Below are 101,607 nucleotides of genomic sequence, written 5' to 3'. Positions count from 1 at the left end.
AATGCAACCGTAACCGTTAGAGGAAACGCTGTAACAAGCGGTTCTGCTTCTGCACCGATCACCCTGGTGGTAGGTAGCAACGTTATCCCGGTTGTGGTTACTGCACAGGATGGTTCAACTGTTAAGAACTACTCAATCACTATAACAAGGGCAACACCACCGGCTACAAATGCAAACCTCTCCAACCTGATCACTTCAGCTGGAGCACTTAACCCGGTATTTGCAGCAACTACCCTGGATTACACCGTTAGTGTTGCAAACAACGTTACTTCTGTAACTGTTACTCCAACCCTTGCTGATGCAAATGCAACCGTAACCGTTAGAGGAAACGCTGTAACAAGCGGTTCTGCTTCTGCACCGATCACCCTGGTGGTAGGTAGCAACGTTATCCCGGTTGTAGTTACTGCACAGGATGGTTCAACTGTTAAGAACTATTCGATCACCGTCATGAAAGCAGCAGCACCTGGTACCAACGCTAACCTTTCTAACCTGATCACATCAGCAGGAGCGCTCAACCCGACGTTTACTGCTAACACGCTTGCGTACACTGTTGGTGTAATTAATAGTGTAAATTCTATAACCATTACGCCTACCCTTGCTGATGCTAATGCAACAGTAAAAGTCAAAGGGATCAACGTAGCAAGCGGATCAGCTTCTGCGCCAATCAACCTTGTTGAAGGCGACAATGTAATTCCGGTTGCAGTTACTGCACAGGATGGCTCAACTGTTAAGAACTACAGCATTACCATCAACCGCGCTGGTCCTGAAGCATCCATCACCTTTAGTGGCAAGGTATTTTTGCAAGGCGCTTATAGTACCACAACGGGAAATATGAGCAATGCCCTTAACACATTAGGTATTCTTAAGGATAAGGCGCTAAGCCAGCCTTACAATGTTGCTCCATTCAATTACAGTGGCGGAGAAACCGTTGGTCAGAACTTCTTTGCAGCCAACACAGACATCGTTGATTGGGTATTGATAGAATTGAGAAGTCAGAATAACCCTTCAACAATTGTGGCGAGAAGAGCTGCTTTTGTAAAACGTGATGGTACTATTGTGGAGACTGAAGGATCAAGCACACAAATTTACTTTGACGGTCTTGTACCGGGCAGGTACCATGTATCTATCCGTCACAGGAACCACCTTGGTATCAGGTCGGCTAATGCCGTTGATTTCACAAGTGGTACAGGAACTGCCAATTTCACCACGTCGGGCAGTATGGCCTTCCAAAACCAGGCAAACACCCCGATGGTTCAAATGGGAACAGTTTGGGTTATGCGTGGTGGAAATGCCAACGCAAACAATAACGTTAAATACAATGGACCTGCTAACGACCAGGATCGTATACAAAACGGAAAGCTTGGAGGTTCTTTATCACTTGTAATTTCCAACCAATACTCCGCTGAAGATGTAAACCTGGATGGCAGCATCAAAACCAACGGACCTGCCAACGATCAGAACTTCTTGTTAAATATTATCTTAAGCGGACTTTTAAGTAATATTTTTACCGAGCAAATCGACTAATATCAACGAAAAATCAAGTTTCATGAAAAGACTCTGGCTATCTATTTTAACTTCCCTGGCTGTTTTTACGGGCATAGGGCAAACAATGCAGGCAACCATCAAGCCAGGCACAACACCAAGAACCATTGATTTATATGTAAAGTCTTCAGCAAGTTTTTCGCAGCGCGACGAGAACATGACTTTTGTACTCGCCTTTCCAAATACCATTACGCCTGCTCCTGTTGGTGCAGTTGCAACGCCCACTGCCGGGGTTACTTCTTCAGGACCAACACCTAACTCGCTTGGACCTGTTGCAGGCATCAGTGGAATACAGCCTACTTTTCTCGTCAACAACCTGGGAAGTACTTCAAGAGAGGTGGTTATAAGCACTCAAACAATCAACGGAGCGCCTTATTACCTAATGACTTTCATCTTTGCCAATACCGCAACAGTAGCACACAACTGGGTTGCTAATGAAGAACAAAGAATATTCAGCATCCAGTTTAATGGTTGTACGGCCAATTGCAATCCAAATGCTGAATTGTTGGTTAACATGCCCGGCGGTGGAGGACAAGGAAGCGCTTACTGGTATTTTCAAGCTAATGTACTTGGCGATATAACGAACTACCAGGCACCTTTTTACCAGAACCCACAATCAACCGTGCCGGTAAATGGAGGGAGTTCCGATGCACTGTCTTACATTGGACTTGCAAACCCTGTCTCTTTACCAATAAAGCTTGCCGCGTTTGATATCAATCCAAATGGTTGCGCAGTCAACATGAGATGGGAAGCTTCTGAAGAGATCAATGCCGGCTTCTATGGTATCGAACGCAGTACCGATGCAACCAACTTTGTTGAGATCGGGCAGCTGACTGCTACAAATGCCAGAACAGCAAAAAACTATACTTTTTCCGACAATGGTGCATCAGCAGGTAAAGTCTATTACCGGCTTCGCATGGTAGATAAAGACGGAAAGTATACGTATAGCCAGATCCGGGAGGTTGCTTTGAACTGTTCAGGTAAAAATAGCGTACAGGTTTATCCTACCGTTACTACCGGCCAGGTCACCATCAAGTTACCACAAGGGTTTGAGAACGCATCTATTGCAGTATACAACTCCGTTGGAACACAGGTACTGTCTGAAATCAGTAAAACACCTTTTAGAACTTTGAACCTCAAGTCTTTTGCAAGCGGTACTTATTTTGTTCAGATAGTTAACAACGGTGCAGTTGTTACAACCAGCAAAGTATTGCTGCAATAATAACTTCCAAATAAAAATGTAAGGGCGACCAATTGGTCGCCTTTTTTTTGATAGCTACTTTGCCTCTCGGGTAATCAGCTGCAGATGACTGAGCCGGGCACTCTTACCTGTCAGAAGTGTGTGCATGCCATTACGCTATCCTCTTCTCTCCGTATAGCACAAGCCTACCACTGGCTGTAGATTTCGAAGATTGCACCTGGGGTCACTACGATATAATGGGAATATACGTTACGCATTTAGCCTGACTCAGAAGATCCATGCTTTACTATTCTGCCCCTGTTATAGCAGATGTTGTTTCCCTTCCTGCCTTTGATGTTCCCTTACGTTGAGCCGAATAAATGCTTGCTGAGCCGCTGAAGTAATAAGCGGTAAAGCAGGCAACAGCGAAGTACACTATGTTTTCAGATCCAAATAATTCAACTCCCATCAAAGTACAGGCTAGCGGGGTGTTTGTAGCTCCGGCAAAAACGGCTATAAAACCAAGGGCAGCAAACAGGTCAACGGGAGAACCACTGACAGTGGCAAGCGTATTACCAAGTGTTGCCCCAATGAAAAATAGTGGAGTAACCTCGCCGCCCTTAAAGCCGGAACCCAGGGTTATCGCCGTTAATAGCAATTTCCAAAACCAACTCCAGGAACCAGCACCGTGTGGCTGGAATGCGGAAATGATACTAACACCGTCAGCCGGGTTTGTTACCCCAAGCCCAAGGTAGTCGAACGAACCTATTGCGTAAGACATGCCCACCACCAGAACCCCGCCTGACATTGCAGTTAGCAATTTATTGCTAACAACCCTCGCTGCACCCGCTTTAATCCCATGTGTAAGTTTTGCAAAGGTGTAACTCGCTGCACCAAAAAAAACACCTGCAATAATGACTTTACCAAGTAGGATAAGGTCCAACGAAACCCAGGGAACCCAACGATCGGGTGTGTTAACGAAAGCTACCTGGTAACGGGTGTGCACGATACCATAAGACGTGCAGGTAATGTCGGCAAGCACGCTTGCGATGAGGCAGGGTAATAGTGCATTATACTTTAACTTACCAACGGTTAATACCTCCATTGCAAATATAGCCGCCGCTACCGGGGTACCGAACACTGCACCAAACCCGGCCGACACTCCGCACATTAGTAAAATGCGTTGGTCGTCCTTCCCGAGTTTATAAAATCGGTCGATCGTCGCTGCGATACTTCCGCCCATTTGCACTGCTGTTCCTTCCCGGCCCGCTGAACCGCCAAAAAGATGAGTAACCAGGGTTGTAATTAATATCAGTGGTGCCATTCGTGGAGGAACCCCACCACCTGGAGAATGGATCTCATCCATGATAAGGTCATTGCCGCGAGCAGCAACACCTCCAAATTTTTCGTAAACCCACACGATCAATACGCCCGCTACGGGTAGTAGAAAAATGAGCCAAAGGTTTGCCCAACGGAAGACGGTAACAACATCAAGCAACCATAAAAACAAGGCGACCAGCGAGCCAACAGAAATGGCAAGCGGAAATACGAGAACCGACCAATACAGCAAGTGCCATAGTATATGCCGATGTTGATTGTTTGCTGGTTTGCTCATCCTACAAATAGATTAGGTTTCCCGGGAAGTTCATGTTAATCAAAACTTTTTGCGGAACTTCCACAACTCAGCAGCGTATTCATTTGCATCAAAACTTATTACAGTGATCAATGCAGGATTTCTGAAGCGCTTAAGTGAGCAGTTGTTCTTTTATGGACTATTTGCAGGTGTCATCAGCCGGCTACAACGGCGGTTGGTGCAGGAAGACACCATCTCCTGTGGTGGTGGCTAAATTAAGAAATTAGTTTAGTCTGCACAGATTGTTACCCGGTAAGTTGATCAGTATGTCCTCCGTGCTCAACCGGATGGCAACCGCTACTCTTCGTTGAAGTCGTGGCAAAAGGTTGAAAAGTATCATTGTTTTGGGTTGAATCGGGAAGTCCCCTTCCTTTGAGGCAGATTGAACTCCTTATAATTGCCAGTCGGTTTTATATTGCAGCCTCGTCTATAACAATTGTTTGAACTTTAGGCCGCCTGGCAGGAGGCACCAATAAATTAATCAACGTAGCAAAGTCTGTATGAAGAACAACTTTCCATTACCACGCACAGCCAAACTCGTCGGTAGCATCAGTCTCATTGTTGCTATCGTGTTCATCACCAATAGCTGTTTTACTAGGGGCAAAAATCGTCAGGCATTGGCTGCGAATGAACAATGGTCGCAAAAGATGGTGGAGTCACACGGTCTAAAAGATTTTTATACCAATCGCGAGTTACATGCACGGTTGTCTACCACGGGTTGGGACTATGTTACCGGACTGATTGCAATTTCAGTACTGCGCGCCTGGGAACAGTACCCCGCCAAAACTGAATATTATGGTGCCGTGAAAGCTTATGCAGATCGGAACATCAATGCAGATGGTTCTATGATCATTCGGTCGTCTGGCGAGTCGGCACTTGGGCCCAGCAATATTGATGATCTCGCTGCAGGCCGGATATTTTTTACCCTGTACAAAGAAGAACTCAAAAAAGGCAATACCAAAGATGCCAATCGTTACAAAAATGCAGCAACGCTTATCCGTAACAAATTAAAAAACGAGCATTCACGGATTAAAGAAGGACTGCCTGGTGCCGGTGGTTTTTTTCACAAGGCCCAATACCCTTCGCAAATGTGGCTCGATGGGCTTTATATGGGAGCACCAGTTTATGCACTTTGGCAATCGGAGTTTGGAACAGGAGATGCAAGTGAGAACCGGCAGAGCTGGACGGACATTGCCAATCAATTTAAGATCCTGCATCAGCATACGTACAATGCCGACAAACAGTTGAATTACCATGCGTGGTCCGCTACACCAAATGATGCCAATTCATTTTGGGCAAACAAAACTGAACCGTTCCTGGGTTGCAGTAAGGAGTTCTGGGGCCGGGGTATGGGTTGGTATTTTGCCGCGCTGGTTGATGTACTCGAGGTAATGCCAAAGGACCATCCGGATTATTCAACGATACGTACAAACTTAAACCAGGTTGCTACCGGTTTAAAAAGGTGGCAGGATAAAGGTTCGGGGGTATGGTACCAACTGTTGCAATACGATTCAACGATGAAAGGTGATGGCAAGGGAGATGAGGTGAACGGAAAAACGTTTAATGTTTGTACCGCTGCAAATTACCTTGAGGCATCCTGCTCATCCATTTTTACTTATGCCTATTTTAAAGGCATGCGGTTGGGATTGCTGGATAAAGGCACGTACAGGTCTACTGCAGAAAAGGCCTACCAGGGTTTAGTAAAGACGTTTATTCGTCCACAAGCAACAGGAGTCGACATTATCCAGTCCTGTGCTTCTGCCGGGCTTGGACCTGCCGGTAACCCTTCCCGTACGGGTACGATCAACTATTACCTGTGCGGTTCAGATGTAACAGTTGTTAAGAACGAAGGTAAGGCCATAGGAACATTCATCCTTGCCAGTGTTGAGTACGAGAACTATTTAAACAACAAATAAAAAGATCAATTGAGCATTTTGACCGCTACGTAAAAGCGTCGTTCCAAAGCTTGTCTTAACAGCAAAAGAAAGGACTAATGTCCAACAAAACGCGTACGCTCCTCCAACAACAAGCCGAATATAAAGGGGCTGTCTCAATCGCTTGAGACAGCCCCTTTTTTTCAAGCACCTGCTGGGATATTGATCCTTAACAACGCTAACTTACCCGCACCTATTTGAACACCTGTTCAGCACCGTAGTGCGTTTATCAATGCTACTATAAACAGCGGGCGCAAGAAAATGCAGTACTCCTGGTAGCTCCCGAGGTTTATACCGGGGTGCACAACATCCGGGAGCCTTCCCCTATAATTAAGCCCATCTTCAGCTCGAAAGCGGCAGCAAACCATTGCCCTGCTTACCGGCGTTCATTAAGCGCGTTTTAGGAAGCCAGTTAAACAGGCTATCAACTCCCCTTCCGCCGTTTAGTTGCTCAATTCGCCGTTCAAATAGAATTTTTAAAAGATTGTTAATGAAAAATGGCCGCCGCACCAAAAAGACACTACTTTAGCAGTGCACTAGAACAATAGTACACTATATACCATCAACTGTTAATCCCTTGGTAGAACGTGGTGATAATTGTTCTTCTTCAACCCATGTCATTATTCCAAAACATTCCCGATTATGAAACGCTTTTTCTGCCTTACCCTGACGGTTTTTCTTGCATCAAGCGGCTTTGGCCAGGGTGCCCCGAGAATTTCAGGATTGGTTATTGGTAAAGACGAAAAAACAATAGCAGGCGCGACAATATCCTTACTACGGGCAAAAGACTCTGCAACGCTTAAACTATCTGCAGCCAATAAGGATGGAGCTTACTTCTTCGAAAATGTAAATACCGGCAACTTTCTCTTAGCCGCAACGGCAGTCGGGTACAAAAAAAGCTATTCCAAAATATTTACCCTTGATGTTCAACAAAACCTGAGCATTCCAACCATTCGTTTAACCCCGACCAACAAAGATCTTGCGGGTGTTACAGTTACGGCAACGAGGCCCCTGGTTGAACAAAAAATCGACCGGACCATCGTTAACGTGGAGGCCTCGATTACAAATATTGGAACCTCAGCTTTAGAGGTTCTTGAAAAAGCCCCGGGTGTATCTGTTGATCGCGATGGAAATATCAGCCTGAAAGGTAAGGAAGGAGTGATGATTATGATTGATGGCCGTCCAACCCAACTCGGTGGAGCCGATCTCGCGAACCTTTTGCGCAACCTGAACTCCAACCAAATGGACCAGGTTGAAATTATGACCAACCCGCCAGCGCGGTATGATGCTGCCGGAGGTGCAGGTATCATCAACATAAAAACAAAAAAGAACATCAGCGCCGGTTACAATGGATCAGCAACGCTGGGTGTGACACAAGGCAGGTATCCAAAAACAAATGAAGCACTGAACCTGAATTATCGCAACGGCAAAATAAATGTGTTTACCAACCTCAGCCACAATTACCGCAAAAGTTTCGGAACATTAAAAATCAACCGCAATATCATCAGCGATAATACCAGCACTATTGATAAGGTATTCAACCAGCAAGCCGATCGCATTTCAGAAGGAAACTCCTATAATGCCAAAGTAGGCGTAGATTATTTTGTAAGCAAAAAAACTACTCTTGGTATCGTGGCAGGAGCTACGTCCTCTCCGAATTTTTCAACAAACAAGAATGTCACCAACATATCCAATGCGTTGAAAAACCTGGAAAGTATTACTATGGCTACCGTTAACAACGATGGGGTTATGAACAGCTTTAGTACAAACCTTAACTTTCGTACCCAGCTCAACAACAAAGGCAGGGAAATTACATCGGACATCGACTTCCTGGGTTATACCTCGGCAGTTGATCAGTATATGGTAAATTCTTACACCGATGCAGCTGGAAGGGTATTTAGAAAAGCAGATACATTGAATGGAGATTTACCGCAGGATATACAGGTATACAGCGGAAGAGTGGATTATGTACATCCGCTAAAGAAAAATGCAAAATTTGAAGCAGGTGTTAAAAGCGGTATTGTACGTACAGATAATAATGCCAATTACGATAGTGTTCAATACGGTAGAATAGTGCACGACTTTAACCGGAGCAATCATTTTATATACCAGGAGAATATCAATGCCGCCTATGTAAACTACAGCACTCCTTTATCGAAAAAGATCAGTGCGCAGCTCGGTTTACGATTGGAAAACACCATTGCAAAAGGAAAACAATTAACAACGGGTGAGGACTTCAACCGCAACTACATCCAGCTTTTTCCCACAGCCTATTTTCAATACAAGGCAAACGAAAAAAATAGCTTTGGTGCAAACTTCGGAAGAAGGGTTAGACGTCCGAATTACCAAAGTCTGAATCCATTCATCAGGTTTATAGACAGGTACACTTACAGCCAGGGTAATCCAAACCTTAAGCCTTCATTGAGCAATAATATAGAACTAACCCATACCTGGAAAAACCAAATTACCACAACGCTAAACTACACCAGTACAAAAGATATTATTGAAGGCGTTATTGAACAAAAAGGCCAGGAAGCATATACAAAGCCATCCAATATTGCTTCACTTGAACAGATTGGCCTTGCTGTAAACGCGAATAACCCAATTACGAAATGGTGGACCAGCACGATGAATGTGAATGTATTCAACAATCGATATAAAGGCATTGTGAGCAACGCTTCGGTCAACTTTGCCGCAACCAGTTTTGTTGTTACCGGAACCCAACAATTCAAGATCAATAAAACGTTAACTGCTGAAATAAACGGGAGGTTCAGAAATGGCTGGCTTGAAGGTGTCATGCGGGCAAAACCAGTTGGATTTGTTGGTGCAGGTGTTGGACAGCAGGTATTGAAAAACCAGGGAACACTTCGTTTAAGTATACGCGATATTTTTTACACCCAAAGATTTAGGGGAGTCGGCAAATACGGAAACGTAGATTTCGATTTCCAGGAAATTGCCGAAACCAGGGTTATCTCATTAAGCTTCTCGTACCGTTTTAGCAAAGGCAAAAAGATTGCACCGGTAAAGAGAACAGTGGGAAGCGCAAACGAAGAGCAGGAAAGAATAGGCCAATAATAAATGAGGGGTAACACCTACCACCATCAACGATAACACGCCTGCTATCAGTGATGATGTGTTCTCCCTTTCCTGACCATATAATAGTTGATGGGAAAGGCAGCAAGAAATCCGGCAGCCAGCGCCAACAACATACCAATCCAGAAAATGCCGTCGGTAAGTGTTGCGTGCATAACACCCGGGGTATAAACCTGAACAAGTACCTCGGTTGTTTCCATTACCAATATGCTTAAGCCTTCAGCGATCAACACCATCCTGAATGCCGCTCTGAAGGAAAACTTTGCTTTTAATAAGGGCCGCATACCCAGAACGAAGCCCCCAACAATGCCGAGGATAATCGCAAGGATCATTTGAGAAAGATTATCCATGTGCAGGGCAGCGCCGATAATCATTCCTGAAATTTCACCTAATCCACATCCGAGGAGACAATGAAGTGTTGCACTGATGGCAAGTTTGAAATAATTAGCCTTTAATGAATTGTTTGCTGCATCGCCGGACCCCAGGTGGTGATGCGGTAAATGTGCATGCATCTGTTTCATACAATTTTTTCAACAAAGGTTGATCATAGTGCCATAGACCTGGTTACATAATTCAGGATTGTTTTTGCAAAATTTACAGGTGAACAACTAAACATAGCCATTTACAAAAATAATTTGCGGTTGAAACGCCGTAATGCTTTTATCAGTCAACGTTTATTTCCATCTTGTTTCAACAAACAAAATTTATAAACATGGCAGTAAATGCATTCGTTAACTTTTTTGATAAAGCCGAGGGCGAGTCCATTCAAAAAGGAAAAGAAAAATGGACAGAGATCCAGGGTTGGGATTGGGAAGTTGAAGCCGAGTCGAGTTGGACCAAAGGTGGAGGCGCAAGCGTAGGAAAGCCTAATCCTGGCAAGTTCAGCTTCACGCACCGGTTCGACAGTTCATCAACCGTGATTCTTGGCTATATCTGCACCGGGAAAGCCTTCCCGAAGCTTGAGTTACAGATGACCAAAACAACCGGCAAAGGGGTTCCGGAAACCTATTTTACGATGAGCATGGAAGGTGTTTTCGTTACCAAAGTTTCAAATGCCGGAACCGAAGATGGCAATGTGTTGCAGATGGTTGAGATGGTATTTAAAACGGTGAAAATAGAATACAGGCCGCAAGACACAAAGATCGGCACGCTGGGTTCGCCGAGGATGTACAACTGGGATATTCCGGCAGGTACTGCGTCACCATCTGCTTAAAGGAAGACAGCAGTATTTTCCTGATCGTTCCTGCTGTAAAGCCGCTGTGCCTCCAGGTCGTTGCTAATATTGGTGATGCCAACCTGTCGCCCAAGCCTGTTGGGTCGTCTAAAACGACTATGGAATACGTATGCCTTACCTGGAACGTCTTAATGCCCCAATCATCTACTTATCCCCGGGTCTTGTTATGACATATCAATCTGTGTCAACTTTCTGAAGCCTATAAATAACGGGTAATTGTTGACCGTGTAATTGGATCAACCCTGCTCGTAGTAAGAGACCTTAGCGTGGCGGAAATGACACCAGTTAGTTTTGCCTGTAGCATAGGTCAGTTTTCGTTAGCCTCGCCCGATTACAACATGTTGAAAGAAAGACAATAAGTACCAGGAAGCAAATAAACCGCTGCTTGCAGCGTTTATGGCCTGGTGCAGCAATGGTGAAGCCTGACACTACAGATCGGGCCTCAGTAATTGCAGCAACCTTTTTAGACTTATTTCTTTCCTTAATCAACAATCCATGAAAAAAACCTTTACCCCTTTTATTGCCGCGGTATTGTCACTTACTATTTTCGCTTGTCAAAAAGGCATCGACGGAACTGTTCAAAACGGAACAGGCACAACCACAACGATCCCTTCAAACGCAGGCCTGATAGGTACCTGGAAACTGGTTTCCTTAGAAGTACAAACAAAATCTAGCAACCAGGTAATCTCCGGGGCGGATATCAACAAAACAGTAACCACAACAAATTATATCACCGACAACAATACCGGCTCGATATCATTTAGTCCGACAATAGCAACTACATCAAATATCTCTTATTCGGTCAACACGATGGCTAACGCTTTGATGTACGAAAACGGCGTGTTCCTGGATAGCTTTTCGATGCCCTTTCAATTCAACGTTCCTCCGGCTTCGTCAAGCATCTCCTATCAGCGAATTGGTTCAGACTCGTTGCATTTTCAATCGGGGTTTTCCCTGATGAACAACACAACCCAGGCAACCCAACCAGCGGGAGCAAAGATGAAGCTTGATAAGAACAGGTTATACATCACCCAAACCGTAAATCAAACTACCAGCCAGCTTATACAAGGAGACGTAGCTACAGCAATCATGATTGCGACGGCGAAAATGACGTTTGAGCGATAGGGATTGTTGAATGCCGAAAGATGAAGCTATGTTCCGGTTGCTGAGCGAGGTAAATTTCAGCCCAACAAACAACATGTGTAGTTCCTGCAATGTGACTCGCCCAATGTACCAACGGGTCAACTGTAGCAAGCAGTCGAAAGTAAACCCGGTCTCAATGAACCCCGGGTAAAGATTCCAAACCACCAATCCGGGCTAAAACGGTGTACCCCCAACCATAAAAGGAAGCGACTTGTTCAGCATAAAAGCCGAATAGAACTCTAAGCAACGAAGAGTGCGACGCGCTTCCGACCGGAGGAACACTATCGTGTACTCATCGAAGCACCTGAATAATCAATCCTCCCGAGTAATGACAGGATTTTGAGTTGGAGTGAAAGATGTCCATTGCTTTGCCAAAGTGATTGCGACCCCGGAACAAGTTCAGGGCAGGCTGTTCAGCTGACAGATGTGTTGCAGTACAAGCGAGCGTGGCAACGATGCTGCCATAGAAAACCGATGCTGGTACCCCAAAAAAAATTTGGAAAAATGGTATACACGTTAGGGCGGAGCTAGGGCGGGGAAAGATGTACAATGGAAAAACCTTAAGCTTGTGCCATGAAAGATTCCTCGTGAATATGCTCTTGTAGCGGGCGAAAAGCTATAGTTTAGGTGATGTTATAACTTACGATCACTTAACCTCAAACCGTTTTTCAAAACTGGTCCGGTCGGCGTTCGGATTTTTCACCTGCAAATCACGATCAAAGGGCCGGTTGAGGTTATTGCCCGAAAGATCTTCGAGAACAGGATCAACCTGCAGGTTATATACCCCGGGCAGCCATGGCTCGTCTGGTGTAAACCGGAGTTTAGTCTGATTATCGATTACCACCGTTTTGCCCGCCACCTCTATACCAGTATTAGCTACAACACGAACGCTCTCCTGCGCAAGAAAATAATCCAGCACGTCGTTAAAAGTTGCATTTAGAGGCTCCCTTGTGCCCTGTGACGGTACCTGCAGGTTCCACTGTTCAAGAGCAGGCGAAAGGCTATCCCTGGCACCTACAACAAAAGCCTTCTTGTATTCCTGCTGCAGCGGCAGGTTGTTGCGATCTTTCCAACCGGATGATACAACCAACGTAAAGCTTTCGCCCTGCTTTAACGGGTTGCCGGATTGCCGGTTTGGAATAAGGTCGCGCTTTATCCTGCCAGGATCCAGCCATACGGTTAGCACCGTTCTTTCTTTGTTCCACAGCTCTGGTTGTAAATCGAGAAAAATATCCGGCAGGGTATCGTTGTTGCGATTGATCAATGCGATGTGCTTAAGCGACTGACCTTCGCGCATGGGTGCCGAGAATTGCAGGTAGACTTTAAGCAGGTTTTCGGGCACGGTATCGATAGCCGGATACACAGTCAAGAGACTTGTTCGGGGGTTGGTAACAGGGGATGAAACTTGTACTTTACCGAGCAACTCATCATTAAAGTAAACAGCGTAATCCATATTGCCCGAAAGCGGTACCAGTGGTGTAAATACAACCCTTTCACTTTCCACGAGGTAGTCGCCCAGCATTGAAATCGATCGGGTGGTATCAACATATACCTTCAGCTTGTTACTGATCTCCTTATCGGTCGCACCATTTAAGATACGTTTTGGAACTGCAATAGCAGTGGCAGTATTGCTGTGGTAAACGATTTCAATTGATGAAGTTGTTGCCTGCCTGCAGCCTTGCAGTAACGTACACGCAAAAAAAATCAGGCTGCCTATGCAATGCAACCTGATTAGGAGAAGTTTATGTTGAATGTTACTTAATATCATTTGCCGTTAGAAGGTCCACAGCCCCGCTTTCTTTTTTCTGTATTACCACAAGTTGGTTTTCGTCGAGCTTATCCATTTGCAGCACCTTGCTCATATCGGGCATGGTGGTATAGGCAACACCCGCTGTACCCTTTACCGGCTCGGTAAGGGTACCCTCAAAAGCGGCAATGCTCTTATAATCCACTTTGGCAACAGGCCTTGCTGTATTTGCCATAACCAAATAGGAGCCGGTATTTTTATTTAAACTGATCATGTCAATCGGGGTATTGCCGCTCCCCATTTCTGCAACGGTCCTCCCTTTTACATGCATGCCCGGCTTTAGTTCATCCATAGGGAAGAGTACCAATGGGGTGCAGGTATAACTTGCCACAAGGTATTTTTTGCCATTGATTTCTGCGGTTGTAAATGTGCGGATGGGCGCTGCTGTTTCATAACGTCCGTGAGCCGCATGATAGATCTCAAGTGTTGACTCATCCTGCTTATCTGTAAAAGGAAAGGGAATGCTTTTGAATGAGGAACTAAACTGGTGGTTCGACAAACCACTCACCAGCAATTTTCCATCAGCATAACCAAGGTCGGATATGGTGGAAACCCGCAACGATCTGCCACGCTGATCCTTTGCGTCTTCAGCCGGTGAGTTATTTAAGGCTACGGCAGAAAATGCAACATCTTTAAATGGAAACGCAGCAATCTTATCTCCGTCGATGGTCAGCAACACCGGTGTACCATCGCTGTGCTGTACAGAAAGGTATAGTTTCTTGCTAACCGGGTTTACGGCCATATCAGTAATGGTAATATTACCTGCCTGGGTTCCGAGTGCGGCAGCAATCTTTTGATCGATGTTCTGCATTTCGACAGGGGTAGCCTGCTTGTTCTTTTTTGTGTCGTTAGTGTTAACCGCGAACACCGTTGCACTTTTAGAGTCGCCGATAAAGAGCACACCATCGGGACCAAAAGCTAAAGCACTAATGGATTGAACCTGTGGGGTACCTTTTTCGAGGCCGTTTGCCGAAGGGCGTTTGATGGCTCCCATAAGGAACAGCCCGGTGGCACAGGCAACCAGGTAAATAGCGGATTTCTTCATTGTAAATGATTTGAATAAATGTGTTCAGTTAGATCGTTCCCGGATATCATTCCTGCCTGCAACAGGCAAGCAACACCTTAAGGTAAGTATTTCTACCAGCAGAAGGAAATAACCCCGGAGCTAGTCGGCATGACAGCCTATTTTATCGGTATTGCTTTGGCCAGATAGTTAAATTTATGTACCTGGAATGTAACGCTGACCCAGCACCAGCTTATCCCCCGATAAACTCACTTCAAAGAGATGCGGAATACGAAGATACCGCCCATTGATGCTTTTATGGCTATGAACCGACATCAGCAGCTTTCCATCGAGCGTTTTAAACAACATGCCATGACCAAAGTTCGACGGGGTTATCGGATCTTTTTCATGTACCCAGGGACCATCGAGTGTGCCGCTTTTTGAATACGCGACACCTTGTGTGTAAACATCGTGTATCCAACTTGTCCAGATCATGCCCAACCGGCCAGTGCCGGTATTAAACAGGTAGGGACCATCGGTAACTTTATTGGGCCTGTCCTTGCCTTGCTCATCTTTTTCACGGCTCCATGGCGACTCACTTGCCCGGAACAATACCTTGCCCGAACCAATTGAACCGCTTAAGTCAGGTTTGAGCTCAATCTTTTCGATTGTGCCATTCCAGTTTTGCAGCCACTCATAACAATAAACCATGTAAGGTTTACCGTCTTTGTCAACCCATAGCGTACCATCAAGTGTGGGCATGTTTGCAGGCAGGTAAATGGAATCTTTCATGGGTACATACGGGCCGTCGGGTGAGTCACTCACCAATACATGGCATGCCCTGCGTTCTATTGCATTCCCCCTGACACTGTCGATCTTTACTGCCCGATTGGTAAAAGTGGCGAAGTAGTAGTATTTGTTTTTGTAAGCATGAATTTCAGCGGCCCATATCATTGGTGCGGGTCCCATCCACGATTTAGGATCCGTTTTCGCAACTGCATATGGTCCATCCCAGTACTTGAGGTCTTTACTCTTCCATAGCATACCGCCGGTGCCAGTCATATAATACATGCTTGTTTTCTTATCGGCGAGTATAAACGGGTCGCTTAATACAATTGAGTCGATTAGTACATTGGTTCTGGGCGCGCGTGGTCCCCTCTCCTGTGCATATGATCCAATACTGAATAAGAGACAGATAATTGAAGCCGCGAACAGGTGTTTCATATGGTTGTTTAAAATGTAAATTGTTGTCCAATATCAATATGCGGTAAGGATTTCCAACCCGGTTAAAAGCATAATGGCCTAACAAAATACAGAAAGGTAAATGCTTCACCTAAAAGAAATCTGGCGGATTATGTTTGCAATAGCAGCCCCAACAGAGCAATACAAACAAAAATTAAAATTGCGCTGAATACAATTCCGAACTTGTACCGACTCCGGCGACTAGAAATGCAAAGCCTGATTGCGCGTCACCTACGTTAATAAAGCTTAGCCAATAATACTTCTACTATCTCAGTTCGCCTCATACAAAAACCGGAATGATCCGGGTTCAGCAACAAGTCTATCGATACCGGTTGACTTGTCTTTTACAAACCCGATTTTCATAATCGCTGTTTTCCGGGGTGCCACCTTGCCTGACGATTGGTGTGTATGAAAAACATACCAAAGCTGTCCATTCTTTGCCTTTACCACATCGCCATGCCCGCTTCCATTTTCACCCGTGACCGAGCGGTGAATGATAGGGTTGTTTTTAGATTTTGTCCATGGCCCAAGAGGCGACGGGCTTGTTGCGTAACCCACCGCATAATCAACACTGCGAAAGTCGTTGGCACTATAAACCAGGTAATACAGCCCTCCATGCTTTAATACTGTCGGCCCTTCAGTTACCGACCATTGGTCTTTACGAACATTTTCCCATTGCTCACCGGCTTCAATGCAAAGCCTTGCGGTCTCGCTTTTTACGGACAGCATATCCGCTTGCATTTCTGCTACATAAATCCTGTTACCTCCATTGGCTACAACTACGTAGTACAGGTAGTTTCTTCCATCACCATCGTTAAACACGTATGGGTCGATCTGTTTTGTTTCACCCGAAATGGGCTTAGCTGAAGTGCCCTCGAATGGTCCCAGGGGAGTTGTACTTACAGCCATACCAATGTGCTCATTAGCAGCATATGCCATATAAAACTTTCCTGCGTGGCCAAATACCTGGGGTGCCCAAAACTGTGCGCTACCAAATACTTGCCCTTTCCGTAAAGCGTAGCCGTCAAGTTTACCCGAAGGACCCACCCAGGTTTTTAGATCTTTTGAAGAATACACTGCAAAGCCCTGGTTATATCGATCACCACCCGTTCCATATAAGTAATAGGTACCCTTATGCCGGAATATAGTAGGATCCGCCAGGTATATGTTTTTCGCTGAGGGATCACCAGGCTGGGGACGTACAGGGATGAAACGGGACGAACAACTATTTAGAAAAACACTCAGCAGAATAATTAAGTAAGGACAGGATTGACTGCATTTGGCGAAATAAATAAACCCGGTTCCAAACGGCTCGGCGGTATAATGCATTTGCAACTGCTTAGGCATCTTAGTTTCAACAAAGATTTTTAGTTAAGCCATTCATACCTGTCAAGTGGCGACTCAAATTAAAGTGCCACCCTATTAGGGAGGGGTTTCCCTGCTTCCATTAATTCAAGCGTAGCTTGTTCAACCGTACTTTTCCCGCGTACCTGCTGCGACTTCTTCACCAGCTCTTTTTGCAAAACGATTGCCTGTAATGTATCACCCGTGGTGTATAAGAGCCGCGGCAGCACACCTTCCATATCGGCAAACTCATACAACGACCTGGCCTTTTTTGCCCATTCAACTGCTTTTTTTAAATGCTCCTGCCTGGTTGTAAAAAGGTACATGGATTGTGCACCGTGAATCAATTCAGCAGCGATAATACTTCCCTGCGGAACAAATGATATACGCCGCATATTCACAAACTTTCCCTTGTTACGGGGATCTTCCACCCTTTCTGTTGTTGCAGCGTCAAGGGACTTCATGCGGTTGACTGAATCTGTTTTAAGTACCGACGCAAGATCTGTTACCATGAGGTATCTGTCGTAATAATTCATTGCATGCGCAACATAATTCAACGTATCCTTTACTCCGAGGTAGTAATTCAACAGCTGCTTATCATAACCCTGCTGTGCTCTATCACCGGCCGCAGTGCCATAAGTTCCTTTGCTAAACCGTGCAACAGCTTCAGCCATGGATACACTTTTGGCGGTAATTGCCTGGCTTAAGGACTTACTGATAACCCGCCTGTTGATCTCTACCCTTTTTGTTTGTGGCAGGCTGTTCCATACCCTGCTAAATACCTGCCTGTTGCGGCGCATGATGGCATTCGTGGCGGAAAATATTGAAGGTGCCATACCACTAAGAAAGCTGATCGTTCTATCGGATTGAAGCGAGTCGGGTGATAACCGTCTTACATATACATCCAGTAAACTGTCGGTGTTCCAACCAAAGCTTTGGCGTCTTACAAGGTTTAATTCCATTGCCACAAAGTTTTGCGGATTGGCATTCCATTCTTCATCGAGCTCCTTTAACGTTACCCGCCCTTCGGTTTGCTTCAGGTAGGCTTTTTCAAGTTCGTTCATGTAATCACCCGGTCTTGAACTCGTTCTTGCATAGTGGCTCAGCAATTCGCTATCAGGTGAGATAAAGAAAGTACCCAGCTGACTTAAGGGGTTGTACCTTTTTATGAAGTCTGCGCGGTCTACGCTATTAAGCCCGATCTTAATAGGTATACATTTCTGCGCAACAGCATCGGCCAGCGACTTTGATGCAAAAGCAACATCAGCAGTTTCATTACACCTTTCGCATGTAGCTACTTCAAATTGTGCAAACACCATTTTGCCGGCCTCACCCGCCTCCTGGATGGCTTCTTGCAAACCAAGGTTGCGAAACGGCATTACCGGCGGACCTGGTGCAGGTGCCTTGTAAATGAAAGTATCTCTCGCAACCTGGAAGGTTATCTGTTGGATCGCTTTGTATTCAACCGCTTTTCCATCAGCAGTTGCAGGTATCCATTTAGGTCCGTTTTGAATTACCCTTGCTGCCTCCGGGCCACAGCTTTTGCAAAGTGCAGGCGTTAGTACCGGGTTTACATTGGTTACATTTCCTTCTTTGTCTACCATAAACTGCACCCGCACCAGGTAATTTCCTGGTGGTGCTTTTTCAGCATTGGCAACACCTGCATTCAGGTGCTGTTGCAGGTACTTCACCCATCCGGATGTTCCCCCGGGAAACTGCGCCTTGGTGGTTATCCTGGATGTGCTGGTATCACCTTCAGGCTTTACTGCCGAAGGCTGGGCAAAAAGCCTGTTTGAACCAATGGAAATTAACAACAAAAACAGGCCCCGTATTTTCATTCCGCATTTAATTGGTAGAAATTAAATGTAAAGAATAATTCAACAGGCTGTTGCAGGATTGGTACTACCGGTCCTAAGCCTGGTCTCCATCAGCAATCGTAATTCAAAAAACCAACGCTAGTGATTTTAAAATGTCCACATCAGGTGACTACTCCAATGCTGCAGCTTAATGGCATCTAAACAAAACTGAACACTTATCTGGCGACATACACTGCGTAAAATTCAATAAGATTGTACAATGTAATCAGCTGTTTCTGGGTACCACGTTGCACAAAGTGGCTCAACCGGTATATTAAGTAATCACTAAAAAAACAAATGCATATAGTGCTGCTTTGCGCAATGGCGACCTTTTCTACCTTCAAGTCGTAAGAAAAGCAGTCCAGTTTGTATGATCAAAAAGCATAATACCGCAGGCTCGTTTCGTAATCATTTTCATAATTAATTGATAAACTGCATTTTGGCATAATTTCTTCTGTAACTTTTGGGCGTATTGTTTTCTCCTCCGGCTTGCTGCTATAAATCATAACAGCATTACCAGGCAGATTTATCCAATGCACAAAACACCACTTGTTATTACAAAAATTATTTGGCGCTGACCCCATCTCCTTTGATTCGCTGCATACCATTGAAGCGAATGCCCCCAATATAATCGTTTGGGCGGCCCCGGTCATGTTCTTCTTTGTATTGCTTGAATGGTTTGTTGCATACCGGGAGCACCGGCAGATCTACGATAAAAAAGAAAGCTTTGGATCCATCTGCGTTGGTATTGGTAATGTGCTCATCAACCTTTTAATAAAGGTCAGCATGTTTACTTTCGTGATCTGGATTTACAATGCCCTGCCCTGGCGTATGGCACTCAATTGGTGGACGCTCATTCCCTGTTACCTAATCTTCGATCTTTGTAGTTATTGGTCGCATCGTATATCACATATGCAACGGTTCTGGTGGGCAACCCATGTTGTGCATCATAGCGCCGAGCATTACAATCTTACTGTTTCATTCCGGTTAAGCTGGGTGCAACACCTGAAACTTATCTTCTTTTTACCGGTGGCATTTATTGGTTTTCACCCCATTGTATTTTTTGTCGTCAACCAGGTAGCGGTGCTGTTTCAATTCTGGGTACATACCGAATACATCAGGAAGCTGCATCCCGCAATAGAGTACATCATAGCAACACCGTCTAATCATCGTGTGCATCATGGATCTCAGGAGAAATACATCAACAAAAATTACGGTGCAACCTTCATCTTTTGGGACAGGTTATTTGGCACTTATCAAAGAGAGGAAGAACAGGTGCATTATGGCATCACAACCAACATAAAAAATAAAGCAAACCCACTTACCATAAATTTCCACGAGTATGTTGACATGTGGCATGATTGGAAAAGCGCGAAAGGCTTCAAGCAGAAATGGTTCTATATTTTTGGCAATCCCATCGATATTGCGCGTGCGAAACATGGGCAGGAGAAGCCAGGAACAACCCAGGAATGGTCGGTCATGAACGATTTCGAGAAGGTAGCGAAAGCGAAAGGATAAAATATTTTTTGGGAACCGGCAGTAGTAATTCTGCTCATCATTGTTGTGTCACTCACTTGTACTGCATACTTCTATTCACCGCTCAACCAATTGTCAATCGCCTCTCGATACAAAGAGTTACAAATAGTGTGATCCTGACGTTAATGGGCCATTTATTTTGATGAAACAATTCGAAAATTGATCAGTCATCCTATAGCCTGTAACAGTGTTTGTGCCGCAGGTATTCACACGATTAAAGGCCATTTCTACTTTTTCTGATTTAAACTTCTCATCCATTCGATACACAGTGTGGTCCAGTTTTCCAGGCTTCCACGGCCAACAGCTAAGCCAAAACCATGACCACCTGTTGGATAAACGTGTAGTTCGCCGGTTACCCCCTTGTCTTTCATAGCCTGGAAAAATAGCAGGCTATTCTCTACGGGCACACCAGCGTCATCCATTGCATGAACCAAAAAAGTGGGAGGTGTTTCTTTCTTTACCTGTAGCTCGCTGGAGTATTTTGCTGCCAGCTCCGACGGCGGGTTTGCGCCAATCAGCCGATTGCGTGAGCCCTGGTGCATAATAGGCTTGCTCATAGAAATAACCGGGTAAACCAATATGCCAAAGTCAGGCCTTGAACTTTGCTGCTCTATGGAGTCTTTAGCTGCTTTATCGCCCTCATTAAATTGGGTCAGCATTGTTGAGGCAAGGTGCCCACCGGCTGAAAAGCCCATGATGCCGATACGATCCTTTTGAATGTTCCATTTACCCGCATTGGCCCGCACATAGCGCAAGGCACGTTTTGCATCAAGTAAAGGTGACAAGTGTTGGGTTATACTGCTTTTAGGATCGGGGAGCCGATACTTCAGTACAAATGCTGCAATCCCTTTTGCATTCAACAATTTCGCAACTTCTACACCCTCCCACTCGTAGGCCAATATCGAGTATCCGCCACCTGGGCAAATAACCACTGCCTGGCCGGATGCGTTTCTCTTAGGTGGCAGGTACACTGCAATATCCGGTATCTGAACCAGTGAAATACGGAGTATGTCGGTAGTTTCTCTGTTTTCTTTCTCACCACCGTCTTTATAGTTTGGCACCATCCCGGCTGGATAAAGCGGTATCGTTTCTTGCGCGTAAGTCAATTGTTGAAGTGCTATAAGGGTAAGTAGACTAAGCAGGTATTTCATGTAAAAAGTAAATGTCGGTGAAGAGCTCAAATATACGCGAAGCAACTTTTAACCAATCTGTGGCTTGCGATAATCCTTGACGACCTTCACCAAAATTAAATTCGCCCGCGCAGGTGTTGTCACCCGCCGACGCTGGTGTTGTCACTCGCCCATGCAGGTGTTGTCACCTGCGCTCTTCGCATTAGCCCATGCAGGTGTTGTCACCTGCGTCCTTCGCATCCGCCCATGCAGGTGTTGTCGCCTGCGTCCACCCATCGCCCGTGCAGGTATGTCACCTGCGTCCACCGATCGCCCGGGCAGGTGTTGTCACCTGCATTAGGTATCAACTCTGTCCACCTCGCCTAAGCTCGTTAAACGGGGTTTAACATAAGTGGTGCATCAAAAAGCAATAGCTTTCCGGCTTTTCAACAAACGGCATCAATGTTTTTAAAGATATTAACGGTAGCAGGCCTGGCCAGTTTCGAAATTTATGCAGCAATCCCGGCAGGTTTTGTATTTGGCTTGTCACCTTGGGTGATTTTCCTGGCCAGCGTAACGGGAGGTATTGCTGGTGTATTTGTCGCCGCTTTCCTGAGTGATAGAATTCGGAAGTTTTTTACCCGCAATCAGGTGCCAAAAGCACCAAAGCCAACCACTGGCATGGTATACCGGATATGGAACAAGTATGGAGTGATTGGCTTAGGTCTGCTCGGGACAATCACAGTAGGGGCTCCCGTAAGTCTGGCAGTGGGTATCGGATTCAAGGCGCCCTTGCAAAAACTCGTTACCTGGTGTTGTATCGGGGTTATCACCCGTTGTGTTGCCTTTACGCTGATTGGCTATTATGGACTTAAACTGTTCTAGTTCGTGCGCGAAGAAAGCAGAAAGTAAACTTCACCTACTTATAGTTCATCAGACTCCAATAACAAGGGCTTGCCTTGGTGTACAACCAATAGAAAAGTTTGCACACATTCATGACGCTTCAGGCAGCTTCAGCACTAACCGGTAAGCACCAATCATCTGGGAGTGAAAGCCTTCCGCACTTCCCCATAAGTAAAGCTGAAATATCCTGAACAACTGTTTGCCCCAGCGTCGCTCAATGATAAAACGATTGGCTTCCAGTTTTTCCGCCCAGGTTTTGGTTGTCAGGTAATAATTATGGCGATCATCCCAAACCCCTTTTAGTTGAAATGAGCTTTTTGCTACGGCTGCGAGGTATTCGTGCAGGCAAAGCAGGGAAGCATTGCCTTCAAAAACGTATTTGCCCATGAAAGAACCGTGGCCGTTTTTTACTTTATCTGCACTGGCATCGAGGTATAAACAACCTCCGGGCTTCAATAGGGCGGAGTAGTGTTTGAGCGAAGCGGCGTAGTCAGGTAAATGTTCCGTAACCCCACAATTGATTATCGCATCATAGCGTTGATGGGCGCTGTGTTCGAAAAAATGCTCCTGCAAAACTTCACAGGGAAGATTTTGCGCGTCGATAATCTTTTGCACATATTCTTTTGATCGTTCCGATATGGTCAGTGAGGTTACACGAATGCCTTTGCGGCCAGCGTGCTCAACCACCGCTCCCCAACCACTGCCAATGTCAAGAATATGGTCGCCCGGCTTTGCACCAACCGCAGCTAAAGCAAAATCGAGCTTACGGGTTTGCGCGTCTTCAAGGGCTTCATCGTCGTTCAGGAAAACAGCCTGCGAATAGGCGCGATGCCTCGTGTCGAGAAAAAGGGTAAAAAAATCGGCGTCGGTATCATAATGGCTGGAGATCCATTTTTTGTCGCTCCGCACCTGGCCGAAAAGCAGTGGTCTTACAAAGCGCCAAAGAAACCCCGCCCCACGTTTGTCGTTGAACAGTTCGCGCAAGGCCAGCGCGCCCATAATGTCGCCATTGATATCTATGCTTCCCGTGAGGTAAGCCTCTATAATGGTGGTCTGGTCAAGCGTGCTAAGGGCCGAGACCGCGTGGTCATTATTAAGTACTAAAGTAAATACCGGCCTTGATGTTCCAAACTCATGCGCAGATCCACCTTTATAGGTTAAGGCAAAGGACGGCTGTATTGAACCACGGGAGAGTTTTACGTATTGCTTTTGCAGCAAATCGATCAGGCGGAGAAACTTTTTAGACCCAACAGCGGGTGCCTGCCCAGTTGTAATTGTTACAACTTCTGCTTTACGGGTAGTAGATGGCTCCATAATTATCGCTTAAGATAATACCACTACCGGAGGATTAAAAGTGTTCATCCGACAATTTGTTCAATGGTGTATTTGTATGGCCGCGGCTTCCCTGGTGCTTGTGAAAACCGAAAGCCCAAATATTCCGGCCTCAACACTATAAACATTTGGATTTGATGATTATTTTAGATGTCCCTCAAATCTTGTCTATGAAAAAAGTACTCATGTTTGCCGGTGCAGTTACAGCTGTAATTGTTGCTTCCAGGTTTTTTGCAGATGGTGGTGGAGGTGTTAAAAACGGGCGGGTAGGTGAGCGTTCCGGAACCCGTGGAAGTAATATCGCCGGAGTCGCAGATGAATCTGGAGTAAATATTTTAAGCTCTAAAGGAGGTGGAGGGGTGGGGAATGGTTTTGAGGGTGGCGTGGAAAACCTTGTTCTTTAAGCTATCGAGCGTAGCACTTACCAAAGGGGTTTTGTTACGACTTACAAGACATCAAGGTGAGGTCTTATCCACGCTTTACCCTGCTAGCTATGTTTATCCTTTAACATGCTAAAGAATCAGCCATAATCTTGCGGGATTTGGGACTTATCAGAAACGGCCAAACTGATTGAGAGCCGTTTGAAATAGGATAGCAGCACAAGCAAAACAGCGCATTGCTATCCTGTTGCCATCTCCATTTGCAACGGTAAACGAGAGCTTCTTCTGTATGCAAAAACGCCTCAGGTCATCGATTATCTTCGTCGGAGGAAGCTGAAGGTCGCCATAGGGTGTGCCCCATGTTTGCTGGAGCCATCCCTCCCCTATTAACACGATATTTTCTCCAGCAGGAAACCGGTTGAGAACCATCTTTGCCGAGTCGGGGCCGGTGACCAATGCAAGGTTCCCAACACCATCCCGTAAGGTAACTTCAGATAAACTCTTTAGCCGGTTGGTGCCCGGCAAAAACGAAAACTTCCAGTTGTTTGCTTCGGGCCAGGTATACAGTTCCCATCCCTTCGCCGATGCGTTTACGATTAGGTGTTCAAGACCACTGATGGTAGTGTCTTCCCGGTCACGCGAACAGGCGAGGCAAAAGAGCATGCAGGATAACAGCAGGCAAATTGCGGGATAAAGAGTTTTCATATCACTAATTATATTGGTGTTCGACTTCTAAGTTTAGGCTTGTCCCCATAACACTGGGCTTCCTAAGGGCTGAAACACGGCAGCAATGGTGTGCATCAAACTTCTACTGTATTCCGATTAGTGCCTTAAAAAGAATCCTCACTTGATAATCTTCAAGCACCCCTACTGTTCACAAAAAAAGCTCTAAAGCGCGGATAGTGTTATTGATGTTGACAAACGGGAACCCGGCACCGTTGCATTGACCTGGTGAATGCAACGGCTTCTATGGTTTAAAGGATGATTGGTATCAGGATACCTGAACCTACTCGTACCCTTTGGACCACTACAATCTTAAGCTTCTCTCCATTTATGAGTTGAAAGAATGTTGGTCTACACCAACATTTCCTGTTTAACAGGCGCCCATATTTGTTGAAGCTGAGGAAGGCTCAACAATCATAACTGCTTTTAAAGATGAAAGCAGCCGTATACCACATGGTTATGCTATTGTCGGGGATTGACACAGCCATTTCCTTTGCCTGTTTACAACTAAGCCTGATTTTCCATCAGTTCAAGACTTACATAACTACCATGAAAGCCGACCTTTACGCACCAAGTTCTGCATTAAAGCCTTTTATCGACAATTATATGCTTGTTGATATCAACTGGCAGGAAATGACCACGATATCACCCGTTTGGAGATTGGTACCCTTCGGCCAGGTGTCTATGTTGTTTCTTTTTGGTGATAGCCACGAATACAACATGAAGGGACCGGATGAACCTATGTTAACTACATCCCAGGCCTTTGTGGTGGGCCAGCTTACCCAACCAATATGGCTTAAGTTTAAGGGACATACCCGGCTGTTGAAGGTACAATTTAAGCCCTCCGGCTTAAAACAATTACTGCCATTGAATATGCATGAATGTATAAATGTGGCAAGCATCGACCTCGGGGCATTCTGGGGTAGAGATGTTCACAACCTGCTAGAGCAACTTTATGAGTCATCAGACGGGGAAAAAATCAGCTTGCTAAACGCTTTTTTTGAACACCGGCTAAAACCCGACAATGGGCAAGCGCCTTATATCGAATACACCTTAAAACAACTTCAACTGAACAATGGCAGAGTTAATCTTGGTAAACTCGAAGAGAAACTAGGCATTAGCAACAGGCACCTGGAACGCCTGTTCAAAAACAATGTAGGACTTTCACCAAAAGAGATCAGTAAGATCATTCGTTTGAACTACGCTTTTCACTGTATTGAAAAGGACCCAAAGATGTCGCTTACCGAACTAGCATATGAGTCGGGTTACTACGACCAGGCGCATTTCTCCAAAGACTTCAAAACCATTACCGGTGTAAGTCCATCGAAGCTGGTGACACGAAAATCAAACGAATTATTTGTTACCCATGGTAAATGTTTTGTAAAACAAGCGCCTTTAACAAGTACAAAAAATTAAATTAAGATTGTTGTAATTAATTTTAAAAGCTCCGGAATAAATAACCCGGGGCTTTTTTTCATGTGCTCATTAGGGTTCTTTCCCATTTAGTATTATCATCAAAACAGGTCGGATTTTTACAAGTTTGAAGATGGTTTTCATTACAATTTTACATCGTAATAAAAACAATAAATCAAATGAATAATTTTCAAACTACAACAGCAACAAACATATCCGACTACCGCAATTACCAGGGCGGATACTTTAAAACATTGATTTCGCCGGAACAAACAAATGGAACAATGGCATTGGTAGATATGACACTTCCCAAAGGAGTAGAACCGCCGCCACATTGCCACACCAACGAAGATGAAACCTTTTACGTGCTGGAGGGCGCGATGACTTTCCGGGTAGGTGAAAAAACAGTGGAGGCACGCGCCGGCGATTCGGTTTTTGCACCCAGGATGGTACCCCATGAATTTATCATTAATTCCACTACAGCCCGTTTCCTTACCGTAATTACACCGGGTAAATTCCTGGAATACTTTATGGAATTCAGCTTTCCAGCTGCTGAAGAACTGAGTATTGTACCACCTCAAGGTCCTCCGCCCCCGGCGATCATTACACATATGACAAAACAATTGTCCGAGAAATACGGTGTCCTTTTTATCTAATCAAAATTCCGGTCAAAATTTAACCGGACTTCATAAGAAATCAAACAATTAATCAATTTTAATAAACTGCGCTTAGCAAAAGCCAACAATAATTACAAAAAATGAAAAAGCTATTTATTCAGACATTAACCCTGATTGTTTTACTTACAAGTTGCAAAAAAACAAACGAAAACAAAACAGAACATTATGCAATTAATACACCCAACACAGCTATTGAATGGAAGGGCTATCTATTAAGTGGCTACTTTAATAAGGGAACATTTAGTGTAGACGGTAGTGACCTTAGGGTGAAAGATGGACAGGTAACCGGTGGCTCATTTTCAATACCCATTTCATCTATAAACGTAGTTAACCTGGATGGACCACCAAAAGAACAATTAGAAAGTCATTTGAAGAGCCAGGACTTTTTCAATATTCTCTTACATCCAACTGCCAGTTTTAAGATTACCGCGGTTGAGCCATACAGCGCTACCGGACAAGATGCAGTTAGTGGAGCAAACTATCTTATCACCGGCAGGTTTACTTTACTCGGGGTGACCAAATCAATTTCGTTTCCGGGCCGGATAATCGTTGCTGCAAACACCTTGCAAGCTGAAGCTATGTTCACGATTAATCGTGTCGACTACGGAATGAGCTATGCTGCTGATCCTGCATTGGGTGAACATCATATATTACCCACAGTCGATATCCACCTCAACATCACTGCAACAAAGCAGTAAGGTTCTTAATTTTTCAACACAAGGGTGAGCATCCTGCTCACCTCTTGTGTTTATATCTTTATGAAAAACCTGCTTTCCCTGCGGCAGATGGCACAATACACTAAGTGATGACGGGCAAGCTGTTTAAGATTGCACCAAACATGAGCCTGAATGCTCAAGATCTTTATCACAGTTTGCGTTGATAAGCTTAAGCTTGTTTGCTGTGGACTGGTAGCAAGGTAAGAGGTTACTCACTTCATTAGTTTAACAATGGGCAGGAGGACAGCCCTGTTTACTACCAGATTGAAGATCCCGGCCCTTTATTCCAGCTCATGAAAACGCTCTGTTCCAGGTCAATCTAAATACTTTGCGTAAACTGATTTAAGGCCCATGATCAGGGCAACGGGCTTAAGAATGGAAAAGAGTATTATTTGAACGCTAAAAGCTGGTTTTGCCAACCTAAACTCATTGGAATACTTCTTCAGCAGTAACGCCGTTTGCAGAATATTAGGCATGCCTTCATGGTTGGTCTTTCCATCCCTTGCAAGCCCAATAGTTGTTTCGAGCAGGTATTCGGTTTGTAGTGCGGGTTGAACTTTCCAGTTTACGATAGTCTGACTATTTGAATTGTTCCACATTGAATGCACCACGTTTTCGGCAATGTGTATCGTATCGCCCGCATGCAGGACTTTTAGCTCCCCGTTTAATTTCACGTGTAATTCGCCGGATATTACCAGGAAGTCCTCCCGTTGTGCGGGATGGTAGTGCGGCTTTGGCTCAGTAGAAAATGGCCGCAAGATCGATTCCATTTCGAGTAGTTCTCCACCTGTATCAGCCCCTGTTTGAATAAACCGGATCTTCTGACCGGTTTTAGGATTCTCAATTACTTTATTCTTGTAAGCCATACTGCCAATTAAGGCTTGCAAAAAAAGCCGCACAGTTGAGAAGTGCCGATCTTATTACAGGGGACGGGCTAATCCTGTTTGAATGGCAAAAACCGGATTTGGGCGGAAGATTGCTGTATGACTGGCCAGGCATAAGAACCCGCAATAACCGGTCACAAACATTTGGAAGATGTTCTTCCTGTAGGTTGACCACAACAGTTAAGCGTACCAAGGCGACAACAGCTTTGGTTGATTAAGAGTGCTTCTGTTTGCTATTTGCCGATACAAAACTTCGAGAAGATATAATCAAGCTGGTCCTCATTGGTAACCTCGCCCGTAATTTCACCAAGGTAGTAAAGACAACGGCGGATATCCAGGGACAACAGGTCGCCACTGACTTGGTCCTGCAGTCCTTTTTCTATCTCAGCCAGCGACGTGTTCATCAGCCTAAGTGCTTCAAAATGGCGTGCGTTAGATACAATTGTGTTTTCGGTGTTCACCTCACCCCCGATTACCAGGTCAACAAGGCGCTGCTTGAGCACATCGATGCCGATATGTTTTTGTGCCGACAAGAACAGCACGTTAATGCCCGAAAACTTTAATGCAATTTCATCATGTTCAACAAGGTCGACCTTGTTGCCTGCAAGCAGCACCCGTTTACCATTTGCTTCGCTCTCCGCGAGAAAACGCAATAAGTCAGCCGCTTCAATTTCATTCACATCAAAGAGGTAGATGACCAGGTCGGCCTTCTTCATTTTCTCGAGGCTGCGTTCAATGCCGACACTTTCGATCTGATCCTCGGTATGAGCGCGTATGCCAGCAGTATCGATGAGTCTAAACAGAATGCCATCGATGTTTAAGACCTCTTCGATGGTGTCGCGGGTAGTGCCTGGTATGTGGCTGACAATGGCCCGGTTCTCATTCAATAATGTGTTTAGCAGGGTTGATTTGCCGGCATTTGGATGACCAATAATCGCCACCTGCACCCCGTTTTTGATTACGTTACCCAAGTGGAAAGAAGATATCAGTTGGGTAGTTAATCCCTGCGCATATGTGATTAAATCATAAAGCTGGCTGCGATCTGCGAATTCTACATCTTCCTGGCTAAAGTCGAGCTCTAATTCAATAAGTGCGGAAAAAGAAAGCAACTTATCGCGGAGATCCCTGAGCACCACTGAAAAGCCACCACGAACGTTATTAAGGGCCGTACGTTGGCTTGCATCCGTGTTGCTGGCAATCAGGTCAGCCACGGCCTCAGCCTGGGTTAAATCGAGTTTACCGTTCAGGAAAGCACGTTGCGTAAACTCTCCGGCTTTTGCGAGCCTTACACCCCGTGTTGTTATTGCATTAATAATTTTTTCCTGGATAAACGGGGAACCATGCGTGGATACTTCTACAACATCCTCGCCGGTATAAGAGGCCGGCGCCCTATAAAGCGATACGACTACCTGGTCAAGTACATCCGTTCCATCGTGCAGCAAGCCAACATGCAGGGTATGTCCAGGCTGCTGGGTAAGGTCCCTTGATTTAAACATTTCATTGATCGTACCGATCGCCTTGTTGCCACTTAGTCGTATAACACCAATGGCGCCTATACCCTGGGGTGTCGCCAGTGCCACAATTGTATCATCCCATCCCATTAGCTTTCCGATCATCGCGCAGTGTTTGGTGCAAGTTAAGCAGAAACAAAAAAGGCCCTCCAACGGAGGGCCTACATACTAAAAGTGTATACTTAATTATTCTTCAGCAACCTGGAAAGTAATGTGCTGAATCGCCTGGTAAATAACGTTTCTACCGTTTTGAACGGCTGGCTCCCAGGCTGGACCTCTTTTGATAACTTTAACCGCTTCAGGACCACAACTTGGACAGGCTTTTGGAACTTCAACTGCCTGAACATTACTGATGGCTCCCGTTTTATCAACAATGAACTGTACCCTTACGGTATAATTTCCTACTGGGGCACCATCATCAGATGCAACCTGTGCGTTTAGGTTTCTTTCGAGGTATTTCTGCCATGCTCCAGGTCCTCCCGGGAATTTGGCTTCTTTTTCCACTTTGGTAAACACCTTGTCGTAGTCTTCTTCCTGCTTCTTAGGCGCTTCTACAACACCAGTACCTTTAGACTCAATTGGAGGAGCAACAAGACCTTCATCTTTAGCACCTTCCTGGTTAATGGTACCAATTTTAGTGTCTTCAAGTTTTTCAACTTCCTTGATTTCATCTTCAGGTTTTACCTCCACGTCTTCAACGATCTTGGGAGGCGTAAACTTGGTGATTTCAACTTTTGGTGGTGGTGGCTTAGGGGGAGGAGGAGGAGGTGGTGGTTCTACCTTCTTTTCCTCTTTCACGTCTTCAAGCTTCACATCCTGAACGATGATCTCAGCTTTTTCCTCCGATTTACGATTTCCCAGGATTGAGCCTACAAACGCCAATATACATACGGTCATCATCACTGCGAGAGCGATACCCAACCTGCGATTGTACGTTTTCCTGAGGTCATAGGCTCCATACTCTTTATTTCTTCCTTCGAAGATAATGTCGAGTATGTCGGCGTTTAATATTTTGTTTGTCTCCATTCGCTTATTTTTTGATTAGATGCTAACTGGCTTGAATTCCATAAAGCGATTACCTGGCTGCCGAAGGACTTCCTTCGGTTAAGCGGATCAACTCATTTTCGACGTCTACGATATCCACGAGTGCATATCTTTTAATATCATTAATGAGCATTTCATCGAGGATATCTACAAGGTCCTTGTAGGTTGACTCGTCATTAGGCTTGATCACGATAACCAGGTCTTTCTCGGGAGTTCTTCTTTTCTTTTCAATGATGACATCCCGGATCTGCTTCATTGTGCTGGTCTTGAAATTGTTCTGACCAGCATCTACAGCAAGTTGACCTTCGTAATAATAAACCGTACTGTTTTTACCGATCAGCAACGTTAATGCTCCACTCTCCTTTGCCTTGTTTTGTTCATCGGGTGTAGCAGTATCATCAGGCAAAGGCAGGTTCATTGCCGTCGGCTGACTCATCGTTGTGGTAAAGATAAAAAACGTAATAAGCAGGAAACCCAGATCCACCATGGGGGTAAGGTCTACCCTGGTAGATAATTTCTTTGCTTTTTTAACCCCGGGCCCCTTCTTATGGTGACCACCGCCCGAGGTATCCATTTCTGCCATGTTGCGTAAATTTAAGGTGAAATATTATCGGTTCATTCGGCTAACTAACCTCCTGCTTCAGGGGTTGGAGCACCACCAGAGGTCTGGTATCTTTTCCAAAGATCAGTTCCTTCGGGAACCCCTTCAGGGTTTGTCACCATCTGGAACTTAAACTGAGCGTTCTTTTTAAATGCGACAACAACACTTCTGAACTGTGGATACTTAGCCAGGTTATCTCCTTTAAGGATCAGGTTAAATTTCGCACCCGTCGCGGAGTGTGCAGCTACAACATACTTCATCCAGTCAATAAGTTCGTTTTTGGCCGCAGCCGTGTCGATCGGGATACCTGGTACATCGGTAGCTTTCAGCTGGTCAGCAGGTACTTTCAAATAAGAAGGTAACTGGCTAAAGGATGATCCAAAGAAACTAACCGTTTTGAAGGCTTCAATGTCAGCAGCGGTAAGTCCAAGATTTTTCTCCTTGTTCATATCCTCCGCCATCTTCTGCTTTACTTCCGGATTGTCCAGTGAAATGAAAGCTTTACCATCCTTACTTATCGTTATCAGTGTTACATCCGTTTCAGGAGCAACCTTTGCTGATACCGAACTTGGTGTAATAACAGGTATTGCTTCCGGAGCCTTGAACTTGGTAGTCAGGATGAAAAAAGACAACAATAAGAACGCCACGTCACACATCGCCGTCATGTCAATGTTCGTACTATTCCGGCGCATTTTCGGTCTTGCCATTTTCGTATTTTAAGGTTTGATAATTAGAAACAAGAAAGCACCTTTTCCATAAACCCGATGGCGATTATTTGTAGTTCGCAGCGAAACTTTGTGTTAAAGTAAAACCGGACTCATCAATACCGTAAGTAATAGCATCGATCTTAGTAGTGAAGATGTTGTAGAAGATGATGGCGAGGGCTGAGGTACCGATACCAAGAGCCGTATTGTACAGGGCCTCGGAGATACCTTGTGATAATTTAGAAGCAGCTTCACCACCACCGCTATCACCAAGTGCGGCAAATGAACGAATCATTCCCATAACCGTTCCAAGCAGTCCCAAAAGGGTAGCTACCGAAGCGATGGTTGATAGAAATACCAGGTTTTTTTCAAGCATTGGTAATTCAAGTGCTGTAGCTTCTTCAACTTCTTTTTGAATGTTGAGTACTTTCTGATCCGTTGCAAGCTCCTGGTCAGTCATCATTTCTTTGTACTTGCGCAAACCAGCTTTCATTACATTGCCTACTGCACCTTTTTGCCTGTCGCATTCTGCAATTGCCTTGTCAACATCCCTGTTAGCAAGGTTGAACTGAACCTTACGGATGAATTCCGCGATGCTTCCTCTGCCGGATGCGCGGCTAACGGTTAACAGACGCTCAACAACGAAAGTAAGTACGGTTAACAAACAACCAATTAATAAAGGTACAATGATACCACCCTCGTAAACCCCTGCAAGAGCAGACTTAGGTCCCTGGTGACCTGGCCAAAATCCACCTGCTTTATCAGGAGAGGTGAAGTTAGAGTCAGCACCTAAAACAAAGCGCCACAGAATGTAGCCAGCGAGAATACAAGCGAATGGAGCTATCCAGGCAATCAGATTGCCCCCTTTCCTCGGTTGAACGGATGTTGATGTTTTAACTACTGCAGTTGGTTTTGTTTCAGCCATGACTCAATGGTTTTAGTTTTAGTAATTGATTAAAGTTATAATTAAAAACAGTCGATGAATAAGACACAATTCTAAGGAAATTACTTTTAAAAGACTAATAATTTTAAAAAGAAGAAACACAAGTTCGCTATTTTATCAAAGCCACCAAATCTGTGCCACCACTTGATGATTTCGAAGCACATGTAGTCGTGAAAGTTGAGATTATTGGGTTCAATCTACCATCTTTTTTTAAAGCATCTATAATAAAGTTTTATCAGATGATTGAACATAGATCCGGTATACAGATATTACCGGCCGGGGAGCAGAAATATGCGGCACAGGATGAGGTAAAGTTTTACCAGGCGAGCTCAAAATCAATCGTTAGCGTTTTTAGTAGAACATGAAAATAGCCCCCTTCATAACACCATATTTCCGTTCGAGGTTATTTAAGTTTCTTTTAATCTTAAGCTTATACGCGGTTAATATTGGCCTAGAGATGATTAATTAATACTAACTAAGCAGTGGCTGGAACCTTCAATGGTTTAAACTACGTGTACAATGCGGCCTTGAAGTACCAGGGAAGTACCCTTCATACGAAAACTTGAATACACTGCCCAACAAAGATGTGGAAGCCCGTGTACAGAACCTGCAACTCTATGGAGGTTCGTCTCATTAATGTCGAACACCTGCACTAGCCCCTAAACCTGCTGGTTTCCGTGCACAAATGCACGGACACCAGGGATACCGATGTTCATAGCAGGTACTTAGGTTCGCCGGAGCACTGCTACAGAGCCGGTGTTTTTCGTGAAACATGTGTAAGGATTGAAGCACCCGGCTGATCCATCAAAAAGAGGTTACCCGATGTCCCGCCCACCCGTAGGCTCGGACAGGCATCGGCCTTAGCCATGTGGCGGAGTGGTCGCGAAAGCCCGATCAACTACAATACAACAAAACGTACCCTAACCGCTTACCTGGCTGCCCGGGAACAACGTTGATTGTCCAAAACTAAGGTTCAATGGTAACACGGGTTCCGCACTCATGAGAATACCGTTGTGCGTAAATCAATAAAAGAACCCTTGAGCAACAAACTACCCGCAGCTAAATCTAGGATTTTAAGTTGACTTACGCGCCTTTTTGAAGGCTAACCAGCTATTGTTTCAGAAGGCTGAAGATGGCCAATTTAACTTTATGGTAATAGTGTGCGTTTAGTATCTTCACGGCAACTAATAATGTATAAACATATATGAAAAAACTTCTATTACTGTTTTTGTTGGGTGGCGTAGCAGAGGTGTCTATGGCGCAGCAAAGACCGGCTCCTTCACTACCTGCCGGGTTGCCAACTCCGGGCGGAGCCGCATCCGCTCCAAAAACAGGTCCTAAGCCTTATAAGGACGTGATCACAGATAAAGCGATCAGTCAGAAAGGCTTGTTTGCCGTGCACAAAGTTGAAGACAAATACTACTTTGAAATTCCTCAAACAGTATTCGGCAGAGAGATCATAGCAGTAACAAGGGTGAGTAAGAGTGCCACAGGAGCAGGTTATGGCGGTGAAGAAGTAAACACCCAAACGGTACGTTTTGAAAGAGGTCCTGACAACCGCGTATTTATGCGTGTAGTTACCACGGTTAACGTGGCCTCCGACTCTTCGCAACCGATTTCCATAGCGGTAAAAAACAGTAATGTTGAGCCAATAGCAGCAGCATTCGATATTAAAGCACTGGGAAGGGACAGCAATTCAGCAATCATTGATGTAACCGACTTTTTTAAAGGCGATAACCAAGTTGTTGGCCTTGATGCGAATGCAAAACGTCAGTATAGCTTGACTGCACTTGCATCCGACCGTTCCTATATCGATAAGATCTCAACTTTTCCGATCAACACCGAAATCAGAACCGTTAAAACATACAACGCTTCAGCAAGCAGCCCGTTTGCTTTACCGTCGCCATCACCATCTACAAGTTTGCCGGCTGCAAGCGCTGCGGGTGCCGTAACGCTGGAACTGAATACATCCATGCAGCTGTTACCGGCTCAACCGATGAGTCGCCGCACTTATGATCCACGGGTTGGATTTTTTGCAGATCGCTTTGTTGAGTACAATGACAACCAGCAAAATGTAGATAATACCATTTTTGCCATTCGCTGGAGGCTGGAGCCAAAAGCTGAAGATGTAGAAAAATACCTGCGTGGTGAGCTTGTAGAACCTAAAAAGCCGATTGTATATTATATTGATCCGGCAACCCCCCGGAAATGGAGGCCGTTTTTAATCCAGGGCATTAACGACTGGCAGGCAGCTTTTGAAAAAGCAGGTTGGAAAAATGCAATCGTGGGAAAAGAATGGCCTGAAAACGACCCTACAATGAGTCTTGAAGACGCACGCTTTTCCGTATTAAGGTACTTTGCTTCGGAAACCCAAAATGCATATGGTCCGCAGGTACACGATCCGCGCAGCGGCGAAATCCTCGAGAGTCACATCGGCTGGTATCACAACGTGATGAAACTGCTTCACGACTGGTATATGATCCAGGCTGGTGCGGTTGATCCACGTGCAAGAAAAATGGAATTTGACGACGACCTGATGGGTGATTTGATCCGTTTTGTATCGTCGCATGAAGTGGGCCATACCCTTGGCTTGCGCCACAACATGGGTAGCAGCAGCAAAACACCGGTTGAAAACCTCAGGAATAAAGCATGGGTTGAAGCCAATGGCCATACCGCGTCTATCATGGACTATGCACGTTTCAATTATGTTGCTCAGCCTGAAGACAACGTTAGCAGCAAAGGCCTTTATCCGCGCATAGGTGACTACGATAAATGGGCCATCGAGTGGGGTTACCGCTGGACGGGCGCAAAGAATGTAGAGGAAGACCGGAAGATTGTAAACAAATGGGTGCTCGACAGGGTTCCGAAAAACCCAAGGCTCTGGTTTGGCGGCGAAGGCTCCAACAACGATCCACGCGCACAAACAGAAGACCTTAGCGATAACAGCGCAAAGGCAAGCGAATATGGTATTCAAAACCTTAAGGTAGTTCTGAAAAACTTACCTGAATGGACGAAGAAGGAAGGAGATACTTACCGCAATCTTTCGGGCATGTATAGCCAGGTGGTAAGCCAGTTTAACCGCTATGTAAACCACGTAGCAAAATCCGTTGGCGGTATCCAGGAAACTTTTAAGAGTATTGAAGAAGAAGGAAATGTTTACGAACCTTCACCCAAGGCTTCTCAACGAGCAGCCATGTCATTCCTGGACAAACAGGTTTTCGCAACACCTACCTGGCTTGTTGATAAGGACATACTTAACAAGATAACTCAACCGGTTTCAAACGAAACGGTCCAAACTGTTCAAACCAACGCATTAAGCAGCCTGTTGAGCAATGCCCGGCTGAACCGTATGCTTATTTCGGCAAACCGCTTTGGATCCGAGGCTTACGGGGTAGACGAAATGATGACCGATCTTAAGAACAGCATTTGGTTGGAGCTTAAAACCAAAAAGGCAATTGACCCATGGCGTAGAAACCTGCAGAAAACTTATGTTGACATCGTTGCAGGCTTATTGCGGCCGTCGGTTCCAAGTACCGCAGGATTACCCGCGCAATTCGCCGCACTTTCACCCAATATTAAGAACACCGATATTCCTTCTATTGCAAGGGCATATTTAAGGATGGTTAATGCGGAGGTAATTGCTGCTATTCCCGGCACTACCGATAAACTTAGCAAGTACCATTTACAGGATGTCTCAGCAAGGATTGTCGAAGCTTTGGATCCAAATAAGTAATCTTCAACATTAGTTCAATTAAAAAGCCGGTAACATTACCGGCTTTTTTTATTGGTGGCAGTAAGAAAATCTTCCTGCAGGTAAACGTTCGATGTCTTACCTACTTTTCTTTTTTGGATGTTTAAAATAGCCGCCTTTGAACCCCTGTTGGCTGGCACTCCCGTTCGAACCGGTTCACAGGTGCAGACTTACGTATACGGCTGGAGAGCAAACCAGATGTTTCTAATTAAATCAGCTCGCCAGCTTTATGTTGTTTGGTTCGCCCGGAGTTTTAAAAAAGCTGCTTGAAAAGATGGGGTACAAGTGAGTGACACAACCGGAGTTTAATAGATAATCGGCTGCCGGCTACCAAAAAAAGGCTGATCTAATTACGCCTGCGCGCTTGGTCCGCCGAAATGCAGCGGTAATTCTACCTGTTCAAGGTCCTGGATAGTGCCGTTAGCAGCCTCGTAACGATTTACATTGTCTTCAAGCGCCTTCAGAAAGCGCTTTGCATGCATGGGTGTAAAAATGATGCGGCTCTTAACTTTACTTTTTGGTGTACCAGGCATCACGTTTACAAAGTCAATTACAAATTCTGCGTGACTATGGGTGATAATCGCGAGGTTGGCATAACTTCCTTCCGCCACTTCTTCACTTATCTCGATGTTAATCTGGTTAGCCTGTTGTTGATCCTGGGACATAAACATTTTTTTCAAAAGTAAAGAATGGAATTGATTAGTTAACCAATAAAAAAGAAGCCGCAACCGGCAAGGATTGCAGCTATAAAAACGTGACCCGAAGTACGCTTACCGGGGACCACAGTAGGTAAATGTATCGGTGGCCACCCTGTCGCCACTCCAGCCATACTTTATATAAAAGCTTTTGGTAGCAGGATCGTACCGGCTATCATAAGTTGGGTACTGCACGAAAACTGTAGTTGGAATTGTTGAGCTTATTGTAACCTTGTTCGTTTGCGGGTTAACCGTAAACCTTGGCACGACTGCCGCAAAGTACGTGAGCGAACCTGCAGTAAACAGTGGTTGACCCGGGTTCAGGTCAACGGAATTTGGCCCGGAGGTTACCAGCGCAAAACCTTCTCCACACTCGAAAACTCCCTGGGAGTTCCAGGTATACGTGCTGTAGCTTGGATGAAAGGCGCTGCCCTTTGTAGCATAATAACCATCATACCTGTTCCTGGCGCCAAATTCTATGACCAGGGCACTTTCATCCCCGGTGTTTAGTGCAGCACCTTCCACCCTGTCGATGGCGATACCCAAAGCATTTTGTTTTGCAAGGTCAAACTTCAAGGGGTTAATCATAATCGGTATGGTGGCCTTACGCTCACCCTTTTTTATGATTACGGGTTGGGTGAAATCGAGGCTCCACGCGGTAGATGTTACTGGCAGTGGCAACAAGGTTGTTCCATGTTTGGTATTGTAATCAAATACCAGTGCATCATTTTTCACCAGGTAAACTTTAATATTCTGCTTAGCCGTTTCGGTGGTATTGGTTAGTTTAACTTCGATGTTTGCAGTGAAAAATGAGTCTTTAAGTTCTGCCTCATATTTGGTATAACCTGCCATCCCATCATCGTCGTAATAATTGTTGAAGTTCACCATGGGAGCACCCTCATATGCTACATCGGGAACAGTGTTTATATCTTTCGAACAGGCTGCAAGAGCTGCAACAACGAACAGGTAAACAAAAAGTGCTTTTATTTGGATACGATACATAATAATGATATTAGTTGTGATGATGCCGTTGATTACTTATCCCACCAGACGGGTGTATTCGGGGTGTCCCCTCCCGGCATTGTTGCTACCTGACTTTGGTAGTTGGCTCCGTTTAAGGTAGGTTCATTTCCGGGATAGCCCATCCTTTTTGGTATTGCCACACCACCCGCGTCTCTTGCGGGTGCTAAGGTGGGATAGTTCAGCCGCCTCCACTCGCTCCACTCTTCCTGCCCGTTGGGGTATAACGAGATCCATTTTTGTAAACCAATCTTTCTTTTAATCCCTTCTGCATCGCCCAGACCGGTTCCGATGTTTACGCGTGGATTATTGATGTAGCTCGTAAATGCAGCAGCATCATAAACCCCCCATTGTTCCCAGCTCTGCCTTATGGCGAAATTGTATGCTGATATTTCTGTGACAGGGATCCAGCCTTTTAAGGCGGCCTCAGCTTTTACCAATTGCATCTGGGCTGCAGTAACCAGGTAACCCGGAGCATCCATAGCGGTGATCTTTGTTCCAATTCTTGAATACAAATTGTTTGAGGCCCAGGTTTGGATAGCGCCCTGGTTCCACCCAAAAGGTGCACCCCTGTATACCCCGGGGCTGGCCTGGGTTGCATATGCTGCAATCCTGCGGTCGGACAATGCGTTTAACGTATCGATGAAAACGTTACTTGGTGCGAGGTCGTCGCGTTGATCAATCTTTTCATTCCAGGGGTTACGGAAGTTCCTGTTGTTTAAAAAAGGAAACGCCGCATTTTTACTGTTATCATCAATCCATCCTGCAGGATCATTGTATGCAGCAAGAAACTGTGTTCTTGCTTTTGCCGGATCGGCATTTGAAATCCGCATTGCGAGGATCATACGGAGCGAATTTGCAAACCGTTTCCACTTCAATGGATCGCCTTTAAAAAGCAACTCGCCCTTAACCGTTGTGCTAGCCGTTTCAAACTGCTCAACCGCTTCTGTTAGTTCTTTAAAAAGGTCTGTGTAAATATCCATTTGCTTGTCGTACTTCGGAGAAACTGCGCCGGTTAAGGCTTCAGAATACGGAATATCACCCCAGCGATCCGTAACGATAGAAAAGAAGTATGCTTTCATGATGCGGGCGATCGCAATCTGGTTTTTGTTTGAGCCATTTTGCGCCGCCGCGGGTGCGGTTGAAGGGTCTGTATTAAGGTTAATGATTGCATAGCTGCTTTCCAATACTCCGCCTAAAAACAGATCTGTTGTTACAGGGCGGAGCGCATAATAGTCCGTCCAATCCGACCGCGAGATATTGTAAAGAGATGCGCCGGGATATTGTGTTTCCGAAAAATATTGAACATAAATACCGGGGGTGGCATCGGATATCGTAAGGTCACCCGCAATCTGCCGGGTAACATTGGTAAACAGTTCCGCGGTATTTGGAATCGACTTCACATTTGGATCAGGGTTGGTATTAATATCGCCGAAGTCGTACTTCTTACAGGAAGAAAACAACAGCGAAAATGCCAGGGCTGTATAGATGAATTTCATTGGAATTGTTTGACGTTGTAAAATTAGAAACCCACTTTAAGGTTAATTCCCAGCGAACGGGTGCCGGGTAACTGGCCTTGTTCACCATTTCTATCGGAAAGCTCAGACGGATCAACGGTTGGGTTTGCCTTATAGATTAGCCAGGGGTTGCGCGCAACCAACGAGATGTATGCTGATTTGATTACCTTATTTTCGCCGATGTTGAAAGTATAACCCAGGCTTACTTCGCGAAGTTTCACATAAGTAGCATCGAACACCGACAGGTCGGCAATTCCTGAAGAATTATCAGAGAACTGTTTAAAGTATGTTTTGCCATCAACATAATAATCTACCGGTTTACCGCTTTCATTTACGCCATAAACGTGTACACCTCCCCCGTTTTCTACCGGCTCCCTGACGTTTACCCCATTATCATTCAGTTCCGCAGTACGGGCCATCAAGCCGGTGTAACTGCCAAACCAGTCAGAGAGTGAAAAGAACTTACCCCCTTGCTGGAAGTCAATCGTTGCGGTTAACCGAAAATTCTTATAAGCAAACTGGTTAAAGAAGCCTCCCGTGTAATTCGGCAGAACTGTTCCAAAGTTTACGTTTGCCTGCTCCCTGAATAAACCGTCGGTACCTAAAACCGGTAAACCATTAATCTTCTGAATGCCAAAGCCCCTGAGCTGTCCCCAGGCCTCTCCTTCTACGTGTACCACAGACGGGAGAATAAGTGATGGTGGATTACCAAACGAAAGTCCCGTGGTTACAAAGCCGGGGGCAGATAAGTTGATGGTTTTTGTCTGTTCCGAGATCCGGTTAACTATAGATCTAATCCGTGACCAGTTGGCCGCGACATCCCACCTGAAGTTTCTTGTTTGTACAGGCCGCAGGTCAAGCTGGAGTTCCAGGCCCTGTCTTGTTACCTGGCCAACATTGAATGTCTTCCTGCGAAAACCACTTGCAGTGGAGATGTCGGTGGTTACAATATCATCTTTCTTTACCTCGTAGAAGTAGGTCGTGCTTAAGCCCATCCGGTCCTTAAAAAACCGGAGGTCAAGACCGGCTTCGTAAGCCGAGTTAATGGTCGGCCGCAGGTTAGGATCAACCTGGGTGTTTGGAACACCGGTATAAAAGTATTCGTTGTTATAACCGATGTTACTGGTTGTATAAGCAAAGTTTATGGCATATGGGTTAACCGCATCTGTTCCGATCCGTGCCCAGCTTGCCCTGAGTTTACCGTACGACAGTTCGGGCAGGGTTGATTTAACGAAATCAGAGAACACAAAGCTTAACCCCGCTGATGGTGTCAGGTAGCCATTATCGTTTTTAGGGAGTACGGAACTATAATCCTGGCGCAGGGTAAGGTCTGCAAACAGGAAGTCTTTGTAGCCCACTGTTGCACGTCCGAAAAAACTGAGTACTTCTTTGTCAGAATAGACTGCTGTAAGATCTGCCGGTTTTGTTGCGCTGTTGTCTATGGTAAATAAGTCGGGCACGGTTAGTCCGCCATTGGTGTTCCGTGTGGAGTCGCGGGTTCTCCACTTAAGGAAGTTCGCTCCTGCCAGTAGGTCGAGGCTGATATCGTTGAAATTCTTTTTATAGGTTGATATCAATTCGATATTCTGCTCGAAATATTTTGAGTTGTCGAGTCCATATTCCGCATAGGTGCCGGTTTGAAATCCGCCCTCTTCGATGATACTGGGCACTTTAGACTCAACTTTGGTTGTACGATAATTGAAGCGGTAGGTTCCCTTGATATCCCAGTCAGGAGCGAGCTGGTATCTCAGGCCTACATCACCCAGTAACCTGTACCTGTTTTGAACAAGGCTTCTCTGCTCAAGCCACGTGTAAGGATTATACCAGAAGTTCGCGGAATTAAACCCGGGAGTGGTATAATCGGTAATGCTTCCGGGATCGGAATGGTTCCAGGATGCGAACACTCCCGTGGGAGTTTTCAAGGTTGACAGCTCCTTTAACCGGGCCATATTCAAATCACGCTGGAACCATTGATTGAAGCTTCCGGCTGTAAAGTTTGAATAATCATCGTTGAAGTCGCCGTTGAGCTTTTCCGTTGAGTAAGTTGCATTTAGTGAAAACGAAAGTTTCTTCGTGAGATCATATCCTGTTTGAGTAGAGAAGGTGGTTTTGTTTTGCTTTGACTCGGGCAACACCCCTGTATGGATGAGGTTGGTAATTGAAAAACGGGTTGTATACCGATCGCCGCCGGATGCAAGGTTGATATTGTTGTTTACGGTTACCCCCGTGTTGAAGAACGCTCTTATGTTGTCGGGCTGAGCAACATAATTTTCGGTTTTAAAAGAATATGGACTCCCCGGGTACCAGGCATACCAGGGTATATATTCACCACCGTCGATCCTTGGTCCCCAACTTTCGTCGGCGGAATAGTTGTGGTACCTTTTTCCGTTTAACACTGACCAATCCGCCGGATTAACACCCGGAGTGTAGTTGAAAGTTTTCCATGATTCAGAATTGCCCCCACCGTAAGTATTCTGATAGTCCGGAAGCACGTTGATCCTTTCGGCAGTAGTTGTATGGTTAAACTCTACGGCTAGTTTTCTGTTCCGGGAACCTTTTTTGGTAGTGATTACGATGACTCCACCCTGTGCACGCTGACCATATAAAGCAGTTGCGTTAGGCCCTTTCAGAACAGAAACATTCGCAATGTCATCGGTATTGATATCATTTACATTGGTTACGATTGTTCCATCCACAACATAAATTGCATAAACGTCGGCAATTGCAGCGGCCCCCCTGAGTCGAACCACACCCGCATCGCCCAGCCTCGAACCCGACTGTCCGAGCACCTGCAGCCCTGCAACTTTACCGGCAAGTGCATTGGTAAGATCCGGTTCTCTGGTTTGGGTTAACCTGTCGGCGGTGACTGTTTGTGTGGCAAACGTTGTAGACTTGACTGATCTTCTCACGCCAAGTGCAGTGACTACCACCGCCGAAAGTTCGGTGTTTGAAGCGGGCAGGGTGATGGTATAAGTGTTTGCAGCCCCTACGGTAATTTCTTTTGTACTTCCACCAACATTTGTTACAACCAGGATGGCGCCTTCAATTGCCTGTATTTTGAAGACTCCATTTGCATCAGCAGCTACTCCCCCCGTTGCATTTTTAATCTTCACCGATGCATACGGTACAGGCTCACCTTTTTGATCCACTACCTTACCCGTAATCACCCTAACCTGTGAAATGGCCAGGATTGAAGACAGTAATAGCAGGAATATCATGCATAAAGCTTTTCTCATGTGCGGTACAATTTGACACCGTAAATATAAGCAATGGCCAGGTGGGTTGAGTGACCGGAAAGGACAGAATCGAGCGCCGGGCACCCTTGAGATAACTGCATAAAATGCGTTTGCCCTGGGGTTAGATTGCTGATCTAGTAAAGCGCCCAATCCCGTGCCTGAAAGGTTCACGCTGTGGAACTAAGGCAATAGGAACATCCTCATCGCGATGCTCCCGCGGCTGTGAAACGGCTTCTCTCTTCAGGCATGCCAACAACCGCCTAAGATTGGCTGAGCAGGAAGTCGGTGATGCAATGATGATAAGATGCGCGTCTGTTGGAAGCACCGGAAGTATTATCAGGCAAAACCGTGGGTGAAAATGCGTCAACATCTCCTGTTTATAATAGAGGTAAGTGCATGTCGTTTTTTTACCAAATAGTTGTTTAAACATCCCAGCTTACCTGGCATAAAACACTCACTAAGAGCAGAAAAGCAGTCAGGAGCAGGAATTTATTGATCTTCAACTGTAAATTGTACACATTTTCATACACCGTTCCTCCGATTTAACTTTTTGTTTTCACACTTCCGTATATTGCCATTGTACAAAAAAAACACACATGAGAAAAATTGTATCCCTGGCTACAATGTTATTGCTATGTACTGTAATAACATATGCCCAAACCAGGGTTGTTAAAGGCACCGTAACAACCCAGGACAATGGGACTCCTCTTTCAGGCGTCTCGATCTTAGTACCCGGCTCAAACGTTGGTACGCAAACAAATGCAAGTGGCGCATTTTCATTGAATGTGCCAGCGAGTGCAAAAACCCTCAATTTTAGCTCTGTTGGTTATGTAAACCAGACCGCTACCATCGATGCAGGTGGAACGGTAAATATCACTATGCAGGCTAGTGGAAGACAACTGGATGAAGTAATCGTAGCTGCCGCGGGTATCAGAACCAGGGTGCGTGAACAGGGTTACAATTCAACAACCATCAAAAATGAAGCGCTTGTAGCTGCGAAGCCGGTAACCATCGCTGCAGGATTGCAGGGAAAGGTTCCTGGTCTTATGATCAGCGGAACAAGTGGTGGAGTTAATCCAAACTATCGCGTTGTACTAAGGGGCATGCGTTCTCTGACTGGTAACAACGAAGCCCTGATTGTATTAGACAACGTGATTGTTCCAAATGCCGTTCTAAGTAACCTGAACCCTGAAGATGTTGCTGATGTAACGGTCCTGAACGGTTCAAGTGCAGCAGCCTTATACGGTTCAGAAGCTTCAAATGGTGCGATCCTCGTTACCACAAAAAAAGGTTCAAAAGGAAGAACAGCTATCCGGGTTTCCCAGACAGTTACTACAGAACAGGTGGCTTTCTATCCAAAGTTAAATACCCGTTTCGGATCAGGTTCCGACAACGATGTACAGGTTTATACAGCTTGGGAAAACCAGCAATATGGACCAGCATATGATGGGGTTGCCCGTGACCTTGGAATTCCACTGGCAGATGGCAGCATCCAGAAGGTTCCTTACATGAATACCAACGAAAAAAAGAAGTTCTGGGAAACCGGTGTTACCAACCAATCAGACTTCTCAATTTCATCAGGAACAGAGCGCTCTACCATTTATCTTTCCGGCCAGTACGCAGGTGTTAAAGGCACCACACCCGGCGACAAGTACAACCGGACGTCATTGCGCCTGAATGGTACAAACAAGATCGTCAATAACCTCGACCTTACATACACTGCCGGCTATACCCAAAACAGGTATAATATTACTACACAAACATCATCTATCTATAATAACCTGTTGAATACTCCGGGACAAGCACCCTTAACACAATACAAAGACTGGAGGAACAACCCGTTTGCTAACCCAAATGGTTATTATAACGACTATTATAACAATCCTTATTTCCTTGCTGATAATTACCGCCAGGTTAACCGGAACGATTACTTCGTAGGAAGCGCTGATCTGAAATTTACACCACTTAGCTGGTTAGACTTCACCTACAGAATAGGTATCAGTACCCGGAACCAGTCTTATTCAAACACCTCGGATATTTTCCGTTACAGTGACTATACCAAGGGAACTACCACGGGAACATACAAGAAAACTGACGTTGTCGGCGACGTTGAGGATGGCGCATCGTATTCAACCCGGATCAACTCCGATTTCCAGATTGGAATCAGGCAAAACCTCAATGACTTTAATTTCAGGTTGACTGCGGGTGGAAGCTTACGGCAGGATGAGTCAAAAAACATGAGCGCAAGTGTTAATGGTCTTGTTATTCCCGGTTTGTTCAATCTTGGAAACAGCACAAATACACCGTCGGCTAATGAAAGTAATTTCCAGGCGCGCCAGCTTGGGGTTTATGGCGACCTGAATATCGGTTACAAAAACTTCTTGTTTTTACACGCTACCGGAAGGAACGACTTTGTTTCAACCCTGTTGCCTGAAAACCGCTCGTTCTTCTATCCATCGGTAGATGTTTCCTTCATTCCTGCGGAAGCACTTCCTTTCCTTAACAACATTGAAGAAATCAACCTTTTGAAATTAAGAGGTGGCTGGTCTAAAGTAGGCCAGGTGAATCTTGGTGGAAACTTTGGCGCATACCGATTAGATCCAACATTTAACCAGGGTGCCGGTTTCCCTTATAATGGCCAGGGTGGATTTAGCGTGGGCAACCAGGTAGTTTCTAAAAACCTGAAACCTGAGATCACTACAGGCTGGGAAGGTGGATTTGACCTTACCATGCTGAAGCAACGTGTTGTCGCAAACTTTACCTGGTATAGCACCAAAACAAAAGATCAAACAGTAGCAACAGGTATCTCCTCAACCAGTGGTTACTCAACATACCTCGTAAACACCGGTCTTACCAGCAGTAAGGGTATCGAAAGTGCCTTACACATCACGCCAATCAGATCGAAATCATGGGAAGTGACTGTTGGTGGTAACTACACTTATAATGACAACAAGGTTATCTCAATCAGCAACGACCTACCCCGTTTGTCGCTTGGTACTTATGGAAGCGGCGCAGGTTCTTATGCCGTTGCCGGCCAGCCATTCCCTGTTTTGATGGGCACTACACACAGGCGTGACCCACAGGGAAGAATTATTGTAGATCGTGTAACCGGTTATCCTTCTGCAACCGACACCATTTCTATCCTGGGTAGTGCCACTCCAAAGCACATCCTGGGTACCGACCTTGTAGTAAGGTTTAAAGGCTTCAGGTTTAGTGCACTTGCTGAATACCGTGGTGGTCACTTCATCTATAATGCAGGCGGAAGCACATTCGACTTTTCGGGTTCTTCTTACAATTCAACCGTATTTAACCGCGATCGTTTTGTTATGCCCAACTCATCTTACGAAGATCCTGCCAACAAAGGAACTTATGTTGCGAACACCAACGTTACCGTTCGTGATGGTGGTCCGGGCTATTGGACAATTGCAGGCCCACGTACCGGCATACATGAGAACTACCTCACCTCTGCTGCATTCTGGAAACTTCGCGAGGTCACACTTTCGTACGATATCCCGCTTTCCCTGTTAAGCCGTATTCACTTTATCAAGGCTGCAACGTTCAGTTTGCAAGGGCGTAACCTGCTCATCCTTTTGCCTGAATCAAACGTATATACCGATCCGGAATATAGCGATGGTAACGGTTCAAGCAGTGGTAATGCAATTGGTTTAACCAACCTGGGACAAACACCTCCTTCGCGATATTATGGCGCTACCCTATCAATTACGTTTTAATTAAAGCACTTATGAAAAAAATACTGACTGGTTTTATACTCGGGACGGTACTCATGGTATCGCAATCCTGCAAAAAATACCTGGATATCAATGTCAATCCAAACAATGCTACCTATTCCACTCCTGAACTGGTACTACCACAAGCTATTACCCGTACCGCGCAGAATGTTGTAACCTTCAATAACTATGGCGGACAGGCAGTAGGCTACTTTGCTAATGGCGGTGGGGTGAGCGGATGGGGTTCCATCATCTCTTACAATTATACCACATCTGAGTTCTCAAATCTGTGGGGCAACACTTACGACATTCTCCAGGATTTTCAATATGTTCTTGAGGGAACAAAAGGCAAAACGTCTTATGCCTATTACAATGCTGCAGCAAAGATCATGAAGGCTTATAACTTTCAATTGCTGGTGGATACTTACAACGATGTTCCCTATACCGATGCATTCCAGGGAACCACCAACTTACAGCCGAAGTACGATAAAGCTGAAGACATTTACAAGGACCTTGCTGTTCAGCTAGACTCTGCTATTTTGATCATCAAAACTGCCAGGAGCCAAACAGAGGACGACAAGAAGCCAATGGCACTAACTTCTGCAGCAGATGTCATGTTTAAAGGTGATGTTTCTAAATGGATCCAACTTGCAAATACCATCAAGCTAAGGCTGATTGTTCGTGCAAAAGACAAAGTAGCATTTGTAAATACCACTTTCGACAATTCCGGTTTCCTGGAAGACGATGCGATCATCAATCCTGGTTATGCAAGGATCGATGGTAAACAAAATCCACATTGGGATGCCTTCGCGTATTCACCTGCAAACGCTGCAAGAACAGTTGGCGCGCAGTACGTGCCCACTCCTTTTATCCTGAGTTTTTACGACGACTCGAAACTGGTTGATACCGGCAGAGGAAGGGTAACTTATAAAGCATGGACAGGTACAAATGGTGTTAACACACCGAAGAACCAATTGGGTTACCAGGGTTCAGATGCCGCAAGAGGTGCAACGCCTAACTCATGGTTTATCGGTACAAGTGCAACCGACTATACTCAGCTGGGTATATTCAAAGGGTTCGATGCAGGTCAGCCAATTTTCTTATTATCTGAGGTTTTCTTTTTACAAGCTGAAGCTAACGTCAGGGGAATCTTAACCGGTGATGCAGCAACCAATTTCAACAAGGGTATCGAAGCATCATTCAGGTACTTGTACAAAAATGCACAGAACACCGTTGCAGCAGGAAGGAATCCAACAACTGCGGCTGCAAATTATATTGCCGCAAACAACACCAGGTATCTTGCAAACTTTGCCCTTGCTACAACCAACGATCAAAAAATTGAAGCAATCATCACCCAAAAGTACATTGCTTTAAATATGATCCATAGCCACGAAGCATGGAACGAATACCGCAGAACCGGGTATCCAAGAGTCGTTGCAGGATCGTCTGATGCGAAACTTACGTTTGCTTCAAGCGTATCGCAGGCTAACAGGCCCGACCGCTTACCTACACGTATACTTTACCCGGAAACAGAATTTCGATACAACCAGGCTAATGTTCCAAAAAATGTGACCTCCACGTCATCGAAAATCTTCTGGGCTCTCTAATTAACACCACCTAAAATAAGAACATGAAAACCTCCATAAAATTATTGGCCCTCATCTTAAGCGTTTCTTTTACCGCGTGCTTAAAAGATAAACCCCTGTTCGACCCCGACATGATACCCAATGTGCTGGAGCTTGAAAACATTGGTCCCGTGGAGTCGACTACCGCCAGCCCATATCCGCTGTTTAGCAAATCCTTCGATATCGCGCCTGAGTCAAACCTGGAGTTAACGGTTAATTACGCCGGCGATGAAGTTGCACCACAGGACATTACAGTACAGCTTGCAGTGGACCCTGGTGTTTTAAAAGCTTACAATGATACCGCTCATACTACCTACACCATTTTACCAACAACGCTTTACACCTTGCCAACAACGGTAACCATACCGAAAGGTCAGCGTAAAGGAAGGTTCGTGGTTAAGTTGAAAACAGAACAATTCGATTTTACAAAAACCTATGCACTGCCTGTTGCTATTCAGTCAACCAATTTTGGTGTTATCAGTGGCAACTTTGGTAAAGTGGTTTACAAAGTAGGTGCAAAGAATAAATTCGATGGTGTTTATTCTTTAAAATCCAGAATGGGTGCAAATGCAGACAGACCCACATTCGCCAGGTCGTCATGGACATGGCCGTACGATGTTCAATTGGTTACAACCGGGCCCAACTCGGTTGCCCTTTTTAACTCGCAGTACTCGAACGACTATACCCATCCTATTGTGCTTAACGACAATTCAGTTAGTCGCCTTGGTACCTTTACACCTGAGTTTACGTTTGATGCAAGCAACAAACTGGTAAGTGTAAAAAATTACATTGTTAACCCGGCAAACGGTCGTGCTGCAAGGATGAACACGGCGGTGCCCGACAGTCGTTACGACCCCGCTACTAAAACAGCTTATCTTTCTTTCCTGATGGAGCAGCCGGCATTTGAGCCGTTGAGTTTCACCGATACCCTTGTTTACAAAAGAAGCAGGTAGTACACTCTGAATACTTACATAAAAAAAACCGGCGGTCAAAACCCGCCGGTTTTTTTTATGCCTTACCATTTGCATTAGCGAAGGTCTTCACAAGTTCAAATGAAAGGTATAACCTAAGCAAATGGCTATTTGAATATTACCAGTTGCAAGGCAATGCTTGATGGCTTACAAAAGCCATGTACTTGTGTCACCACTACTTTTTAAAAATCTCTGCTGATAATTGAAAACGAAAGCAACCCCGGATAGCCAAACGTAGTACAGAAAATATTTTTTTTATGGACCAGGCGACAGTAACACAGATGATGCCCCGGTTGCGACGCACTACGTTCATCGGCAGTAACGCTTATCGACAATACAATCGGAAACAAGTTGAACAGGACGAGTACAGAGCCTATAGAAAGCTCAGCTATAAACCCGGTGCACGATTCGCTTGATAGTTAGCAAATAATTGCAACTTCGGTTGATGGCTACCCGGGAGCAGTAGCAGGAATAATTACGATATACGAGCCGCATGACCGGGAATGCGCTGGAATGTTTTCATCGTTCCTCTATAAAGGATTGCTAAAACAAAAAACCCTTAGCCTAAGCTAAAGGTCGTTCGATGGTTCAAAGGTTACAACGCTGAATTCTGGTTAGCAACTAGAGTTGAGCAGAACGCGATGGCACATTTGTGTCAACACATTCCAATGTTTCGAAGCCAACTGGTGTAATAAGGTTGAGCAGACAATAAAGTCCGTTGAAAAGGGGTATGGAATATAAACGGATCCGATACTATTTCATTGCACAAAGTGCACTTATTAAGAAATAATTAAGCATTTGGGATAGCTGGCGTTTTTAGGAGGATAAAATCAAGGTTTTATTAAATGGTTAACCAGGCCTTTATCTCCGTTTTGTGCTGTATGTGCTACCGGGTCACCCGGCTCCCTTACCCAGTACGTAAAGCACCTGCAGTTTAACCTCCGACTTTTTGTTACCAGGAATTTCGTCAAGTCCACTGCCTATAGCAGATTGATCGCGGTAAAGGGTTTTGGCAAATCGAAACCAGCAGGTAACCTTTTTATTGATATCGTAATTGATATTTACATAGTAGCGCATGCCCTTCCCGGAAAAGAACGGGATGGAAAAACTGTACAAGACATCACTTTCAAAGCTGTATATCCTGCTTTCGAAGCCATCGGTCTCGAAATACTGCAAACGTCCTCCAAGACCGATGGGCTTTAGCGGTGGCTTATAACTTACATCAACATAGGTGGCAAATCCCTGTTCTGCAATTGCATTTAGGGGCGCTTTAAAACTAACCACATCAATACGGCTCCGCAAGGTGATGTGACCGGCTTTATAACTAAAGTGTGTCCTCCAGTTTTGCCTGACCCTGTTAACAACCGGTCGGGTGGGTTGCGCGAGCCCATAGATGTTCATCGCCTTATTCTCCGACCGGAACCTCGCGGAAAGTTCTACCAGTTTGTTTGGCTTGTAGGTAAGTTGAACCAGGTAGTCGGAACCCGTTGAAGGTGCATCAACCCTAAAACGTAACCAGGGAAACTTAAACAGGTCAGCATACACGTCGAGCCGCACGTGTTTTACCGGCCGGACCGCAAGACCTGCATACATGCCGCTTTCATTTGATGGCAAGGTAGCTTCCGTAAAAGCATTGCCATTTATGGATTGAAATTTGGCCGGCAGGTTGCGGTAAACCAATGAAGCGTCAACCCGGGCATTCAGACTAAGCAGCAATCCTTGCACGACTGCAACATTTTTTCGTTTGTCCGCGGCTGCTTCACCAAACAGGTGAAGATTGCGATGGGTGTAGCTGTAATCGATACTGTAATTCAACCAGCGATCTCCCTGTATGGCAAATTGGTTGTATGGCTGGAGCTCGCGCTTAAATGGTTTGGAGAAATGATATTGAATCCAGTTCGCCCCAAGGTGAAATGCCGTTCTGTTAAACGACAGGTTGCCACCCAAAGCCGTTTCACGCAGTGTATTTCTATCGGCCAGTTCCGAAGGGGTACGATGATAACCTGTTGTTACCAATGAAGAAATGTAGCCATCATTAATGGCCGATGGTTCTGGCTGCAAATTGCCATCCAGTAAGCGCGACGAAATAAAAGTTGTAAACGCCAGGTGCTTACCGGCAAGCGTAAGGGCTGCTCCGCGGTGAAAGTTGATTTCTGAAGCCGCATTGTACGGCCGTATAACTTCGGCCTGGCGTTTCACGGCAAGCACTTCTGCACTTTTTTTAAAAGCAAGGCTCTGCCAGTGTATCAGGCCCTGACCCATATTGATGGTGTAGTCACCCAGCGCAAGCGCTTTTACCAAACCCATATTGCGCGCAAAAACATGAAAGGAAGTAAAATCTAAACCCCCTGGTTGGCCCTTGCTGATTAAGCGCTCCCCGGCATCTTTATCAATGGTAAAGCCATATTGCAACAGGTTCCGGTACACGTATTTGTAACGAAGTAAAATTCGCTGGCGGCTCCCGAGGTAACGGTTGGTTATGCTGTCGGGGCGTAAATAGCCTTCGCTTTTCTCAAGCACCTGTTGTACCCTTGAAAGCATTGTATGCTGTCCGGACGACAATCTATCCTTAAGGTCGGCCTTTGCACTAACGGGATTGCCGATCATTACATATGGTAAAACCTTTCGAATGGTCTCGGGATCCCATGAAGGCACTGCCTGTAGTTCATAAAGGCTGATGAATTTACCCAGCAGTAAACGGTATTTTACCAGTTGCTGAATCTGCAGATCGGTTAGTACCAATAATTCCTTTAGCGTTGCAGGGTCAGCAGTGTTAATGTCAATGGGATTTCTCCGGAATTGTACAAGTGACTGCAGGTAAGTATCGTCTTCTGCTTCCACCTCCGTTTGCTCAGCAAGGTTCTCAAATTGCTGTTCCACCTTAACAGGTGGCAAAGCCTCTTCTACCTGGGCGATCACGCACAACGAAGCATGCAGCAGGCCGATTAAGAATACCTGCTTCTTCAATCTACACCGGCATTTTCAAGGTTGTACAATAGGCCGAACCCAGGTGTAAAACCCAGTTGTTGATGGTACCCGACTTGGATGTCGATTCTAAGTTGACCAAGCACCAGCCCGATTCCGGCATAATGCCCCGTGTTTATCGTGGAAACACCACCACGAAAAATGAGCCGCTCGTGGGCCTTGTATTGCAGACCAACCTGGAGGCAAACCGGAAGGTTTTCACGTCGCACAATTTCAGCGCCAACAAACAGCTTTTCACTTCCCTGGTAGCCAAAGCCTGCTTTAAAGATCGACGGAAGCCTTTCGTGAACCTTTCCCACTGGTGAGCCAAACGGGTTGTACATATGAAACCCGGCATGTAGTTGTTTGGTCAGGTGAACAAGGATTCCCGCTTCGAAATTGAAGCTCGCCGCATTGCCGTACCCGGCCATGCGCATATTGTACCAGTTCAGTTTTGCACCGACCTGTATCTCAGAAGAAACCTTTCTGCCATAAGCAAATCCAAGCATTGTTTCGTTATAGGATTGTCCACCGAAGTAGTCAGCCTGTAAAGCAATTACTGCCTGGCCGGCAGGCAATGTCACTAATCCCGTAAGCTGGGTCATTTCGGCTAGCATGAACCGTCGTTCTCCCACAATACCAAATGCCGGAGCTTCCAGGCTGGCGAGTGCTGCCTGGTTTGCTGTGCCTGATAAAACGTCAATGAATGCGCTACTATATACTGCGGTGGGCGAAAAGGGTGATGACAACTTTTGCTGAATGGCCTGGGCCACAAGGTAACCGTGGGACCAAAAGGAAAGCAAAACCAGGAGGTGTTTCAAGCATTCAGTTTGTAATGAAATTTACACTTTGCTTTTGAGGTTTGCAAGTGGGAAATTTAGTGCAAGCCCGTATTCGCCGTATAAAAGTGCCCGGCAGACAATACCTTTGCGCGCATGTTATTAGACGGAAAACAGGTATCACAGGTGGTAAAAACCACGCTGAAAACCCAAACTGACGAACTATTACAAAGAGGAAAAAGAGCTCCTCACCTTGCCGCCGTACTCGTGGGAAACGACGGTGCAAGCGAAACCTATGTAGCCAATAAGGTAAAATCGTGTGCCGAAATTGGCTTTAGGTCTACCCTGATCCGGCTGGATGGCGACACAAGCGAACAAACCTTGTTGGAGCAAATCAGGATACTCAACATGGATGAGGCAATAGATGGAATACTGGTGCAATTGCCACTGCCAAAACAAATCTCTGAACAACGGATCATTGAAGCAATCAGCCCGGCCAAAGATGTAGATGGGTTTAGTCCGGTTAGCGTTGGCAAACTGGTTCAGGGCCTTGAAACATTTGTACCGGCAACTCCTTTTGGAATGATGTTACTACTGGAACATTATAACATCGACACAAAGGGAAAACACGCGGTTGTTATCGGGCGCAGCAATATTGTGGGGCGGCCAATGAGCATATTGTTGAGCAGTAACCTGCCCAAAGGAAACTGTACGGTCACCATTTGCCACTCCCATACACATAATCTTGCAGAAATCTGCCGGGAAGCCGACATCATCGTGGCAGCACTGGGGCGGCCCGGTTTTGTAACCGGTGATATGGTGAAAGAAGGTGCGGTCGTACTTGATGTAGGGATAACAAGGGTTAAAGATGACACGGCAAAATCTGGGTTCAGGCTTAAAGGCGACGTAAATTTCGAGGAAGTATCGGCGAAAGCAGCTGCCATTACCCCGGTTCCGGGCGGGGTTGGTCCAATGACCATTGTCGGATTGATGAAAAATACCCTTGATGCCTACCGCCGCAAGCTCGACACCTAATATTCAAATCCAAAGAAGTCTAAAAACATAATTATGGAACAAAGAGAGATCACCGGGCCCGCCAATGTAACCTGGACCTGTGTTCAGGCATATGCAGGCCTTGAAGCAAATGCTGAAAAAGCTGCTGAAATTGTTAGAACCGGCGACAAGGTGCCTGTTGTATGTACCCCTTCGGGCGGCGCACAATCGGTAAGGCTGGAACTGGTGCACAACTGGATGGAGAAGTTATCCGATGATGAGCTGCTCGACCAGATTGCTACTGCACAACAGTCGAGCTGATCATCGGTTTGCCACAATCACCTGTATATAGGTTTAACAACCGGCAATAACAAACCTCCGTTTTAAACACTAGTTTTGCAGGCTGATGTTATTACAAACAAATAGTACAATTGCGCTTCCGGTTATGGAAGCGTTTTATACTTTACAGGGTGAAGGTTATCACCAGGGCCGGGCAGCTTACTTTATACGCCTTGGAGGATGTGATGTAGGTTGCTTCTGGTGCGACGTCAAAGACAGTTGGGACGCATCCCGTCATCCCAAATTAGACCTGGATCAAATTATCGCCGGAGCCGCTGGTTTCCCAGGCAGACTCGCTGTAATTACCGGGGGAGAACCCCTCTTACATAATCTTGATGAACTAACTGCCGAACTACGGGCAGCCGGTTTCGAAACCAATATTGAAACTTCCGGTTCTTCACCGCTTTCCGGTCATTGGGACTGGATTTGCCTTTCGCCAAAAAAATTTAAAGCTCCCCGCCCCGAAATTCTGCCACTTGCCAATGAGTTGAAGGTGGTTATTTACAACAGGAATGATTTTGTTTGGGCAGAAAAACATGCTGCTGCGGTTAGTGATGGTTGCCGTTTGTACCTGCAACCCGAATGGAGTAAAGCAGCCGAAATTACCCCGCTGATTGTTGATTACATAAAAGAGAACCCCCGTTGGCAGCTTTGCCTGCAAATACACAAGTACATCAATGTGCCCTAAGCTGAGCAGTTGTGGTGTACGGTCAGGGTGATAAACGCTTAAATATGTCCTTTTAGCCTGATGTATCCCAACAGATATCGACCCTTAACAGCAGCTTTTTGATAGGTGACCGTTTATAGTACCCGCTTGCATAATAGGATAAGCAACCCAAAAGCTTATCCGGTTAAACCCTGTTTACCTGTTGTGTACACGAAGGAGTACCCCAACCATGTTCAGCACTTCCTGTTCATAACTTCCTGCTTTATAATGCTGCAGTATGCCATAGGTACATTTTAACAGCATCATATATCGGATTTACCGACCTTCAATTCTTTACCGTTAAGACATGAAGAACCTTCTTTTAATATGCTTTTTGCTGGTCGGTGCTAACACGTTCGCCCAGGTTTACGATAGCGACAAGATTAACCCCAGAGCAATAGATATGTATGAAAGGGCTGTGGTGAAGTTGCGTGATGGCGAAATCAGGGAAGCCATACCAATGCTTAAGAAAGCTTTCGAGATGGACAACAAGTACGCCGACGCAATACTTTCGCTTGCGGGTGCCTACGGCGAATTAAAAGATTACCAGTCTGCGATTACCCACTACGAACAAGGCAGGCAGATGGATACCAGCTACTTCCGTTATTATTACCTACCCTACTCCATCAACCTTGCTGGACTTGGCAAATTCGACCAGGCGCTGGACGCAATAAACCGCTTTCTCACCATCCCCCAACTCAACGAACGGAGTACGAAAAGCGGCCAATACCGCAAACGTAATTATGAGTTTGGAGTCAACTACGCCAAAAAAAAGAATACACCATCGTACGTATTTGCTCCCCGTAACCTTGGTGATAGTGTAAACTCCCCGCGTTCGGAATACTATCCGTCGATAACCATTAACGACAGCATGTTTGTTTTTACCCGCCGGGGTGAAGGCTTCAGGGAAGATTTCTATGAGAGCACCATCCAGCCCGATAAAACTTATAGCCGGGCGAAACTGATCCAGGGCGACATCAATCTGGAGCCATCAAAAGGAGCAATCAATATCTCGCAGGATGGTGAATGGTTGCTTTTTGCCGGTTACAACTTTCCTGGCGGACTTGGCGACTTCGACCTGTACACTTCTTATTATACACCCACCGGCTGGAGTGATGCGGTAAATATGGGCAGAGCCATTAATTCCGATTTTTGGGACAGCTCACCAAGTCTTAGCCCCGACAAAAAAGCACTGTATTTTAGCAGCAATCGTCCCGGAGGGTATGGCGGTAAAGACTTGTATGTCAGCTACCGGCAACCTAATGGCAGGTGGAGCCAGGCGGCAAACATGGGCCCAAATATCAACACCCCCGGCGATGAACTGGCACCATTTATTCACGCCGACAATGCAACCTTATACTTTACTTCCGACGGCTTGCCAGGCTACGGCAACAGCGATATTTACCTATGCCGGAAAGGTCCGGACAATAGCTGGAGTATACCCGAAAACCTGGGTTATCCCATCAATACCATTGAAAGTGAAGGAAGCCTTTTTGTAGCTGCCGATGGCAAGACTGCATTTTATTCGAGCGACCGGAGTGATAGCCGGGGAGCACTTGATCTCTATACTTTTGAGCTACGCGAAGACGTACGACCCGCCCGAACCCTATTTGTGCAGGGTAAAGTCTTCGATAAGAAAACCGGCAAGGGCATACCAAGCACCGTTGAACTGGTGGACAACAGTAACCAGCAATCGGTTACTAAGGTGCAAACCGATGAAACCGGCAACTACTTCATGACCCTTCCTGTTGGTAAGGACTATACCTTCTCGGTCAATCGTAAGGGATACCTGTTTTTTAGTGAACTCTATCCTTTAAGTAACAGGGCAGCCGACAGCACTTACAAAAAAGACATTCCATTGATGGCTGTCGAACTCAATGCTTCGGTGATCCTGAAAAATATTCTTTTCGAAACCAATTCAGCCCGGCTTCAGAACATTAGCCTGGTTGAACTCAACCGCTTATTACAGTTAATGGAAGAGAATCCAACCGTAAAAGTGCAAATCAACGGGCATACAGATAACGTGGGTAAGCCGGCTGATAACCTTGCCCTTTCCACAAGTCGTGCTAAGTCTGTCGTAGACTACCTAACAAGCAAAGGTGTTGATCCAAAAAGGCTAAGCTTCAAAGGGCTCGGGGCAACCAAGCCTATCGCCGATAACAAAACCGAAGAAGGAAGGGCGCAAAACCGGAGAACCGAGTTTGTTATCATTGGTAATTCGTGAGACATGTTAGTTCCATAGTCGTGGTTTACTATTGTGTTTCAGTTATATCGCTTTTACGGATGATTTGCACAGTATTGCTAAGCCGTACAAGAGTGCGACGCCCCCGTCCGAACCAGCTCTACCCGGGCGGGCAACGATGTTCAATAAAAATCATACAGCTGGGTCCATAAAAATACCTGTGTGCTTCGCATATAAGCCAGATCATCACCAAAAAACATATGCGTCGCGCGGTGTAGCATTTTAGGATTTGAATGTTTATATTCAACATCCATCTTATTGCATGTCGCACATCACCTTATCAACAGACTTACTGTACCAGGTTGGCTTAACCCTTGTGCCCAATATTGGCGCCGTACACGCGAAAACCCTGCTTGACCACTTTGGGGATGCGGAAAGCATTTTCAAGGCGAAGCTCAAAGATCTTGGCCGGTTGGATGGCATTGGCGACGTACGCGCCGGTAACATCAAATCGTTTAACAACTTTTCACGGGCAGAAGATGAAATCCGGTTTATCGAAAAATACAAGATCCATCCGCTATTTATCCGATCTGAAAATTACCCACGCCGGCTCCAAAAGTGCTACGATGCACCCCTATTGTTGTATTATCGCGGAAACGCCGACATCAACAACAACAAGGTGCTCGCAATCGTAGGCACCCGAACCAACACCGACTATGGTAGACAGGTTACGGAACAACTGGTGCACGACCTTGCATCGTTGAATGTACTCGTGGTAAGCGGACTCGCATTCGGCATTGATGCCATCGCACATAAAGTTGCAATCAAACAACAATTGCCCACCATTGGCGTGGTCGGTCATGGGCTCGACCGGATATATCCTGCTGACCACACCGCCCTTGCAAAAGAGATGCTGCAACAGGGAGGAATACTCACCGAGTTCAGGAGCCAGACAAAACCCGATAAACATCATTTCCCGTTGCGAAACCGGCTTGTCGCGGGCATCAGCGATGCAACAGTAGTGGTTGAAACCGGGATTAAGGGCGGGAGCCTGATTACGGCAGAAATGGCGGAGTTATACAAACGTGATGTATTTGCGGTGCCGGGCAGAACCATCGATCCTAAAAGTGCCGGTTGCAATTACCTGATCAAAACCAGAAAAGCAGAACCCCTCTTCGACAGTGCTCAATTGCTTGAGCAACTTGGCTGGCAAACCAAAAAGACGCGTGCAAAACCACAGGGGGAGTTGTTTGTAAACCTGAGCGACGACGAAACAATACTGGTCGACATACTGAAGGAAAAGGAAATCACGCACATCGATGAACTCTTTTTGAAAAGTTCACTCACGAGCAGTGCAGTGGCTGCCGCTATGCTGAGCCTCGAGTTCCAGAATGTGGTGACCTCACTGCCGGGTAAACAATACCGGCTAAGTTAAGCGTGTATTAGGAGAGAAAGGACAGTTGAAGCGCGGTTAGTCTATGAGCCGTTAAAACCCTCTTTCCTATTACCCATTACATTAGTGTTATCGCTATTCCACTATCACGCCACGTTCAATAACCTGCTACGTATCCGTTCGATCCTTGTTATCCGTTTTCCGTTCTTCACAAAATCGTTATCCTAAATTCTCTTTCATCGCTCTTTCATCATCGCTCTCCTCTAAAATCACCGCCTACACCTACCATCCCTCTGTATCCTTTCAATCCCAATCATCCGTGTGCCGTTCTTCACAAAATCGGTATCCTTTCTTTTATATCGCTCTCCTCTAAAATCACCGTCTACACCTATCATCTTCTCTGTATCCTTTCAATCCGTGTCATCCGTGTTCCGTTCTTCACAAAATCGGTATCCTTTCTTTTATATCGCTCTCCGTTAAAATCACCGACTACACCTATCATCTCCTCTGTATCCTTACAATCCGTGTCATCCGTGTTCCGTTCTTCACAAAATCGGTATCCTTTCTTTTATATCGCTCTCCCTTAAAATCACCAACTACACCTATCATCTCCTTTGTATCCTTTCGATCCGTGTCATCCGTGTTCCTTCACCCACAGAAATCGTTATCAAAAATTTCATTTGCCTCGTATTGCCCCACCCCTCTATCTTTGCCTATGGCAACAAACTCCAACGCTACAGGCAACAATTCCAGCTCAAGATTTTTTGGTGAAGGACTAACCTTCGATGATGTTTTACTCATGCCGGCTTACAGCCAGGTGCTCCCACGCGACGTTGACATCAGCACACAGCTTACCAAAGACCTTCGTATAAATGTACCCATGCTTTCAGCCGCAATGGATACCGTAACTGAGGCTACACTTGCTATCGCGCTTGCACGCGAGGGTGGATTAGGCATCCTGCATAAGAACATGACTATCGAGCGCCAGGCCGAGCAGGTGCGTAAAGTAAAAAGAAGTGAAAGCGGGATGATCATCGATCCTGTAACGTTGTTTGTTGACGCAACACTTGGTGATGCCGTTCGCCTGATGAAAGAAAACCGGATCAGCGGTATTCCTATTGTTGATAACGACCATAAACTGGTGGGCATCCTCACCAACCGCGATCTGCGCTTCCAGGACGATATGAAACAAAAGGTGAGTGAACTGATGACAAGGGAAAACCTGGTCACCGCTCCTGAAGGCACCGACATGAAGCAGGCGGAGAAAATCTTAAGGCAAACCAAAGTTGAAAAATTGCCTGTTGTAAACAATAGCGGCAAACTTGTTGGCCTGATTACCTTTCGCGACATATTACAGTTGAGAAATTTTCCGAATGCGGGAAAAGACATGTACGGAAGATTAATGGTAGGCGCCGCACTTGGCATCACCCGCGACTTGCTCGACAGGGCATCTGCACTCATGCAGGTTGGGGTAGACGTTGTTACCCTTGATAGTGCTCACGGCCATAGCAAAGGCGTACTGGATGCACTCAAAAGCTTAAAACAGAACTTTAAAAATCTGCCGGTAATTGCCGGAAACATTGGTACGGCAGCTGGTGCAGTTGCCATTGCAGATGCAGGCGCCGACGCCGTTAAAGTCGGTATCGGTCCGGGCTCTATTTGCACCACACGTATCGTTGCCGGTACCGGCGTGCCCCAGTTGACCGCGATCATCGAAGCAGCAACCGCACTACAAGGCAGAAACATCCCGGTGATCGCCGATGGAGGTATCCGCTATACGGGCGACATGGTAAAGGCACTTGCAGCCGGCGCAAACGCAGTAATGATGGGCAGCATATTTGCGGGAACCGAAGAAAGTCCTGGTGAAACCATTATTTACGAGGGACGAAAGTTTAAACAATATCGCGGAATGGGCTCGCTCGGTGCAATGGTCCAGGGAAGTGGTGATCGCTACTTCCAGGATGTTGAAGACGATGTGAAGAAATATGTACCTGAAGGCATTGAAGGTCGAATCGCTTACAAAGGCTACCTAAGCGAAGTTGTTTACCAGTTTACCGGTGGCCTTCGCGCAGGTATGGGGTATTGCGGCGCTGAAAACCTGGAGGCCCTGCAACAATCTACTTTCGTAAAAATTACCAATGCCGGTATGAAGGAAAGCCATGCACACGATGTGGTAATTACCAAGGAAGCACCGAATTATAGCCGTGGGTAAATCGATTAGCGGATTGGCGGATTGCGGATTTGCGGATTTCGGGAAAGAATAGAACACGGATGACACGGATTGAACGGATCAGGATGGCGGATGGCGGATTAGCGGATTGCGGATTGGCGAATGGCGGATTTCGGGAAAGAATAGAACACGGATGACACGGACTGAACGGATCAGGATGGCGGATGGCGGATGGCGGATGGCGGATTAGCGGAGGGCGGATTGCGGATTGGCAGATTGCTGATTAAAATTTGGTGAATAAGAATTGCGGAGAAGCGATGAGGGGAGAAGTAAATGGATGAAGTGCAACCTTAAGTCGTTTACCATAGGTTTTTTGGTAGCCGGCGGAAGTATATCTATTAAACATCGTTGCCCGCCCGGATGAACCGGTTCGGACGGGGGGTGTCACTCCCTTTTACGGCAACAATGCTATTCGCAAATTACCGAACAGGAATCAATGTCGTTTAGTTAAGCCGATTATGTAATTTGTTTGCCCAGCTACTTCCAATCGTACAAGCCCGCCCGTCTGGAGCCGTTCGGACGGGAGTGCGACGCCCGTCTGACTGCGCGGCGGGCGGGCAACGATGTCCTATAGAATTCCTGTGGCCGGGTCCATAAAAATTTGCTTAAGTAAACGGCATTGGAACAGGAATACTCATACTAGTTGAACAGGAGGAGCTCACTGCCTGTTCAGTTCAGTGCACGACAAGAAAAATTACCTATATATAAACAAGTTGAAGAAATATCATAACCTGACCCTGAGCATTCTCTCAGGATTATTGTTGATCTCGTCCTGGCCCACTTCGCCGTTGACTTTCCTGGTGTTTTTTGCCTGGGTTCCATTATTAATACTAAGCGAGCGAACAAACCGGATCAGGTTCTACCTGTACTCCCTCCTAACCCTGTTTATCTGGAACGCCGGTACCACCTGGTGGATATGGAACGCCACTGCCGGCGGGGCGATCGGGGCAATCATCCTCAACGCCTGGCTGATGTGTATTCCACTATGGGCATATTACATCATCAAGAACAAGTTTGGCAATACCGCAGGGTATACCAGCTTTATCGTTTTCTGGATGAGCTTCGAATATATTCACCTCAACTGGCAACTTAGCTGGCCATGGCTCACACTGGGAAACATCTTCGCGACTCAACCCGATTGGGTACAGTGGTACGAATACACCGGCACCAGCGGGGGAACACTATGGGTCCTGGTGGTAAACCTGTTGATCTTCTTGTTGCTAAAAACCTTTTACCAATCCAGGTCAGGGGATGGGGTGATACAGGACGCATCGGGTACAAAACGACAATTGGTAAAACTTGGAAGTGCAGCCTTAGCCTGCATTGTACTGCCCCTCATCATTTCTGGTTTTGTTGAGCGATCAACCGAACAACCACAAAAACAAGCAACCGGGGTGGAACCAGACAATGTGATCGTTGTTCAACCCAATATTGATCCGTATAACGAGAAATTCCAGAATGGAAGTGTTGAGGGTCAGATCCAAAAGCTGGTAGCCCTCTCAGAAGCGGAACTCGACAGCAATACAAAGCTGGTAATCTGGCCCGAGACCGCGGTACCTGTAGCTGTTGCTGAAGATGCCATTGGTGGAAATATGTACTTCAAACCAGTTTTTGAATTTGCACAGCGCCATCCCAATGTTACCTTACTAACCGGTATCGAAAGCTACCGGAACTATGGCAGTGAGCAACTCAGCCGTACAGCAAGAAAACTCGAGGATGGCTACTTCGACTTTTTTAACGCTGCCGTTTACATTAAAAACAATACGCCTTACCAGTTTTACCACAAGAGCAAGTTGGTTCCGGGGGTTGAAACCCTACCCGACTTCTTGCTATGGCTGGGTCCGATATTTGAAAAATTTGGGGGCACTACGGGCGGCTATGGTCATGATAAAGAAGCCGCAGTTTTTTCGTCGGCTGCAAATCCATATGTTGCTGCGCCCATTATCTGCTACGAGAGTATCTATGGCGAATACGTCGCTAGTTATGTTCGTAAGGGAGCAACCCTGCTTACGATTATTACCAATGATGGCTGGTGGTTCAATACCCCGGGACATCGCCAACACCTTTATTATGCAAGGCTTCGCGCAATTGAAACCCGCCGCTGGGTAGCCCGAAGTGCGAATACCGGGATCTCGGCCGTAATCGACGAAAAGGGTCACCTGCTGGCAACGAAGCTTTGGGATGAAGCTGCCAGTATTAAATTCAACATCCCGGCATTTACCGGGCAAACTTTTTTTGTACGCTATGGCGATGTTATCTCGCCACTTATGTTATTGATTGCGGGCATACTGTTGTTGTGGCATTGGGTAACAGCATTAAGAGATTACCTGCAGCAACGCGCGTTAAGGCGACAGGGTTCACCTGCACGGAGCGCCTAATCCGGCTCTGCACACACAACGGAAAAATAGCTGGCTGATGACATGCATCAGGAAAAAGCATCCCTACAATCTGTTTCATGCCTGTTCCATCATCCACAGCTTTCAATTCCCTATTCGCTAATCCGTAATCCGCACCCCCCTCCTTTGTTAATTACTTCTACCGGGCCTTGTGCTGCTGTTCCATTTCATCATAGTATTCCTTAAGTACAAAGAAGGCTTTTTTCTTGTTTCCTTTCTGGTCGAACAGGCCTTTATTGTTCCAACCCTCCTGGTAAACAGGGTTGTTACGACGTGGCGATCGGAAGTCGTTTAATATCCATGGTGAAAGCCCGACGAAATTTTCAGGCATCCGCTTCATCATGGCCACCTGTTCGCGGTAGTACCATTCCTGGTATTCTTCAGACCAACGCGTCAGGCTGTCGCTATGAAAGCCACCGAGGGTTTCGGCACCTGTTTCACTGATAAAAAAGGGCTTGTTGTATTTGACCTCCCACTTTGCTGTTCGGGCGCTTGAGGGCAATCCACCATACCATCCAATATATTCGTTTACCGAAACAATATCAGTATACTGGCCCAACGGATCATCTACAACGCTTGCACCATTTACATTGTGTACCTCCAATGCGGCAGAAATAAGCCGGCTGCTGTCAAGCGATTTCGCTGTCATTGCAAGGTTGCTCATGAAGGTGGTCCGTGCCGGGTGGACGGGTGTTTCGTTACCAACCGACCATATGATGATGCTTGCCCGGTTACGGTCACGGGTGATCATTTCGTTGAGCTGAACTTTTGCTTTTGATAAAACTTCCTCGCTGTTGAAGTTAATCGTCCAGTAAACCGGGATTTCGCTCCAGACAAGTATACCTAGGGAGTCTGCAGTGCGGGTCATGTTTTCGTTATGCGGGTAGTGGGCCAGCCTGACCATGTTTGCGTTAAGTGCCTTTGCCTGCAGCAGCAGTTTAACAGCATCGGCCTTGCTATAGGCTCGCCTTGTTTCCGAAGGTATTTCTTCATGCAGACATATTCCCCGCAGGAAAACTGCCCTCCCGTTTAGAAGGATCTTATTTCCAACTACCTCCACGGTTCGAAACCCGAGCTGATCCTCCAGCTTTTCCTCCTGCGAACTTACAACTACCCGGTAACGTTTCGGCGACTCCGGTGACCACAGTTTTAATCCGGGAGCCCTAAAGCTGAAGCTAATACTATCACCAGTTGCGGGAAACTGTTTCTTTAATTTTAGTTCCGGAACTTCGATCGTAATGTTGCCGGTAGCCGTGCTGTTAAGCTTTACCCATCCCTGCAATTCATCAACGCTACGGCGCTTTAGCTGTATGGCGTATTCCCTGATATATTGTTGCGGAGCCTCCACCAGGCGAACATCACGGGTGATGCCGCCAAAGTTCCACCAGTCGGTATTTAAGGTTGGAATTTCATCTGCACTTCGTTTATTGTCAACTTTAACCACCAGGAAATTTCCGGTTGCTTTCAAAAGCGTGTCCGCCACCTCGAAGTTGAACGGAGTGAACCCACCTTTATGGCTGCCGAGTTTCCGACCGTTCAGGTAAACGTCGGCCCTGTAATTGACCGCGCCAAAATAGAGGAAAGTTCGTCCGCCCGAAAGGGACCTTGCGTAGTCGAATGATTTTTTATACCACACCGTTCCTTCGTAGTATAAAAACTTTGCATCCTGCGAGTTCCAGTCACCGGGAACATTAATCGTGTACTTGTCGGAGTAGCCATGTTCTTTACGATCGGTTTTATTCGTCGGCACATCGCTGTTCCAGTAAGCTTCACGATCGTTCTGGCTACGCTCCTTCCAACGGTAGTCGTAAAAACCTGTTTCATACGGATCAACGATGTACTGCCATTTACCATTGAGGCTTATACCGGGGCGGGCACCTACGTTGGTAAGTAAGGGCGTCTGCCCGTTTACTGTTGCGGATACGAGCAACGTAGCGACGACAATACCCTTAGATAATTTTAGAAAGGAAAACATAATTCAGATTGCAAATGTCAGGGAGGAGTTTCTTAACGAATGTCGGCGGCATGGTCGGCGGGTGCGTCTTTTCCCGTCCATACCTTTACGGCTGTCCAGGGGGCAGCCGGAGCCGACCAAAACTCATCGGTATCAGGCAGCCCCAGTGCAGCAAATATGGTATTGCAGATATACAGGCTACCAGTATTAATATAACTCTCAGCAAGATCAGGCTGGCTGCCATAAACACCAATTTTCAACCAACCTGTTGATGAAAACACGGTTGGGGCCTCAAGCGTTTTCGTAATTACTGCAGTAAGCGCACCCCTTACCTGGGCAGGAGAAATCGAGGTTGGTAGTTGTTTCCGCAAAGCAAGGTCCGACAGGTGGTGAAATACACCACCCCTGTAAGCAATCGAGCGCCCGATAATCGGGTATGAACCGTCGGCATTAATCATGCGTTCCTGTATTTCGCCAAAACGTTTATTTATCAAGCTCAACTTAGGCAGGAAACCCTGGTAAGCCCTGTACTTTGAGTTTGCAATTTCTACCACTGCGACGAGGTAAGGATGAATAACAATGCTATTGTAATAATCCAGGTGAAACTCCATGCCATCGGAAAACAAGCCATCACCAACATACCAGTGTTCACTAAATTCCCGGACAGCGTAGTCGATGCGAACCGGGTCGTAGTCGAGGCCGTACTTGCAAAAGAAGGCCTCAATCATGGCAGAAAACAGCAACCAGTTGCTGTACACCGGGACGGTTGGCCGGGTACTTTTAAATGCTTCTACCAACTGTCGCTTTGCAGTAGTATCAAGGTTTTGCCACAGCCAGGGACACCTCACAAGTCCGAGGGCAACGAAAGAAGCATCGACAAGAGGTTGTCCACCGGTCCACTTCAGGTAGTCTTTAGCAGATGGATTAACACTGTTTGCAATCGCCTTTAATGCCCATTGCCGGTATTCATTCCTCAGGCTTACTTCTTCTTTGCTGCCACCTTCAAGGTTCAGCCAGGGTCCTATCCCGCTTAGTGTTCTTCCAAAAGCTTCCAGGTGAGCGACCTTCGAACGATTTTCCGCATTGTCCACCCGTTTAGAAAGTTCGACAGGCATTGTTGCCTTCAGCTGATCGTTGGCCAACGCAGACATCACTGGCCTGCAGATTTTATCCATTTTAACCAGCCAGGTTGTGCGGTCGTTTACAGGTTTTTTTGACTGTGCGAAGGCACACTGAAAAAGTAAACAGGATATAAAAGCAAGGCGGATCATATAGTGGTATTTGCAATGAGTTTTTACAAGTGTTTGCTTAGCCAAGCTGGCCTTGTCAAAAATTTTAGCTTCCAGGGCTAACAGGGCTTATCAGGAACCTGAATGTATAATTGGCGTAAGGTAGCCTATAGTTTTCCATCGGCAACGAACGCCAACTATCGATACCGCCAACCCCCATTTGCCTGAGGTCTATATTCAATTGGATTTGCTGGCGGGGCTTAATGTCGGCAGCGTGCCGTTGTCGTCGCTCTGTTCCATCGTCGAGGTCACTATCAAAGTAATGCAGCGCACTCATGCTGAGTAGGCTGTCGGATTTCACGAGGAAACCAGCCCCTTTTGCGTCGGTGATCCTGAACCAGCGAATGCCGGTTTTATTGCCGGTCTCCTGCGGGGTCACATAAGGAAAGTACTGTTCCTTTACCGTTTGATTGTATAAGCCAATGTGTGCACTAAAGTTCCGGTCGACATAGTTCTCATGCGGTCCGGCACCATAATATTGCACCTTATCGTACCCTGCGGGCATTATCCATTGCATACCAAAACGTGGGAGCATTTCGACCTTCTTACTGGTATCTGCAATCAACGTTTGCTCAGTAAAAATTTCCCCGGCGGCATTAATCGAATACTTCATAGTCAGCCGGGCGAATACATCCGGCAGAAGATACTCCGCGTTAACGATGGCCATACCCTGGTTTACTGTGGTGTTAAAGGCTTTTAGAACGGGTTTATCAATTGCAGTTCTCCAGTCTTTCAACCTGACGGGCAGTTTAGCCCCAAAGTCGTTGTCGTTGGGGGCACGCCAAAAGTTTGGCTTAAACATGAAGCCGTTTTCAAGCATCTGTTTTCCCCGGATAGTATAGCTCCGTAGCCAGCCAGTATGTTTATCAAACACCACCTTTACGAGAGCAGAGCTGATCGTTGTTGCTTCGTCCGTCTCTGCTTTGGTGATCGCTCCGGAAGTTTGTAAGGAAAGGTCATTTTTAAATGAACCCGCAACAGCAAATTGCTCAGTCGCAATCTCGTGCCCTGCAGGAATAAGGGGCTGAGCCCCTTTTAACCGGTAGCTGAGGTTAAGAAATACTTCACCCGGTGGGAATGGTTTCAATGGAAGGGTGAAAGTTTTAGTGGTTTGCGGTTGCACGTCAAGATCTTTCAAGATGCCCTCCTGTACCTTTTTGCCATTTACCACTACCTGCCAATATAAACTGGTGTTAGTGAGGTTGGTAAAATAGTTTTCATTAAAAACTTCGATGACCCCATTTTGTTTCCAGCTCGTGATAATATTCTGGTACACCTTTTTCATTTCCCAGGCGTGAGGGTATGGAGTACGGTTTGCGTAGAAGATACCCTTTGCAGCGTAGTGCCAATCGGTGATGGCTTCTTTTGGTTCATAGTCGCCGCCATAGGTATACACGGTATCGCCCTGTGCATTTTTCCGAATGAAGCATTGGTCAACAAAGTCCCAGATAAAGCCGCCCTGGAAAACTCGTTTGTTACTGCGGATCACGTTCCAGTAATCGGTAAAGTTCCCCAGGGAATTACCCATTGCATGCGCATACTCACACATAATAAAGGGCCGCTTCGGTTGTGGGTTTGCTTTAGCGTAGGCAAGCATTCCGTCGGGAGTGGGATACATGGGTACAACCATGTCGGAGTTCCACTCCCAGGTAAAAGTTTTATAATCGGCTACTGCCCTTTCATATTGGATCGGCCTGCTGCTGTCCCGATCCTTCATCCACAGGTAACAATTATAAAAGTTATATCCGTTGCCAGCTTCATTACCCATGCTCCAGATAACAATTGAAGCATGATTTTTATCGCGTTCCACCATCCGTTGCACCCGCGACATGTGAGCGTTGAGCCATGTTGGACGATTGGCCATTGTCCGGGTAATATCGTAGCCCATGCCATGAGATTCGATGTTTGCTTCACCTACAACATAAAGCCCGTATTCGTCGCAGAGGTCGAGCCAGGTTTCGCTGTTTGGGTAATGCGATGTGCGAACCGCGTTGATGTTCCATTGCTTCATTAGCGTGATGTCCTTCAACATCGCCTCTTTTGAAATCGTTTGCCCCGTAATCGGGTCGGTTTCATGGCGATTAACACCTTTGATCAACACGGGCTGGCCGTTTACAAGGTAACGGCCATCCTTAATTTCGATTTTACGGAACCCAATACGTTGTGGGATGATTTCCACCAGGCTACCATCTTTAGCTTTCAGCCGGATATTTACATGGTATAAGTGAGGTGTTTCCGCTGTCCATTTTTTTGGTGCAGGTACCTCCATATCGGTGGCAGCGTATAACGAAGTGTCGAAGACCAGGTTTCTTTTTTGTAAGCTCGTTTTGCCATCTAACAATTCCACTTCTGCAGAAAATTGTTGTAGGGGTTTTTGATTCAAACGAAGCTTGATGTGGAGCAAGCCATTGGTGTAGCTGTTATCGAGCTCGGGCATTAACTCGACATCGTACAGGTGGGTTGGTTTACGTGCTACCAAATAACAATCGCGCGTTATTCCACTCAGCCGCCACATATCCTGGTCCTCCAGGTAGTTGGCATCGCCCCAGCGCATGATCTTGAGCGCGATGAGGTTTTTGCCAGGAGATAAAAAGGGAGTAACATCAAATTCCGACGGCAACTTACTGTCTTCGCCATAACCAACGTACTTACCGTTTACATAAACGGAGAGGTTGGATTTGGCTGCCCCGATATGCAATACAATGTTTTGATTTTTATTCCAGGCTGTTGGCAATTCGATCTCGCGGCGATAAATACCCGTCGGGTCGAAGTTCAGGGGAATTGCCGGTGGTTCGGAACGGCGCGGAAGCAGGTAGCGGAACTCAAAACCCGACGTTGTGTACATAGGAAAACCATGGCCATTCATCTCCCAGTTTGCAGGCACCTTTAAGTACGTCCACTGTTTATCATCAAACGATGTAGCTTCAAACCCGGCAGGAACATCTGCCGGCTTATTGTACATCTTAAATTTCCAGTCGCCGTTCAGGCTAAGGTAGTTTCCGGATGTTTGCCAGTTGTTTTTATTTAATTCAGCTTCGGAGCCATACACAAAAAAAGAGCTGTGCATAGGCAGCCGGTTTTCTTCCACGACTTTCTCATCAAGCCATGGTGCCTTTTGAGCAAACGTAACAGCAGAAGTGACCAGTAAACAAAGGGAGATGATGTATTTTTTCAATGGTGTTGATTTGCAATCACCTGCCAAGCCAGGTGAAAGGGTTTAATGGCAACATCAATCGTTTGATCAAGTAACAGCAGGATGATTTCAAACTCCCTGTGCAAAAGCAGCTTGGCCGGTTAGTACCGAGGATGGCTGCAACAGCTAACGGTTTGAGATTGATTCGGTACACCAGCTGGTAATATAATATGCGCTTAACTGATGCCATGAGATTCATCTTAGAACCGAGCCCGTCCGAATGGATAGCCGGGCGGACGTGGCAACGATGCTACATCAATGGTCAGATGCTGGTCACCCAAAAAACTTCTGATTGGCAGGAAGGGACCATCGTTCCCGAAGCTACTTTACCATATCCAATATCGGCTTTTCAATTCCTGTAAGCACCGTTTGTGATGGTTTCAATAGCTCAAAAACAACAACCTCGTTTTTACCTGTTTTCAGCCATTCTGCCGGCAAGTACACGGTTTGCTGCGGGCCAACTTCCCAGTAACGCCCAAGATTATGCCCATTCACCCATACTACACCTTTACCCCACTCACGCATATCAAGGTAGGTATCGCCTGTTTTGTTGATGGTAAAACTGCCCTTTCGAACTACCGGAACGTCTGTTGCGGGTGTTGATTTGCTCGTTTTAATATTGTCTACCCGGCTGAATGGCAAAGAGAACATTTGCCAACCCGTTAATTCGGTACCGCCGAAGCTTACCTTTTCGGTGATGCCTTTGGTGTTTTTAAGCAGGTATGGGCCAAAATTTATCCGGCCGAGGTTCTCAACAAGTATGTCGAGGGTTACATTTCCTGCAGGTAAGTCAAGCTCAAGATTATCCTTCTTTGTACGCCTGTCTAATATACCTACCCGTTTGCCGTTGACGAATACGATGCCGTAATCGCGAATGTCGGTGACCTGGAGTTTTCCTTTTTTGCCTCCGGGAAGGGTTGTACGGTAGAGCACAAAACCATAAGCCTGGTTCAGCTTCTCGAAGGTGAGGGGCTTAAGACTCGTTTTAGGAGCAGGCAAAAGGTCGAAAACAGAAGTTACGCTTTCGAAGTTTACCGCAGGAATAGCAATTAACGGTTTTGCTGCCGGAACCGGGGGAAGAACTTGCCCGGATGGAAGGTGCTTGCTGATTACCTCGCGGAATTTTAAAAATTTGTCGGTTGCATTACCTGCCTCATCAAGCGGGGCATCGTAATCGTAACTGCTGATTTGTGGCTCGTAGGGATTGCGGTCGTTATAATTTGCACCGTTCATGAAGTCGCGGGTGGTACCGCCATGAAACATGTACATATTGATGGATATACCGTTTGCAAGTACGGTTTCCAGGGCTGGTGCATACTTTTCTGCGGGAACGGTATGGTGTTTTGTGCCCCACCAATCGAACCATGCCGGGTACCATTCAGCAATATAATAAGGCCCTTTGCCATTGAAGTTTTCCTGTACAATTTTTTTCACCTGAGACGGCTTATCAATACCATTAACGGCAGGAAGTAAACCTGGCAGATGGCCCTTTGCCACATCATTTGCAGGGTCGCAGGTGTAGAGTAAGCCGTCGAAGCCGGCTTCTATAAACATCTTCCTGTTGATGTCGAGGTATTCTTTATCGCTGCCGTAAGAACCGTATTCATTTTCAATCTGCACCATCAGGATGTTGCCCCCGTGGTTGATTTGCAGGGGCGCAAGTTGTTTGCCAACAGCCATGATGTAATTGCGATAGGCCTGCAGGTACTTGGGCTCTTTACTCCTTACCACAAGACCTTCTTCGTTTTGCAACCAGTAAGGATAACCACCAAATTCCCACTCAGCACACACATACGGACTTGGGCGAAGAATAACATAGAGCCCTTCATCACTGGCGGCTTTTACAAAAGCCGCAATGTCGTTGTTACCGGAGAAATCGTACTTGCCTTTTTGCGGTTCATGAGCGTTCCAGAAAACATAGGTGCCGATGGTATTCAGGCCCATTGCTTTTGCCATTTGCATGCGCTGTTTCCAGGCTGCACGTGGAATGCGCGGGTAATGCATTTCGCCCGAAATCATCTGGAAAGGTTGTCCGTTCAGGAGGAAAACAGAGTCGCCAAGTTCAAATTTGCCTGGTGCCTTTTGCGCGGCCACCTGGAGAATACAAATGCACAGTACCGCAAATAGTACAGTTCTGATCATAGTGGAAAATTGAAAGCACTACTTACCGGCAAGGCCAATAAGTAGTGCTGAATACAATAACAATGAGTCGCGGAGCAGGCTAAGGGGAGCACAATTAACGCGCCATCCAACCGCCATCTACAAGCAGGATTGCCCCATTCACGTATGAGCCGGCTTCAGATGTAAGGAACACGACTGGCCCCTTGAAGTCTTTTGGTTCGCCCCAGCGACCTGCAGGAATCCGGTCGAGGATGGATTTAGAACGTTCAGGATCGGCGCGAAGCGCTTCAGTATTATTGGTTGCAATATAACCAGGTGCGATACCATTAACATTGACTCCTTTTGAACCCCATTCGTTTGCAAATGCTTTTACAAGGCCGGCGACTGCACTTTTGCTGGCGGTATAACCGGGCACGTTTATGCCACCCTGGAAGCTGAGCAGAGAGCAGGTGAAAACAACTTTTCCGGAACCGCGGGCGATCATGTCTTTACCAAATTCGCGGGTGATGATGAACTGGGCATCCAGGTTAACGGAGATTACTTTATCCCACCATTCATCGGGGTGTTCAGCTACGGGTTTACGGAGGATCATGCCCGCATTGTTGATCAAGATATCAATAGTATGGTTTGCCTTTACTTCGTTGATAAAGCTGTATAAACCGTCGCGGTCGCTGATGTCGACCACATACGCAGTGAACTTTCTGCCAAGTGCCGTAATGGCTTTTTCTGTTTCGCCGCCCCTGATTGCCTCAACGTTTGATGCACCAACTACGTCGGCACCTGCTTCGGCAAGTGCAATAGCCATGGCCTGGCCAAGACCGGTATCGCTACCGGTTACCAGTGCGGTTTTCCCTTTAAGTTCGAATTGACTGAGAATGCTCATTGTTTATTTATTTGTTGAATGGTTACAATGTTGATTAACCTACCTGCCTCACTTTAACCTGCGAATGGTCACGGGCTTTACCTTTTCAAAAACGTCTACTGGTAATATGTTTCCATCTTTATCGAAGCGCATGGGTGAGATGCATGTTTCGCGGTTATAGCCATTACCATCAGGAATCTTAAACCGGTGGTAAGCGATGTACCATTCGTCTTTACCTGGCACCTGCACCACTGAATGGTGGCCGGCACCTTTGACCACTCCACTCGCCTTGAGCACCGGGTTTGATGTTGCCCTGGTAAAAGGCCCAAGGGGCGACCTGGAAGTGGCATAAGCAACAGAATACCTTGGATCGCGGGTATCGAACTCCGACCACATCAGGTAATAAATGCCTTTTCGCTTGAATACAAAAGAGCCCTCGTTATATCCCTGTGGTTTAAACGATATGATGGCCGTGCTATCGTAAGAAACCATATCGCTGTTCAGTTTTACGGCATTACAGTTTCCCTGTCCGAAGTAAAGATAAGCAGCGCCGTCATCATCAATGAAAACCATGGGATCGATCATTTGCCCGCGGAGCATACCTTTTGGTACCAATGGTTTTCCGAGTGCATCTTTAAAAGGACCCGTTGGTTTATCAGCCACCGCTACCCCTATGTTTACGTCGGCGGAAAAGTAGTAATAATAGCGGTTATCTTTTTGGGCGATTGCGGGTGCCCATGCCCGTATTGGACCCCAGCTAACATCCTTTGGGAGGTCGAGAATTGTGCCTTCAGGCTTCCACCTTACGAGGTCGGCAGATGACCAGCAGGTAAAGTGGGTCGACATCCAACCAACTGTGCCGTCGGTAGTCGGGTACAAATAGAAACGTTTTCCAAATGCTGCAATATGGGGGTCGGCATAAAGACCGGGAAGTACAGGTGCCGGTGCGTTAAGGGTATCGGCGGCAAGTACTTTGACGCTGATAAAAAAGCATAACGCTCCTCCGAATGTGATGAGTTTACTTTTTAGCTGCATTAAAAAACTTTAGTTCCCATTTATCTAACCAGTTAACATAGGGAGTTTCGGTATCGAGCTGCACAGGCAACCAAAGATAGCGGCTGTCTTTGAGGTCGCGGGGATTCCACTTATCTGCAATAAATATAAAAGCATCTTTTTTGCCGCGAACGGGTAAAACAAAGGTGGACTGTCCGCCATAAGTTGTTTCGGCTGCAGGACCTTTCATCGGGTTTTCTGCTGAAAGCTGCCATGGTCCCCACAACGAGTTGGCAACATGCAGTGTTGCTTTATTAGGTGTCCAGCCGGTGCAGCCGCTTGTAATCAGGTAATACTTGTTCCGGTACTTGAACAGGGCGGGAGCTTCGCGGTGATTCCTGAAAAGCAGGCTGTCCCGTGTAGTTGGTGCGGTATAATCGTCCGTTAATTTTGCAAGCCGAAGTGCATAGTTTTCATCGGAGGAGTAGATATGATAAGCCGAGCCGTCATCGTCAACAAACAATCCCATGTCTCTCGACATGTTTCCGTTTGGCCTGAAGCTTTTCAAAAATGTATACGGGCCTTCCGGCTTATCGCTGATGGCGACGCCTGCCCTTGCGGCGCTGTATCCCTGGCGGCGAAGCTCGAGGTGAAACCACATCAAATACTTCTTCGTTTTTTCGTTGTAGATCACCTTTGGTCTTTCCATAAGGCAGCCCCTTGCGATATCACTCGTTGTGTCCGTTTCATTTGCAGCAAGAGCAAGCCCTTCCGGCTTCCAATTATAGAGGTCCTGCGACGAATAAACATTTACACCGGCCTGTGCCGAACGGCCACGTTTTTCGCCAAACCAATAATATTTTTTATTGGCATAAATGATGCCTCCGCCATGTGCATTAATCAGTTCGCCGTTTGTATCGTACCACAATGCACCGGGGCTAAAGCTGTCGTAAGTAACAGGGTTGGTTGTACCTGTTGAGTCCTTCTGGGCTATAACTGAGCTGCAGGTCATTATAACGGCCAGCATCGAAATAAGCCCCTGCAGGGATCCGGCCCGGAACCTGGTATAAGGAGTAGAATTGTTCATGTTTGTATTATCCAACTTTATCGAATACGGTTGAGTGCCGGCCAATGTATGATTAGGGTTAAAAACAGCCCGAACTAAAAGCTCTTTATGGTGTTCGCTAACAACAGAACTACACTCATACGCAGGCAATTTTGATGCTCGGCATCTTTCTTTTGGCACCTGCAGTTAATCTTTGCGCGACATCGTTGTGTCACTCACTTGTACCGCAACAAAGTGGCAACGGTTAAACCGGCAGCTCGTCAAAACGACTGATCGTGTAGGTTGCCGCGCTTTGTGTTGTCTTGCCGCTGTGGTCGAATAGCACGGTGATCATGCCCAATTCGTTTCCACCCTTTATCTCAGAGTCCGGATCGTCTCCAACGATCACCATTTCCCCTGCCTCGTAACCATATCGCTGCTGAATGTCGGCAAATATATCCTTCTTCGTTTGGTTTTGTGTTTCCGGATCAACGACAATCAACTCGGTAAAGTCATCTTCTATTCCAAGGCTCCGGAATTTACTTTGCTGCAATTTCCGAAACCCCATGGTTACAATGAAGCGATCTGCTTTAAGGCTTTTTACCAGCTCATATCCTTCAAACGGCACCATATTGTCTTCGTAAGTGAGTTCCCTTAAGTACTCTATACCATTGCGGGTAAGTTCTTCGCCCATGCCATATTTTTCTGCAACCACCTGGAATGGTTTCCACATGAGGTCCTTTCGAATGGCATCAAAATCTTCATCGTGCTTACCTGAGTATTCGATCATTTTCTGTAATGGTTCAAACAACCGGCCGGCTATGCTTTCAACCGGGTAAAGGGTATTGTCGAGGTCGAATATATAGGCTCTTATCATTGCTGATGTAAGGTATTACTGGTGTTAAAGATGGGTGCGAACATAGATTTAGTAGCAAATGATAATTGTACCGCTGGAATTTCACACCATGGAAAGCCGGTAATCGTGTGGGTAGCAAGGGTCATATTTGTTTATAGTGGACCTCGCTCAGCTCCCTTAGTTTTTCAGCCGCCCATTCGGGGGTAACATCACGTTGGGCATTTGCCAACATTTCGTAACCTACCATAAATTTTTTCACCGTTGCCGATCTTAATAGTGGCGGGTAAAAGTGCATGTGCCAATGCCATTCGGGATGTTCGCCATCATTTACCGGCGACTGGTGCATACCGGCTGAATACGGGAAGGAAACATTAAAGAGGTTATCGTACCGGGTGGTCAAACGCTTTAGCACATCAGCAAAAGCGCTATGTTCTGCAGGGGAAAACTGGAGAATGGTTTGGATGTGTCTTTTACTGATCACCAGGGTTTCATACGGCCATGTGGCCCAAAAAGGGACAACGACAGCGAAATGCTCATTTTCAAATACGATCCGCTCTTTTTCGCGCAGTTCAAGTTGAAGATAGTCAGCCAGGAGGCTTCTTCCATTTGCGGTGAAGTACTCCTGTTGTTGTTTGGTTTCTTTGGTAATCTCGAGCGGTAGTGATGCCTGCGCCCAGATCTGCCCGTGCGGATGGGGGTTGGAGCAACCCATCATCTCGCCTTTATTTTCGAAGATCTGGATGTTCTTTATGGCAGGGTCGGCACTGATGCTGTTAAACTCCTGCTTCCAGACCTCGATTACTTTTTCGAGGTCAGCCACGGAAAGCAAGGGCAAGGTTAAGCTGTGATCGGGTGAAAAGCTGAGTACCCGGCAGATGCCCTTTTCGCTGCCAGCCTGTAATAATCCACCTACATTAACATTGCCCTCCGGTGTATTGGAAAGTAGGGCAGAAAAATCGTTGGTAAATACGAAAGTTTCGGTGTATACGGGGTTGATGGTTCCATCGGCCCGTTTATTTCCGGGACAGAGGTAACAGGCGGGATCAAACGAGGGACGCTCATCGACCGGGGGTGTCTCCATTTTCCCTTGCCACGGCCGTTTGCTGCGGTGAGGTGATACGAGCACCCGGTCGCCATTTAAGATGTTCAACCTGGTATGTGGATGTTCCCTGAGATCAAACATGTGGTATTTTTTATGGTAAAGATTGGCTCACCTGTAACTACTACAGCAAGATAACAAACTAGATATGTAGTGGGCATTAGTTGGTTGATTGTTGCAAATCACTTACCAAAATAACCCGGATATTTATAAAGCAATGTTGTGGTAACCTGGTGGTTTTGTTGAAAAGTGCCTGTGTTATCGCTTTGCAGGTTTCCATTCGAGCACCTGAACAGGCTGCGGTGTGGTAGCAGCCACACCTTCGGCGTCGACCTGTTGTACATTTTGAACAAACAGGTTGAGCACCCCTTTATTCTTCCAGAGTTCGGTATCGTAGCTGGGTTCCCAGGAACCAACCGACTGTGTGGAAAGATCCTTTATTTGCCATTTGGGTAACCTGATATCGTGGTTTATTGCAACCGATACCCTGCTGCCCCGTTCCTCATCGCGGAAGATTAGCGCTGCTGCAAGTTTTTTACCATTGTTCCAGGCAATCACCTGGGGCCTGGAGATTGGAATCGCTTTGGTTCCCGCACCGCTAAGGCTGAAGGGTGACTTTCGAAAGCCGGGATTCTGCACCTTCCATTGTGTACCCTGCCGGAAAACGATCCGGTATTGCGGAACGGTGCTGGCCGAGTCGCGCCAGTAACTGGCGATATAGGGATTTCCTGAATTGTCGGCAAACATGGAGGTTTGATTGATGAGCTCGCTTTTCTGTGGTATCCGTACTGCTATTTCAGCAGCTGCTGCAGTAATCGGGAGGTTGTATTTTTCACCATCAGAACGTTCCCAGGTCTTACCCCCGTCTGTTGAGCGGGCATAACACAGGTCGTGATTACTTGCAACATCAGGACTTTCGCGCCAGACCCAGGAAAGGTGGATCGTGCCTTTTACATCAACACAGGATTGCCAATAGGCGCTTCGCCTGCCTTCACCGTTGATTAGGTTACCATGCAACTGTGTCCACTGCCTGCTGCGAACATCATAGCTATTCACTACCAGGTTACCCTGCCCGGACCCACCATCGCGATACAGGAACAACAGGTTGCCACCTGGCATATAGTAAAACTCGGGATAACTTACCCGTTGTTCAACCTTGCCGGTCATAGACAGCTTTTCTGTTAGTTCGAGTGAACCCGGTGCAACCGACCTGCAGTAGCGTAAAGCATTGTTGTGATGATCCCAGGCTACGTGGAGGTAACCATCACCATCGGTCATGATGCTGATGGTATTGTGCGCATCTGCAGCATTACCCTGAAACCTGCTTTTTTGTACCTGCCAGTTGGTTGACCCTATAGTTCTTTTACCTACAACCAGGTAGCGCTCCGCATCGTACCAGGCTATATATTGGATGTTGCCGTGGGTAACCAGCGAGTTTTTTCTAAAGATTACCGCATTAACGGAATTGTTCGCCCAGCCCAGCCCTGCAGTGCTGATCGAAACTTTTTCAGTAACCTGTCGGGCAGAAAGGTTGATGCAACACAGGCACAAAAGCACTGTTGCAAGATGTCGAAAGGGGGCTTGTTTCAATAATCTTAGTTTCGGTTGTAAGAAGATCTAACTATGGTGTGGCTGTAAACGATTTACCCGTGCAGAAACCGGTTTTGTGATTGTATACCTACCGGCTGCAAAGTATTACAAAAGATGAACGTACTGCGACGCAACGATGATTAACCAGGGTTACAAATGCCGGTGACAAAAACAACGTTTACCTGTTGCAGGGACCATTGCCGGACACTGCTCCTCTCGCTTTGTTGGTGATTAATCCCTGTTGAAGTGCCCCCGTAAATGGGGCAATATAACAGGATCAGAAAAGCAGGCTATCCAAACAGGTTGCTGCTGAGGTAGCGATCTCCCCTGTCGCAGGCAATAAAAACGATAAGTCCCGAGTCGAGCTCTGTTGCAAGACGAATGGCTGCAGATGCTGCCCCACCGCTACTCATACCTGCAAAGATGCCCTCCTTGCGTGCGAGCTCACGGGTCATGTTGGTGGCTTCATCCTGCGAGATGTCCATAATATGGTCAACGCGGGAAGGGTCAAATATTTTAGGCAGGTATTCCTGCGGCCATCTTCTTATTCCCGGTATCGATGACTCCTCGGTAGGCTGGCAACCGATGATCCGGATGTTTGGATCCACCTCCTTAAGATAGCGGCTGCAACCCATGATTGTTCCGGTTGTACCCATAGAGCTCACAAAATGGGTCACCTGTTGATTGGTGCCATGCCAGATCTCCGGCCCGGTAGTTTTGTAATGGGCCATGTAGTTGTCGGTATTTGCAAACTGGTTCAGCAGGAAATAAGCACCTGTGGCAGCTTTTTCTTCAGCATAGTCGCGACAGCGTTCGATATTCTCGAGCAGGATAACTTTTGCCCCATAGGCTTCCATTGTGAGCACCCTCTCCTTTGTTGAATTGGAAGGCATGATCAGTTCGATCTTCATGTTGAAGATGTTTGCCATCAGCGCCATAGCAATACCGGTGTTACCACTTGTTGCTTCAATTAACGTTGTGCCGCGATTGATTTCTCCCCTTTCCAGTGCGCTCCGGATCATATTCAGCGCCGCCCGATCCTTGACACTTCCGCCCGGGTTGTTGCCCTCCAGTTTTGCGTAAATCTTAACCCCGGGATTTGGGTTCAGGTTTACCAGTTCAACCAGGGGAGTATTACCGACAGTATCTAATATATGCTGCATACCAATGGGCTTAATAGTTTACGATTTTGCCTTCTACAACGGTTATTTCAGGGTTGTGGTAAACCAGTGAACCGGGCGGGATACTGTTGGTTAACCAAACATTACCGCCAATTACGCTGTGGTGGCCAATGACCGTGTCACCACCAAGGATGGTTGCACCAGAATAAATGACCACATGATCCTCTACAGTAGGGTGCCGTTTTATGGAAGCAAGGGCTTTATTTACGCTGAGTGCACCGAGGGTAACCCCCTGGTACAGCTTAACGTGATCCCCAATTTTGGCGGTTTCGCCTACAACGATGCCGGTGCCATGGTCGATAAAAAAGTACTCCCCTATCTCGGCACCGGGATGGATGTCAATCCCCGTTTTTGAATGTGCATATTCCGTAAGTATCCGGGGCAGTAAGGGCACATCCAGCCGGAGCAATGCATGCGATATCCGGTAAAAGCAGATCGCATAAAAACCAGGATAAGCCCGGATGACCTCGAATTCACTTGTTGCGGCGGGATCGCCGTTGTGGATTGAATAAATGTCGGTATTGAGGAGCCGGTAGATTTCGGGGAGGTTTTCGAAGAACTCGTCGGCAACGAGGGCATAGTTACAATCGGAGCATGCCTTTGTTGACGCAAGAATGGTTACGAGCTCCTTACTCAGTTTCTCAAACCGCGCTTCGATTTCGGTAGCGGAGGTATAGTTTGTAATTGCCAACTCAGGATAAAGCAAGTTGATGATCTCGGATGCCCATGTAGCGATAACTTCATTTGAAGGAACCGATTGCCTGAGTTTCTGTTTGTTGTAAAGTTCTCTGTAAAAGCTGTTGTTCATTGAACATGGGTGTTAATAGCCGGGGCAAAGCTATAGAAAGATGAGCCTCGGTAGTGTAAACTATTGTATGCGGTATTTAGCCCATTTCCGCAGCCGATCGATGACTGCTGTAACATTCCTACTCATGAATTAATAATCTGCGTCCAATGCAAACACCGGCTTACGGTACATCCATTGACCTGAAGTAAAATCTGGAAAGCCCACCGTTTCATTGCCTAACTCAATTGATTGTTCGCTCAACGGGGTGATTGCGCTCCAGGCTGCCGCATCGTAGACATCCATGGGTGTAGGAAGATTACGTTTGACCGATTCAATAAATGCATGCACCACAAAGAAGTCCATACCACCATGCCCAGCGCCTTCTGACTCCTTACTCCACCTTGCCCAAAGCGGGTGATCATATTTGGTGAGCCAGGTTTCAGCGGGATCCCACTGGTGCGGCTTTGCTGATTTTTCCTGTATGTAAATGCCTTTGTTGACGTCCATCCAAATACCTTCGGTGCCTTGTACCCGAAAACCAAGCGAATAAGGGCGTGGCAGGTTGGTATCATGCTCGAGCAAGATTGTTTCGCCATTTGCACAATTGATGTGGGTAGTAACGACGTCGCCAAGTTTAAACTTGATTTTGGCATTTGGGTGAGAATCACCGGCCTGCTTTACGATATGGTTGTGCAGGCCCCTGGATTTGCTTGCAAAAGAATTGAGTGAAACAAACCTGTTTCCGCGGTTGATGTTGATGAAATGCGCAACCGGGCCAATGCCATGGGTGGGATAAAGATCTCCGTTCCGGTGCACCGAGTGATCCGTTCGCCACCCGGCTTCGGAGAAGCCCTTTTCTCCAAACTCCACACCATGCCCGTATGGGTGGACCCCATCGTTAAATTTAACTTCACGGAGATCGTGCTGGTAACCGCCTTGCAAATGGATGAGTTCGCCAAATAAGCCCTGGCGTACCATATTAAGAATAGCCATCACGTCGCGGCGGTAACAGACATTCTCCAGCATCATGACGTGTGCCGAATGTTTTTCTGTCGCTTTTACCACATCCCAGTGGTCCTGAAGGGTAATGCCCAGTATTACCTCAGAGCCTATATACCTCACCCCGGCATCCAGGGCACCGATGATCATTGGCCGGTGCAGTTCCCATGGCGTGGCGATGATTACCGCGTCTAGCCCTTTTCTTTCCACAAGGCGCTTCCAGGCATCAGCATGGCCGGTATATATCTCCGGCATTTTGCGACCTGCTTTTTGAATAATGCCTTTTGCGGCAGTGAGCATAACGTCGTTGATATCGGCTATGGCAACCAGGTCAACATCGGACCGTTGAAGCAGAATTTGTAAGTGGCTTTGTCCCCGGAGGCCAACCCCGATTATACCCAGCCTGACCCTGGGTTCGGCTGGCTGGCCAAAGCCACTTTTTGCATGCATCAAGGCTAAAGATGCAGCCGCAAGGCCCGCGGTTTTTACAAATTCTTTCCTGTTCATGGGGCTGGATTATTGAAATGTAAAATCAGCCTCAAAGTACTTATTACTCACGATGAAAGGCCCATAATCATGGAGGGATTAGCGAAACTTTCAAGGGAACCCATGGTTTGGGAGCTGTTCATCACTGCATGTAAACATCAGTCTGCCTTAGAATTGGTATAGTGCATTGGTTCACCCGTTTCACCAGTAGCCAATTACCTTTTTGAGCGTTGGCCTGTATTAAGCCATGAACGCGAGGCCATTGAAAATAGCAAACGCAGAAACCAGGTTGTTGCGGATAGCATAAATTACTATCCCGGTGGTGCTTTTAACATTTATTTTCTCCATGATCCGGATACGATACCACTCAACGGTTCTCGGACTCATAAATAAGAGGTTGGCAATTTCTTTACTCGTCTTTTCTTCGCAGATCAGGCGAATGATGTTGAGTTCATTGTCTTTAAAAGCAACAGCTTCAGCTTCCTTTTGCTGTTCAAACTTTTTATCTGACATGAGCTTTATCACCTTTGTCATGATCCGATCGCAATAATATGGGCGATGATTCATGGCTGAATTGATCGCTTCGATGATTTGCTCTTTATCAGCGTCTTTTAAGAGGTATCCCAAGGCACCGGCCTGCAACATGTCGACAACCATGCTTTCCTCTTCAAACATCGACATGGCGATAATTGCAGTGTCAGGATATTGTGAAAGGATCGTTCGAACGGCGGTAACACCATCCATTTTAGGCATTACGATATCCGTCATCACGAGGTCGGGTTGGGTACTGCGTACCAAGTCGATCAGCTCTTCCCCATCGGAAGCCTCTCCAACAAGCTGGTAGTTCTTTTCCCTTTTAAACAGCAGTTTTAGACCATCCCGAAAAATTTTATGATCGTCGGCAATTACCAGCCTGGTAACGCGGTTTTGCTTCATAAGTTAGCTTTGAGCGGAATTTGGATGGTGTAGACCACCCCTCTTCCCGGGTGGGTATCAAGATAAAACTCTCCGTTCAAAAAATCGACCCGGCTCAGCATATTTTTTAGTCCCAAGCCCATGCTATCTTTTTTCATTTTTGCATAGTTGAAACCAATACCATCATCTGAGATAGAAACATTCAACTGCGCAGGCTCACGTTCGAGCTTAAGGTAGAAATTGTTCGCTTTTGCATGCCGGATGGTATTGTGCAATGCTTCCTGGCAGATCCGGTAAAGGTGAATTTCGACATCTTTTTCCAATTCGAAATGTTCGGGCACAAACTCTGCGTTAACCTTAATGTTCCCTGTTTTGGTGATCGTTTGCGAAAATTCAGTTAGCGCGCGAACCAGCCCTTTTCGAACGAGAACATTTGGTAACAGGTTATTGGATGTTTCCCTGATTTTCTGCACAATTTCATTGATCTGTAAGCTCAGTTCCCGGATCAGGTTTTTATCATCAGGATCTTCTGTATTCAGGAGGTTGATCTGGAGTTTCATTGATGATAGAAAAGGACCCAGATCGTCGTGGAGGTCTACTGCAATGCGCCTTCTTTCTTCCTCGCGCGCAATGATCTCCGCCTGTATTTGAAGCTTATATTGTTTCGAATTTATTCGTTGATGTTTCACAAGCGTATAAAGGAAAAAAAAGAGGATAATGGCCAGGACTATGGCCGCAATTAATATGGCAATATAAATTTCTCTTTCGAAGGGATGCATAGGGCGGCATAAGCATAAATGGAATTAACCACCAGGGTAATTACCATCATGATCATCCAAACGTAACTTAAAAAATCTTCATTCTTTGGATCTATGACAAGAAAAAATATTTCCTCGAGCGACTTGAAAGTGTAGAATATCAAAAAAGCAGCACAAATTACAAAACGCGCATTTTTCCAGATGTTTTTACGCTCCGAAACAATTACACGATTAATCTGGTCTATGCTTAAAAAAATAAGCAATGAGGAGTAACAAAACCGAAATAATACATTGAGTTGGGTAATCGGATTTAGTATAAAATTGTCCAGAATCCAGACTAACGTCAACAGCACTGCCATTATTTGGAAGAGCCTTTTTTTTGATTGGCTGATTTCCCAGCGGGTAAAGAGCCATAGCACCAGATAAAGGTTAATTAAAACATAGATATTTCCCGGAACAGCATATGAAACGCCAAACATAATAGTTATATAACCAGTCAAATCGACCAGGAAACCCAACCACAGGATAAATACAAAAGGGCGGTACAATCTTGAAATCAAGTGGTAACGGTTCAACGCTATGATACATGCTACAATCACCGTTGCGGAAAAAAGCACCGATAAATAAAACTGCATCAGATTGGCTCGTTTAATGGAGAAGGCGGGGGACAAACGGGTGGACACCTGACCCCATCATTAAGCAACTCCCCCGTTTCTGTGGTGTCGGGCAAAGTAAGGTCGATGATGTCTTCGTTGCGACTATTTACACCAACAATAATAGGGTGCACCCTGAGTTGTTCATCCATTCCAAAATAAATGCGAATAGCAGTACACTCAGGATTATCGATTAACTGCTGTAACGATGTTTTTTCGATTGTTTCTGAAAATGGAAGCACATCGCGGCCACGGAATCGTTCGTCAAGAATGATTTCTCTATTTTGCCGAAACCGCAAAGTCATCTGTTTTGCACGAAGCAAAGTTATCACGTTTGGAATGCCTGAAGGTAGGGAATTTGCCATGGATTTTTTACCCGCTAAGCTCAACGTAATCAGGGCGATATTCACCCGTATAATTACTGAAAAACAATTCCCTGTTCCCGCAAGGGGGACCACCTTAACAATTGATCATTTCCGCAGCATTATCTAAGAACAATCATCAAAGTTCCAAAACGACTTTCATACCTGCTGACCTGAAATCAAAGGTTTTTTGTGCATCAAAAGAACCCTCATTCCTATAAATTTCGGCACGCTTTCCAGTAGTTTTACTGGTACGGATTACCGGTGTAAATAGGAACTTAGCAGCTGATAGATGGCAGTGTTGGTTGTACGGAAAACCTTTCGGAAGTCGGCCTAAACCAGGTTCAGTTTAAAAAGTGAGATTTCTTAATCTGGGGAGGCTAACCTATGGAAAAGATCTGAGATTATGAACAGTGATTAGTTCATAAGAACTTTTTAGACCGTCCCGGGCGTAAGCCCAGGTTCAGCCGACATGCTGAAAAAAGTGCAACGTACAATTATCCACATTTATCCCGGCAGCTATTGTAAAAGGTAGCTGCTTTTTGTTTCCCGATAATTCCTCCGGCTTATTGGATATTCAATGTCTCCCCCGGTTCAAATTGCAAAAAGGTACAATTATTACACACTTCCAGCTATCCACTACCGGGAACGCGACGGTATCCAGCCCCTGATTTCTTGTGTAAGTATTTCTATGTACCCACTCAACAAAACCCCTTTGGCCACCGATGCAGCGCACAACATGGTCTAACCCCTGCATGGCTCAATATTTTTACAAGCATGATTTGACACCCCGAAAACAGCGGTGAACATCCAGATATTATGATGAAAGAATTACCCGTAACAGTCCGAAGAGCAATTGAGCTTATAGGTTTATACACCTGTGGACTGATCATTGTTGCCGGCAGCAACATCTTAACGCCTATCATTATGGCGTTTTTTTTAAGTATCATGCTGATGCCGCTTTACAGCTTCCTGGTTAGAAAAAAACTTCCTGAGGCACTCGCCATTGCCATATCGCTGATTATATTGCTTGCGGTACTTGGTGCAATCATCTGGTTTTTTTCTTCGCAAATTGGCATACTGGTAGATGATTTCCCGAAGATTAAAGCCAATGTGACCACGCACCTTAATGCGTTAAGCGAGTGGATCAATCAAAAAACCAACTTTTCTTCTGCACGTCAAACGGCACTGATAAAGGAACAAAGCGGCAAAGTACTTAACTCGGCTGGTGGTATGCTTGGCGGTGCCGCAGCCTCCCTGAGTTCCATCGTAATTTTCGTGGGACTGGTACCCATTTATATTTTTCTGATACTGTTCTACAAAAACCTGTTACTCCGGTTTATGTTTTTGTGGTTTCCGGCCGAAAGCCATGAAAAGCTTAAAGACGGTATGCTTGAAACAAAATCAATTATCAAAAGCTACCTCGTCGGCTTGATGATCCAGATCACCTACATTACCATCCTGTTGGGCGGAGCATTGATGATCATCGGTATCAAACATGCACTGTTGATAGGGGTAATTTTTGCTGTTCTAAACCTGATACCTTATGTTGGCGCCCTTCTTGGAAATGTTATTGGCGTACTGCTTACGCTATCATCCTCTGAAGAACTTTGGCCGGTTTGGACGGTTCTGATTACGATTGCGATAGTGCAATTTCTCGATAATAATATCCTGATGCCGAGGATAGTAGGCTCCAAGGTTAAGATTAATGCCCTCGCCAGTATCGTAGGGGTGCTCGTTGGTGGTGCTGTTGCAGGTATCTCGGGAATGTTTTTGTCCATACCCATTATCGCCATCCTGAAAATTATATTTGACCGTTCAAATAACCTTAAACAATGGGGTGTATTGTTTGGCGACGAAAGGCCAAAGATGAGCCCGATGCGCTTTCCAGCGTTTCGGATGAAAAGCCGGAAAGTGAAGGAAGTCATCGACGAGCAAAACAATATCGAACCGCCAAAGAGCTGACCTATCAATACCTGATTAAGGGTTTACAGATCGGGCCCGCCTTTCGGCGGGCCGATGCTTTTTAATTGGCACTCAGCCGGTACAATTGATTAAACAGCAGCTTAAAGGTGCCATGCGTTTGCCCGCGAAAAGTTATTTCAGGTCCAAAAACATAAAGTGTTCCCTTACCAACCTTTGCTTCAAATGCTGCAATGCCATGCTGCAAATAGCCTTGACCCCATGCCCAACCGCTGCGAAGTGTTTTAGCTGACGCAAACCAGGCGATCGGTTTTATGTCGCCTTTAGCCAGGGCTTGCGGTGCGATAGCAAACACCGGGCTTTCATCGAAATATACGTCGGCACTTGCGGGCATCCCCCACGCAGACGGTAGCGCAGGATCTGTTACTACCGACATGATGCTACCAGGAATATAGAACTTCTCCTTGGGCAGGGGTCGCTCAACCCCGTTTACAACTTCAACAAGTGCATTGCGAACCGGCAGGTTGAAATGATAAGCCAGGTTTGCACTGCTACCAATCGTAATTATACGTCCGCCGTCTTGAACAAATTGCCGGAGTTGTGGAACAGTTGTATCGGCGGTAATCCGGCCGAGCCGCTTGTGAAATTCCGATGGTATTTCTTCGGGGCCTGGTTGAAGGTTCCGGCCCGCCGGCCGTCCCGTAGCAGGGATTGCCCCGCTTACAAAGATGACCAGGTCGAATTTGTTGTTGAGTTTGCCCCTGTTTAACTCCGTTGGATAAACTACCTGGGTCTTAAAATGGTATTGTTCCATCAACCAACGCACCCAGCCACTTGCAATTGAACCACCGTAACTGTCCCAAAGCGCAACCCGCAACGGTGAAACAGCAACGAGCCCAGCTGGCCGGGCAGAAGCAGCTTCGATCTTTATTCCGGCGATTGCGTTGTGCTTCAGCAACAAAGGCTTTACCTCGTTTGTGGCAGGAATGTAAAACGCACCATTTTGTTCAGGTTCCGTGCCCCGGCCATTTACCCGGTAAACCTTTACCCCCGCATACAGGAGTTCGTTGACGATTATAAAAGCATTGTTCGTAGAGCCTGAAAGGATATAGCCATGCGGAGCTGCAGCCGGCACGACCGGTTTGGAAGCTTGCAATTCACCATAAGGCACTTTTTCAAACGGCCCGGTAAACGCATCCATCACGCGGTCGAACTTAATACCCATTTCGTAGGCAAGGGTATATCCTGCTGCATCGTATGGCGCAACCGGCGGCCCACCCGGATACTGGAAGTCATTTGGATGATCCTGTGGTTCAAACATGTCGAGCACATGTGGCCTGAATGCCTGCGCAGTGGTTACAACATACGATCCCACAGGATAGTCTTTACCAGCAACACTGAAGTCGGCAGTTGCCCGGTGTACGCGGATGCCCGACTTGATTAAAGCATTTACAAACCTGACAGCGGTTGGAAAGTCGGGCTGGTTAGCTGGTAGTATATAACCGCGGGGGTCACGCAAACTAGGGTCTTTGTACACCAGGTCGAAATACTTTATGGGCACAACACGGCGTTCGCTGTTTTCCGCTTCACTTCCTTCCGGGCGTGCTATCTTCTGGTCTTTTGCAAAAGCGTTATTAATCGAGTCCACATATTTAGGTGAAAGCGACCACGTATCCCTGTTTCCCTTGTCAATGGAATTTTTCCCCATCCGGTAAATTCCAAACAATAGCTCCTTTCGCTGGTTTACCGCATAATTTAGTACGGCATAGTTGAGCGATACCGAATAATCAATAGACTGGCGGAAACGCCATTGTTGCGGCATTACGGGGAAAGGTGTTGCAGCATTAGGGATTAAACGTGCAGGAACAAGCGGAACACTTGCCGGGGTTGGATTACCTATGATTTCGGTGAGCAAACCGGTAATGTTATGAAAATAGGCAGCTGTGCGCAGGCCCCCGTTCCACCAGGTGGAATAAACCGATCCCGCTTTCTGGGTATAGCCCGGTTTTCCTTCCAGGTTCAACCTGCTGTTCATGGCGGCACCCAACGCGTCAATGGTTGTTACCAACAGCGGGTCAAAAACATAGTTGAACGGATCGCGGTAGGGTGGGCCGGCAACGATAGAACCGGCAGGCCCAGCCTGGTGATGATTGTAAACAATCTGGGGCATCCATTCGATGTACTGCTGGCGGCTGATGTTCTCCGACTCTTTCATATTCAGCATAAAAAAGTCACGATTATTGTCGTGCCCGATGTATTTCTGGTAGAGTCGCGGAATATTCATTTTGCGTTTCTTAGGATCTTTTTCGCGCATGTACCAATCGGATACGAGCTCCATTCCGTCAGGGTTGGCATGAACAAACAGTATAATCGCTTCATCCAGGATGTGTAGGGTTTCTGCATCTGTCCGGCTGACAAACTGGTACACATTTTCAATCAATTGTTGGGTGGCAACAACCTCGGTTGCGTGTAGTCCGCCGTCTATCCAAACAACAGCTTTGCCGTTTGCTGCAAGTTCCCTGGCCTGCTCATCCGTCAGTTCCTCTGCGCGGGCCAGCGTTTGTGAAATCTGCTTGTACCTGTCGAGCGCCTTTATGTTTGCGGGTGATGATACAACTACCATGTATTGCGGCCTTCCTTCTTCTGTTTGCCCGATACTTACCAGCTTAACCCGGTCCGATACAGCCGCAAGCTTTTTAAAATATGCCTCAGTTTGGGTGTAGTTTGCCAGCTGGTAATCATCCCCGATACTAAACCCAAAATGGTCCTTCGGGGTGGGGATTGTTTGAGCCGCCGTTTGCAAAAACACAGCAGCAAAAAGTATTGTGAATACAATCTTTAACATGAATAGTGGCTTAAAAAGTTGAACCATGTAAGTAACGGCTGTGGGGTATCCAGCCGCCTGGTCGACGGTATTGCAATTTAAGATTCCATATTTGCCGTATGGGAAAATATTTGTGACCGGGATAGTCAATTCCAGAAATCAGGACCGGAAACACGCTCGAAGTAAGAAGAGGATCTTTATGGAGCGGGCGAAAGAACTTCAGGCGACATTGGTTGCCCGCCCGGATGAACCCCGTTCGGACGGGCTCCGTTCATCGGAACGGCTTTATTCAGCTTTGAAAAAAAGCATTCTCTATCATATTCTTCAAACGCTTATAATTAAACGGGGAGCATCAGGAAAGATTTTTTGTTTGAGGGCTAAGGTTGTCCACCTGTACGCTTACTCCTTATCTTCTTCTGATAGTAGGTTTTCGACTTGTGAGAACTGCCACAGGTTTGCATATCGCACCATTTTCGTCGGTGGTTTTTGGTTATATCCAGAAACAGCCAATCGCAACCAGCACATTTTTTTACCAGTCGCTGGAGCCCGGGATCCCGCAACAGGTTATATGCGGAAAGCAGGAAAGCATCTGCGGGGGCAGCTAAATGTAGGTTAGGGCCAAAGTCCCATGTTAAGTGATCATCTTTGTATACCAGCTGCTGCCGGCTAAACGCTGCACTAACCTGGTTATGAAATTCTGCCAACACCCCCTGCCCGAATTGGCTGTTGGCACCCAGCGCAATGGGGGTAAATACCGCCGTCATAACTCCCCGCATGTACCTTGCCTGGGCTGCATTGTGCTCTGCTTCTTCGGGAGATCCTGCCGCCAGCTTTTTTAATTGCTTTATGCTCTCGCCTGGAAAAAGGAAAACGCGTTCGCTTAGTACCAGTACGTCGTTGTAAGATGTCAGCCGATCACCAACCCCCGCTCCGGATGTAAACTGGGTATTGATAAAGTCGAGGCAGGCAATACCCCCATCCAGTTGCATGTTTGATATGGACTTTTCTTCTTGCATTATTATTTACCACCGGTAAAATACAGTTTAAAGGTAATACGATAAAGCTGTACTTTTATACCAGCAAAACACTTTTTAACGGTAATATTTATTCATGAAAGACAGCAAGCCATCTCCCATCCTCCTGGTGCTTGCCTTTACGGCAATTTATTTTGTTTGGGGCACCACCTACATGGCCAATCTATTTGGTTTAGAAGGCATGAAGCCCTTCGTACTCTCCTGCCTCAGATACCTGGCTGCCGGTGCAATCCTGAGTGCCTGGTGCATTTATCGAAAACTTACCTGGCCAGATCGAGGTTCGATAAAAGTGCTTGTTATTAGTGGTATCATCATGCTGGTTGGCGGATCAGCGATGGTAGTATACGCGGAGCAATACATTTCTTCCGGTTATGCGGCAGTGATTATTGCAACCGAACCGCTTTGGTTTGTGCTGCTCGACAGAAAACGTTGGTCCGCTTACTTTTCAAACAAACGCATAATCGCAGGTTTGCTTATCGGGTTTGCCGGAATTGCCCTTTTCTCGGGATTCAGTCCTGCATCAAACGGCGGCCACCAGGATGCAACGCACAAACTACTCGGTACAATTATCGTTTTGGTGAGTGCAATTTTATGGGTAATCGGCACCTTATATGCAAAAGGCAAAACAAATCCAGGTAGTTCCAATGTTGCCAATACGGCGGTTCAGCTAATCGCAGCAGGCATATTCTCGGGGCTGGTAGGTATTGTAAACGGAGAATGGCTACAGTTTGAACCAGGGGAGGTTAGCACACGTGCATGGGGCGGGCTGATTTTCCTGATCGTAATGGGATCATTGGTCGCCTACCTGGCCTTTACCTGGTTGGTTACCGTACAACCTCCGGCCCTGGTTAGCACCCATACCTATGTTAACCCAATTGTGGCCATACTTATTGGCTGGCTGGTAGCTAACGAAAAGATCGTATTTACCCAGGTAATTGCATTGGTTATTGTACTAACGGGAGTCCTGCTGACAACCGTTCAGCCGGCTAAATTACAGGCACAAACTGCTAACTAATTCTATGCGGATTGAGGGGGAATGCGTCGACGAAAAAATGCACCTGTTTGTTTACAAAAAAATGCGATTGGTTTTATAGCCAATCGCATTTTTATTTTGCTGTGACAGCCTGCCCAAACTGTTGAAGCAGTAAACAGTTTGCCGTACACGCACAAAAAATCCGCAGCCTGCAGCTACGGATTTCCCCTATAGTAAACCTGAACTTGATTACTTCCAGGGGTCCAAAACCACCTTCACACAATTGTCTTCTTTCTTTTTAAAAATATCATAGCCATGAGCAATTTCAGAGAGCGGTAAACGGTGGGTAATAATGTCGTTCAAAGTAACCTTGCCGTCCTCAACATACGACAGTAGTTTATCTATGTGCTTATGGGCAGGTGCCTGGCCACCTTTTAGTGTGATGCCCTTATCGAAAAACTGCCCGATTGGGAAGTTGTCGTACGACATTGGATAAACCCCAAGTACCGATACGATACCGCCGCGGCGAACAGCGCTCATACAAGCTTCAAGAACTTTAGGTGATCCCTTCTCGAGGTTGATCACCGCTTTGGCCCTGTCGAGTACATTACGATCCGGCTCAAAACCTACTGCTTCTACGCATACATCGGCACCACGGCCCTTAGTTAATGCGCGCACCTGTTCAACAACGTCCTTCGCACCACTCTCCCACAATATGGTTTCACAATTTGCAGCTACCCTTGCCTTCTCCAAACGATAGGGTACCGTATCGATGATAAACACCCTGGCAGCACCCCTGAGCCAGGCGCTTTTTGCAGCCATTATTCCTACCGGGCCCGAACCAAAAATGGCAACCGTTTCACCGCCATTAACTTCGCCCCAGTCGATACCGGTATACCCTGTTGGAAAAATATCGGTTAAGAAAAGAACCTGCTCATCCGTGAGATTATCCGGCACTTTGCGCGGACCGAAATCGGCATAGGGAACCCGTACATATTCCGCCTGTCCCCCATCATAGCCACCATATAAGTCGGTGTAGCCAAAAAGCGCCCCGCCTTTTTCCGTAAGTAACCCGCCTTCAGGTCCATAATGATCAGGATTGCTGTTCTCACAATGGCCCGGGAGATGATGATTACAAAAGAAACAGGTTCCGCATGCAACCGGGAACGGTACAACAACACGGTCACCGCGTACGAGGTTGTTAACCCCCCTGCCAACTTCTTCCACGATACCCATGAATTCGTGACCCAATACCATTGGCCGGGGTTGCGGAATACCACCTGAATAAATATGAAGATCGGAGCCGCAAATCGCTGTTGCGGTTACTTTAAGTATGATGTCCCGATCGTCTTTGATCTTTGGATCTTCTACGGTGTCGTAAGTAACTTTACCCGGACCATGAATAACTGCTGCTTTCATATTAATACATTTTGGAAACGCCAACAACTCCTGGCAAGTTTTGGCGTTGGAATTGGTGAATACTTAACCAGATTGTTAGTGTTGCAACAATAAAAAGACCCGCATTTAACTGCGGGATTTATGGAATTTCTTGCCCCTGGCAGATCCAATTACAGGAATATTATACACATTCTCAACAACTTATAAGAGGCCTGTAAGCTGCGCATAAATCGCTCAGGCAAACTGTTTAACAATGCGGTTTCTACCAGCGGAAAATCTACACAAAAGTTCCTGAACATTGATTATAAAAACCAGACAAGCTAAAAAAGGGGTACAACAGTCAAAGAGACACTAGCTGGCAAACAACTTAAACCTGCCAGGAAAAGCGATAACAGAAGCAAACATAATTGTACAGGCTGCTACTCGCATGGTATCCTTATCGAATGCTATCCCTTGCAACGTCAAACGCTGCAAATATGCCATAACCATTTATTACGTTATTATAAACTAAAACCGGCTCGGCAAAAGGATTACCATCAGCATCGCGATAGGTGTAATAGCTTCTAAGGTATTTGTAATGGTCCTCTGTTATCGATTGTAGTTCAAAAAACGGACGGTAAGCGCGATTGGTTAGTTGGGTGACGTAAGGCTGAAGGTCGGCGTGATTGATAAACAACACTACTTCTTTTTCGCGCCCGGCAAAATTTACATCTGTCATAAAAAACTGCTGGTTGATACAATTGTCGGAATCAACGGGATCGTTGTTGTTCCTTCGCTCGATGTCAACATCGCTGGAACGCATACAGCCGATTCCATTGTAAGCTGGTGTCAAGTTGCCGGAAGATACCGGCCGCCTGAAACGGAAGAGGTAAAAATTAGTTTTGAGCGGATCATCCTTAAACACGATCCTGACCTCGTCAAGGGAGTTGCCATCAGCATCTTTCTTTGCATTCGGTGTACGGCGAACTGATATAATCGGCGTAGGTAAAGGCGACCTTGTTTCGGCTTCTGCAGGGCTAAAATCGGGAGCTGCCACCACCAGCTTATATTTATTTCCCTGGCGGGCAGTTACATTTCTCCTGGTCGTGTAAACCTCTGATGTGGAGTCGTATACCAGGGTGTCCCGCAGCACATCATTTTCATACAACTGTACAAGTGCAGTTTTCAGCCTGAAACTGTCGGTAGTGGTAAAATCGAGTATACCTGCACTTTGGCTAACAGTAACCCTGAATGCTGTTGTATTGCGTATGAGTCCATTCAATACAAGTTTCCTCGGTTCAACCGGCACGTCTACAGTAACGGTTTTTTCACAAGCAAACACAAAGGTGATAAAGAAAGCCAGGATGCTCTTATTACGCATAGTAGGATGTTAGAACTTGAATTGGTAGGTAATTGAAGGTAGAACAGGAAACAACGAAATCTGTTTAAACACCGGCTTATATGGCGGAGCAGATTCGGAGTCGAGGTAAATGTAAAACGGGTTCTTACGGTTGTAAACGTTGTAAACACTCAAGACCCAACTCCGGGTATAACGTTTTTTAACCTTCGTAAATGTAGCGGCAACATCGAGCCGGTGATTTGGTGCCAGCCGAAAGCCATTCCTTTGTTTGTAAACCTGGATCTCGCGGCCGTTTACGTCGATGTACTTTTCCACCGGCAGGGTGATTGCCTGCCCTGTACCATATACCCACTCAGCGCTTACTTCGAAGCGTTTGCTTACCTGGTGCACAATAGCCGTTTTTAAATCGTGCCGGCGATCGTACCGGTAAGGGAAACGATTACCAAAGTTAATTGCTGCGAACTGGCGATTGGTCCAGCTTAGCGTATAGCCCAGCAAACCGGTGGTCTTACCTTTTTTGCGTTGAACGAAAAACTCGCCACCATAACTCCAGCCTTGACCCGCAACCACTTTTTCGTCCCACTTTCCGGAAACGTCGAGATAGCTGGCCCCTTCGGCATACTCAATGATGTTGTTCATCTTTTTATAGTAGCCCTCAACGCTTACTTCGTATTTGTTTTCGTAATTATAAGCAAGCCCGGTTGCCCATTGCTGCGACTGTAACGGCGGAACCTTGTCGGTTACCGGCACCCAAAGGTCGGTTGGCAAGCCTATACCGCTATTGGTTAACAGGTGTATGTACTGGTTCATTTGGGCATATGAAGCTTTAACACTTAGGTCGTTGTTCAGCAGGTACCGTAAAGCCACCCTTGGCTGAAGAGAGGTAAACGTTTTTTGCCTGATGCTGAAGGTGGTAAAATGCAATCCCAAGTTTGCTTTGAGTTTTGAAGAAAGCCGGATATCGTCTTCGATATATGTGTCGGTTTCTTTTGCCGTAACAAAGTCGTACCGGATGAGGGTATCTAACCCAATACCACCGGGAAACGCTTCTTTGGCCTGAACAGCGCCGGGTTTATATTGGTGATGGGTGATGCCTGTTCCCATTTTTATAAAGTGAGCCGGACCAGGCAAATAGTCGATATCGTAATGCGCACTTACGTCTTCAATACCGGAAAAATAACGGAGCTTGAAGAAGTCGGCACTATTTTGAGACTTCTCCTCGTTAGTGATGTCGAAGCGGTAGCGGCTGTAATGCGCGGTTAAATTGCCAAACAGCTTTTTATTAAACAGGTGGTTCCAACGGGCAACCGCAGTAATGTTTCCCCATATCAGACCTGCATTGGTGGTATAACCGCCGGTGGTTTCTTTAGCATAAAAGCGGTCATTTCCGAAGTAGCCACTCAGGTAGATATGATCTTTATTTGAAACTTTAAGGTTGGCCTTTGCATTCAGGTCGTAAAAGTAATAACCCGTATTTACCCCATCTGTCTGCGCCTTGATGATTGGCTTAGCCAGGATATCGATATAGGTTCTGCGACCACTAACAATAAAGGATGACTCCTTTCCTTTTTTAAACGGTCCCTCGAGGGTGAGTCTTGAAGCAATAAGTCCTATGCCGCCTTCGCCATGTAATTCTTTGTTGTTGCCTTCCTTCATTTGAATATCGAGCACAGAAGATAACCTGCCGCCATAACGTGCCGGAAAACCGCCTTTGATCAGCTCTACACTTTTTACCGCATCCGCATTAAAGACACTAAAAAAGCCAAACATATGCGAGACGTTGTACACCGGAACCCCATCAAGCAGAATAAGGTTTTGATCTGGTCCGCCACCGCGTACATATATACCCGACTGCCCTTCATTGCCCGCCTGCACGCCCGGCAGTAGTTGAATGGCTTTTATGATGTCGGTTTCGCCGAGGAATTTAGGTAGGCTTTTGATGGTTTCTATGGACAAGTCGATACTGCTCATTTGCGTGGCATTTTGTATCGCCGTTTTCTTGTACGACTTTACCATCACTTCGTCGAGGGTGTTGAGAACTTCCATCTCCGCATCGATTGATACATCCTGGTTTAGCAACAGCCGTTTTTCAAACATCGTAAATCCAGCATAGGAAATTAACAGGGTGATACTGTCCTGGGGAAGGGTAATGGAATAAAAACCAAAGTTGTTGGTGGTGGTACCAACCGTTTTGTTGGCCACCAGCACAGATGCTCCCCGCAAGCGTTCGCCCGTATTTTTGTCGCTGACATAGCCACTAATGGTGTGCTTTTGCCCAAAGGCAATGATGGTACAAAGGAGAATTAAAGAAAAGGCCAGTAGCGTTTTTCGGATCATTTAGGTACAATTATTTGATTTACCGGTGATGTGCTGACAACAGCAATGCAACTAGCGCTGCGCATTGAATTGCTAAATTGTACAAACGGCTGAACAGCATTCATATACCGGGTTCCGGGCGTTTATGAGGGCAGAATTTGACTTTTGCTTTTGCGGCCGGAAATGGGGTCGCCGTTAAACTTTCCCTGGTTCGAACTTAACATTTTTAGTCGTACACCCTGATGTTTGTTTAACGGGAAGGGTATCGTAAACGTGTTGTTGGACTGAGAACGTAGCGTTAGGGATTGAAACGAAAAGCCCGGAGCCCCCCGGGTATTTGGGGGCGAGGACTTGAAGTGGAAAGCCCGACCCCTTGCGCAGCTCGGGGTAACGCCCTCATTAACTACGCGTAAACCCGCTTGCTATGATCCTTTTCCGTTACGTTACCTGCAACTTGCTTTTTTATTAGCATCCGGGAACAAATCAGCGGCTTAAAAGGTTAAGCACTTATGCCGGTTTCAGATTTAGTCTACCATATGAATAGACTTCAAGCATTTTCATTTATGTTTGCCTGTTCTCCGGCTGACAGCTTGTTTTCGTCTAAAAAGCATGCACAATAACCAGCATTTCGTAATAATTGCTTGTCTGTTGATCGACTACCTGGTGGTAGCCGATAGTTAATCCCGGGTTTTAAAAAAATCATCAAACATGAAGTATGTTTACTTAACCAGGAGCGTGTTCGTTTCCAGGTTACTCCCCTTTCTTTGTATTTTATTAACCCATTACGCTGCATTTAGCCAGGCTAACTCCAGCGTAAACGGGGTTGTTCGCAACGACCGCGGCGAACCCGTGTCGGGCGTTTCGGTGATTGTGAGAAACAGCACCGCGAAAATCAATACCGGCACCTCTACCGACTCTGCCGGTGTATTCAGGTTTGCCACCCTGCCGGTTGGTAGTGGCTACTCCTTTACCGTAAGTTCGGTAGGGTACGAAAACCAAACACTAGCGGGCTACGAATTGAAGGCAGGCGAACCCCTGATGGTTACCATACAGGTGAAAGAAGCTGCCGGAACACTAAACGAAGTTGTGGTTGTTGGTTATGGTACCCAACGTAAACGAGAGGTTTCGGGCTCCATTGCCTCGCTACGCGCAAACGATTTAAAGGACCAACCCGTTGCCAATATTGAACAGGCGATTGCGGGTAGGCTTCCCGGTGTACAGGTATTACAGAATTCAGGCGCACCCGGCGGAAGCATCAGCGTTCGTATTCGCGGACTCAATTCAATATCAGCTGGTGTAGATCCCTTGTATGTTGTAGACGGCTTCCCCCTGTCGAACGACCTGAAAAACCTGCAGGGTAGTACCGACCTGATTAATATAACAGGTGCAGCAACCTTTCAGAAAGCACCAAACCCGCTGAGCTCGCTGAACACCGATGATATTGAAACCATAGAAGTGTTGAAGGACGCTTCTGCAGCGGCAATCTATGGCTCACGGGCTTCGAACGGAGTGGTAATCATCACTACGAAAAAGGGAAGGAAAGGCGGCGACCCGCTGTTGACTTACAGCAGCTATTATGGGGTACAACAGGTAAGCAAAAAAATAAAGATGATGGATGCCTACCAGTTTTCAAAGCTTGCTTACGATGCTAAAAACAACGCTTACTTAGATGCGGTACCAACGGCAAACATTAACGATAACAACACTGTTCGCGGAAATGCCAACTACCAGCTTCCGCCCGAGATACTGCCCTACCTGAACAATACACCCGGGCTGACAAATACCGATTGGCAGGACGCCATTTTTCGGGCAGCACCTATGCAAAACCATACGCTGTCAGCGTCTGGTGGTGGTGAAAGGGTACAATACTACCTGTCGGGGAACTTCTTTGACCAACGCGGTATTGTGATTGCCTCTGGTTTTAAGCGTTATGGTCTCCGGGCTAACATTAATGCTGACCTTACTCCAAAGCTTAAAGTTGGATTGAACCTTAACCCCTCTTACAACTACCACGACCTGGTGAATACGGAAGGACCGTTTATCTATGATGGTGTAATCAATAACGCGCTAAAAGCGGCGCCGATTTTCCCGGTGTATAATCCCGATGGATCGGATGCCGTAAACTTTCAGAACACCTGGGCCTACAACTACTCGGGTGGTGAAAACCCGGTTGCGCTTGCAACACAGATATCCGACAAGCTGGAACATGTTCGTAACCTTGGTAACATTTATGGTGAGTACGCGCTGTTGAAAAATCTTTCGTTCAGGACTATGCTTGCAACGGACATCAACTATTTCGGCAGGAACTTCTATCGCCCGTCGACCCTGGGCACCTACCGGCCAATCCAACAAGGTGCGCCTACAAATCCGAAGGGCTCGAGCCAGACAGCGATTGCAAAAAACTGGCTGTGGGAGAACACGCTGAACTACAACTTTGATATTGGTCAAAACCATAAGTTCAATACCCTGCTCGGTTATACCTCGCAGAAGAACCAGACCAGCTCGAACCAGGTGGATGCTACCAACTTCCCCAACAACTCCGTTCAAACACTCAATGCCGGCACGGTAAACGGGGGAAATTCATTCCGTTCGGAATGGTCGCTGGTTTCATTGCTCGGAAGGATCAATTACAACTTTTCCGACAAGTACTTTCTTACTGCCAGCTTAAGGCGTGACGGATCTTCGCGATTTGGAGCGAACAACAAGTGGGGTTATTTTCCTGCAGTGTCTGGTGCATGGCTGGTGACGGCTGAGGACTTTTTTGCTGTGCCTGCGGTGTCGGAACTTAAGGTGCGGGCAAGCTATGGTTTAACCGGTAATTTCCAGATTACCAACTATGGCGCGTACGACTTACTTAGTGCAAACAACTATGTGTTTGGAACGGGCAACGGCAGTACCGTAAATGGCGCCGGTTTATCGCAACCTGCCAATCCCGATCTTACCTGGGAAAAGACCTCGCAATTTAACCTTGGTTTGGACATAGGGCTGGTTAAAAACCGGGTATACCTTACCGCTGACTATTACCAAAGCAAAACCAAAGACCTTTTGCTAAACGTACCCACCCCATTGAGTTCGGGTTTTGCCACTGCACTAAAGAATGTTGGCAGGGTAGAAAACAAGGGTGTTGAACTCGGGGTTACCTCGCGCAATACAACCGGGGCTTTTAAATGGACGACCAACTTCAATATATCTGCAAACCGCAATAAGGTTTTACAACTGGGGCCTAATGGTGCACCAATCATATCGGATGGTGGTGTTGCCAGCCTGTTTATTACCCAGATCGGCAAGCCGATTGGCAGCTACTACGGTTATGTAAACGGTGGTGTTTTTATGAACCAAAAGGAAATTGACGAATACCCGCATTACACTACCACTAAGCCAGGCGACCGGAAGTTTATTGATGTTAACGGTGATAAGAAGATCGACGCAAATGACCGGACTTCCATCGGTAGCTATTTCCCGGATTTTATAGCCGGCCTGACCAATGAATTTTCTTACAAAGGTTTCGATCTTTCGATAGTGTTTCAAACGGTGCAGGGCAATGAAATTCTTAACCTGCAACGCCGCTACCTGTTTAACATGGAAGGAAACGCCAACCAGTATATCGAAGCAAATGATTACTGGAAATCGCCAACGGAACCCGGGAATGGAAATGTAATGCGTGCAAACCGCGTGACCAATGCAAACAGTGCACAAATCAGTTCATTTCATGTTGAAGACGGCTCTTTCGTGCGACTCCGCAACCTTACGCTTGGATATACCTTGCAAGGCGCCTGGGTAAACAACAAAATCAAATCACTCCGGCTTTATGTATCGGGTCAGAACCTGTATACCTGGACAAAGTACCTGGGTTACAACCCCGAGGTAAACGCACGTCCTGATAATTCCCTGTCGCAGGGCGAGGATTATGGTTCGTATCCTTTGTCGCGTACGATTATCGCTGGTTTAAACCTCTCCTTTTAAGCCGTACATCTTATAACAGACAACAATTATCTACATGAAAAATATGTTTTTGCTGATACCCGGAATTGCGCTGCTACTGGTATCGTGCAACAAAGACTTCATCAACCTGGCACCGGTATCTAACCAGACCAGCACAACATTCTTTAAAACCTCGGCAGACTTTCAGCAAGGTGTAAACGCCATTTACGACGGGCTGCAGAGCCAGCAGGCATACGGAAAAACGTATTACTACCTAATGGAAGTAAGAAGTGACAATACCGACATTGGTGACCGGGGTGCTAATGCCGGTGTTGCCTCGCAGGTTGACCTGTTTACCGAGGCAACCACCAACCCCTTTGTTACCGATGGCTTTGCTGGTTCTTATGTAATTGTAACCCGTGCCAATGCGGTGCTCGACAGGATTGATGCCGCTGCAATCGATGAGGGCGCCAAAAAACAATTTAAGGGTGAGGCCCTGTTCCTCCGCGCACTATCGTATTTCAACCTTGTTCGATTGTATGGCGATGTACCTCTTGTTACGCGGACACAGTCGCCAAATGAATCGCTGAGCAATAAGCGAAATCCCGTAACTGAGATCTATGCCCAAATCGAATCAGACCTGAAAACAGCAGCAACGCTGTTGCCAGCGACATATACCGGCAACGACATCGGACGCGCAACGGCAGGTAGTGCCAATGGTTTG

70 protein-coding genes, 1 pseudogene and 1 riboswitch (1 of these 72 cut by a window edge) are annotated in these 101,607 nt (G+C 46.3%); of the genes and pseudogenes, 27 read left to right on the top strand and 44 right to left on the bottom strand.

The genetic code is table 11. The annotated features are described in order from the left end of the window. Nucleotides 1-744: pseudogene (locus EXU57_RS25950) on the top strand (cadherin-like beta sandwich domain-containing protein); the annotation flags it as partial. A gap of 802 nt (nucleotides 745-1,546) precedes the next feature. Further along, the gene (locus EXU57_RS20600) at nucleotides 1,547-2,764 is read left to right on the top strand and encodes a T9SS type A sorting domain-containing protein (protein ID WP_133270142.1); all 1,218 of its coding nucleotides are present in this window, start codon (nucleotides 1,547-1,549) and stop codon (nucleotides 2,762-2,764) included. Nucleotides 2,765-3,029: 265 nt separating this feature from the next. Here EXU57_RS20600 and EXU57_RS20595 read toward each other — a convergent pair whose 3' ends face one another. Then, nucleotides 3,030-4,337, bottom strand: coding sequence for a voltage-gated chloride channel family protein (locus EXU57_RS20595; RefSeq protein WP_133270141.1), 1,308 nt, complete (start codon nucleotides 4,335-4,337; stop codon nucleotides 3,030-3,032). 157 nt (nucleotides 4,338-4,494) lie between these two features. Next, nucleotides 4,495-4,563: riboswitch (Fluoride riboswitch) on the bottom strand. A 292-nt stretch (nucleotides 4,564-4,855) separates the two neighbouring features. Between EXU57_RS20595 and EXU57_RS20590 the strand changes: the two genes are divergently transcribed. Both EXU57_RS20590 and EXU57_RS20585 read left to right on the top strand, forming a co-directional pair. After that, entirely contained in the window at nucleotides 4,856-6,271 is a 1,416-nt protein-coding gene (locus EXU57_RS20590; protein ID WP_207955553.1) for a glycoside hydrolase family 105 protein, read from the top strand. Nucleotides 6,272-6,931: 660 nt separating this feature from the next. Beyond that, entirely contained in the window at nucleotides 6,932-9,364 is a 2,433-nt protein-coding gene (locus EXU57_RS20585; protein WP_133270140.1) for a TonB-dependent receptor domain-containing protein, read from the top strand. A gap of 47 nt (nucleotides 9,365-9,411) precedes the next feature. Here the strand turns inward: EXU57_RS20585 and EXU57_RS20580 are convergent, their stop codons facing one another. Then, nucleotides 9,412-9,903: a DUF4396 domain-containing protein gene (locus EXU57_RS20580; protein ID WP_133270139.1), complete on the bottom strand. Its 492-nt coding sequence runs from the start codon at nucleotides 9,901-9,903 to the stop codon at nucleotides 9,412-9,414. Nucleotides 9,904-10,094: 191 nt separating this feature from the next. Between EXU57_RS20580 and EXU57_RS20575 the strand changes: the two genes are divergently transcribed. Both EXU57_RS20575 and EXU57_RS20570 read left to right on the top strand, forming a co-directional pair. Beyond that, nucleotides 10,095-10,595 carry an Hcp family type VI secretion system effector gene (locus EXU57_RS20575; RefSeq protein ID WP_133270138.1) on the top strand — a complete coding sequence of 167 codons (501 nt, stop codon included), beginning with the start codon at nucleotides 10,095-10,097 and terminating at the stop codon, nucleotides 10,593-10,595. A 516-nt stretch (nucleotides 10,596-11,111) separates the two neighbouring features. Next, complete coding sequence (locus EXU57_RS20570) at nucleotides 11,112-11,741, top strand: hypothetical protein (protein WP_133270137.1); 630 nt, start codon at nucleotides 11,112-11,114, stop codon at nucleotides 11,739-11,741. Between the two features lie 664 nt (nucleotides 11,742-12,405). On the opposite strand, the gene EXU57_RS20565 is transcribed toward EXU57_RS20570, so the two are convergent. The 5 genes from EXU57_RS20565 to EXU57_RS20545 form a co-directional block, all read right to left on the bottom strand. Continuing rightward, nucleotides 12,406-13,527, bottom strand: coding sequence for an Ig-like domain-containing protein (locus EXU57_RS20565; RefSeq protein ID WP_133270136.1), 1,122 nt, complete (start codon nucleotides 13,525-13,527; stop codon nucleotides 12,406-12,408). Next, the gene (locus EXU57_RS20560; RefSeq protein ID WP_133270135.1) at nucleotides 13,514-14,611 is read right to left on the bottom strand and encodes a hypothetical protein; all 1,098 of its coding nucleotides are present in this window, start codon (nucleotides 14,609-14,611) and stop codon (nucleotides 13,514-13,516) included. Before EXU57_RS20560 ends, EXU57_RS20565 begins: the two co-directional genes overlap by 14 nt. A gap of 174 nt (nucleotides 14,612-14,785) precedes the next feature. Beyond that, nucleotides 14,786-15,793 (bottom strand): glycoside hydrolase family 43 protein, encoded by a 1,008-nt coding sequence (locus EXU57_RS20555; protein ID WP_133270134.1) that lies wholly within the window; start codon nucleotides 15,791-15,793, stop codon nucleotides 14,786-14,788. 288 nt (nucleotides 15,794-16,081) lie between these two features. Then, nucleotides 16,082-17,158, bottom strand: coding sequence for a glycoside hydrolase family 43 protein (locus tag EXU57_RS20550; RefSeq protein WP_207955552.1), 1,077 nt, complete (start codon nucleotides 17,156-17,158; stop codon nucleotides 16,082-16,084). A 59-nt stretch (nucleotides 17,159-17,217) separates the two neighbouring features. Continuing rightward, nucleotides 17,218-18,993 (bottom strand): energy transducer TonB, encoded by a 1,776-nt coding sequence (locus EXU57_RS20545; protein WP_133270133.1) that lies wholly within the window; start codon nucleotides 18,991-18,993, stop codon nucleotides 17,218-17,220. A 567-nt stretch (nucleotides 18,994-19,560) separates the two neighbouring features. On the opposite strand from EXU57_RS20545, the gene EXU57_RS20540 reads away from it, so the two are divergent. Further along, a complete protein-coding gene (locus EXU57_RS20540) occupies nucleotides 19,561-20,529 on the top strand; it encodes a sterol desaturase family protein (protein WP_133270132.1) in 969 nt (322 codons plus the stop codon). A gap of 245 nt (nucleotides 20,530-20,774) precedes the next feature. Here EXU57_RS20540 and EXU57_RS20535 read toward each other — a convergent pair whose 3' ends face one another. Beyond that, nucleotides 20,775-21,698: an alpha/beta hydrolase gene (locus EXU57_RS20535; RefSeq protein WP_133270131.1), complete on the bottom strand. Its 924-nt coding sequence runs from the start codon at nucleotides 21,696-21,698 to the stop codon at nucleotides 20,775-20,777. A 420-nt stretch (nucleotides 21,699-22,118) separates the two neighbouring features. On the opposite strand from EXU57_RS20535, the gene EXU57_RS20530 reads away from it, so the two are divergent. Further along, complete coding sequence (locus EXU57_RS20530; protein WP_133270130.1) at nucleotides 22,119-22,541, top strand: small multi-drug export protein; 423 nt, start codon at nucleotides 22,119-22,121, stop codon at nucleotides 22,539-22,541. Between the two features lie 108 nt (nucleotides 22,542-22,649). Here the strand turns inward: EXU57_RS20530 and EXU57_RS20525 are convergent, their stop codons facing one another. Beyond that, on the bottom strand, nucleotides 22,650-23,873 hold the full coding sequence (locus tag EXU57_RS20525) for an SAM-dependent methyltransferase (RefSeq protein WP_133270129.1): 1,224 nt from the start codon (nucleotides 23,871-23,873) through the stop codon (nucleotides 22,650-22,652). A gap of 188 nt (nucleotides 23,874-24,061) precedes the next feature. Here EXU57_RS20525 and EXU57_RS20520 point away from each other — a divergent pair, with 188 nt between their 5' ends. Beyond that, nucleotides 24,062-24,295, top strand: coding sequence for a hypothetical protein (locus tag EXU57_RS20520; protein WP_133270128.1), 234 nt, complete (start codon nucleotides 24,062-24,064; stop codon nucleotides 24,293-24,295). Between the two features lie 147 nt (nucleotides 24,296-24,442). Here the strand turns inward: EXU57_RS20520 and EXU57_RS20515 are convergent, their stop codons facing one another. Beyond that, a complete protein-coding gene (locus EXU57_RS20515; RefSeq protein ID WP_133270127.1) occupies nucleotides 24,443-24,976 on the bottom strand; it encodes a hypothetical protein in 534 nt (177 codons plus the stop codon). Between the two features lie 450 nt (nucleotides 24,977-25,426). Between EXU57_RS20515 and EXU57_RS20510 the strand changes: the two genes are divergently transcribed. From EXU57_RS20510 to EXU57_RS20500, 3 genes are all read left to right on the top strand, one after another. Further along, nucleotides 25,427-26,410, top strand: a complete 984-nt coding sequence (locus tag EXU57_RS20510; RefSeq protein WP_133270126.1) for a helix-turn-helix domain-containing protein — start codon at nucleotides 25,427-25,429, stop codon at nucleotides 26,408-26,410. Between the two features lie 176 nt (nucleotides 26,411-26,586). Further along, nucleotides 26,587-27,063 (top strand): cupin domain-containing protein, encoded by a 477-nt coding sequence (locus EXU57_RS20505; RefSeq protein ID WP_133270125.1) that lies wholly within the window; start codon nucleotides 26,587-26,589, stop codon nucleotides 27,061-27,063. Nucleotides 27,064-27,164: 101 nt separating this feature from the next. Continuing rightward, the gene (locus EXU57_RS20500) at nucleotides 27,165-27,782 is read left to right on the top strand and encodes a YceI family protein (protein ID WP_133270124.1); all 618 of its coding nucleotides are present in this window, start codon (nucleotides 27,165-27,167) and stop codon (nucleotides 27,780-27,782) included. Nucleotides 27,783-28,114: 332 nt separating this feature from the next. On the opposite strand, the gene EXU57_RS20495 is transcribed toward EXU57_RS20500, so the two are convergent. From EXU57_RS20495 to EXU57_RS20470, 6 genes are all read right to left on the bottom strand, one after another. Continuing rightward, nucleotides 28,115-28,666 (bottom strand): cupin domain-containing protein, encoded by a 552-nt coding sequence (locus EXU57_RS20495; RefSeq protein WP_133270123.1) that lies wholly within the window; start codon nucleotides 28,664-28,666, stop codon nucleotides 28,115-28,117. 251 nt (nucleotides 28,667-28,917) lie between these two features. Then, complete coding sequence (mnmE, locus tag EXU57_RS20490) at nucleotides 28,918-30,300, bottom strand: tRNA uridine-5-carboxymethylaminomethyl(34) synthesis GTPase MnmE (protein ID WP_207955551.1); 1,383 nt, start codon at nucleotides 30,298-30,300, stop codon at nucleotides 28,918-28,920. An 81-nt stretch (nucleotides 30,301-30,381) separates the two neighbouring features. Continuing rightward, complete coding sequence (locus tag EXU57_RS20485; RefSeq protein ID WP_133270122.1) at nucleotides 30,382-31,221, bottom strand: energy transducer TonB; 840 nt, start codon at nucleotides 31,219-31,221, stop codon at nucleotides 30,382-30,384. Nucleotides 31,222-31,270: 49 nt separating this feature from the next. Then, a complete protein-coding gene (locus EXU57_RS20480) occupies nucleotides 31,271-31,822 on the bottom strand; it encodes an ExbD/TolR family protein (RefSeq protein ID WP_133270121.1) in 552 nt (183 codons plus the stop codon). Between the two features lie 44 nt (nucleotides 31,823-31,866). After that, the gene (locus EXU57_RS20475; RefSeq protein ID WP_133270120.1) at nucleotides 31,867-32,547 is read right to left on the bottom strand and encodes an ExbD/TolR family protein; all 681 of its coding nucleotides are present in this window, start codon (nucleotides 32,545-32,547) and stop codon (nucleotides 31,867-31,869) included. A 64-nt stretch (nucleotides 32,548-32,611) separates the two neighbouring features. Beyond that, on the bottom strand, nucleotides 32,612-33,469 hold the full coding sequence (locus EXU57_RS20470) for a MotA/TolQ/ExbB proton channel family protein (protein ID WP_133270119.1): 858 nt from the start codon (nucleotides 33,467-33,469) through the stop codon (nucleotides 32,612-32,614). A gap of 1,222 nt (nucleotides 33,470-34,691) precedes the next feature. Here EXU57_RS20470 and EXU57_RS20465 point away from each other — a divergent pair. After that, nucleotides 34,692-37,220, top strand: a complete 2,529-nt coding sequence (locus EXU57_RS20465; RefSeq protein WP_133270118.1) for a zinc-dependent metalloprotease — start codon at nucleotides 34,692-34,694, stop codon at nucleotides 37,218-37,220. Between the two features lie 368 nt (nucleotides 37,221-37,588). Here EXU57_RS20465 and EXU57_RS20460 read toward each other — a convergent pair whose 3' ends face one another. The 4 genes from EXU57_RS20460 to EXU57_RS20445 all read right to left on the bottom strand — a co-directional run bounded on the left by EXU57_RS20460 (nucleotide 37,589) and on the right by EXU57_RS20445 (nucleotide 43,706). Beyond that, the gene (locus EXU57_RS20460) at nucleotides 37,589-37,903 is read right to left on the bottom strand and encodes a DUF3467 domain-containing protein (protein ID WP_133270117.1); all 315 of its coding nucleotides are present in this window, start codon (nucleotides 37,901-37,903) and stop codon (nucleotides 37,589-37,591) included. A 105-nt stretch (nucleotides 37,904-38,008) separates the two neighbouring features. Further along, nucleotides 38,009-38,935, bottom strand: coding sequence for a DUF1735 domain-containing protein (locus EXU57_RS20455; RefSeq protein ID WP_133270116.1), 927 nt, complete (start codon nucleotides 38,933-38,935; stop codon nucleotides 38,009-38,011). 32 nt (nucleotides 38,936-38,967) lie between these two features. Further along, a complete protein-coding gene (locus EXU57_RS20450; protein WP_133270115.1) occupies nucleotides 38,968-40,452 on the bottom strand; it encodes a SusD/RagB family nutrient-binding outer membrane lipoprotein in 1,485 nt (494 codons plus the stop codon). A 23-nt stretch (nucleotides 40,453-40,475) separates the two neighbouring features. After that, nucleotides 40,476-43,706 (bottom strand): SusC/RagA family TonB-linked outer membrane protein, encoded by a 3,231-nt coding sequence (locus EXU57_RS20445; RefSeq protein ID WP_133270114.1) that lies wholly within the window; start codon nucleotides 43,704-43,706, stop codon nucleotides 40,476-40,478. 596 nt (nucleotides 43,707-44,302) lie between these two features. Here EXU57_RS20445 and EXU57_RS20440 point away from each other — a divergent pair. From EXU57_RS20440 to EXU57_RS20430, 3 genes are read left to right on the top strand one after another with little or no spacing between them, the layout of a single operon-like run. Next, complete coding sequence (locus EXU57_RS20440; protein ID WP_133270113.1) at nucleotides 44,303-47,437, top strand: SusC/RagA family TonB-linked outer membrane protein; 3,135 nt, start codon at nucleotides 44,303-44,305, stop codon at nucleotides 47,435-47,437. Between the two features lie 11 nt (nucleotides 47,438-47,448). After that, the gene (locus EXU57_RS20435; protein ID WP_133270112.1) at nucleotides 47,449-49,041 is read left to right on the top strand and encodes a SusD/RagB family nutrient-binding outer membrane lipoprotein; all 1,593 of its coding nucleotides are present in this window, start codon (nucleotides 47,449-47,451) and stop codon (nucleotides 49,039-49,041) included. Nucleotides 49,042-49,064: 23 nt separating this feature from the next. Beyond that, on the top strand, nucleotides 49,065-50,012 hold the full coding sequence (locus EXU57_RS20430; protein ID WP_133270111.1) for a DUF1735 domain-containing protein: 948 nt from the start codon (nucleotides 49,065-49,067) through the stop codon (nucleotides 50,010-50,012). Nucleotides 50,013-50,924: 912 nt separating this feature from the next. On the opposite strand, the gene EXU57_RS20425 is transcribed toward EXU57_RS20430, so the two are convergent. Both EXU57_RS20425 and EXU57_RS20420 read right to left on the bottom strand, forming a co-directional pair. Further along, the gene (locus EXU57_RS20425) at nucleotides 50,925-52,997 is read right to left on the bottom strand and encodes a ComEA family DNA-binding protein (protein ID WP_133270110.1); all 2,073 of its coding nucleotides are present in this window, start codon (nucleotides 52,995-52,997) and stop codon (nucleotides 50,925-50,927) included. After that, a complete protein-coding gene (locus EXU57_RS20420; RefSeq protein WP_133270109.1) occupies nucleotides 52,994-53,815 on the bottom strand; it encodes a hypothetical protein in 822 nt (273 codons plus the stop codon). Before EXU57_RS20420 ends, EXU57_RS20425 begins: the two co-directional genes overlap by 4 nt. A 114-nt stretch (nucleotides 53,816-53,929) precedes the next feature. On the opposite strand from EXU57_RS20420, the gene folD reads away from it, so the two are divergent. The 7 genes from folD (at nucleotide 53,930) to lnt (ending at nucleotide 63,994) form a co-directional block, all read left to right on the top strand. Continuing rightward, nucleotides 53,930-54,808: a bifunctional methylenetetrahydrofolate dehydrogenase/methenyltetrahydrofolate cyclohydrolase FolD gene (gene folD / locus EXU57_RS20415; RefSeq protein ID WP_133270108.1), complete on the top strand. Its 879-nt coding sequence runs from the start codon at nucleotides 53,930-53,932 to the stop codon at nucleotides 54,806-54,808. A 33-nt stretch (nucleotides 54,809-54,841) separates the two neighbouring features. Then, nucleotides 54,842-55,087 carry a hypothetical protein gene (locus tag EXU57_RS20410; protein ID WP_133270107.1) on the top strand — a complete coding sequence of 82 codons (246 nt, stop codon included), beginning with the start codon at nucleotides 54,842-54,844 and terminating at the stop codon, nucleotides 55,085-55,087. A gap of 85 nt (nucleotides 55,088-55,172) precedes the next feature. Then, nucleotides 55,173-55,793, top strand: a complete 621-nt coding sequence (locus EXU57_RS20405; protein ID WP_243745676.1) for a 7-carboxy-7-deazaguanine synthase QueE — start codon at nucleotides 55,173-55,175, stop codon at nucleotides 55,791-55,793. Nucleotides 55,794-56,118: 325 nt separating this feature from the next. Beyond that, entirely contained in the window at nucleotides 56,119-58,035 is a 1,917-nt protein-coding gene (locus EXU57_RS20400) for an OmpA family protein (RefSeq protein WP_133270106.1), read from the top strand. 280 nt (nucleotides 58,036-58,315) lie between these two features. Further along, the gene (gene dprA, locus EXU57_RS20395) at nucleotides 58,316-59,428 is read left to right on the top strand and encodes a DNA-processing protein DprA (RefSeq protein ID WP_133270105.1); all 1,113 of its coding nucleotides are present in this window, start codon (nucleotides 58,316-58,318) and stop codon (nucleotides 59,426-59,428) included. Between the two features lie 673 nt (nucleotides 59,429-60,101). Next, nucleotides 60,102-61,598 (top strand): IMP dehydrogenase, encoded by a 1,497-nt coding sequence (gene guaB / locus EXU57_RS20390; protein WP_133270104.1) that lies wholly within the window; start codon nucleotides 60,102-60,104, stop codon nucleotides 61,596-61,598. 731 nt (nucleotides 61,599-62,329) lie between these two features. After that, complete coding sequence (gene lnt, locus EXU57_RS20385; protein WP_165958219.1) at nucleotides 62,330-63,994, top strand: apolipoprotein N-acyltransferase; 1,665 nt, start codon at nucleotides 62,330-62,332, stop codon at nucleotides 63,992-63,994. A 157-nt stretch (nucleotides 63,995-64,151) separates the two neighbouring features. On the opposite strand, the gene EXU57_RS20380 is transcribed toward lnt, so the two are convergent. From EXU57_RS20380 to EXU57_RS20305, 17 genes are all read right to left on the bottom strand, one after another. After that, nucleotides 64,152-65,987, bottom strand: coding sequence for a glycoside hydrolase family 2 protein (locus EXU57_RS20380; RefSeq protein WP_133270102.1), 1,836 nt, complete (start codon nucleotides 65,985-65,987; stop codon nucleotides 64,152-64,154). Nucleotides 65,988-66,019: 32 nt separating this feature from the next. Beyond that, on the bottom strand, nucleotides 66,020-67,237 hold the full coding sequence (locus tag EXU57_RS20375) for a DUF2264 domain-containing protein (RefSeq protein WP_133270101.1): 1,218 nt from the start codon (nucleotides 67,235-67,237) through the stop codon (nucleotides 66,020-66,022). A gap of 64 nt (nucleotides 67,238-67,301) precedes the next feature. Then, nucleotides 67,302-70,430 (bottom strand): glycoside hydrolase family 2 TIM barrel-domain containing protein, encoded by a 3,129-nt coding sequence (locus EXU57_RS20370; protein WP_133270100.1) that lies wholly within the window; start codon nucleotides 70,428-70,430, stop codon nucleotides 67,302-67,304. 339 nt (nucleotides 70,431-70,769) lie between these two features. Beyond that, nucleotides 70,770-72,590, bottom strand: a complete 1,821-nt coding sequence (locus EXU57_RS20365) for a glycoside hydrolase family 35 protein (RefSeq protein WP_133270099.1) — start codon at nucleotides 72,588-72,590, stop codon at nucleotides 70,770-70,772. A gap of 94 nt (nucleotides 72,591-72,684) precedes the next feature. Continuing rightward, entirely contained in the window at nucleotides 72,685-73,452 is a 768-nt protein-coding gene (gene kduD / locus EXU57_RS20360; protein WP_133270098.1) for a 2-dehydro-3-deoxy-D-gluconate 5-dehydrogenase KduD, read from the bottom strand. Between the two features lie 48 nt (nucleotides 73,453-73,500). Then, the gene (locus EXU57_RS20355; RefSeq protein WP_133270097.1) at nucleotides 73,501-74,466 is read right to left on the bottom strand and encodes a family 43 glycosylhydrolase; all 966 of its coding nucleotides are present in this window, start codon (nucleotides 74,464-74,466) and stop codon (nucleotides 73,501-73,503) included. Further along, on the bottom strand, nucleotides 74,450-75,511 hold the full coding sequence (locus EXU57_RS20350; RefSeq protein ID WP_165958218.1) for a glycoside hydrolase family 43 protein: 1,062 nt from the start codon (nucleotides 75,509-75,511) through the stop codon (nucleotides 74,450-74,452). The genes EXU57_RS20355 and EXU57_RS20350 overlap by 17 nt, the downstream gene beginning before the upstream one ends. A 223-nt stretch (nucleotides 75,512-75,734) precedes the next feature. Next, nucleotides 75,735-76,346, bottom strand: coding sequence for an HAD family hydrolase (locus EXU57_RS20345; protein ID WP_133270096.1), 612 nt, complete (start codon nucleotides 76,344-76,346; stop codon nucleotides 75,735-75,737). Between the two features lie 121 nt (nucleotides 76,347-76,467). After that, nucleotides 76,468-77,508 (bottom strand): UDP-glucose--hexose-1-phosphate uridylyltransferase, encoded by a 1,041-nt coding sequence (locus EXU57_RS20340; RefSeq protein ID WP_133270095.1) that lies wholly within the window; start codon nucleotides 77,506-77,508, stop codon nucleotides 76,468-76,470. 174 nt (nucleotides 77,509-77,682) lie between these two features. Continuing rightward, nucleotides 77,683-79,014, bottom strand: coding sequence for a BNR repeat-containing protein (locus tag EXU57_RS20335; RefSeq protein ID WP_243745675.1), 1,332 nt, complete (start codon nucleotides 79,012-79,014; stop codon nucleotides 77,683-77,685). Between the two features lie 290 nt (nucleotides 79,015-79,304). Continuing rightward, a complete protein-coding gene (gene cysM / locus EXU57_RS20330) occupies nucleotides 79,305-80,177 on the bottom strand; it encodes a cysteine synthase CysM (protein WP_133270094.1) in 873 nt (290 codons plus the stop codon). A gap of 10 nt (nucleotides 80,178-80,187) precedes the next feature. Continuing rightward, entirely contained in the window at nucleotides 80,188-81,003 is an 816-nt protein-coding gene (gene epsC / locus EXU57_RS20325; RefSeq protein WP_133270093.1) for a serine O-acetyltransferase EpsC, read from the bottom strand. Nucleotides 81,004-81,132: 129 nt separating this feature from the next. Then, entirely contained in the window at nucleotides 81,133-82,488 is a 1,356-nt protein-coding gene (locus EXU57_RS20320) for a Gfo/Idh/MocA family protein (protein ID WP_133270092.1), read from the bottom strand. A 219-nt stretch (nucleotides 82,489-82,707) separates the two neighbouring features. Then, on the bottom strand, nucleotides 82,708-83,403 hold the full coding sequence (locus EXU57_RS20315; protein WP_133270091.1) for a response regulator transcription factor: 696 nt from the start codon (nucleotides 83,401-83,403) through the stop codon (nucleotides 82,708-82,710). Further along, nucleotides 83,400-84,161, bottom strand: a complete 762-nt coding sequence (locus EXU57_RS20310) for a sensor histidine kinase (protein ID WP_133270090.1) — start codon at nucleotides 84,159-84,161, stop codon at nucleotides 83,400-83,402. Before EXU57_RS20310 ends, EXU57_RS20315 begins: the two co-directional genes overlap by 4 nt. Next, on the bottom strand, nucleotides 84,122-84,775 hold the full coding sequence (locus tag EXU57_RS25225; protein ID WP_165958217.1) for a hypothetical protein: 654 nt from the start codon (nucleotides 84,773-84,775) through the stop codon (nucleotides 84,122-84,124). Before EXU57_RS25225 ends, EXU57_RS20310 begins: the two co-directional genes overlap by 40 nt. Next, the gene (locus EXU57_RS20305; protein WP_133270089.1) at nucleotides 84,775-85,158 is read right to left on the bottom strand and encodes a hypothetical protein; all 384 of its coding nucleotides are present in this window, start codon (nucleotides 85,156-85,158) and stop codon (nucleotides 84,775-84,777) included. Before EXU57_RS20305 ends, EXU57_RS25225 begins: the two co-directional genes overlap by 1 nt. An 816-nt stretch (nucleotides 85,159-85,974) precedes the next feature. Here EXU57_RS20305 and EXU57_RS20300 point away from each other — a divergent pair. Next, nucleotides 85,975-87,120 (top strand): AI-2E family transporter, encoded by a 1,146-nt coding sequence (locus tag EXU57_RS20300; RefSeq protein WP_243745674.1) that lies wholly within the window; start codon nucleotides 85,975-85,977, stop codon nucleotides 87,118-87,120. Nucleotides 87,121-87,181: 61 nt separating this feature from the next. Here EXU57_RS20300 and EXU57_RS20295 read toward each other — a convergent pair whose 3' ends face one another. After that, nucleotides 87,182-89,923 carry a M14 metallopeptidase family protein gene (locus EXU57_RS20295; RefSeq protein ID WP_207955550.1) on the bottom strand — a complete coding sequence of 914 codons (2,742 nt, stop codon included), beginning with the start codon at nucleotides 89,921-89,923 and terminating at the stop codon, nucleotides 87,182-87,184. 356 nt (nucleotides 89,924-90,279) lie between these two features. Next, nucleotides 90,280-90,918, bottom strand: coding sequence for a CGNR zinc finger domain-containing protein (locus EXU57_RS20290; protein ID WP_133270087.1), 639 nt, complete (start codon nucleotides 90,916-90,918; stop codon nucleotides 90,280-90,282). 94 nt (nucleotides 90,919-91,012) lie between these two features. Here EXU57_RS20290 and EXU57_RS20285 point away from each other — a divergent pair, with 94 nt between their 5' ends. After that, nucleotides 91,013-91,951 (top strand): EamA family transporter, encoded by a 939-nt coding sequence (locus tag EXU57_RS20285; RefSeq protein ID WP_133270086.1) that lies wholly within the window; start codon nucleotides 91,013-91,015, stop codon nucleotides 91,949-91,951. 207 nt (nucleotides 91,952-92,158) lie between these two features. On the opposite strand, the gene EXU57_RS20280 is transcribed toward EXU57_RS20285, so the two are convergent. The 3 genes from EXU57_RS20280 to EXU57_RS20270 all read right to left on the bottom strand — a co-directional run bounded on the left by EXU57_RS20280 (nucleotide 92,159) and on the right by EXU57_RS20270 (nucleotide 96,983). Further along, entirely contained in the window at nucleotides 92,159-93,328 is a 1,170-nt protein-coding gene (locus tag EXU57_RS20280; protein WP_133270085.1) for a zinc-dependent alcohol dehydrogenase, read from the bottom strand. 415 nt (nucleotides 93,329-93,743) lie between these two features. Beyond that, on the bottom strand, nucleotides 93,744-94,667 hold the full coding sequence (locus tag EXU57_RS20275) for a DUF4249 domain-containing protein (RefSeq protein ID WP_133270084.1): 924 nt from the start codon (nucleotides 94,665-94,667) through the stop codon (nucleotides 93,744-93,746). A 9-nt stretch (nucleotides 94,668-94,676) separates the two neighbouring features. After that, nucleotides 94,677-96,983 carry a TonB-dependent receptor gene (locus EXU57_RS20270; RefSeq protein ID WP_133270083.1) on the bottom strand — a complete coding sequence of 769 codons (2,307 nt, stop codon included), beginning with the start codon at nucleotides 96,981-96,983 and terminating at the stop codon, nucleotides 94,677-94,679. Between the two features lie 687 nt (nucleotides 96,984-97,670). On the opposite strand from EXU57_RS20270, the gene EXU57_RS20265 reads away from it, so the two are divergent. Both EXU57_RS20265 and EXU57_RS20260 read left to right on the top strand, forming a co-directional pair. Further along, complete coding sequence (locus EXU57_RS20265) at nucleotides 97,671-100,925, top strand: SusC/RagA family TonB-linked outer membrane protein (RefSeq protein ID WP_133270082.1); 3,255 nt, start codon at nucleotides 97,671-97,673, stop codon at nucleotides 100,923-100,925. Nucleotides 100,926-100,959: 34 nt separating this feature from the next. After that, nucleotides 100,960-101,607: the 5' portion of a RagB/SusD family nutrient uptake outer membrane protein gene (locus EXU57_RS20260; RefSeq protein ID WP_133270081.1), read on the top strand. Its footprint extends 819 nt past the window's final position; only the first 648 of its 1,467 coding nucleotides appear in the window; it begins with the start codon at nucleotides 100,960-100,962; its stop codon lies beyond the right edge, outside the window.

Source organism: Segetibacter sp. 3557_3 (genome assembly GCF_004354985.1).
In the GTDB taxonomy this organism is placed as follows: domain Bacteria; phylum Bacteroidota; class Bacteroidia; order Chitinophagales; family Chitinophagaceae; genus Segetibacter.
This window is presented reverse-complemented; position numbering and strand designations above follow the sequence as displayed.

Coding starts and splice junctions, on each gene's coding strand:
- EXU57_RS20600 (WP_133270142.1), top strand. CDS start 1,547: ATGAAAAGACTCTGGCTATCTATTTTAACTTCCCTGGCTGTTTTTACG.
- EXU57_RS20595 (WP_133270141.1), bottom strand. CDS start 4,337: ATGAGCAAACCAGCAAACAATCAACATCGGCATATACTATGGCACTTG.
- EXU57_RS20590 (WP_207955553.1), top strand. CDS start 4,856: ATGAAGAACAACTTTCCATTACCACGCACAGCCAAACTCGTCGGTAGC.
- EXU57_RS20585 (WP_133270140.1), top strand. CDS start 6,932: ATGAAACGCTTTTTCTGCCTTACCCTGACGGTTTTTCTTGCATCAAGC.
- EXU57_RS20580 (WP_133270139.1), bottom strand. CDS start 9,903: ATGAAACAGATGCATGCACATTTACCGCATCACCACCTGGGGTCCGGC.
- EXU57_RS20575 (WP_133270138.1), top strand. CDS start 10,095: ATGGCAGTAAATGCATTCGTTAACTTTTTTGATAAAGCCGAGGGCGAG.
- EXU57_RS20570 (WP_133270137.1), top strand. CDS start 11,112: ATGAAAAAAACCTTTACCCCTTTTATTGCCGCGGTATTGTCACTTACT.
- EXU57_RS20565 (WP_133270136.1), bottom strand. CDS start 13,527: ATGATATTAAGTAACATTCAACATAAACTTCTCCTAATCAGGTTGCAT.
- EXU57_RS20560 (WP_133270135.1), bottom strand. CDS start 14,611: ATGAAGAAATCCGCTATTTACCTGGTTGCCTGTGCCACCGGGCTGTTC.
- EXU57_RS20555 (WP_133270134.1), bottom strand. CDS start 15,793: ATGAAACACCTGTTCGCGGCTTCAATTATCTGTCTCTTATTCAGTATT.
- EXU57_RS20550 (WP_207955552.1), bottom strand. CDS start 17,158: ATGCCTAAGCAGTTGCAAATGCATTATACCGCCGAGCCGTTTGGAACC.
- EXU57_RS20545 (WP_133270133.1), bottom strand. CDS start 18,993: ATGAAAATACGGGGCCTGTTTTTGTTGTTAATTTCCATTGGTTCAAAC.
- EXU57_RS20535 (WP_133270131.1), bottom strand. CDS start 21,698: ATGAAATACCTGCTTAGTCTACTTACCCTTATAGCACTTCAACAATTG.
- EXU57_RS20530 (WP_133270130.1), top strand. CDS start 22,119: ATGTTTTTAAAGATATTAACGGTAGCAGGCCTGGCCAGTTTCGAAATT.
- EXU57_RS20525 (WP_133270129.1), bottom strand. CDS start 23,873: ATGGAGCCATCTACTACCCGTAAAGCAGAAGTTGTAACAATTACAACT.
- EXU57_RS20520 (WP_133270128.1), top strand. CDS start 24,062: ATGAAAAAAGTACTCATGTTTGCCGGTGCAGTTACAGCTGTAATTGTT.
- EXU57_RS20515 (WP_133270127.1), bottom strand. CDS start 24,976: ATGAAAACTCTTTATCCCGCAATTTGCCTGCTGTTATCCTGCATGCTC.
- EXU57_RS20510 (WP_133270126.1), top strand. CDS start 25,427: ATGAAAGCAGCCGTATACCACATGGTTATGCTATTGTCGGGGATTGAC.
- EXU57_RS20505 (WP_133270125.1), top strand. CDS start 26,587: ATGAATAATTTTCAAACTACAACAGCAACAAACATATCCGACTACCGC.
- EXU57_RS20500 (WP_133270124.1), top strand. CDS start 27,165: ATGAAAAAGCTATTTATTCAGACATTAACCCTGATTGTTTTACTTACA.
- EXU57_RS20495 (WP_133270123.1), bottom strand. CDS start 28,666: ATGGCTTACAAGAATAAAGTAATTGAGAATCCTAAAACCGGTCAGAAG.
- mnmE (WP_207955551.1), bottom strand. CDS start 30,300: ATGATCGGAAAGCTAATGGGATGGGATGATACAATTGTGGCACTGGCG.
- EXU57_RS20485 (WP_133270122.1), bottom strand. CDS start 31,221: ATGGAGACAAACAAAATATTAAACGCCGACATACTCGACATTATCTTC.
- EXU57_RS20480 (WP_133270121.1), bottom strand. CDS start 31,822: ATGGCAGAAATGGATACCTCGGGCGGTGGTCACCATAAGAAGGGGCCC.
- EXU57_RS20475 (WP_133270120.1), bottom strand. CDS start 32,547: ATGGCAAGACCGAAAATGCGCCGGAATAGTACGAACATTGACATGACG.
- EXU57_RS20470 (WP_133270119.1), bottom strand. CDS start 33,469: ATGGCTGAAACAAAACCAACTGCAGTAGTTAAAACATCAACATCCGTT.
- EXU57_RS20465 (WP_133270118.1), top strand. CDS start 34,692: ATGAAAAAACTTCTATTACTGTTTTTGTTGGGTGGCGTAGCAGAGGTG.
- EXU57_RS20460 (WP_133270117.1), bottom strand. CDS start 37,903: ATGTCCCAGGATCAACAACAGGCTAACCAGATTAACATCGAGATAAGT.
- EXU57_RS20455 (WP_133270116.1), bottom strand. CDS start 38,935: ATGTATCGTATCCAAATAAAAGCACTTTTTGTTTACCTGTTCGTTGTT.
- EXU57_RS20450 (WP_133270115.1), bottom strand. CDS start 40,452: ATGAAATTCATCTATACAGCCCTGGCATTTTCGCTGTTGTTTTCTTCC.
- EXU57_RS20445 (WP_133270114.1), bottom strand. CDS start 43,706: ATGAGAAAAGCTTTATGCATGATATTCCTGCTATTACTGTCTTCAATC.
- EXU57_RS20440 (WP_133270113.1), top strand. CDS start 44,303: ATGAGAAAAATTGTATCCCTGGCTACAATGTTATTGCTATGTACTGTA.
- EXU57_RS20435 (WP_133270112.1), top strand. CDS start 47,449: ATGAAAAAAATACTGACTGGTTTTATACTCGGGACGGTACTCATGGTA.
- EXU57_RS20430 (WP_133270111.1), top strand. CDS start 49,065: ATGAAAACCTCCATAAAATTATTGGCCCTCATCTTAAGCGTTTCTTTT.
- folD (WP_133270108.1), top strand. CDS start 53,930: ATGTTATTAGACGGAAAACAGGTATCACAGGTGGTAAAAACCACGCTG.
- EXU57_RS20410 (WP_133270107.1), top strand. CDS start 54,842: ATGGAACAAAGAGAGATCACCGGGCCCGCCAATGTAACCTGGACCTGT.
- EXU57_RS20405 (WP_243745676.1), top strand. CDS start 55,173: ATGTTATTACAAACAAATAGTACAATTGCGCTTCCGGTTATGGAAGCG.
- EXU57_RS20400 (WP_133270106.1), top strand. CDS start 56,119: ATGAAGAACCTTCTTTTAATATGCTTTTTGCTGGTCGGTGCTAACACG.
- dprA (WP_133270105.1), top strand. CDS start 58,316: ATGTCGCACATCACCTTATCAACAGACTTACTGTACCAGGTTGGCTTA.
- guaB (WP_133270104.1), top strand. CDS start 60,102: ATGGCAACAAACTCCAACGCTACAGGCAACAATTCCAGCTCAAGATTT.
- EXU57_RS20380 (WP_133270102.1), bottom strand. CDS start 65,987: ATGTTTTCCTTTCTAAAATTATCTAAGGGTATTGTCGTCGCTACGTTG.
- EXU57_RS20375 (WP_133270101.1), bottom strand. CDS start 67,237: ATGATCCGCCTTGCTTTTATATCCTGTTTACTTTTTCAGTGTGCCTTC.
- EXU57_RS20365 (WP_133270099.1), bottom strand. CDS start 72,590: ATGATCAGAACTGTACTATTTGCGGTACTGTGCATTTGTATTCTCCAG.
- kduD (WP_133270098.1), bottom strand. CDS start 73,452: ATGAGCATTCTCAGTCAATTCGAACTTAAAGGGAAAACCGCACTGGTA.
- EXU57_RS20355 (WP_133270097.1), bottom strand. CDS start 74,466: ATGCAGCTAAAAAGTAAACTCATCACATTCGGAGGAGCGTTATGCTTT.
- EXU57_RS20350 (WP_165958218.1), bottom strand. CDS start 75,511: ATGAACAATTCTACTCCTTATACCAGGTTCCGGGCCGGATCCCTGCAG.
- EXU57_RS20345 (WP_133270096.1), bottom strand. CDS start 76,346: ATGATAAGAGCCTATATATTCGACCTCGACAATACCCTTTACCCGGTT.
- EXU57_RS20340 (WP_133270095.1), bottom strand. CDS start 77,508: ATGTTTGATCTCAGGGAACATCCACATACCAGGTTGAACATCTTAAAT.
- cysM (WP_133270094.1), bottom strand. CDS start 80,177: ATGCAGCATATATTAGATACTGTCGGTAATACTCCCCTGGTTGAACTG.
- epsC (WP_133270093.1), bottom strand. CDS start 81,003: ATGAACAACAGCTTTTACAGAGAACTTTACAACAAACAGAAACTCAGG.
- EXU57_RS20320 (WP_133270092.1), bottom strand. CDS start 82,488: ATGAACAGGAAAGAATTTGTAAAAACCGCGGGCCTTGCGGCTGCATCT.
- EXU57_RS20315 (WP_133270091.1), bottom strand. CDS start 83,403: ATGAAGCAAAACCGCGTTACCAGGCTGGTAATTGCCGACGATCATAAA.
- EXU57_RS20310 (WP_133270090.1), bottom strand. CDS start 84,161: ATGCATCCCTTCGAAAGAGAAATTTATATTGCCATATTAATTGCGGCC.
- EXU57_RS25225 (WP_165958217.1), bottom strand. CDS start 84,775: ATGCAGTTTTATTTATCGGTGCTTTTTTCCGCAACGGTGATTGTAGCA.
- EXU57_RS20305 (WP_133270089.1), bottom strand. CDS start 85,158: ATGGCAAATTCCCTACCTTCAGGCATTCCAAACGTGATAACTTTGCTT.
- EXU57_RS20300 (WP_243745674.1), top strand. CDS start 85,975: ATGATGAAAGAATTACCCGTAACAGTCCGAAGAGCAATTGAGCTTATA.
- EXU57_RS20295 (WP_207955550.1), bottom strand. CDS start 89,923: ATGTTAAAGATTGTATTCACAATACTTTTTGCTGCTGTGTTTTTGCAA.
- EXU57_RS20290 (WP_133270087.1), bottom strand. CDS start 90,918: ATGCAAGAAGAAAAGTCCATATCAAACATGCAACTGGATGGGGGTATT.
- EXU57_RS20285 (WP_133270086.1), top strand. CDS start 91,013: ATGAAAGACAGCAAGCCATCTCCCATCCTCCTGGTGCTTGCCTTTACG.
- EXU57_RS20280 (WP_133270085.1), bottom strand. CDS start 93,328: ATGAAAGCAGCAGTTATTCATGGTCCGGGTAAAGTTACTTACGACACC.
- EXU57_RS20275 (WP_133270084.1), bottom strand. CDS start 94,667: ATGCGTAATAAGAGCATCCTGGCTTTCTTTATCACCTTTGTGTTTGCT.
- EXU57_RS20270 (WP_133270083.1), bottom strand. CDS start 96,983: ATGATCCGAAAAACGCTACTGGCCTTTTCTTTAATTCTCCTTTGTACC.
- EXU57_RS20265 (WP_133270082.1), top strand. CDS start 97,671: ATGAAGTATGTTTACTTAACCAGGAGCGTGTTCGTTTCCAGGTTACTC.